The organism is Rhodococcus jostii NBRC 16295 (assembly GCF_001894825.1).
GTDB classification, from domain to species: Bacteria; Actinomycetota; Actinomycetes; order Mycobacteriales; family Mycobacteriaceae; genus Rhodococcus_F; species Rhodococcus_F jostii.
The window spans coordinates 56,825-172,167 of record NZ_BCWY01000003.1; the positions used below are offsets into that span (position 1 = coordinate 56,825).

Genomic DNA, 115,343 nt, shown 5'->3' on the forward strand with positions numbered 1-115,343 from the left:
GCGAAGGCCTGGCGAGGGCCCGCAAGATGGGACTGGAGACGTCGGCCGAGGGCGTCGACTGGTTGCTGAACCAGCCGGAGAAGCCCGACCTCGTGTTCGAGGCCACGTCCGCGTACGTGCACCGCGAGGCCGCACCGAAATACGAGGCCGCGGGCATCCGCGCCGTCGACCTGACTCCCGCCGCCGTCGGACCCGCCGTGGTCCCGCCGGCCAACCTGCGCGAACACCTCGGCGCCCCCAACGTCAACATGATCACCTGCGGCGGGCAGGCCACGATTCCGATCGTGTACGCCGTCTCCCGCGTCGTCGACGTGCCGTACGCCGAGATCGTCGCGTCGGTGGCGTCCGTCTCCGCAGGCCCCGGCACCCGCGCGAACATCGACGAGTTCACCAAGACCACCAGCCGCGGCATCGAGACCATCGGCGGGGCGCAGCGCGGCAAGGCCATCATCATCCTCAACCCGGCCGACCCGCCGATGATCATGCGCGACACCATCTTCTGCGCGATCCCAGAGGACGCCGACCGTGCCGCCATCACCGACTCCATCTACCGCGTCGTCGCGGACATCCAGCAGTACGTCCCCGGCTACCGGTTACTGAACGAACCGCAGTTCGACGACCCGAGCGTCGTGTCCGGTGGTCAGGCGACGGTCACGACGTTCGTCGAGGTCGAGGGCGCAGGAGACTTCCTGCCGCCGTACGCCGGCAACCTCGACATCATGACCGCAGCGGCAACCAAGGTGGGCGAGGAGATCGCCCAGAAGCTCCTGAGTGTGGAGGCATGAGCACTATGGTCCATTTCGACGGGGCGAGCGGAGCGACGGGAAATATGCGCAGCAGCTGGGACATTCGCGTCACCGACACCTCCCTCCGGGACGGTTCGCACCACAAGCGCCACCAGTTCACCGGTGAGGAGGTACGGGCCATCGTCGGTGCGCTCGACAACGCCGGAGTCCCCGTCATCGAGGTGACGCACGGCGACGGTCTCGGCGGGTCCTCGTTCAACTACGGCTTCTCGAAGGTACCGGAGCAGGAACTCATCTCGATCGCCGTCGACACGGCGAAGAACGCGAAGATCGCCTTCCTCATGCTGCCCGGGCTCGGCATCAAGGACGACATCATCGTCGCCCAGGACAACGGCGCCTCCATCTGCCGCATCGCCACCCACTGCACCGAGGCGGACGTCTCCATCCAGCACTTCGGCCTGGCCCGCGAGCGCGGTCTCGAGACGGTCGGCTTCCTGATGATGGCGCACTCGATCCCACCGGAAAAACTGGCTCAGCAGGCCCGGATCATGGCCGATGCCGGCTGCCAGTGCGTGTACGTGGTCGACTCGGCCGGCGCCCTCGTGCTCGAACAGGTGTCGGACCGCGTCGAGGCGCTGGTGCAGGAACTCGGCTCCGACGCCCAGGTGGGTTTCCACGGGCACGAGAACCTCGGCCTCGGTGTGGCCAACTCGATCGCCGCGGTCCGGGCCGGTGCCAAGCAGATCGACGGCAGTACACGACGATTCGGCGCCGGCGCCGGTAACGCACCGGTCGAGGCGTTCGTCGGCGTGTGCGACAAGATCGGCGTCAAGACGGGGATCGACTTCTTCGCGATCGCCGACGCCGCCGAGGACGTGGTGCGCCCGGCCATGCCCGCCGAATGCCTCCTCGACCGGCAGGCGCTGATGATGGGGTACGCCGGCGTCTACTCGAGCTTCCTCAAGCACGCCGAACGCCAGGCCGAACGGTACGGCGTCTCGTCGGCCGAACTCCTCGTCCGCGCGGGCAAACGCAAACTCGTCGGCGGCCAGGAAGATCAGCTCATCGACATTGCCCTCGAACTGCAACGCGAGCGCGATGCGGCTGCGCCGCCTGTGAGTACTTCTTAACCGCCCGCGGTTGATAAGTACTCACAGGTCAGCGGGCGGTCTCCCACAACCCGACGACGTTTCCCTCGGAGTCGGTGAAGTACGCGGCGAACCCCATGTTCCCGACGGGGGTCCTGCCGGTGACGGTCTTGCCACCGAGGGATTCGATCCTTTCGAGGGCGGATTCGATGCTCTCGACGTCGACGGTAACCACGGGAGTGGTCACCTCCCCGCGCTGCATCATGCCGCCGTTGATGTACCCCGGTTCGTCGGGCATGCCGCTCTCGCCGACCGGTCCGGTGCTGACCATGCTGTAGTCCATGTCGGGGATCTCGGCGATGGCCCACCCGAACGCGTCGCGATAGAACGTTCGTGCGCGGTCACCGTCGTCGAAGGGGATTTCGAAGTGCACGATTCGGCCTGTCATGGCACGCCTCCGGTTCGGCTGGACCGCCGAATCCGGCGGCACGTCCAGCCTAAAACACGGTCGCCCGATGTGGCATTCGTGCAGTCAGACTGCACGAATGCCACATCGGGCGACACATCCGGGCGCGACGGCGCCGACGACTATTCGACGCGATCTCGCACGTCGATGAACCCCTCCATCACCGCGTGGTTGATGCTGTCCCACAGTCGTGGACACCCTTCCCGGAGTGCGGTGGACTGCCCCTCGCCGACGGCGTCCCGGAATGTCGGGCACTTCTTCGCCGGGTCGTCCGTCCACTGGACGCTCGTGTGCTTGAGGCTGTTCTTGCGCACCAGCACACAGGTTCCACAGGTGCGGCACTCGACTTCGTTCATCCCGTCGTCGAGATAATTGGCCTTGTCGGCCACCGTCTGCGCATGAATGGCCTCGAGCCGAGCAGGCTGTCCGGCGAAGTCGGGAGCTTTGGCCCATTCGGTCGAGGCACTCATGATCAGACCTGCGCTTCCGTACTCTCGGACCGCTCCGCAGTCGTGCTCTCGGACCGCGCCGCAGTCGAACTCTCGGACCGCTCCGCGGCTTCCCGCTCGGCCTTCTGCCGGGCCAGGTTCTCCTCGACCTCATGCTGCCAGGCCTCGTTGGCCTTGGTGGTGTCGACCTCGAACTCGAAGCGCTGCGTCATCTTGTCGGTGACGTCGGCGACGTCGACGTAGAACTGGTCGTACCAGCGTCGCAGTTGGTAGACCGGACCGTCTTCGTCGCAGAGCAGGGGGTTGTCGATCTTGGTCTTGTTCTTCCAGATCTCGACGTCCTGCAGGAAGCCCTCGGCGATGCCCTCGGTGAATTTCGCGGCCAGTTTGTCTGCGGTTTCGTCGTCGATGCCGGTCGGCTTCTTGACGGTGACACCGTATTGGAGGATGAACGAATTGTTCGTCACCGGGTAGTGGCAGTTGATGAGGACGCTCTCGACCTCGTACCCGCCGTAGCTGTTCCACAGCGGATTGATCATGTAGGACGGCCCGTAGTACGCGGCCTCGGAGCGCAGCAGCGATTCCATGCCGTATTGCGTCGCCATCCCGACGTCGGGGCGGCCCTTCGTGTTGAGGTACTGCGTCGCGACGTGGCCTTCGAAGACGTTCTTGAAGTAGGTCGGGAACGCGTAGTGGATGTAGAAGAAGTGCGCCATGTCGACGACGTTGTCGATGATCTCGCGGCAGTTGGAGCCTTCGATCAGCATCGAGTTCCAGGTCCAGTCGGTCCATTCGTCGCTGTATGCGCCCTCGATGCGGGGAATGGTCACGTTCTCCGGCGGCGGATTGCCTTCCGGGTCGTTCCAGACGAACAGCTGACCGTTCTGCTCGAGGGTGGTCCAGGCGCGGGTGCGGGCGATCGGCGGCACGCGGCGTGCGTAGGGAATGCTGGTGCACTTGCCGTTGCCGCCCCAGCGCCAGTCGTGGAACGGGCAGGCCACGGAGTCGCCCTTGACCGTGCCCTGCGACAGATCCCCGCCCATGTGCCGGCAATAGGCGTCGAGAACTTTCAGTTCACCCTTGCTGTCGGAGAAGACGACGAGTTTGGTGCCGAATGCCTCGATCGAATGCGGTTTGCCGTCCTTGAACGTCTTGGTCAAACCGAGGCAGTGCCAGCCACGCGCGAAGCGGGTCTGGACCGTGCCCACATCGATCTCGCGAATCTGCGCCATTGTGCCCTCACATCCCTTCATGCTGTTAGTAGAACACGTTATAGAACTTCGTCACGATCCGCCAGATTTTCGAGGGCTTTCTTCCAGACCCGGGCCGTCAAACAGCGCCTTTGCCGGTATCTCGACATAAATGGGAACGTGTTCTAGTCTCAGAAGATAAGTGAACCATCGAACGAGACAGGAGCGTCCTGTGGGTGACCATGACAGTCACGAGGTGATGCAGCGGGTCGACGCACTACTGCCGACGCTGCGAGAGCGTGCGCAGGAGACCGAGGATCTCCGTCGTATCCCCGACGATTCCATGAAGGCGCTTCAGGAGACCGGATTCTTCCGGTTGCTCCAGCCCGAACAGTGGGGTGGCTACCAGGCGGATCCGGTGCTCTTCTACTCCGCGGTGCGGAAGATCGCGAGCGCCTGCGGGTCCACCGGATGGGTCTCGTCGATCATCGGTGTCCACAACTGGCACCTCGCCCTGTTCACGCAGCAGGCGCAGGAAGACGTGTGGGGCAACGACACCGACGTCCGCATCTCGTCCTCGTATGCGCCGATGGGTGCCGGTCAGGTCGTCGAGGGCGGATACCAGGTGAACGGTGCTTGGGCCTGGTCCTCCGGCTGCGACCATGCCAGCTGGGCGGTCCTCGGTGGTCCGGTCATCAAGGACGGGCGTCCCGTCGACTTCGTCAGCTTCCTGATCCCGCGCGAGGACTACCGGATCGACGACGTGTGGAATGTCGTGGGGCTCCGCGGAACCGGCAGCAACACGGTGGTGGTCGAGGATGTGTTCGTCCCGACGCACCGCGTCCTCAGTTTCAAGGCGATGAGCAACCTCACCGCTCCCGGGCTCGAGCGCAACACCGCGCCCGTCTACAAGATGCCGTGGGGAACAATCCATCCCACCACCATCTCCGCGCCGATCGTCGGGATGGCGTACGGCGCCTACGACGCGCACGTCGAGCATCAGGGCAAGCGGGTCCGCGCGGCCTTCGCCGGCGAGAAGGCCAAGGACGACCCGTTCGCCAAGGTCCGCATCGCCGAGGCGTCGAGCGACATCGACGCCGCCTGGCGCCAGCTGTCCGGGAACGTCGCCGACGAATACGCGCTGCTCGTCGACGGGAAGGAGGTCCCGTTCGAGCTGCGGCTGCGGGCACGCCGCGACCAGGTGCGGGCCACGGGACGGGCGATCTCGTCGATCGACAAACTGTTCGAGAGCTCAGGGGCCACCGCGTTGGCCAACGGGACTCCACTGCAACGCTTCTGGCGCGACGCTCACGCCGGACGCGTTCACGCGGCCAACGATCCCGAGCGCGCCTACGTCATGTACGGCACCGGCGAATTCGGTCTTCCCATCACCGACACGATGGTCTAGGAGAACACGTGACGACTACCGAAGAGGCCCTCACGTTCGAGTCCGCCTCGAAGTTCGCCCAGGTCCGGCCCGACCTGAAGTTGCACTACCACGAGGCCGGGGTCGGCAACGACATCACGATCGTGCTGCTGCACGGTGGCGGGCCGGGCGCGTCGTCGTGGTCGAACTTCGCCAGGAACATTCCCGTTCTCGCCGAGAAGTTCCACGTGCTCGCCGTCGACCAGCCGGGATACGGGCTGTCGGACAAGCCGACCGAGCATCCGCAGTACTTCGTGCACAGTGCGTCGGCGCTGAACGACCTGCTCGACACCCTCGGCGTCACCGGCCGCGTTCATCTCCTGGGAAATTCTCTCGGCGGCGGGGCCGCTGTGCGTTTCGCGCTCGACTACCCGGACCGTGCGGGCCGGCTGGTCCTGATGGGTCCGGGTGGGTTGAGCGTCAACCTGTTCGCGCCCGACCCCACCGAGGGCGTGAAGAACCTCGGCAAGTTCGGCTACCAGCCGACGCGCGAGAACCTCGAGGCCTTCCTGCGCATCATGGTGTTCGACCAGAAGCTGATCACCGACGAATTGATCGACGAACGCTTCGCCGCGGCAAGCACTCCCGAGTCACTGGCCGCGGCCAAGGCGATGGGCAAGTCGTTCTCCTCGGCAGATTTCGAGCTCGGCATGCTGTGGCGCGACGCGTACAAGCTGCGGCAGCGGGTGCTGCTGATCTGGGGTCGCGAAGACCGCGTCAACCCGCTCGACGGCGCGCTCGTCGCGCTCAAGCTGATCCCGCGGGCGCAGCTGCATGTCTTCGGCGGGTGCGGACACTGGGCGCAGCTGGAGAAGTTCGACGAGTTCAACCGTCTGGCAACCGATTTTCTCCTGGACGGGGGTAAGTGATGAGTATTCGTTCACTGGCATACATGCGCATCGAGGCCACCGACATGGCCGCGTGGCGCGAATACGGTCTCAAGGTGCTCGGCATGGTCGAGGGCAAGGGCACCGACCCGAACGCCCTCTATCTGAGGATGGACGACTTCCCCGCGCGGCTGGTCATCTTCCCCGGGGAGACGGACCGGTTGTCGGTGTCGGGCTGGGAGACGGCCAACGCCGCGGAGCTGCAGGAGGTTCGCGACAACCTGTCGGCGGCCGGCGTCGCGTTCAAGGAGGGCACGGCCGAGCAGTTGCAGGACCGCAGGGTCGACGAGCTGATCACGTTCGAGGACCCGTCGGGCAACACGCTCGAGGCGTTCCACGGCGCGGCTCTGGAGCACAGGCGGGTGGTCAGCCCGTACGGGCACAAGTTCGTGACGGGGGAGCAGGGGCTCGGGCACGTCGTCCTCTCGACTACGGACGACGACGCGTCGCTGCGCTTCTACCGCGACGTCCTCGGCTTCCGCCTGCGCGATTCGATGCGGTTGCCGCCGCAGATGGTCGGGCGGCCGGCGGACGGCAAGCCGGCGTGGCTGCGGTTCTTCGGCTGCAACCCGCGGCACCACAGCCTCGCGTTCCTGCCGATGCCCACGCCCAGCGGCATCGTGCACCTGATGATCGAGGTCGAGAACTCCGACGACGTCGGGTTGTGCCTCGACCGTGCGCTCCGCAAGAAGGTGAAGATGTCGGCGACGCTCGGCCGCCACGTCAACGACCTGATGCTGTCGTTCTACATGAAGACGCCCGGCGGCTTCGACATCGAATTCGGTTGTGAGGGACGCCAGGTGGAGGACGAGAGCTGGATTGCGAGGGAGAGCACGGCCGTCAGCCTGTGGGGTCACGACTTCAGCGTCGGGATGCAGCCGTGAGTGAGGTGACCGGGGACGGCGCCGTCGCGGCGGAGGCGATCGATCCGCGACGGTTCCGGACGGTGCTCGGCCAGTTCTGCACCGGTGTCACCATCATCACGACCATCGACGACGGCGAGCCGGTCGGGTTCGCGTGCCAGTCGTTCGCGGCGCTGTCACTCGAGCCGCCGCTGGTGTTGTTCTGCCCGACCAAGACGTCGCGGTCGTGGGCGGCGATCGAGCGCAGCGGCATCTTCTGCGTGAACGTCCTGTCCGAGGAGCAACAGTCCACGTGTGCCCGTTTCGGGTCCCGCGACCCGGACAAGTTCGCGGGGATCGAGTGGACGGAATCGCCGCTGGGTTCGCCGATCCTCACCGGTTCGCTCGCCCACATCGACTGTTCGCTCGAGAGCGTCCACGACGGCGGCGACCACTGGGTGGCGTTCGGCCGGGTCTCCTCCCTGAGTGAGATCAGGGAGGAGCGGCCGTTGCTGTTCTACCGCGGCCAGTACACGGGCATCGAACCGGACAAGACGGTGCCGGCGCCGTGGCGCGACGACCTCGAGGCGTTCCTCACCACGTCGTCGGAAGACACGTGGCTCTAGATTTCTAGACGGCGACGCCGATGTATTTGGTCTCGAGGAATTCGTCGATGCCGGTGGTCCCGCCTTCGCGCCCGAGCCCGGATTCCTTCACCCCGCCGAACGGCGCAGCCGGGTTCGACACCACACCCTGGTTGAGCCCGACCATGCCCGATTCCAGCGCCTCGCACACGCGGATTCCGCGCTTGAGGCTTTCGGTGTACACGTAGGCCACCAGCCCGTACGGGGTGTCGTTGGCCCGCTCGACTGCCTCGGCCTCGGTCTCGAACGTGCTGATCGCGGCCACGGGACCGAAGATCTCGTTGTGGCACATCTCGGCGTCGTCGGGAACCCCCGTCAGGACCGTCGCCGGATAGAAGTTGCCCGGGCGGTCGAGGCGATCGCCGCCGGTGAGCACGGCGGCTCCGCGTTCGACGGCGTCCGCGACGAGACTGCCCACCTTGGCGACGGCGGCCTCGTCGATCAGCGGTCCGACGACGACCCCGTCCTCGGTGCCCCGTCCGACGGGCAGGGCCTCCATCCGCTGCGTGAGCTTGCGGGTGAACTCCTCGGCCACCGAACTGTGCACGAGGATGCGGTTGGCGGCCGTGCATGCCTGACCGATGTTGCGCATCTTCGCCGCCATGGCCCCGTCGACGGCGTCGTCGAGGTTCGCGTCGTCGAAGACGAGGAACGGCGCGTTGCCGCCGAGTTCCATGGACGTGCGCATGACCGTGCGGGCGCACAGTTCGAGCAGATGCTTCCCGACCTTCGTCGAGCCGGTGAACGAGAGCTTGCGGGCCCTGCCGTCGAGGATCAGGGGAGTGATCACCTCGTCCGGGCTGGAGGTGGTGACGACGTTGACGACGCCGTCCGGCAGCCCGGCCTCGGTGAGGATGTCGGCGAGCGCCAGGATCGACAGCGGCGTCTGCGCTGCCGGTTTGATGACGGACGTGCATCCGGCGGCGATCGCGGGCCCGATTTTGCGGGTGCCCATCGCCATCGGGAAGTTCCACGGGGTGATGAGCAGGCTCGGCCCGACGGGCTGCTTGGTGACGAGGAACCGTGACCCGCCGCCCGGCGCCGTCATGTATCCGCCGTCGATGCGGACGGCCTCCTCGGCGAACCAGCGGAAGAACTCTGCGGCGTAGACGATTTCGCCGCGGGCCTCCGTGAGCGGTTTGCCCATTTCGAGCGTCATGACGAGCGCCAGCCGGTCGACGTTCTCGAGCAGCAGTCGGTGCGCGTTCATGAGGATGGTGCTGCGTTCACGGGGTGTGGTGGCCGCCCACGACGGTTGCGCCGCGACCGCCGCATCCAACGCCTCGCGGGCCTCCGCCGCGTCGGCGTCGGCGACCGTGCACAGGATCTGTCCGGTGGACGGGTCGTGTACCGGCATGGTGCGGGCGCTGTCGCGCCACTTGCCGCCGATGAAGAGGCCGGTCTGTACCGATCCGATTGCTGCTTCCTCGAGCATGGTTACTCCCGATTCTCCGTTGCCGAAGTGACGTGGCCCATGTTATACAGATTGTTGACAATCTGACAATGCACATTGCCGACATTCAGCGGCATCTACGCGTGGGAGGGTTCTCGTGACTCGGTTATCTCCACTGCTCGCACAGGCCACACCCGTGACGGTCGATCACGGTGAAGGCTGCTACCTCTACGGCACCGACGGTCGCCGCTATCTCGATTTCACCGCGGGCATCGGCGTCACCAGCACCGGGCACTGCCATCCGCACGTCGTGGAGGCCGCGCGACGGCAGGTCGGCTCCCTCATCCACGGCCAGTACACGACGGTCATGCACCGGCCGATGCTCGAACTGATCGAGCGCCTGGGTTCGGTGCTGCCCGAGGGCCTCGACTCGCTGTTCTTCGCGAACTCGGGAAGTGAGGCCGTCGAGGCGTCGCTCCGACTGTCGCGGCAGGCGACCGGCAGGCCCAACGTGATCGTGTTCCACGGCGGATTCCACGGACGCACGGTCGCGACGGCAACGATGACCACATCCGGCACCCGGTTCTCGGCCGGTTTCAGCCCGCTGATGGGCGGCGTCCACGTGGCCCCGTTCCCCAACGCCTACCGCTACGGCTGGTCGGAGGAGGAGGCGACCGCGTTCGCGCTGAAGGAACTCGACTACATCTTCGCGACGCTCACCGCGCCGAACGAGACGGCGGCGTTCGTCGTCGAACCCGTCCTCGGTGAGGGCGGCTACGTGCCCGGCAACACCGCGTTCTTCCAGGGACTCCGCGAGCGTGCCGACAAGTACGGCATCCTGCTCGTCATCGACGAGATCCAGACCGGTTTCGGTCGCACCGGCAAGTTCTTCGGGCACCAGCACTTCGACGTCCGGCCCGACATCATCACCATCGCCAAGGGTCTGGCCAGCGGCTTCCCGCTGTCGGGCATCGCGGCGTCCGAGGAGCTCATGGCCAAAGGCTGGCCGGGCTCGCAGGGCGGCACGTACGGCGGGAACGCCGTGTCCTGCGCGGCCGCGGTCGCGACGCTCGAGGTCATCGAGAAGGAAGACCTCGTGGCCAACGCCGCCGCACGCGGCGTCCAGTTGCTCGAGGGTGCGCGCACACGGGCCATCGACGGGATCGGCGACGTCCGCGGCCTCGGACTGCTCGTGGGCAGCGAGTTCACGGCCGCCGACGGCACCGCGGACCGTGCGAAAGCGGCTGCGGCGCAGCAGCTGGCCGCGAAGAAGGGGCTGCTGCTGCTGACCTGCGGCGCCCACATGAACGTGGTACGGATGATTCCACCGCTCATCGTGACGTCGGAACAGATCGAGGACGCCCTGAAGATCTGGTCCGAGGTACTCGATGAAGTGTGACAAGCACCTGTGAGTACTTATTAACCGCGGGCGGTTAATAAGTACTCACAGGCTCCGAAGGAGGAATCGTGGCTCGCTACATCACCATCACCCTGGACAAGCGCGGCGTGACCTGCCGCGCCCGGCTGCTCGACGAGGACGCGCCACTCACGTGCGACGCGGTGTGGGACGTCCTCCCGCAGAGCGGCGACGCGTACCACGCCAAGTACGCGCGCAACGAGGTATACACCCTCATTTCGCGGATCACCGCGGCACCGCGGCGGGAAAATCCCACCGTCACACCGATTCCCGGCGACGTCTGCCTGTTCGATTTCGAGCCCTGGGAGATCGGCAACTCCGCCTACGGGTACGAGCCCGGCTCCGAGGCGCATGCCGCGCAAGGCGCCACCGACCTCGCGATCTTCTACGGCCGCAACAACCTCCTGCTCAACGGTGACGTCGGCTGGGTGCCCGGCAACGTGTTCGCGGCCATCGAGGAGGGACTGCCGGAACTGGCGGGCGCCTGCAACGACCTCTGGATGCGCGGGGTCGAAGGGGAGACGATGAGCTTCGCCAGGGCCTGATTTCTCCGGAGCGGTCCAGCGCGTGCCGGATGGCCCTCGACGAGGGCCACCGGTGGCCACCATCATCGGACGGTATGAAGCTGGACATCCATCAGATCGACGCGTTCGCCGCCGGACCGTTCGAGGGCAACCCGGCGGCGGTCATGCCGTTGACCGACTGGCTCGACGATTCGGTTCTTCAGCAAGTGGCCGAAGAGAACAACCTGTCCGAGACGGCGTTCTACACGGCTCGCGTTCCCGAGGACGCGGGACCTCACGACCCGGAGCGTCCTGCCTATCACCTGCGGTGGTTCACTCCGGCGGTCGAGGTGGATCTGTGCGGCCATGCCACCCTCGCCACGGCCGCGCAGATTTTCGAGGACGTGCACCCGGACGCCGATCGCATCCAGTTCTGGACGCGCAGCGGGTGGCTGAACGTCGATCGGGGGCCGGACGCGACACTGGTGATGGATTTCCCGGCCGAACCGCCCGTCCCGACCACCGTCGATCCCCGGATCGTCGCAGCACTCCGCATTCCGGTGGGCGAGTGCCTGAAGGCCACCGACCTCGTGTTCGTTGCGGAATCCGAGCACGACATCGCGTCGATGGTCCCCGACTTCGCCGTGATCAGCCCGCTGAAGGTGCGCGGCGTCGTCGTCACCGCCGCGTCGGACATGAACGGAGTCGACTTCGTGTCGCGATGGTTCGGTGCCGCCGCCGGCGTTCGGGAAGACCCGGTGACGGGTTCCGCGCACTCGCAGATCGCGCCGTACTGGGCTCACGTCCTCGGCCGAAACAGCCTTGTCGGACGCCAATTGTCGGCGCGGGGAGGAACCGTTCACTGCGACGTGCGCGGCGACCGCGTCAGCCTCTCCGGGACGTACCGGCGTTACCTGAGGGGAACCGTCGAGTTCTAGCTGAAGACCTCCGCATACAGCGTCTCGATCTGGCCGGCGGTGGGCACGACCGGGTTGTTACCCGGCGATCCGGACGCCAGCGCCTGCTCGGCCATCAGCGGAATGAGGCCGTCCCAGGCGTCGCGGTCGATTCCGTAGGTGAGCGGCGTCGGGACCTTCAGCTCGTGACACAGCGAAGTCAGGGTTTCGACGAGGAACTGTGCGGCGACGGCGTCGTTCGCCGATTCGGGCGCGGCGCCGAACGCCCGGGCACAGTCGGCGTAGCGGCTCTCCGCTCCCTTCACCGAGAACGCGGTGATCGCGGGAAGCAGCATCGCGTTCGACAGCCCGTGCGCGACATGGAAATGCGCACCGATCGGCCGGCTCATCCCGTGGACCAGTGCCACGCTGGAGTTGGAGAACGCCATACCGGCTTGCATGGACGCGACCATCATCGCCTCTCTCGCGGTGCGGTCGTCACCGTCCTCGTAAGCCGTGACGATGTGCTTACCGATCGTGCGGATCGCGGAGAGCGCGAGTCCGTCGGTGAACGGCTGGGCCTTCTTGCTCACGTACGCCTCGATGGCGTGCGTGAGTGCGTCGATGCCGGTGTCGGCGGTGAGCCGCGGCGGCATCGACAGCGTGAGTTCGAAATCGACGATCGCGGCGATGGGCAGGAAGGACAGCCCCGGGCACAGCATCTTCTCATCGGAAGTGCTGTCGCTGATCACCGTGAACTGCGTCGCCTCGGAGCCGCTTCCGGCGGTGGTCGGTATCGCGATGATCGGCAGCGCCTTCCCGGTGTAGACGTGCGGTGCCTTGTACGACCGCATCTCGCCGCCGTTCGCGGACAGCACGGCGAGCGCCTTGGCGGTGTCCATCGGGCTTCCGCCGCCGAACCCGATCACCGAATCCGCGTTGTGGTCGGCGACGATCCTCAGCCCTTCCTCCAGGGAATCGGTGGTGGGGTCGGGCACGGTGCCGGAGAACAGGGCCGGCTCCTTGCCCGCGGACCTGAGGAGGCTCATGATCCGGTCGGCCGCGCCGGTGCCGGTCAGATAGGAGTCGGTGACGAGAACCGGCCTCTGCAGACCCAATTGGGCGACAACCGAGCCGATCTCGTCGACTGCTCCGGCCCCGATTCTGGCGAAACGGGGGAGTGAGAGGTGTGCGGTCATGGGAGAGGTTCCTTAGTTGTTCTGGGGGAATCCGAGGTTGAGGCCGCCGTGGCTGGGGTCGAGCCAGCGGGTGGTGACGACCTTGCCGCGGGTGAAGAAGTGGACGCCCTCGGTGCCGTGCGCGTGGCTGTCACCGAAGAGGGAGTTCTTCCAGCCGCCGAAGCTGTAGTACGCCATGGGGACGGGGATGGGGACGTTGATGCCGACCATGCCGACCTCGACCTCGTTCTGGAACCGGCGGGCAGCGCCGCCGTCGTTGGTGAAGATGGCGGTGCCGTTGCCGAACTGGCTGGAGTTCACCAATTCCAGGGCCTCGTCGTACGTCTCGACGCGGATCACGGACAGGACGGGTCCGAAGATTTCGTCGGTGTAGACGCTCATGTCGGTGGTGACGTGGTCGATCAGGGTCGGTCCGAGCCAGAACCCGTCCTTGCCGCCGTCGGCCTGGACGGTCCGGCCGTCGACGACGATGGTGGCCCCGTCGTTTTCGCCGGCGTCGATGTAGGAGGCGACCTTGTCGCGGTGCACCTTCGTCACCAGCGGGCCCATGTCGGAGTCCTTGGTGCCGTCGCCGATCTTCAGCGTGTCGGTGCGCTCCTTGATCTTGCCGACCAGTTCGTCGGCGATGTCGCCGACCGCGACCAGGGCGGAAATCGCCATGCAGCGTTCGCCGGCGGACCCGAAGCCGGCGTTGACCATGGCATCGGCGGCCAGGTCGAGGTCGGCGTCGGGCAGGACGATGGCGTGGTTCTTCGCCCCGCCCAATGCCTGGACGCGCTTGCCGTGGGCGGTGCCCGTGGCGTACACGTACTGCGCGATCGGGGTGGACCCGACGAAGCTGATGGCCTTGATCGCCGGGTTCGTCAACAGTTCGTCGACGGCGGTCTTGTCGCCCTGGAGGACGTTGAACACCCCGGCCGGGAGGCCGGCCTCGGCCCAGAGTTCGGCCATCCAGATCGCGGCGGTCGGGTCCTTCTCGGACGGCTTCAAGACGACGGTGTTGCCGACGGCGATGGCGATGGGGAAGAACCACATCGGGACCATGGCGGGGAAGTTGAACGGGGAGATGATGCCGACCGGGCCGACGGGCTGGCGGATGGAGGAGACGTCGACGTTGGTGGACGCGTTTTCGGTCATGCCGCCCTTGAGCAGGTGGGGCATGCCGCAGGCGAATTCGACGACTTCCTGGCCGCGGGAGACCTCACCCAATGCGTCGGAGACGACCTTGCCGTGTTCGGCGGTGATGATCTCCGCGAGTTCACCCTTGCGCTCGTTGAGCAGTTCCCGGAACTTGAACACGATGGCGGAACGCTTGGCGAGGGAGGTGTCGCGCCAGGCGGGGAACGCGGCCGCTGCGGCATCGATCACCGCGCGGGCGTCCTCGACGCTGGCGAGGGCGACCTTGCCGGTGACGGCACCGGTCGCCGGGTTCGTCACCGGAGCGGTGTCGACGCTTGTTCCGGGGTACGACTTGTTGTTGAGCCAGTGCGAGATAACGGCCATGGGAATTCACTCCTGGGAAGGTGGGGTTGACCACGAGTCTGCTGGGCAACATTGCCTGCGTCAACGAGTAAAATGGCACTTCGGACTGCACATTTGCACGGGAGGCGAGGATGTTTACCGCGGACAACATGCGATACCTCCTGGAGTTGTCGAGAACAGGCCGTCTCGCGGACGCGGCGAAGCGACTCGGTGTCGATCACACGACCGTGTCGCGGAGAATCACCCGACTCGAGAAAGACACGGGCACCAGACTTTTCGACCGTGGTGTGTCGGGGTGGCAGCTCACCGAAGCGGGGCGGAGGCTGGTGCCCCACGCGGAGGCCGTGGAATCTGCGGTGCTCGCCGCGCAGGACGAGACGTCGTCGCTGGGCGGGCTCACCGGTACCGTCCGGATCATCACGCCCGACGGTTTCGGATCGTTCGTGCTGGTGCCGGGTCTGGCAGCGGTGCGGGCGGAGCACCCCGATCTGTTCACCGAACTCGTCACGTCGACCACCCACGACCTGCTGACCGGGCGCGACTTCGACATCGCGGTCACGCTCGAGCGTCCGTCGCCGCGGTCCGTCGTGGTCCGCAAACTGGCCGACTACGACCTTCGTCTGTACGCGTCACGGCACTACCTGGACGAACACGACCCCATCGCGTCACTCGACGATCTCCGGAACCACACCCTCATCTGGTACGTGGATGCGTTCCTCGACGTCGAACCGCTGCGCATTCTGGACGCGCTGATTCCGGATTTCCAGGCGCAGATACAGACCAACAACATCGCGGGCCACTACCAGGCCGTGAAGCACGGTGTCGGGATCGCGCCGCTGCCGAGTTACATCGGGGCGTTGGACGAGGACCTCGTGCCGCTTCTGCCCGACGACTTCATCGCCCACCGCACCTACTGGCTGGTCGTACCGCGGGAACTGACGCGACTCGCGCGGGTGAAGGCGATCACCGAGGCGCTCTACTCCATCGTCGACGGCAATCCCGAACTGCGCGGCGCGGCAGGGTAACTCACTGCTCGGTCGGGGCGGGCCCGGTGCTCTCGCGGACGACGAGTTCGGTGGGGAGTGTGATTTCCCGTCCCGTTCCGCCGCCGATGATGTCGAGCAGCAGCTGTGCGGCCTCTCGTCCCTTGTCGACGAGCGGCTGCCGGACGGTGGTGAGTCCGGCGGCCCGGGCCGCCGGGATGTCGTCGAAGCCGACCACCGACAGGTCCTCCGGTACGCGGAGCCCACGTTCCTGCGCGACGTCGAGGGCCGCGAGCGCCAGCAGGTCGGATGCCGCGACGACGGCGGTCACAGGACCGGCATCGAGCAGCGTCTCGACGGCCGTGCGGGACAGCTCGTAGTCGAATCCGCCGGCCTCGACGACCACGGCGGACGACCACGGCACCGTGAATTTGCGGCAGGCGGAGGCGTATCCGGCGAGGCGCTCCTTCATCACGTGATCGCGCGCCGCCCGGGTGCGGGCGGCGTCGACGGGGCCGCCCTTGCCGTCGGGTACGAGCCGGTCGACGAGAAACCCGACACGCCGGTGGCCTAGTGCCAGAACGTGTTCCGCGATCTCCTTGGCGGCCTGCCGATCCCGGATTCCCACCCGCGGGAGCCCGCCCGGATTGGGGCCGTCGATCACGACTATCGGCAGCCGGCGGCTCATCGCCGTCTGCATTCCGGGGTGGCCGTCCGGCATCGCGTAGGCGAGGAAGCCGTCCACAGCGCCCCGCACCAGCACGCCGGACCCCTCGGCGACACGGGTCGACTCGAGGGGGCAGGGAAGCAGCGTCAGCGCGACCTCGGCGAGTTCACCGACCTCCGAGATGCCCTTCAGCAATTGCGCTGTGGCCGGATCGTCGAAGGCGTAGCGCAGCGAGTCGGTGATCATCAGCCCCAGCGCACCGACCGTCCCGGTGCGGAGGTTGCGGCCCGCGGGGTTGGGTCCGGCGTAGCCGAGTTCGGCCGCGATCTGGAAGATGTGGGCGCGTCGCGCTGCGGACAGCTTGTGGGGCTGGTTGTACGCATACGAGACCGCGGCCTGGGACACGCCGGCCGCTCGGGCGACGTCGTGCATCGTGGTCACGAATGCTGTTCCTCTCCGTCGCACGGTTACCGGGCCCAGCTTATCGGCCGGTCGGTGCCGGTCGGCCGGGTGTCAGCCGGCCCTGGCGAAGGCGGCGTCATCGTCGTCCTCACGCCGGTCCAGGCGAACTAGTGTGCCCATGACGTTGCGGGCCAGCACCTGCTGGTCGGTGATCGTCAGCTGTCCCCGCCAGGAGCCGAGGAAGGTCCACGTCCACGACATGAGCGTGGACAGCCGACTCCGGAACCCGACGACGTAGACGACGTGGACGGCCAGCCACAGGATCCAGGCCGACAGTCCCGCGAGTTCGATGCCCCCGACCTTCGCGACCGCGGTGAACCTCGAGATCGTCGCCATCGACCCCTTGTCCCGGTAGCGGAAGGGAGCGCGGTCGGGTGGTGAGCCGGGTGCGCGCGCGTCGGCCGCGATCTGCCGCGCCGCGTAGCGGCCACCCTGGATGGCGACCTGCGCCACGCCGGGGAGGCGGTCGCGCGCCATCATGTCGCCGATCACGAACACTTCCCGGTGCCCCGGTACCGTCAGGTCCTCGCGGACGGCAATCCTGCCGGCGCGGTCGAGTTCTGCCTCCGACTGCTCGGCGAGCCGCCGGGCCAGGGGACTGGCTTCCACTCCCGCCGACCACACCTTGCACGTGGAGTCGATGCGGACGGTCTCGCCTCGCTCGTCCTTGATCGTCACCCCGTCCGCGTCGACGTCGGTGACCGTCGCGCCGAGCCGCACCTCGACCCCGATCTTCTCGAGGCTCTCGGCGGCGGTGGACCCGAGCCGGTCGCCGAACGGCGGCAGCACCGCGGACGCGGCGTCGAGCAGGACGATCCGCGCGTCGCGGGTGTCGAAGTTCCGGTACGCGCCGACGAGCGTGCGGTGGGCCAGTTCGGCGATCTGACCGGCCATTTCCACCCCGGTGGGTCCGGCGCCGACCACCACGAACGTCAGGAGGCGGGCCCGCTCCTCGGCATCGGTGGACAGTTCGGCGCGTTCGAACGCGCCCAGGATCCGGCCACGAAGTTCGAGTGCGTCGTCGATGGTCTTCATACCGGGGGCGTGTTCGGCAAAGTGGTCGTTACCGAAGTACGACTGCCGGGCTCCGGCCGAGACGATCAGACTGTCGTATCCGGTGGTGGTCGTTCTGCCCTGGTGGGTCGACGTAATCCTGCGCGCCGCCAGGTCGATGTCGGTGACGTCGCCCAGCATCACCGAGGCGTTCGACTGCTTCTTCAACACCATCCGGGTCGACGGTGCGATCTCGCCCTCGGACAGGATGCCCGTCGCCACCTGGTACAGCAGCGGCTGGAACAGGTGGTGGCTGGTGCGGTCGACGATGACCACGTCGACGTCGGCCCGGCGTAACGCCTTCGCGGCGAACAGGCCGCCGAATCCGGAACCGATGATCACCACGCGATGACGCGCCTCGGGGCGGGCAGAGGTATTCATGACAAAGTCTTCCCGGTTACTGGTAGGGGTGACGCGTGCCGCCCGACACACGGGGTGTCGGGCGGCACGGTGGACACGACGCACCGGGGACTCGAATGTCGGTTCAGGACCCAGCGTGTCGCGAGATCACCTGCGGGACCGGCGACGCCGTTGTCAGCTGCCCTGGATGCGGGTGATCAGATCTGTGAGGTAGGTGTAGCTCTTCTTCGCGGCGTCGAGGCCACCGCACTCGACCGACAGGACGACGTCGTGATCGGCCTCGTGCAGGGTCTTCACGATCCGTTCCCAGTCGATGACGCCGTCGCCGCAGGCGCAGCCGAGCATGCCCCGGACCTTGCCGCGCAGCCTCTTCGCGTCCTCGACACCGATGTCCTTGGCGTGCAGGTGCGTGACCCCGCCGACGATCTGCTCGAGCCACTCGTGCGGGTCGTTCTCGCTGAGGTAGCTGTTGCCGGTGTCGAGGTTGATCGTCAGCGCCGGGCTGTCGATCAGCGTCATGATCTTCGCGAGACGCTCGGGGGTCGCGGTGTACTCGCCGTGCGTCTCGATCGCGATCTTGATGCCGCGCGGTTCGGCCACCTTCGCGGCCTCCTGCAGCGTGTACCGCATCAGCGTGTAGTTCTCCGCCTCCGTGGTCCACGTCGGCAGCGGTCCGTCGTCGACCATGATCATCGGCGAACCGACCTCGGCGGCATAGCGGATCGACTGCTTCAGGTAGTCGACGCTCACGTCCGGTTTGGCCAGCGGCGCATGGCTGGACAGCGACGAGATGGTCAGCCCCCGGGATTCGGCGGCGTCCCGCATGATCAGCGGGTCGTCGAGCATCGACCGGGTGTGGAAGTACCCGGCCGTGCTCAGCAACTCGCGGCCCCAGTAGACCATCGGCTCGACGTACTTGTAGCCGATCTCCGCTGCCTGATCCATCGCCCAGTCGAACGAGCCGTTCTCGAAGCGGGCGTATTCCAGGTTCAGACCGAGTTTGATGTCACCCATGACGGTCTCCGATCAGAATCCGCGTTGCGCGACGTAGTCGTCGCGGACCTCGCCGTGGTAGGCGGGAACGGTGATGTCCCACCATCCGGTCGGGTGCATTTCCGTCCACGGCAGTTCGTGGGCGCTCATCGCCTCGATGATCACCGGGCCCGGCGTCGCGAACGCACGCTCGATCGCGTCGGCCAGCTTCTCCGGGTCCTCGACGCGTTCGGCGCTGCAGCCGAGCGACTGAGCGAACCGGGTGATGTCGGCGAAATACGGTGTCCCGTCGAGATTCTTCCAGCCGGAGATGATTTCGCGTTCTGCACCGAACAGGCTGATCTGAAGGTCCTTGATCGCTTCCCAGCCGCCGTTGTTGAGTACGACGATCACCAGCGGCACTCCGAGCATGGCCGCGGTCGCGATCTCGGTGCCGGTCTGGAGGAAGCTGCCGTCGCCGACCATCGCCAGGACCGGGGTGTCCGGGGCACCGATCTGCGCACCGATCGCGGCCGGTACACCGAATCCGATGCCGGAGAAGCCGCCGGCCACGATGTTGGTCTTCGGGCCGTAGATCGGGAACTCGTTGAACGCCTGGTTCGCCGGGTTGCTCGAATCGGTGACCAGAATGCCCTCGCGCGGAAGGGCCTTGCGGATCTCGACCATGGCACGCGAATTGGTCATCGGCAGGTAGTCGGTGGTCCGCATCGGGCGCAGGTGCTCGTCCCACTGCGCCTTGAGGTCCTGCAGTTCGGCGAAGTAGTCGGTGCTGCGGTAGTCGAGCGCCGGCCCGAGATCGGCGAGCACGTCGCGCAGCGCGGCGAGGGACGTTTTCGCGTCGCCCACGACGCCGACCTCCACCGGGTAGTTGCGGCCGATCTCGAAACCGTCGATGTCGATCTGCACCAGCTTGGTGTTCGGGATGTCGAACGTGACCCCGGGGCGGTACGACGACGTGATGCGGTCACTGAACCGGCAGCCGACCGCGAGGATCACGTCGGCGGTGCGGGTCACGCCGTTGCCGGGGATCGACCCCATGTCGCCGCACGGCCACGCGTAGAGGTCGTGGTCGGCCGGGAACGCGCCCTTGCCCTGGAACGAGTGTGTGACCGGCGCGCCGAGGTGCTCGGCGACGGCCATCAGCTCGGCGGCAGCCTCGGCATGGATGACGCCGCCGCCGGCCACGATGACAGGACGTTTCGCACCGGCGAGCAGGCGGGCGGCCTCGGCGATCACTGCGGGATCGCCGGTTGCGCGGGTGGCGGGACGGCGGGCGCCGGTGTCGGGGGTGTAGTCGCCGTACTCGGCCTGCAGGTCCTGCGGGATGTCGACGAGCACAGGTCCCCGCCTGCCCTCGTGCATGGTGTTGAACGCCTGCGCCAGGGCGACGGGCAGCTGTTCGAGGCGGCTGGGCTGCCACCAGCGCTTGACGACGGGCTCGACCATACGGGGAAAGTTGTTGCCGTGCGGGCGGTCGATTTCCTGGAGCACCCCGCGGTTCTCCATGTAGGTGTGCACCGCGCCGGTGATCAGGAGCATCGGCATCGAGTCGGCGAAGGCCGTCGCGAGTCCGGTGAGGGTGTTGGTGGCGCCCGGTCCGATCGAGGTACAGATCGCGGCGATCTTGCCGGAGGCCCGGTAGTAGCCGTCGGCCATGTGCGCGGCGCCCTGCTCGTGCATCGCGGGCACGAGTTCGATCTCGTCGGCCCGGTCGACGAACGCGTCGAGGAGGGCGGTGTTGCCGTGTCCGGGGATCGCGAAGACCTTCTCGACTCCCTCGCGGATGAGGAAGTCGACGACCATCTGTCCGCCGGTGAGTTTCTGTGTTGTCATCGAGAGAACTTTCTGCGTGTGGTGGGGGCGACGCGTCACAGGGACGCGGACTCGGCCGGGGTGTGGTGTGTGCGTGTCGCGACACGGTCGGTAATGACCTCCGCGACGCGGAAGGCGTTGGCCGCGATGGACAGTGCGGGGTTCATCACGGGCAGGGACGGAAAGAAGGACGAGTCGACGACGTAGAGGTTGTCGACGTCGTGGGCGCGGCAGTCGGCGTCGAGCACCGAGGTGGCGGGGTCGGTGCCCGCTCGCACGGTGCCGGCCTGGTGGGAGTTGACCTCGATGCCGGTGCCCTGGCTGAAGACGAACGGATAGCCGATCTTGCGGAGGATCTTCCGCATCTCCCGCACGAGGACCTCGTGAGCGCGCGTGTTGTTGGGGGTCCACGCGATCTGGATGTTGCCGTCGTCGGTGAGGGTGACGCGGTTGTCCGGTTCCGGCAGGTCCTCGGTGAACAGCCACCAGTCGATGCTGCGTGCCGTGGCCTGGCTGAGCGCCCACTTGGGGATCAGCGGCCGTTGGCCCTTCACCATCTCGCCCTGCAACTTGCCGATGAGCTGCACGTGCCCGAGCGGGTAGGGGTGATCTGCCGTGCCGCTGGTGTAGAAGTCGTTGATGTACAACGTCTTCTGGAACTCGGACGTGTTCTTCTTCAGCGGGTTGATGCCCACCATGATGGAATTGTTGTGCACCATGTAGTTTCGTCCGACCATGCCGGACGAGTTGGCGAGACCGTCCGGGTGCTCGGCGCTCGCCGACCGGAGCAGCAGGGCCGCGGAATTGACGGCGCCGCAGGACACCACGACGGTGCGTGCGTCGACGACGAGTTCGGTACCGCGGTGCCGGAGTCGGACCCCGGTAGCGCGCTGTCCGGTCGAGTCGGTGAGTACCCGCTCGACGTAGGCGTTGGTCAGCAGTTCCACCGATCCGGACGCGATGGCCGGCCGGACGCAGCGCACATCCGCGTCCGATTTCGCCAGCAACCGGCACGGGAATCCGTCGCAGGTCTGACATCGGATGCACCCGCCGCCGTCCCGGAGGTCGATGCCCAGCGGAATGTTCGACGGGGTGTACCCGAGGCGCCGCAATGCGTCGGCGGCCTCCTGCACCGGTGGTTCGTGGCCGATCGCCGGGTAGGGGAAGGGTTCGTCGCGGGGGAGGGTGGGATCGTCGAACTGGTCGCCGTGGACCCGGTACACCTCTTCTGCCCGTGCGTAATACGGCGCGAAGTCGTCGTACGAGAACGGCCACTCGGGCGACTCGCCTGCCTCGTGTTCCGTCGACTGGAAGTCTTCGCGCCGGAACCGGACGAGCGAAGACCCGTACAGTTTCGTGTTGCCGCCGACGTAGTAGTACGTGCCTGGACTGAAGGGTTTGCCCGACGTGTCGTACCACTGCTCGGCGTTCGCGTACCGGTGTCCTTCGAAGATCTCCCGGGGATCCCAGTTCTGCTTCTCCTGGGGCAGGAAGTCGCCGCGCTCGATCAGCAGCACATCGACTCCCGAGTCCGCGAGCGCGTAGGCCAGTGTTCCACCGCCCATGCCGCTGCCGACGATGACGACGTCGTAGCTCTGTTTACTCGGTCCTGTGTGCTCCCCCACGGATGTGTCGCTCATGGGAACTGCTCCTCGGTCGTAGAGAGTGGTGTCAACGTTCTGCCGGGCAGGTCGACGCGTACCGGCAGTAGTGAAGTGGTTATACGTATAACTAAAGGTTAGCGGCAGTGTGATGGATGTCAACCCCACGCGAGCAACTCATCCCGGCGGGGATGAGCTGCTCGCGGCCGTCAGGGCACGAGCGGTCGCGTGAGGTTCTCCGGCCGCAGCACGTCGTCGAGTTGCTCGCGGCTGAGCAGACCCCGCTCGAGCACGAGCGCGGCAACGGTGCGACCGGTCGCGAGTGCGTCGGCTGCGATCGCGGTTGCCGCGGTGTAGCCGATGTGCGGGTTCAGGGCCGTGACCACACCGATGGACGCGTCCACCATGTCCTTCAGATGGTCGGTGTTCGCGCCGATGCCGACCACGCAGCGTTCCCGCAGTACGGTGCATCCCCGCGTGAGCAGTTCGATCGTCTCGAACAGGCTGTGCGCGATGATCGGCTCGAACGCATTGAGCTGAAGCTGACCGCCCTCGGCCGCCATCGTCACCGTCAGGTCGTTGCCGACCACCCGGAAGGCGATCTGGTTCACCACTTCCGGGATCACGGGGTTCACCTTGCCCGGCATGATCGACGAGCCCGCCTGCACGGGCGGCAACGTGATCTCACCGAAGCCGGCGCGCGGCCCCGACGACAGCAGCCGGAGGTCGTTGCAGATCTTGGACAGCTTTACCGCGGTGCGCTTGAGCACCCCGGACAATTGGACGAAGGCCCCGACGTCCTGGGTGGCTTCGATCAGGTCGGACGCCGTCGTCACCTCGATCCCGGTGATCGCAGCGAGATGCTCGCGCACCCGCCAGGCGTACTCGTGGTGCGCGTTGAGACCGGTCCCGATCGCGGTTCCACCCAGGTTGATCTCGGAGATGAGCGTCGCCGCCTCCCCGAGCCGCTGCGAATCCTCGTCGATCATGAGGGCGAACGTAGCGATCTCCTGGCCCAGGGTCATCGGAACCGCATCCTGCAACTGGGTGCGGCCGACCTTGAGGACGTCGGAGAACTCGGTCGACTTCACCGCGAACGCCGCCGCCAGTCCGTGCATCGCCGCCCGCAGCCTGGTCAGTGCCGTTTGCAGGCCTGCCTTGATCGCGGTGGGGTAGACGTCGTTCGTGCTCTGGCTCATGTTCACGTGCTCGAGTGGATGGAGATACTCGTAGCGGCCGCGCCGGTGGCCGAGCAATTCCAGAGCCCGGTTGGCAACCACCTCGTTCGTGTTCATGTTCGTCGACGTGCCGGCGCCGCCCTGGATGACATCCACGACGAACTGGTCGCGCAGCGCGCCGGCCCGGATCTCCTCGCAGGCCGCCACGATGGCGTCCGCTTCGCGCCGCGGCAGCAGGCCGAGGCCGGCATTGGTCTGCGCTGCCGCCTGCTTGACGGACGCCAGCGCCGACACGAGGTCGGGATGGCTGGCCAGCGGAATGCCGGTGATCGGGAAGTTCTCCGTCGCCCGCAGCGTGTGGATGCCGTAATAGGCGTCGTCGGGGACCTCACGGTCACCGAGGAGATCGTGCTCGATGCGTGTCATCGTTCCGACGTCACGCGGGTCGGGAGGTCACCCCAGGGGAGCGGGGCGTTGCCGAACTTGGCGGCCCGAAGGTCGCCGGAGCGGGCGTGCCCCTCGAACTTCTCCAGACGCGACAGTCGGCCGCAGACCTCGCCGAGCTGTGCGCTGCTCGTCAGGTCGCGCACTTCCTGGTAGGTGAGCGTCTTGAGGAACTTACCCACCCACAGGCCGCCGGTGTAGCGGGCCGCGCCGAGGGTGGGGAGGACGTGATTGGTGCCGATCAGCTTGTCGCCGTAGGGAACACACGTGCCTTCACCGAGGAACAGGGCACCGTAGTTGCGCATGGACGTCAAAGCCTGACGAGGGTCCTGGGTGAGGATCTGGACGTGTTCCGAAGCGAAGACGTCGGCCAGTCGGTACGCCTCGTCGAGGGTGTCCACCACGTGGATCTGACCGTGATCACGCCACGCGGGTCCGGCGATGGCGTTGGTCACCAGCCCGGGAAGCAGTGCGTCGATATGGTCGATCACGGCGCGTCCCACGGACTCCGAGGTGGTGATCAGCACGCACGGCGAATCGGGTCCGTGCTCGGCCTGGCTGAGCAGGTCGACGGCGATGGTGAACGGGTCGGCCAGGTCGTCCGCGACGATCAGCGTTTCGGTGGGCCCCGCGAAGAGGTCGATCCCGACCTCACCGAAGAGCTGACGCTTGGCCTCGGCCACGTAGGCGTTGCCGGGTCCGGTCAGGATGGACACCGGGTCGACGGTCTCGGTGCCCAGCGCGAGCGCCGCGACGGCCTGCACTCCGCCGAGGACGAAAATCTCGTCGGCGCCGGCGAGGTGCATCGCCGCGACACTGATCTGCGGCGGCTCGCCTGCGTTCGGCGGCGTCGTCGCGGCCACGCGTTCCACACCGGCGACCTTCGCGGTGAGCACCGTCATGTGGGCGGACGCGGTCAGTGGGTAGCGTCCGCCGGGTACGTATGCCGCTGCCGCGTCGATCGGGACGTTGCGGTGCCCGAGGAACACTCCCGGCAGGGTCTCGACCTCGAGATCCTGGATCGAGTCCCGCTGCGCCTGGGCGAAGTCGCGAATCTGACGCTGCGCGAAACGCAGGTCGTCGAGGACGGTCTCCGGAACGGACTTCACGATTGCCGCGACCTGGTCTTCGCTCAGCCGGAACGAGTCGGGGGACCAACCGTCGAACTTCGCGGAGTACTTCCGGACGGCCTCGTCGCCGTTCGCGCGGACGTCGGCGATGACGCCGGCGACGGTGTCGACCACGGCGGGGTTGCTCGCCCGCTGTGCCGGTTCACCGGCGGCGGCCTTGAGAACGAATGACATGGGTGCTTCCTTCGGATCGCGAGGGCTGGGATCTGTTGTTACTCAGCATCGCCGTGCCGCCCGCTTCTCCGACAGTTGCATTGTGGGAACTGTTTGCGTCGGTTCATGCACGTTCTGTGTACCATTGATCATGGTTTTCACCGTCGCCGATGCTCTCGAAATCGACCTTCTGAAGGACGCGGGAGCTCGTGTCCTCACCGGGTCGGGCAGCCTCGACCGTGAGGTCCGCTGGGTGCATTCGTCGGAGATCTCCGATATCGCGCGCTTCCTGCGGGGTGGAGAATTACTCCTGACCGCCGGGCTCGGAATGGGCGGCACGGGCGCACTTCAGCAGGTGTTCGTCCGCGCGGCCGCACATGCCGGGGCCGCCGCACTCGTGATCGAGGAGTCGGGACGGATGTTCGACCGGGTACCGGATGCAGTGATCGACGAGGGCAGAGCGTGCGACCTGCCGATCATCGCCCTTGCGCGGGAGGTGTCGTTCGCCGGTGTCTCTTCGCAGGTGCACGAGATCCTGACGGACCGGCGCCTGCGGGCGCTCACCTACGAACGGGAAGTCGAGTCCACGTTCTCGAACCTGCTCCTCGACGGCGCCGACTACCTGTCGATCGTGCAGACACTGGCCGAACTCACCGACGGCACGGTGGTGCTGGAGAACATCGCGCATCGCGTTATGGCGTACGTCGGCGTGTTCGACGGCGACGCCGGAATCGAGGAATGGGATCGGCACGCGCGGGGCCTCCACAGCGACGACAGCGGGTGCGTCCGTCGGCCGGTGCTGATGCGCGGTCAGCCGTGGGGGTGGATCCACGTCTTCACCGACCGTCCCGCGACCGAACGGTCCGCCGTGGTGTTCGCTGCCGAGCGGGCGGCCGCGTCCGTCGCGATCTCGTTGCTCACCGACCGGAGTCGGGAGGCGAGGGACGATCAGCGGAGCACGGCGTTGATCACGCGACTGCTGATCGGTGATCTCTCCGGAGTCGAATTCGTCGAGCAGGCAGGCAGACTCGGGTACCAGCTGGGGTCGGGGCACATCGCCGTCGTCATCGCGAACAAGGACGCCCGCGACGAGTCGTCCACGCAGCGCACCGGCCGTCAGATCGACACCGGGGTGATCAGCGCCGACATGGGCGACTACGTGGTGGCTGTGGCGGCCGAGTCCGGCCGCACCCGCGCCGAACTCGCGGGTCTGCTCGGGACCGCGGAGCACGGCGGCGGGATGAGCCGCGCGGTGCCCGCGTCGATGCTGCAGGTCGCCGTGACGCAGGCGAAGAGTGCCGCCGCGGTGTCGCGCTCCCTGCCTGCCTCACCCATGCTGCATTTCGACGACCTCGGCGTCGAACGCCTGCTCGTGACGTTGGCGCAGGGACCCGAACTCGCCAGCTTCGTCGAGGACGAGCTGGGGCCACTGCTCACGAAGGACGCGCAGTCGACGACTCCGCTGCTGCCCACGTTGCGGGCGTTCCTCGCTGTCGACGGCCGGAAGACCGAGGCCGCGGAGAAACTCTTCATCCAGCGCCGGACGCTGTACAACCGGCTCGACCGCATCGCGACGATCCTGGGCAAATCACTGGACGACGCCGCCACCCGGCAGAGCCTGCTGCTCGCGGTGAAGGGTCTGGATCTGCTCGAGGGTTCGTCGATCGTGGCTCGGCGGAGCGGGCGACCATGATTCGGGAGCGGGCGACCATGAACGCGCGGGGCAGGTGGGCGACTTCTCACTCTGTGCAGTCTGCGCGCAGGAGGTACACGGTCTGTACCTGTTGTGCGGCGCGTCACCTTCGTAGTGTTTTCTTCGAGATTCCGGCCATCCAGTCGGCGTTGATCGAAAGTTCACGCACTCGCTACTCGCTGAACGGACGCCTACCCCCGTAGGCGCCCACGGCGGTCCGAGACCTACCGCAAGGACGAAATCATGGCAACACATGGAGCAGGCACCGCTCCCGTGCTCGACCATACACGCGTGCGTAAGGCGCGAATCGCAACCTTTTTCGGCTTCTTCCAATTGGGCGCCGTGATGTTGATGTGGTCGACGAGCACCAGTTCGTTGCGTGTGCACCTCGGCTGGGAAGGCGATGGCGGCGACTCGCAGTTCGGCCTTCTCGCGCTGTCGATCGGCATCGGCGCAGCCATCGGTTGCTTCGCCATCGGCCCCTTCATCGATCGGTACGGTCCGCGGAACACGGCCATGCCCACGATGGTCGTCTACCCACTCTGTTACATCCCTCTCGCCTTCTTGGACGGACTGGTGGGAGCGATGGTGATCGGCGTGCTCATCGGGCTGCTCCGTGGCGCGTTCGACACGGCGTTCAACACCCATGGTGTGCAGGTCGAGCGGTATTACGGGCGACCCATCATGTCCGCGTTCCATGCCGCCTACCCCGCGGGCGGGTTCGTGCTCGGCCTCGTCGGCAGCGCCCTGGCTCGGCACTTCACCGACAGCCCGGCCGTCGCGTACATCGCGATCGGTGTGGTCCTGTCGATACTCGGTGTCGTCTTCGGCAAGTGGCTTCTCGCCCTCGACGAGTTGCTGCCGCCGGAACAGGACGAGATCCCGGGTGCCGCCGACCCCGCTCACCCGGGGAAGCGTTCGGCCGCCACCGCGACGCTGCTCGTGATGATCGGATTCGGTGTTCTTCTCCTCGGATCGATGTTGAGCGAAGGCGCGGTTCTGGACTGGGGCCAGGAATTCGTTCGCCGCGCGGTCGGCACGACGGCAGGGCTGGCAGCGACCGCTGTCACGCTCTACTCGGGAGCGCAGTTCGTCGGCCGATTGTTCGGTGACCGGCTCGCCGAGTTCTTCGGTGCCCGGCTCATCGTCGGCGCGAGCGGTGTCATCGGTGCCGCGGGTGCGCTTCTCGCGATGCTGGGCGGCTCGGCGCCGCTCGCCCTCACCGGTTTCGTGTTGCTGGGCCTGGGCCTGGCGTGCATGGCGCCCCTCATGCTGTCGGCGGCGGGGCGGCGCGATCCCGAGAATGCCGGACGAAACATCGGTCTGGTCAACGCCATCGGATACGTCGGCATGCTCGTCGGGCCGGCGGCGATCACCGTCGTCGTCGACAATCTCGGAATCGAATGGATGCCGCTTCTTCCTGCCATCCTTCTCGGGCTGATCGCGATCGGCGGTCCCGCGCTGATGCGTCTGGTGCCGCGCTATCACAAGCCCGCGTCGGCAACCAGCAAGCAGGAAGTGGCGACCGGGTAGGTCTTCCGACTGTTGGGTCCATGCGGTCCGGCATCCCCTCGGGGGCGCCGGACCGCATTGTCGTGTCCAGCGCTGGTGATACGATTAACCGAATTCTACGACACACACGGGAGACAGCTGTGCCTATCGAGAGCCCGCCGTTGAAACGTGGTGAGCGTGGCTGGAAAATGGCAACTTTCGTCATCTTCGTGGGAACAGGGATCACCTACGCGTCGTGGGTGACCCGCACGCCGGCCATCCGAACATCCCTCGGTGTCGGCACCGGCGACATGGGGCTGATCATCCTCGGTCTGTCGATCGGATCGATGGCGGGGTTGCTGTGCGCCGGCCCCATCGTCGCCCGGATCGGCGCCCGTCACGTCATCACCGCCGCGGCCACCGTCGCGAGCCTCGGACTGTTGACGGTGGGGATCGGATCGGGTGTGGCGATCGCGGCGCTGGTGGCACTCGGACTCGCCTTCACCGGTGCGGGGTTCGGCATGTGCGAGGTCGCGCTCAACATCGAGGGCGCGGCGATCGAGAAGCGCATGGGACGCAGCTTTCTTCCGTCACTGCACGGTGCGTTCAGCCTCGGAACGCTCGCCGGCGCGGGACTCGGGGCGATCGCCGAACTGCTCGACGTTCCCGTGCCCCTGCATCTCGGGGTGCTGGCCGCCGTCGTCCTGGTGTCGAGTGGCAGCGTCGTGGCTCTACTCCCTCCGGCTTCCGGGCGCGAGGTCACGCGCACCCGCCGCCGGGCCGGCCTGTCCGGAAGCCTGGCCATCTGGCGGGACACCCGGATCGTTCTCCTCGGTCTGATCGCGCTCGGCATGGCGTTCGCGGAAGGCAGTGCCAACGACTGGCTGCCGCTGGGGATCGTCGACGGGTATGGCGTCGACTCCGCCACCGGCGCCGCGTTCTACGTCGTATTCGTGGCCGCGATGACGGCGGGCCGCCTGCTCGGCGGCCGGGTGGTCGACAAGTACGGGCGGGCGGTGACCGTCCGCTGGTCCGCCGCGCTCGCCGTTGTCGGGATACTGACGGTCATCCTGTCCGGGCACCTGGTTCTCGCCGCGCTCGGCTGCGCGTTGTGGGGTGTCGGTGTCGCCCTGGGGTTTCCGCTCGCGATGTCCGCGGCAGCCGAATCGGGTGACGACGCCGCCCGGCGTGTCAGTACGGTGTCGACCCTCGGGTACCTGGCGTTCCTCGTCGGGCCACCGCTCCTCGGATTGCTCGGCGAGCAGTTCGGCCTTCTCCACACCTTCTACGTCGTCCTGGCCGGCGCCGTCCTCGCCGGATTGGTGGCGGGCGCGGCCGCGGAGAGCCGCGAGGCCGAGGAGTCTCCGCTCGCCGAGGAGCGGATCTGCTCGAAGTGACCACATGACGATTCGCCCGGCCTCGGGAACGAGGCCGGGCGAACCGTGGTCGGATCACATCACTGTGCGGCAGAGGCGATGTGCGGTGCGACGCGCAGCGCGTTCGCCGCGATGGTCAGCGCGGGGTTGAGCGCTGCCGACGACGGGAAGAACGATCCGTCCACCACCCACAGGTTGTCGACGTCGTGACTTCGGCAGTTCGGGTCGAGAACACTCGTCGACGGGTCGGTACCCGCGACCGCGGTTCCGCACATGTGCGAGTTCGTCGCGATCCCCATCCGCTCGGTGAGGATGATCGGATATCCCGCCCTGCGGACCGCCGCGGAGACGCGGCGAACCAGTTCACTGTGCGGCGCAGTGTTGTTGGGTGTCCAGTCGACGATGATCCTGTCGCCGTCGACCCGGACCCGATTGTTCCGGGCTGGGAGATCCTCCGTGGTGAGGTAGATGTCGAGGCTGCGATCCACCACCGCCTTCAGTGCCCACATCGGCGCCCAGGGCCGAGCCCCCTTCACATGCGCGGCCTGCAGTTTGCCGAGCATCTGCAGATTGCCGAGCGGGAACTCGTTGTTCGGGCCGGCGACGTACCAATCGTTGATGCCCAGTGTCTTCTGCCACGCGGTCGTGTTGATCCGGAACGGGTTGACACCCATGAAGAAGGTGCTGTTGTGCACCATGTAGTTCCGGCCCAGCAGCCCCGACGAGTTACCGAGGCCGTCCGGATTTCGTTCGCCGGCCGATCGGAGCAGCAGTGCCGCGGTGTTGACAGCCCCTGCCGAGACCACGAAGTGGTTGGCCGTGATCCGGATCGTGCGTCCCCGGAACTCGGCCTCCGCGGCGACGATTCGCGTGCCCTTCGCGTCGGTGAGCAACCGCGTCACCTTCGCCTCGGTGAGCAGACGCACCCGATCCGACTCGAGAGCCGGGCGCAGCGCGCGGTTCTCCGCTTCACTCTTGTGATCGGTCTGCGACGGGGTGCCGTCCGACGCCGTCGACTGGCGGCGGTGCTCCTGCGTCGTCAGGTTCATGCCGTTCGGTGTGTGGAACGGGTGCAGACCCTGGTGACGGAGGGACGAGGCGAAACGCTCGATCGCCGGCTCGTGTGGCAGCGGCGGCCGCGGGTACGGCGACGACCGGGGTGGTTCCGTCGGATCCTCGCCGTCGATGCCGTGGACCTGGTAGAGACGTTCGGCCTCGGCGTAGAACGGTTCGAGATCGGCGTAGTGGAACGGCCACTTCGGTGAGATGCCGTCGTGGTGTTGCGTCTCCTCGAAATCCGTCACACGGAAGCGGGGAAGGCTGCCGCCGTAGAATTTGGTGTTGCCTCCCACCCAGTAGTACACGCCGGGCTGGAACGGCTCGCCGTTGCTGCCGTCGAACCACGGTTCCGCGGTCTTGTACCGGCCCGCGAGGAACATTTCCGCAGCCTGCGAGTTCTCCACCTCTCGGGGGAGGAACCGTCCGCGCTCGACGACCAGGACGTCGAGGTCCCGATCCTTCAGCGCCCACGCGAGCGTCGAACCTCCCATCCCGGATCCGACGACCACGACATCGGCGGTGACCGTGTCGGTGTCGCCCACTTCGACCACCGCGCCCTCGCGCAGCGGTGAATACGCGTCGATCTGATCGTGCCCCGACGTTCTCACAGGTGCTGTTCCTTGGCTCGGGTCGCCCAGTACTCGTCCTGGCGCTCGTCCTCGATGTAGGCGGGAACGGGGAAGTCCCACCATCCGGGAACCCACGGTCCCGCGGCGTCGCGATCCGTCGGGATCTCGATCAGCGCAGGCGCTTTCGCGTCGAAGGCCTTCCGGTAGGTGCTCTCGAGATCGGCCGGGTCGTCCACCCGGAACGATTCGAGGCCGAACGACTGGCCGAGCGCCTTGAAATCGGGGCTGTACGGGGTGCCGTCGGGGCGGTTGAACTCGGTGCCGATGTGCCGGCTGGTCTGTTTGCGCTGGCCACCGCGGATGGACATGAAGCCCGCGTTGTCCTGGACCACGAAGACCACCGGAATGTCGTGCTGCACGCAGACACCGATTTCTTGCGACGTCATGAGGAAGTCGCCGTCACCGACGACACACGCGACCTGCCGGTCGGGAGCGGCGAGCTTGGCCCCGATCGCGGCGGGCACGGCCCAGCCCATGGACGAGAATCCGCCGGAGGTCAGGTGGGTGCGCGGGTGGTACACCGGGAACGTCTGCTTCACGGCGCCCTGGGTGTTGCCGGAGCCGGCGACGATGATGCCGTCCCGTTCCATCACCGACCGCAGGCCGCCGAGGGGGCGTTGCGACGTGAACGGGAACCGGTCGGAGTCGCGGCGCCCGGCGAGTTTGGCCTCCCACTCCGCCTTCAGCTGCTCGAGTTCGGCGAGGTACTCGGAGCGGTCGGCGCTGACTCGGGGGAGCGAGCTGACGATCGCGGCGACGGTCGGCTTGGCGTCGGCGACGATACCGACCTCGGCCGGGTAGTTCTTGCCGATCTCGTGCGGGTCGATGTCGATGTGAATGAGCTTGGCGGGCGGAATCGAGAACGTGACCCCCTGCGCGTAGCTCGACGACGACCAGTCGGTGAACCGGCATCCGATGGAAATCACCACGTCGGCGCGGGAGGCGACGGCATTGCCCACGATCGTTCCGGTCTGGCCGACGCTGCCGGCGAACAGTGCGTGGTCCTCGGGAAACGCGCCCTTGCCGTTCCACGTCGTGACCACCGGGATCTGCCACGCCTCGGCGAGGGCGAGGACTTCGTCGGCCGAGTCGGACGTGATGGCGCCGCCGCCGACGACGATCACCGGTCGGCGGGAGTCGCGGAGCACGTCGACGGCCTTGTCGATCGCCAGCGGGTCGGGCTGCTGGAGTCCGACCGGCAGCCGTCGTGCGAGGTCGTGCAGGGCCACGTCGGCGGCCTCGGCCTGCACGTCCATCGGCACCTCGATGTGCGCCGGGCCCGGGCGGCCGGTCAGCATGGTGCTGAACGCGCGGTGCATGATGAACGGCAGTTCCTCGACGCGGGTCGCGACCCAGCTGCGCTTCGACACCGCGTCGGTGACCTGCGGAAAGCCGTTGTCGGTGTGCCGTTCGAGTTCCTGGAGCAGGCCCCGTCCGCGCATGTGGGTGGGCGGCCCGCCGGTGATGCACAGCAGACTCGTCGAGTCGCTGTACGCGGTCGCGAGACCGAGCACGGTGTTCGCAGCCCCCGCCCCAATCGACGCCACCGCGGCCATCGGCTTACCGGACACCCGGTAGTACCCGTCCGCGAGGTGCGTGGCGCTCTGCTCGTGGTAGACCTGGATGAACGGGATCTCGGACCCCTTCTCCAGGAACGCATCGGTGAGCGACCAGATGCCGTGGCCGGGAATGCCGGTGACGTACTCGACGCCGTACTGCTTCAGGATCTGGGCGACCACCTGCCCGCCGGTCAATTTCGCCATGATCTTCTTCTCCTTGTCGTGTCAGTTCGCTACGCGGGCGGCGTAGCGCAGTCCCTGCTTTGTCAGTCGGCGTACGTTCGGCTCCGACAGGTCTGCCGGCGTGTGGCCGATCGAGTGGTAGAAGACCCGGCCGGCGCCCCACTGGCGCACCCACGCCACCGGGCTGCGCAGGCCCTCCAGCCAGGGCAGGTGCTCGCCGCTGAACTCGGTTTCCGCGAGCACGGTGTTGTTCGGATCGACGTGCATGTAGTACTGCTCGGACGCGACGGCGAAGTCCTCGACCCCCGCGGTCACCTCGTGGTCGCGGTCGGTGATGCTTACCTTGTACGGCTGCGGATATGCCTCTCCCGCAGGGTGTTCGATGAAGTCGCCGCCGAGCAGGAAGTGGTACTTGAGGCTGGCCCGGAAGGCTGCGGCCGCGCCGTGCCACGCCGCGACCCCGGTTCCGGCCGCGACGGCGTCGAGCAGGTTCTTCTCCTGCGAATCGCTCAGGTCTTCGGTGGTGAGCGCGTTGTTCCAGCCGAGCACGATCAGGTCGTACCCGGTCAGGTCGCGGTCGAGGGTGAAGATGTCCTGCGACTCCTCGACCTGGTAGTCCAGTTCGGAGAAGAGGTCGCGTGCCCAGGCGGCGATGTCGTACGGATGGTGGCCGGGCCAGCCGCCGTAGAGGTAGAGGACCTTGGTCATGAGTGCTCCCATGGATGGTGAAACCGGAATGGTGAAACGATTAACTTATGGTGGTGAATCGTATCACCGGCTGGATCGCTGTCAATGGGTGATGTCGAGGGGAATGTGGAGAGCGCCCGGGCGCGGGCTAGGATCGGTCTTCGCCAGCTGTGCGCAACGGCCGGTTGTGGCCGATGATCGCCGACGAGGGAGTGCCACTTGGTCACGATGAAAGACGTCGCCAAAGCTGCCGGAGTGTCGGTCGCCACCGTCTCCTATGCTTTCAGTAAATCGTCGAAGGTCTCTGCGACACAACGGGAACGCATCTATTCCGTCGCTGCGGACCTCGGCTACGCCGGCCCGAACATCGCCGGCAGCAGCCTGCGGTCGGGGCGGATCGGCGCTGTCGGCGTGATTGTGCCCGACTCCCCGGTGCAGGCGCTCGAAGATCCGTCCGTGACCCTGCTGATGAAGGGCATCGCCGAGATCGGGAACTCGGCCGACATCGCCCTCACCCTGTTCCCGGCCTCCCGTGGTGGCTCCCCCGATTCACCACCGAACTCGCTCGTTCTCCGTGGCCTCGTCGACGGTGTGGTCATCCACAATGTCCCGGACGGTCATCCGCTCGTCGAAGCGATCATCGCGCGCGGTATCCCGGCCGTCGTCGTCGACTCGCCGAGAAGCGCGGGACTACCGTTCGTGGCCATCGACGACCGGCACGGCGCCTACGTGCAGATGGACCACATCCTGACACTGGGCCACCGACGCATCGGGATCATCGTCGACAAGCTCGGCCAGGACACCGAGTGCCGAATGGTCACGCTGGACGACGTGGGCGCGGCGACCGAACGCAACGCGCGGGAACGGCTTGCCGGCTACTTCGACGCGGCCCGCGACCACCAACTCCCGCCGGAGGAGCTGTCCATCGTCGTCGCGGGCAACATCGATCGCGCCGCCGGCGCCGAGGCCACCCGGATCCTGCTCGGGTGCGCTCGACCCACCGCCCTCGTCGCGACCTCCGACGTGCACGCCGTGGCGGCGTGGCAGGTGCTGCGCGAGCGCGGACTCGCCGTGCCCGACGATATGTCCGTCATCGGATTCGACGATGCACCCGTCGCAGAACTTCTCGGTCTCAGCACAATTCACCAACCGATCGTCGAGAAGGGTCGCGCGGCCGCGACGATCCTGCTCGATCGGCTGGGCGGCGGCACCCGCACACGGTCGTTGATGAAGACGTCGCTGGTCGTGCGTGCCAGCACCGCGCCGCCGCGCGAATCGAGCACCGCGCCGCCGCGCGAATGATGGCGATGCGCCACGACGGCCGGGCGCCATCCCGCATGATGGATCGATGACGAGTGCGGTGCCGCGACTGGGCGTGACCTTCATACCGACGATCGAACCCGAGCAGTTGAAGGACTTCGCGCGGGTGGCCGAGGACAGTGGCCTCGACGAGATCTGGTTGTGGGAAGACTGTTTCAAGGAGAGCGGCGTGGCGTCGGCCGCCGCAGCACTCGCGTGGACGGAGCGAATCCACGTCGGTGTCGGGTTGATGCCCGTACCGTTGCGCAACGTCGCGCTCACCGCGATGGAGATCGCCACGCTCACCCGGTTGTTCCCCGGTCGAGTGATCGCGGGCGTCGGGCACGGGGTGCAGAGGTGGATGGAGCAGGTGGGCGCGCGGGCGGCGTCACCGATGACGCTCCTCGAGGAGTATGCGGTGGCGCTCCGCGCGCTGTTGGACGGTGAGTCGGTGAGCACGGACGGCCGGTTTGTCCGGCTCGACGGTGTGAAGCTCGACTGGCCTCCCACCGAACGGGTTCCGTTGATGCTCGGCGGCGAGGGCCCCAAGTCGATCCGCCTTGCGGCGCGTCTGGGTGACGGCAACCTCGTCACCTCCGCGGTCGGTGACGACGAGATCCGCAGGACCCGCGACCTGATCGTCGAGGAGATCGGCGCCGATCGGGCGTCGTCGCATCGCATGGTCGTCCCGAAGATCGCCGCCACCGGCGACGGTGCGCAGCGACGGGTGGACGAGGAAGTGGCGCGGTGGGAGAAACCGGCCGACGCGGGAATCGGCGTCGCGGGCGACGCGAGCACCATCGCCGCGGAGGTGCGGAGACTCGCCGGGCTGGGCGCGACCTCCGTGGCAATCGCGCCGACCGAGGACGAACCTGATCTGCTGGGATTCGTCGAGTTCCTCGGCCGTGACGTCAAACCCCTACTCCCCATGTGAGTGGCAAAGAGTGCCCGGGCACACATTGCCACTCACGTGGGGGTCAGGTGCTGGTCGGCCAGGTGTCGGACAGGGTGTAGCCGGTGGGGAACGGGTCGGCGGGGTCGAGGCCGACCTGGCTGAGTTCGGTGATGTACGCCTGGCCGCTCACCCGCGGGACGACGGCGTCGTACGTTCCGACCTTCGTGAGCCTGTCGATGCGACTCTCGAAGCGACTGCCGATCACCGATTCGTGGACGAACTTCTCCCCGACCTCGATGAGCCCCTTCGCCTTCAACACCGCGAGCCGGGCGGACGTCCCGGTGCCGCACGGCGACCGGTCGAGCCGGCCGGGGGAGACCACCACGGCATTCCGCGCGGTGAGGACCCCCTCGGTGCGGGACAGCGGTCCGACGAATTCGGTCTGGGTGATGCCGGCGAATTCGGGATTCGTGGGGTGGACGGCGGGGATTTGTTCGGCGGCAGCGGTCTTGAGTTTCTGCCCGAGGTCGCAGATGTCGCGTGCCTCGTCGGGCTGCAGCTTCACACCGACTTGGTCGGCGTCGGCGAGGACGTAGGCCATGCCACCCCACGCGACGTCGACGGTGAGGGTGCCGTAGCCGTCGAGTTCGAGCGGCACCCCGATCTCGTAGGCGAATGCGGGCTGATTTTCGAATTCGACGCTCGTTACCTTGCCGTTCTCGCAGGTGCAGCGAATGCGAATGAGCCCGGCGGGCGCTTCCAGCACGATGTCGGTGACCGGTTCGACCATGGGAATCATGCCGGTTTCCAGCAGTGCGGTGGCCACACACATGGTGTTGCTGCCCGACATGGCGGGGTATTCCGTGGACTCGGCGATGACGTAGCCCATCTGCGCTTCGGGGTCAGTCGCCGGGACGACGAAATTGACGCACTGGGTCACCGAGCCCCGCGGCTCGTGGAGCAGAAGCTGCCGGAGATCGTCGCGGTGCTCGCGGAAGTACTTCATCTTGTCGAAGACCGTGGCGCCGGGGACGTCGCCGATTCCGCCGGTGACGACGTTGTTGATCTCGCCACCGACATGACACTTGACTACGTTGACTACTCGACTCCAGCGCACGATCTTCCTCCGTGTGTTCGTCTGCGTTGCGGTGCCCGGGTTCCACCCTGCCAGGGCTCGACTTCTCTGCACCTGCCGGCGAGAGGCGAGGCCGGCAGCAGGGGTAGCTGCCGGCCTCTGCGCACGTGTCGGGGAAGGATCACTCCGTGATGAACGCGCGCGGTCTTCGGGGAAGGACATGTCTCCCAATCCCCATTTCGGCGCTCCTGGCGCCCAATCGCCGCCCTGCTGCGTTGTCGTCGGCGCCGATACAACAGCGGTATCGGCTTCTCCTCCGCCTTGCCGGACGACGATTGTTTCGCCAGGTGCATCCGAGAGGGATTGGGCGACAAGCCCTACTAGCGGGCGTAGGTGAGCCCGGTCTCGGCGATGAGCTTGGTGAGTTCTTCCTTCTTGTCCGCAGGCAGTTCGCCGTATGGCGCGCGGGGAACTCCGAGGTCGACGCCGACGGCCTGAGCGGCGGCCTTGGTGGCCACTGCGTAGCCTTCCTTGCCCAGGAAGTCGAGGACGTTCCACAACCGCTTGAAGATCTCGAGGGCCTCGGTGTACTTGCCGGCCTTGGCGAGTTCGTAGATCGCGACGCACTCCCTGGGGGCGAAGTTGGGTGCACCCCAGATGGAGCCGGCGGCACCGGCGGAGAACGCGGGCAGCACGATGGTGTCCCAGCCGACGAACGTGTCGATGGCGTCGCCGAGGTTGAAGATGAGGTCGAAGGCCTGCTCGATCGACCCGGACGTGTCCTTGATGTACTTGACGGCGTCGGTGCGTTCGAGCAGTTCACGGTAGAACGGGCGGTCGAGGTTCATTCCTGTGACACCCGGCAGGTTGTAGGCGATCACCGGGATGTTCGCCGCTTCGCCGACGGTGGCGAAGTACTCGATGACCTCGTGGCGCGTGGGAGCCTCGTAGAAGGGCTGCACGAGCAGGACGGCGTCGGCGCCGGCGTCGGCTGCGTGCCGGGACAGTTCGATGGCCTCCGCAGTGCGGGTGGATCCGGTCTGGGGTGCGACCGGCACGCGACCGGCGGCCTGGTCGATGACGACCGTGTTGACGCGCTTGCGTTCGTCGAGCGTGAGCGCCGCGAACTCTCCGGTGCTGCCTCCGGGGACCAGGCCGTGCAGTCCGTTGTCGATCAGGAAGTCGACGTGGTTGCGCAGCGCGCCTTCGTCGACGGATCCGTCCTGGGCGAAGGGTGTGGAGACGGCGGCGAGGATGCCACCCAGCTTCTTGGTCATGTTGTGTCCTTGTTCGGTAGTGGTGGTCGAGAGCTGTCGTGTGGGGTTGTCGACTCGGACTCCCGGGGTCTCACTCCGGTCTCCGACAATTGTTACATTGGCGATTGTCGACAAGAGAACGATATTGAATCTAAGGTCGATCCCGGGTGGTGTCAAGGGATCGGCGGTGGTTTCTCGGCCGCTATTCGCCCACGGTGAGGGGATCGCGCCGGAGGGGTTCTGCCGCGATCCTCGCGTCGACCGTGCGGCCTGCGGTTTCGTGGAGTGTCGCCGCCGCGATTATGGCCATCACGCCCGTGACGATCAGGATGACCGACGGAGACAGCGGACTGCCGGTCGTGGCGATCAGATAGGTCGCCACATAGGGGGCCGTGCCGCCGAAGATCGCGACCGAGATGTTGAATCCGATCGAGAATCCTGCGTACCGAACGCGACTCGGGAATATCTCCACCATCGCGGCGCCCGACGCCGACATGAACATGGCGAGGCAGATTCCCATCGCGGAGTGCGCAACGACGATCGCGGCAACGTTCCCCGTCGCGAACACCATGAACGCGGGATACACGATCAGCGTGCTCGAGACGGCGCCGAGGATGATCACCGGTTTACGCCCGTAGCGGTCCGAGAAGCGGGCGAACACGAAGATGGCGACCGCCGCCGAGCACAGGCAGGTGACCGTCGAGGCCGATGCCAGGCCGAACGAGAATCCCACCTCGGACTGCAGATACGTCTCCATGTAGACGAAGATGAAGTAGAACGCCGCGGCCTGGAGCGCAATACAACCGACCACCTGCAGGATCTGGCGGCGACTGGTCGACAGTGCGTCCTTGACCGGCGATTCGCTGACCTCGCCCGAGGATTGAAGCCGTTCGAATTCCGCTGTGTCGCTCAGCTTCAGGCGAATGTAGAGTCCGACCAGGCCGAGCGGTCCCGCGATGAGGAACGGGATGCGCCAACCCCATTCGAACATTGCCGTCTCGCTCAGTGCGGCGTTGAGGCCGAGGATGAGCACCGAGGCGGCCGCGTTGGCCAGATAGCTGGAGCAGTGCCAGAAGCTGACGGTGCGCGCCCGTCGACCGCGCTTCGCGGATTCGACGAGGAACGTCGCCGCACCGCCGGGTTCGCCGCCGGCAGCGAAACCCTGGATGATCCGCAGCGTCACCAGCAGGGCCGGGGCTGCGAGGCCGATGGTGGCGTATCCCGGCAGCAGGCCGACCGCGAACGTCGACAGCGACATCAGAATGATCACCGTCGCCAGGATCTTCTTGCGCCCGACCTTGTCTCCGAGCCGTCCGAAGACGAAGCCGCCGATGGGGTTCATCAGGAACGCGACCCCGAATGCGGCGAACGTCGCCAGCAGGCTCGTCGCCGGGTTCTCGGAGGGAAAGAAGATCTGGCCGAGCAGGACGGCGAGAAATCCGTATGCCGCGAAGTCGAACCAGGTGATGAAGTTTCCGATCGCGGCGGCCGTGATGGCCCGCCGCATCTCGGTGCCGTGTAGTCCGCCCTGTACTTCCGTCATGAGTCATCCGATCGGTCGAGGTCTATTGTCGACAAGGTGTGTGCGGGGTGATGCTGTGCTGCACCGAGTTTCGGTGCTCAGCTGCAGCGGGAGGGGATGAATTCCCCGACCGCATTGGGCGTGGTTCCCGCGTGAGGCGCGTTCGCCAGCCCGACGGTCACGGGCCCCGACGCCGGGTCGACGGAGTCCATGATCGACCACGGCACCCGGAAGACTCGTCCCGGCGAGGCCGCCCAGGGGAGGATTTTGGTCGCGACGACGCGACCCCGTTGTGCGACGGTCACCTTCGGGAACCGGACAAGGTGATCGGTCCACAGCAGCAGCCGCTTCCGCGGCGGGGCCGGGTCACCCGCCCGAAGGATTCCCGGTGACACCCAGCGGAACGGCGGGGCCGCGAGGATGCGCACCGTGGTCGCGTTCGGATCGATCGCCTCGCCGGCGTCGAGGAACGCGGCTACCCGGTCTGCGACGAAAGTGCCGTCGAGTGCTGCGATGTCGGCGGTGTCGACCGGGTGCAGGACGTTGCCCGCGGCGAAGACACCCGGCTGGCTGGTACGCAGGGCGGTATCGACCAGCGGACCCTTCGTACCGGGGTCGACGGTGATACCCGCAGTGCGCGCGAGTTCGTGGTCCGGGATCCAGTCGCCGGTGAAGACGACGGTGTCGCATGCGACGATCTCGCGTGCGCCGGTGTCGAGGTTCTCGATCTCGACCCCCTCCAGATTCCCGCGACCGATGATCCGGACGACGCGGGTGCGGGTCGCGATCGGGAGCCGGAACAGTGCCTTGCCGGGAATATTGAAGGCCGCGTAGGACTCCGGCGACGGGTACTGCGTCGTCATGAGCACGGTCGTGCACCCGGCATGCTTCAGCGTCATGACCGCGGACCAGCTCACCAGTTCACCCCCGACGACCACCGCGCGTTTCCCGACGCGGCCGTGGTGCAGGTGCACGATGTTCTGCAACTGTCCGGTGGTGTAGACCCCGGAGGGCCGGTCGCCGGGAATCATCCGGGCCGGACGGGCCCGCTCGCGGGCACCGGTGGCCAGGACGAGCGCCCTCGACTCGATGCGGAGGAGGCCCGCGGGTGAGGTGACATCGAGTGCGCCGTCGGGATGCACCGCCGTCACCGTCGCGTTCGGCATAATGTCGGCTCCCGCGGACTCGGCCTCCCGCACCAGGCGTTCGGCGTAGGCCGGGCCGCCGAGGAACGTGTGCATGTCGCGGATGCCGTAGCCGGGGTGATCGCAATGGCGCGGGATCCCACCCGCACGGCTTTCGCGGTCCAGGACGAGGGCCTGGCGCCCGTGCACCCTGCCGAGTTGCGTGGCCGCAGCCAACCCCGCCGGTCCTGCGCCGACGATCGCGACGTCGGCGGATATCACGGTGCGTGAGGTGTTCGGTGCACTCATCGGACGGGGTCCTTCCGGATGTCGTTCTCGTCGGGCGGGCTGGCGGGGCATCGGTGCGCCTCGACGAGCGAACCGACTTCGGCGCCGCAGAAGAATCCCTGGCATCGGCCGTTCATCGCCCTGGTGCGGCGGCGAAGCCCTTCGAGTCCGGCCGGGGGGATCGGTGACCGATAGGCGTCGCGGATCTCACCCGCGGTGACACGCTCGCAGAAGCAGACGACTCTGCCGTATTCGCTGTCACGCGCGATGAGTTCGGCGTCCTGATACGGGCGGGTGAACGCTTCGCCGATGTTCGGCATCCGGGGCGGCGACGGCAGTTCGGTCCGTGCACTCTCGAGAACGCCGGCCTTGGTCAGCAGTTCGCCGACGTACTCGGCCACCGCCATCCCGGAGGTCAGTCCGGTCGAGCGGATTCCGCCGACCAGGACGTAACGCTGATCGTGATCGACCTCGACGAGGTAGTCGCCGTGGTCGGTGGCGGCGCGGAGTCCGGCGTAGGTGGCGGTCACCTCCTCTTCGAGTAGACGCGGCATCAGCTTGCTGCCCTTGTCGAGCAGGAACTCGAAGCCGGCTTCCGACGTCGCCGTCGCGGAACGGTCGGTGAGGTCTTCCGCGGTGGGCCCGAGCATCACGTTGCCGTAGATCGTCGGGCTGACCAGAACACCCTTGCCGCGGGACGTCGGGACGGGGAGGACGATCTTGTCGATCAACGGCCGAGCCAGCTTGTCGTAGACCAGCAGTTCGCCGCGCCGCGGCGTGACGTGGAACCGGTCGTAGCCGAATTTCTTGTCGAGGTAGTCGGCCCCCAGTCCGGCGGCGTTGATCACCCACCGCGCGCTGATGTCGCCGCTCGACGTGTGGAGGATCGTCCGCTCGGACAGGGCGGTCACCGACTGGGCGCGGGTCCGCGTCCGCAGCGTCACTCCACGGGCGACGGCGTCGGTCGCCAGCGCGAGGTTGGTGGTCCAGGTGCAGATGATCGACTCGTCGGGGACGGTGAGACCGCCGAGCGCGCCGTCGCCGAGTGCGGGCACCAGCCGGTAGACCTCGTCGGCGTCGATGATGTCGCAGTGGGTGTAGCCGTTGTCGGCTGCCTTGTCGCGCAGGCTCGGCAGTGCCGCCAGTTCCTCGTCGTTCCAGGCGACGAGGATGGCACCCGACCGTTCGACGGGAATCCCCGTCTGCTGCGCGTATTCGGAGAGCAGGGTGTAGCCACGGCTCACCATGCGGGACTCGAGCGTGCCCGGCTTCGCATCGAATCCGGTGTGCAGGATCGCCGTGTTGGCCTTGCTCGTTCCGTCGCCCACATCGTCTCGCGCCTCGACGAGTGCCACGGTGTGGGGGTATCCGGCCAGCTCCCGTGCGATCGCCGAGCCGACGATGCCGGCACCGAGTACGACGAAATCGTAGTCGGGGGGCGGAGGGGTGTCAGTCATCGCTCTTCTCCTGTGGCAGCGCCGTTCGTGCGGCCGCCCGCCAGTGGTGTCGGAATTCTGCCGCGCGGTCGACCGACCATCGCGGCTCGTATGTGGTCGCCGGATCCCAGTCGGCCACCGCGTCTTCCAGGGACAGGTCGGGGTTCAGCGACAACCTGGCGCAGGCCGCCGCACCGAGAGCGGTGGCGTGGGAAGACGGATAGACGTCGATCGGAATCTGGATCAGATCGGCTGTGGCCTGCATGAGACGGCGGGAGCGAGTGAGCCCGCCGTCCACCCGCAGCCGGGTGAGGGGAGCGCCCAGGTCACCTTCGACGGCAGACACCAGTTCCGCCGTCTGCGCCGCCAGCCCCTCGAGGACGGCGGTCACCAACTGGGATCGGTCGGTGGACAACGTCATCCCGGTGAAGGACGCCGTGGCGTCCGGCCGCCACCAGGGCGCGGCGAGACCGGCCAGTGCGGGCACGAAATACGTTCCACCGGAATCATCGGCGGCCACGCCGTCGAGGTCGCGTGCCGACTCGATCAACCCGAGGTCCTGGATCCACCGGATGGCGGAGGCGGCGGTGTAGGCCTGGCCGTCGACGCAGTACGACGTTTTCCCGCGCACATTCCAGGCGACGCAGGACGCCAGGCCGGCGGAAGAGCGGACCGGGAGCGTGCCGGTATTGGCCAGCAGGAACGCGCCGGTACCGAACGTGCACTTGGCTGTGCCGGCATCGAAGCACCGTTCGGCCAGCAGAGCCGCCTGCTGATCGACGACGAGACCGCCCACGGCGGCGTCGGACCCGAAGACATCGGTGGTACCCACCACGACGTCGTTGGCGACGATGGCAGGCATCCGCTCGGCGGAGAGTTCGAACAGATCGAGAAGCTGCGGATCCCATGCGACCGTGTCGAGGTCGGTGAGCAGCGAGCGGCTGGCGGTGGACGAATCCGTGACGAACTCCCCGGTCAGGTAGTGCACGATCCAGGTATCCGTCGTGGTGACCACGCCCGCCGAAGTGGCGTTCCGCCGCAGCCACTGCATCTTCGGCGCCGAGAAGTACGGATCGAGCACGAGGCCCGTCCGGTGTTCGACCCACGACTTCGACTCGGACTTGCTCCGGCACAGCTGGTCCGACCGGCGGTCTTGCCACACCACGGCCTGGCTGAGTGGACGACCCGTGTCCGGATCCCATACCAGGACCGTCTCACCCTGATTGGCGAGCGACACGGCGGACACCGGCACACCTGCTTTCGCGACCGCGCTCCGTCCCGCTTCGAGGACCGAGCCCAGCAGTTCCATCGGGTCCTGTTCCACGCCGCCGGCGGCGAGATATGCCGGTCGAACCGGTGTTTCGGCGATGGCGAGGACGTCGCCGCCCTCGGAGACGACGACAGCCTTCGTGCCGGACGTGCCCTGGTCGATGGCAAGGACTGTCACAGTTCTTCCTCGAGATGTTCGCGACGATCGAACTCGAACTTCGCTGTCGGGTCGTCGACCCGCCACACGTCGACGTTTCCGTCCCACAGCGTCACCAGCCAGCACGTGCGCCCGCGCGACGGCACGACCATGGTGGCGTGCGCCCAGGGCGACGCCGTACCGGTGCGCAGATCGATCCGCCGGATGGCCCGTCCCACCACATCTTCCGGCTCCCACGTGCCCCACGCGGTGTCGTGCCGGCTCGGCGCCGTCACGACAGGCTCACGATGACGTGCTTGACCCGGGTGAACTCCTCGAGACCGGCTGCACCGCCCTCCTTCCCGTAGCCCGAGCCCTTGAAGCCGCCGAGCGGTCCTTCCGGTCCGACCGCCATGTGGTTGTTGACCCACACGACTCCGGACTCGATCGCGTTGACGTTCCGCAGCGCCCGGCCGATGTCGCGGGTCCAGACCGACGCGGCGAGACCCTGCTCGACCGCATTGGCCTTCTCCAGCGCGTCCGCCTCGTCCGTGAACGTCTGGACGGTGGCGACGGGACCGAAGATCTCTTCCTGAACGAGCTGGTCGTCCTGCTGCAGACCGTCGATGAGGGTGGGTTCGTAGAAGTAGCCGGGACGGTCGACGATCTTGCCGCCGGTCACGACCCTTGCGTGTTCGGGCCGGCTGTCGACGAGTTCCGCGACGCGGGCCCGCTGCCCCTCCGAGATGAGGGGGCCGAGCACCGTCGACGTATCGGCGGCGTCACCGATCCGGGCCGCTTTCAGGCTGTCGGCCAGCGCCTGCACGAAGGTGTCGTGGATGTTCTCGCTCACCAGCAGCCGGGTTGCCGACATGCACTCCTGGCCGGCGTTGAACAGGATTCCGTTGGTGAGGATCGGGAGTGCGGCGTCGAGGTCGATGTCGTCGTAGACGACGACGGGAGCGTTGCCGCCCAGCTCGAGTACCAGTCGCTTGGGTGTGGCGCCCGCCGCTTCCGCGATCCGCTGTCCGGCGGACGTCGAGCCGGTGAACGACACGAGGTTGACGTCGGGATGACGAACCAGAGCGTCCCCGACCACGCTGCCCTTGCCGTGCACGACATTGAGAACGCCCGCGGGCAGCAGCTGCTGGGCCAGCTCCGCGAACCGGGTGGTGGCCAGCGGGGTCAGCTCGGCCGGCTTGATGACCACGGTGTTGCCTGCGACCAGTGCCGGTGCGAGCTTCCACACAGCCTGCCAGAGAGGGAAGTTCCAGGGGGTGATGCCGAGTACGACTCCGAGGGGTTCGCGCCGGACGAAGCTGGTGTTGCCGGCAGTGAATTCTCCGGCGGCCTGCGCGGACAACGCCCGGCCCGCGCCGGCGAAGTGCCGGAACGCCGCGACGATGCCGGGAAGCTCGTCGCCCTTCGCCGCCGTCGTCGGCTTGCCGGCATCGATGGTCTCGAGGTCGGCGAGTTCGTCCAGGTTCGCCTCGAGGAGGGTGGCGAGGTCGTGCAGAATCTGCGAGCGCTCGCCCGGCGTCTTCGCCGCCCAGGCCGGGAATGCCGCGCGAGCGGCGTCGACGGCGCGGTATCCGTCCTCGACGGTCGATTCCTGGAGTTCGGCGATGACCTCACCGGTGGACGGGTTGACGACCCGTCGAACCTGTTCGGAGGATCCTGCCACGGCTTTGCCGTCGATGATGTTGGTGACGGAACGAAGCGTGGATGACATGAAGTTCCTTTCGAATGTATTTCGGCGCAGGGTGAGTGGGTCAGGGGAGCGGGATGTCAGAGGTGTCCGGCCTGGGTGTCGATGGACTTACCGCGCCGGCTCTTGGGGATCATCATGTAGATGACGGCACCGGACGCGATGACCAGCAGCATGCCGAGGCCGACATGGGTGGGGTCGGAGTAGATCAGGAGTGCGCAGAGCACGACGGACCACAGGATCGCCAGGACGAAGATGACCGGGCTGACGATGCCGTAGTGCCACGGGTGGGCAGGTAGCTTGCGCTTGATCAGTCCGTAGAAGCCGACGACGACCACGACACCGTAGGCCATTCCCCAGGCGAGTGCCGTCATCGCGGCGAGCACGGACAGCAGCGAGGACCACAGTGCGAACACCACGGAGATCGCGAAGATCGTGAGTGTCGCGTTGATCGGGATCCGCTGGGCACTGACCTTGCGCAGCCAGGAGGCCGCCGGGATCTGACCGTCACGTGCCTGTGACCACAGGACGCGAATGCCGGTGAGCTGCAGCATGACCAGGGCGGCGAACAGGGCGACGATCGCGACGGCTTCGAAGATGTTCGCGAACGCCGTGCCGACCGCGGTGTCGAGGATCAGCTTGACCGGGGTGGTGCTCTCCATGACGGCCGGGAGGTCCTGGATGGCGAGCATGATCAACGCGACCATGAAGATGCCGACGACGTAGGAGGAGACGTTCGCCATCACCGATGCCATCGGCGCCTTGCGGGCGGCGTCCTTGGTCTCCTCGGAGGCGTTTCCGGTGGCGTCGAACGACGAGATCGCATATGCGGGAAGAATCATCGCGAGGAGGAAGGGGACGAACCAGTTGCCGCCGGTGGTCGTTCCCCCGGACTCGTTCAGGAACGACAGCGGCTGGGTCGGATGCTTCACGACCAGCAGCACCGCTACCAGCGCGACGACGCAGACAACCTCCGCCACCACACCGATGTTGTTGAGCACCGCGGCGACCTTGACCCCGGCGATGTTGATGACGGTGCCGAGCACGATCAGGCCCAGCGCCCAGGGCAGGGCGTCGGTGTTGTCCTCGAACGTGACGCCGAACCAGCCGGCGACGAAGGGGGCGATGCTCACCGCAACCGTGGTGACCGCGACGGTGTGGGCGATCAGCAGCCACCACCCGGTTTGCCAGGCCAGCCACGGCTTCCCGGTGATCCGCCCGGTGATCTGATACACCCCGCCTGCCAGCGGATAGGCGGAGACCAGCTGCGCGACCGCAAGTCCGACCGTGAACACTTGAAGGCCGCCGCCGACAAGGAACGACCAGAACGATGCCGGTCCGAAGAATCCGAATCCGACGATCAGCGTCGTGAAGATTCCGGAGGCGATGGCGATCGAGGTGAACTGGACGCCGAAGGCGGAGAACAGGCCCAGCGTTCGGTTGAGTTCCTGCTTGTAGCCGAGCTTCTCCAGATAGGCGGAATCCGTATCCGCTCCGGAATCGAGCCGCGCGGGTTCGGGTTCGGTGGGCGGTTGAGTGGACACCGGGGGCTTCTCCGGGGTTATGGCCATCGTGACCTCGCTGGTCTCTGTCGCGGGCATCTCGGCGGGGGATGTGCCGAGACGAGGTTCGGTTGTCGTGGAAGAAGGCGACGGGGATGCATCGCGCTTGTTCTACTGTCGACAATCTACCACAAATCGGTGTGACCTCAATCACCAGTTGTTTCCGCTGGATTACCTGTGCGTCAATTGCGCCCGAGGCGCCTGTCGCCGGCACTCAGATCGACGAGGGAGCGTGTGGTGTCGTAACCGAGCCGCTCGAGTCGCGACGCCAGCGCCAGGAACACCTGCGCCGTGGTCACGGCATCGCCCAGCGCGTGGTGCGGATCGACGACCGGAAGGCCGAGCGTGTCGGCCAGCCATTCCAGGTTCGGCTCACGCCGGCGCTGTCGGGGCGCCACACCGACCGCACGGGCGAGGGCAGCGGTGTCGACGACCGCAGGCCGGAACTTCAGCCCGTTGTCCCGGAAGGCGCGGGAGAGGAAGGCCGTGTCGACCCAGGCCGCGTGGGCCACGAGGACGCGGTCGGTGAGGAGATGTCGCAGGACGCCGACGGCCTCGCTCAGCGGTGGGGCATCCGCGACATCCGCCTCCCTGAGCGTGTGGACGGCAACGGCCTCCGGTCGGATGTCGCACTCCGGGTGGACCAGTCCGTACACGCTCTCCGACGTGACGATGCGGCCGTGCCGGACGACGACCGCCCCGTACGACACGATGGTGTCCCGCACGAGATCCAGCCCGGTCGTCTCCAGATCGACGACCGCGAACTCGGTGTCCCGCCACGGACACTTCAGAGTGTCGGTGCGTCGGAACAACCGGTGTCCCCTCATGGAAGGCGTGCCACCCATTCGCTTTCCAACCGGTTCTGGACCTCGGCGACCGCACGGAACGACTCACGCAGATATCGGCGGGTCAGGGTGTCCAGTTGGTTGGGCGCGACCCACGTCGTCGCGGCGGTGCTGCCCTTGATGGCCTCGATCTCGCGGCCGAGGATCAATCCGTAGATGTATTCGAACGCCCGGACGAGTGTTTCCGTCTCGTCGGAGGTGAGGACATCGGCCTCCCGCCCGCGACGCAGTCGGGTGATGGTGGAGCCTCGATCGTCTCCGGTGACCACCGCGATCCACCGGCCCAGGGATGCGATCGGCACGAGTCCGCCCGCCTTGAGGTCGAGGTGGCCGCGGTTGGTGCCGGAATGCTCGACCACGAAGTTGCGTACGAACCCGACCGGGGGTCGTCGCGAGGTCGTGAAGCGCAGCAGGGCCGACAGATACTCGCGACTGCGAGTGGTGGCGAGCATGGCGTCGGACACCGACCGTCCGAGCGACACCCCGCTGACGGGTCTGCTGTCCGCGATCATCGACGACAGCAGCAGGGCGTTCTTCTGGGTGGGGTTCGTGATCCACGACGTCGCGGCGGCGACCGCGTCGGTCCGCGATCGCGCGAACAGCGGGTTGGTGGCGTTGGCGCCGTCGGCGCAGCGGGGCAGGCCGCAGCGTTCCATATTGTCCAGAACGCGCCCGGCCCAGTTCTGCAGTTTCCGCGCGGGCGAGTCCGCGCCGGGCAGGTCTTCCCAGACCAGCCCGGTATCGACGTCCGACTTCGGGAGGGGTTCGCGCCGGGCAACCGACCCGAGCAACAGCCACGACGTCCGGTGGGGGACGTGGTCGGCGCCGGTCTCGGTCAGTTCGACGAGTCGTTGGATGACCGAGTCGATCACGGCGGACATCAGACCGGCAACGTGCATGACGGACGCTCCGGTGTCGTACAACTCGATCCAGGTTCCGGGGAGCAGGTCGGCCGCCGACGCCAGTTCCTCCACCGTGCTCGCGTCGTCGATCGCCCGGCGGACGACCAGGGGATTGCGCACTTCGGCCGACGCGAGATCGACGACGCGGAGAATCCCGACCGGTCTCTCACTCGGACCCGTCACCACCAGATGGTGCACACCCGACTCGACCATCGTCAGGAAGGCATCGCCCACCAGTGTCTCCGCGGGGACGGACCGGGCGGGGAACGAGGCAATCGACGATGCCGGGGTGTGCGCGTCGACGTGTCCGTCGGCGAACGCGCGCCGGAAGTCGTTGTCGGTGACGATGCCGATCTCGCCGCGCCGGTCCATCAACGCGTAGGACTGGCCGGCCTCGGTGATCACGGACGCGGCCTCACCGACTGTCGCGTCGGCGGGACACCAGACCACCGGGCGCATCTGATGACGGGCCGCCCGCAACGATTGATCGACCAGTCCGGAACGGGCCAGTCGCTCCCGCGTGACGAGAGTGCCGTAGTGCCCGAACCGGAGCCGTTCCGGGTGGCGCAGCACGGGCCGCGGGTCCGGGAAGCGGTAACAGAGGGTGTCCTCCGAGGCGCGGATCGCGAGAGGCGGAGGCAGTCCGGACAGCACCGAGATCTGCCCGAAGGTTTCGCCGCGGCCGAGAAGATCGACGACCCGGCCGCGGTCGATCACCTCGACCTCCCCGGTGCGGACTACGTAGAAATGATCGAGTGGGGCCTCACCGGCCTCGACGATCCGAGCGCCGGTGACGAAGTACTCGACCTCCACCGTCCGCGCCAGGGCGTCGAGATCGGCCGACTCCAGCGCGTCGTACGGCGGCTGACCGCCGAGGAAATCGACGTACTCACGCATTCGACGGTTGAGTACCGTCGAATGCAGCGGTTGCAGCCGGGGCCGCGTCGGTCGAGCCGTGGACGTGCCGGTCGATCTCGCGGGTGATCGCCTCGAGGTCGCCGGAATCGATGATGGTGAGCAGGCGCTCGTGTTCTGCGACGACGTCGTGCAGGTCGGGGAAAGACTGATGATCTGCCGAGAGGAACAACTGGAGCTGGGATTCCCAGCTGCGCCACAGGTCCAGCAGGAGCGTGTGCTCGGACAGCTCGTAGATCACCCGATGGAAGCTCATGTGCGCGTCGACGGTCCGGGCCATGTCGCCGTCGTCGGCGCTGCGGGCCATGTCCTGGAGGGTCCGCACGATCCTGGTCCGGCCGGCCCCCGACAGTCGCGGCATCGCCAACTCGATCGCGTACGGTTCGAGCCGTTTGCGCAGGCTGGCGATCTCGGCCATGCCTTTTGCGCTGACCTCGGCGACGAACGCACCCTTGTAGGCGATCTTCACGACGAGGCCCTCGTCGGCGAGGATGCTCAACGCCTCGCGCAGCGGAGCCCGGCTCACACCCAGGTCGGCGGCGATGTGTGCTTCGCGGAGCTGACTGCCGGGTGCCAGGGTGCCGTCGAGGATCGCCGTGCGCAGGACGTTCGCCACGGTGCCCGGCGTGGTGCGCTGGTGGATTCGTCCGAGGGAGATGTCGCCGTCCTCGCGTCGACCCACATTCGATCCCGGGGGACGATTCGGTGACAGAGTCATCGGGTTGTCCTTTCTGATGACGGTTGATTCGACGTTGACCACGCCGGGAGCCTTTTGTCGACAGTAGATCAATACTGCTGAACTGTGGAGCGTCCGCGCTGCCTACTCGCCGTTCGCGGACACGTAGAAGTGGCCGCGTTCGAGTACCGGATCGAGTATTCCGGTGTCGAGTTCATTGGCCGCGTCCTCGAATCCGGCGGCGTCCCGGCGCTGTCCGGGATACCCGATCAGGGCTTTGACCTGGGGTGTCATGAAGTAGGCGCCGGCGAGGATCGAGGACAGCGGATCGAACGTGAACTTGTCCTCGGCCCACATTTTCTTGAGCTGTGCGCGCAGGTCGTCACCGTGGAGATCGGTTGCCTCGTCGATCGCCGAGAGGACCGCGTCGAAGACGTCGGCTCGGGCGGCGAGCGCCAGATTCAGGTACCGGAGGTAGTCGTCGGCCTCGCTGGCTGCGGGATTCTCGCCGGATGCGGGGATCAGGCAGTCCGCGATCCGGAGGAGCGTCACCAGTTCAGAGTCCGTGAGCGAGCGCGGCGGGGCCGTGTGCCTGCCCGGTACGGACAGTCGTCGCTTCGGTGTCGATTGCAGGTCGAGTGATGCGGTGCTCATGCCGTTGCCTTCCGTGCGTTGACGTCCTCGACGACCTTCTTGCCGACCCGCAGGGCGAGGGCGCTGATCGTGGAGGTCGGGTTTGCGGCTCCGGAGGTGACGAAGATGCTGCCGTCGGCGATGTAGAGGTTGTCGGCATCGTGGGCCCGGCCGTGCGAATCGACCACGGACGTCTTCGGGTCGTCGCCCATCCGGGCCGTCCCGAGAAGATGTCCCGGCTGGTCGACCCACAGTTCCTGGGTGAAGATCTGCTTCGCGCCTGCCGCCTCGTGGAGTTCGACCATGCGGTCGACGGTGTACTTCAGGATCTTCCGTGTGTTCTCGCTGACGCGGTACTCGACTTTCGGCGCCGGCAGACCGTCGGCATCGAACTCTTCGGTGGACAGGGTGACCCGGTTGTGTTCTTCGGGTAGATCCTCCACGTTGGCCGCCCAGAGGATTCCGTTGGACGACGCCCGCGCGACGTCGTGGATGGCCGGTCCCCACAGGTCGTCGAAATCGAGTTGCCGGTGGGTCTCGATCGTGTTCAACGGTCCAGGAGTCGGGAGGGCGTGGAGTTTGGCCCCGCGGACGAATCCGCGGGAGGTGTCCGTGTCGTAGAACTGCATCGAGTGGATGAGCTGTCCGGCCGGCCCGCGCCAGCTCTCCAGGTTGTCCTCGTAGTACCCGGTCGCGGTGCAGTTGGGGTGCAGCATCAGGTTCCGGCCGACCTGACCCGAGGAATTCGCGAGGCCGTGGGGATGCTTCTCGTCGGCCGAGAGCAGGAGGAGCCGCGGTGTGCCGATGCCGTTCGCGCAGATGACGACTGCATGCGCGGGCTGGAAATGGACGCCGCCGGTGCGGTCCACCCATTCGGCGCCCGTGGCGCGGCCGTCGGCGTCGGTGACGATCTTGCGGACGCGCGCACCGGTTTCCACTCGAGCGCCTGCCTGTTGCGCCTGCGGCATGTAGATCAGGTCGAAGGAGGCCTTCGCGCCCTGCGGACAGCCCCATTCGCAGACACCCCAGCGACCGCACTGCTCGAGCGTCTTGTTCTTCTGGCTGGGAATCGCGTTGGTGCCCGGCCACCAGTGCCAGCCGAGCTTGTTCGCCGCTTCGGCTGCTTTCATGCCGGGTTTGCCCAACGGGTGTGGCGGCAAGGGATATTCGAGACCCTCGGGGTAGGCGGTGTCGCCGTCCAGTCCGGAGACGCCGATGAATGCGTCGACCTCGTCGTGGTACGGCTCGAGGTCGTCGTAGCTGATGGGCCAGTCGTCCGCGACACCGTCGAGGGTCTTGACCCGGAAGTCCGAGGGCAGCAGGCGTGGCCATTCCGCGCCGTAGAAGATGGAACTTCCGCCGACGGCGTTGAACATCACGGGCCACATGTCGGACTCGGTCACGTCGACCGGGTAGTCGGAGGGCAGGGCGCGGACATTCGGATCGTGCGCCCAATCGTGCTGGATGAGCAGTTCCCACTCGGGATGGTTGGCGGGGAAGTCGCTGGGGTTGACCCAGTCACCCTGCTCGAGGCAGAGAGTGTTCAGTCCCGCCGTGGCGGCGGTGTGCGTGACCACCGCGCCGGACGGTCCCGCGCCGATCACCAACACGTCGACAACGTCGTGCTGGGTGACATCGGAGTCAGTGGAAGTCATCGTGGTCGACCTCATTTCGTCTAATTGTCGACATTACATCAATGGTGATGCGAGTCACGTCGGGTGTCAAATGGCAGTGCGGTGGGAGCCCGAGGCGGCAGGGCCCCCACCGCAGCACTGGGGGATCAGGCTCCGGCGAGGACGCCACCGTCGACGACGAATGCCGTCCCGGTGATGGCGGTGGAGTGATCCGACAGCAGGAAGGCGACGGAGTGTGCGATCTCGAGGGGAAGGATTGCGCGTCCGATCGGCTGGAAGTCGGGGAGTCCGGCCTCGAGTTCCTCGCGTCCGCCGAGCGCCGTGTAGTGCGGCACGTTCAGCGGGGTGTCGACGAAGCCGGGGCACAGGGTGTTGGCGCGGATGCCCTGGGCGCCGAAGTCCAGGGCGATGGCCTTGGTCAACGTGAGTACGGCACCCTTGCTCGCCGTGTAGGTGGTCAGCAGCTTCTCAGCGCCGATGGAGTTGATGGACCCGAAGTTGACGATCGACCCGCCGCCCACCTTCAGCATCTCGGGAATGGCGAACTTCGAACCCAGGAACACGCCCTTCACGTTGACGTCGAACGTCTTCTGGTAGTCCTCGACCGACGCGTCCAGAATGGTGCCGGGCTTGAGGATGCCGGCGTTGTTGACGATGCCGTCCAGCTTGCCGAACGTGGTCACCGTGAAGTCGACGAGGTCCTTGACCTGCTCTTCTTCGGTGACATCGACGACGCGGCCGATCAACCGATCGTCGTCGACCTTCAGCTGGGGCAGGCTGGACTCGGAGTGCACGGTGGCAACGACCTGTGCCCCCTCGTCGTGGAGGTGCAACGCCGTGGCGAGGCCGATGCCTCCACCTGCTCCCGTAACGATGACTGTCTTGCCCTGCAGCAGCTGGCCCATGGTGTTCTCCCTCGGGGGTCGTGGTGATGTGGAAGCGCGTAGACGCGGAAGCGATTGACTGGTTGTCGACAATCGACCAGATGAGTGTGCGCCCTTCCGGGGCGGTCGGTCAAGAGTCGAGCGGGATTCGTCGAGCGCTTGACTGCGGGGCGGAGGCGTCCTAGATTTCTAGTCGATTGTCGACTAGAGCACATTCTGTGCCTGACTGTTGCGTCCCACACCCCCACGCCATCGATCGAAGGACGAGTCTCATGACCCCGAAAGTCCGATTGCTGCACGAACGCCTGGCCGCCGTCGTGAGCCAGCTCCGGCACGGAGAGATGATCTACCTCGCGGACGCGGGTAGCGGCACCTCGTCGGCGAGCCTCGTGCCGCTGTCACCGGACGTCGAGACCATCGACCTCGGCATCGCGCCGGGATTACCGTCGGTCGGCGACCTGCTGTCGGTGCTGTGTGAGGTGGGTGATTTCGAAGCGGCAATCGTCACCGAGGACATGGTGACCGCCAACCCCGAAGCCCGGAAGTTCGTCTCCGAACTGGTCGGGGAGGAGAACGTTCACGAGATGCGGTACCTCCCCGAGTTCTACAATCTTCGCGACCGCGTGAAGGTCTTCGTCCAGACCGGCGACTACTCGGTGCACGGCAACGTCGTTCTCGTCGCCGGCTACCCGAGCCCGCCGATTCCGTTGAACTGGCTCACGTCGCCGACCTGGTTCGAGGACTTGCCGCCCGCACCGCCGTCGACCGGCCCGGGAAGTCCGGAGGCCTGACATGCCCTTCTTCGACGGCGTACGGAACAAGGTCTACTACCGGCGGTGGGAAGCGGCGCGGCCCTGGGCCCGAATCCTGCTCCTGCACGGATTCGGTGAGCACTCCGGTCATTATCACCGGCTCGCGGGGCAGCTGAACTCGGCCGGTCTGGACGTGTGGGCACCCGATCACCTCGGCCACGGTCACACCGGCGGACCGGGAGGATTCTTCCCGTCGGTGGACGAACTCGCTTCCAACGCAGGAGTTCTCGTCGAGATCATGAACGACGAAGAATCCGATCTTCCGGTGGTCGTCCTCGGTCACTCGCTCGGTGCGCTCACCGGTGCTCTCCTCTCGATCCGGACACCGTGGCTGCGGACAGGGTTGATCATGACGGGAGCACCCCTCTGGGGTCTGCCGCGTGAGGCGGAGGGCCGGACGGACCTCGTCATGGCGAAGGACCGGTCGTACCTCGACGCACTCGAGAACGATCCGCTCGGCTTCGACACCGCTCCCGCCGAACCGAACCTTTGGCAGGCGCTCACCGTGGCCGGAGGAAAGGTGCGGGCGTGTCTGCCGGCGCTGACGATGCCGATCCTGTTGGTCAACGGCGAATTCGACGTCTTCGCGACGCCCGACCGGGCCGCCGGATTCGCGCGCGAACTGCAGCACGGGCAGAGCCGTGTGGTCCCGGGCGGCTACCACGACATCCCGAACGACGTGGCGCACCGAGAGGTCGGTTCGCTGATGATCGAGGCGATCTCGGATTGGTGCCGCACCGTCCATCCGCTGCCGGCGGGAACGTCATGACCGGGCGGCTCCGTCTGTCGCAGTGCTTGTTCCGAAGTCCACGCCCCGAGCCGGTGACCGTCGACCTGTTGCCACCGAGCTCCGGCGAGGAACGGCGGCCGTTCCGCACGAGCGAGGGCAGACTGGTCCTGGAGTTCGGACTCAGCGCGCTTGTGGACCTCTAGATCTCGACTACCCATGCCATCGCGGGGTTTCGGCCCGCACCCAACGGAGGATTCGATGAGGAAGATCTTTCTGGCCTGCCCGTACAGCCACGCCGATCCGGCGGTGACACACGAACGCTTTCTCGCGGCCAACGAAGTGGCGGGACACATCGTCGAATCGGGCCACGCGGTGTTCAGTCAGGTGTCGATGTCCCACCCCGTCAATCTGACGTTCGCCGGGAAGGACAATGCGAAGATCGGCGCGCTGTGGGGACCCGTGGACGCGGTGTTCATGGACGCGATGGAGGAGCTGATCATCCTCGACCTCCCCGGATGGGATCGGAGTTCGGGGATCAGACGCGAGATCGAGTTCTTCGAGAGCCGGGGCCGCCGTGTGAGCGTGTGGTCCGAGGCGTCCACCGACTTCGTCGAGCGCGAAGGGTGCGGTTCGGGGTGTTCACCTATGGTGAGAAATGATGCGGGCCTTGGTAGGTCGACGAACTGACGGTTCGGTTGCCGAACTTGACCGGCGCGGATGAGGCTGCGCTGGCGGGGGAGTGGACTGCCTCACCGTCAGTGTCCGCACCGGAGGATCTGCACACCTGCGGCTGACGAGGAGCTTCTAGCCCGCTGTCGGAATTCGTCGACGCCAGTATTTTCCGTGCCCGTTCCGCGACGGGGAGGTCGACGAATTCACCTCCGGGCAGTCGGACTGCGGCTCCTCCGGCGTTCTCGAATGCCTCGACGACCTTTCGGGCCCAGTCGATGTCGTTCTGTCGCGGACTGAAGGTGGTGTGAATGGCCGGAAGCTGAGCGGGGTGGACGGCGGACTTGCCGAACAGGCCGAGGCCACGGCTGTGGGTGGCCTGGCGGACGAGTCCGTCGCTGTCGTGGATGTGCGGGTAGACGCTGTCGATCGGTGGTGCGATGCCGGCCGCGCGGGCGGCGACGACGAGGTGGGAGCGCACGTACTGCATGGGTGCGTCCCCTTCCCCGGTGCCGAGGTCTTTCTGCAGGTCGATACCGCCGAGGGCGATGTGCGTGACTGCGGGGTGCTCGGCGATCGCGAAGGCGTTGGCGACGCCTTTCGCGGTTTCGATAGCGCAGATCAAGGGCTTTCCGGGTGCCCGGTCCGCGACCCAGCGGATGTCGTCGAGTGTTTCGACCTTGGGGATGCGGATGCCGTGCGCGGACGTGGCGACGGCCCCTAGATCAGCGTCCGCCAATTCGGTCCCCGGCGCGTTGATCCGCACCCATGCGGTTCGGGTGGTGATGACGGATGCGACGTTCGCTCTCGCGGTCTCCTTCTCGGTAGGCGGTACCGCGTCTTCGAGGTCGAGGATGACGGCGTCCGCGCCGGCGTCGAATACCTTGCCGAGCAATTTTCGGTTGTGGCCGGGCGCGAACAAGTAGCTGCGGTCCATCACAGGACGCCCTTCTCGGTGAGTGCGGTCAGTCGGTCCGGTTCGATGCCGAGAGTGTCCTGGTAGAACTGCTCGTTGTCCTGGCCGAGTCGGCGGCCGGCGAAGTTGATCGCACCGGGTGTTCCGAGCATGCGGAGCATGAGGTTTTGCATCTTGATCGGGCCGAGGTCTTCGTCGTCGACGGTGGTGATGCAGTGGCGGTCGAGGACGTGCGGATCGTTCATCAGTTGCGCGACGTCGTAGATCGGTGCCAGTGCGGCGCCGACGCGTTCGAATTCGGCCGTGACTTCGTGCAGCGGTCTGTCGGCGATCCATTTCGCGACCGCTTCGTCGAGCAGGTCACCGTTGCGACTGCGTTCGCCGGCGGAGTCGAACCAGGGTTGTTCGACGATGTCGGGTCGGCCGACCAGGCGCATGACTCTTTCGGCGACGGAGGTGGCGCTCGCGGAGATGGCGACCCACTGCCCGTCCTTGGTGAGGTAGGTGTTGCGTGGGGCGTTGTTGGGGGAGCGGTTGCCGTTGCGGCCGGCGATGGTGCCGAGTTGGTCGTACGCGGTGGGTCCGGGACCGAGGATCCCCAGCAGTGGTTCGAGCAGTGACAGGTCGATGACTTGCCCCTTGCCGTCGCCGTCCGGGCCGTTGCGGTGCAGTAGCGCGGTCACCACGCCGAAGGCGCCGGCGAGTCCGGCGACACCGTCGGCGAGGCCGAAGGGTGGCAGCGTCGGCGGGCCGTCCTCGCTCCCGGTCTGGTGCGCGAATCCGCTCATCGCCTCGGCGAGGGTCCCGAACGCGCGGCGCTCGGCGTAGGGGCCGGATTGGCCGAAGCCGGTGACCCTCAACATCACTAGTCTCGGGTTGAGGTCGTGGAGGTGGTCCGGGCCGAGCCCCCACTTCTCGAGTACGCCGGGGCGGAAGTTCTCCACCAGCACGTCGGCATCGGCCACGAGTTCGCGGAGCATCTGCTGCCCCTCGGCGGTGCTGAGATTGAGGGTGATGCATGTCTTGTTCCGTGAGATGACCTTCCACCACAAACCGTGCCCGTCCTTCTGGGCTCCGTGTGTGCGGGCGGGATCGCCTGTGGGGTGCTCGATCTTGATCACGTCCGCCCCGTAGTCACCGAGCAGCATGGCGGTGATCGGTGCGGCGTAGACGGTACTGATGTCGAGGACTCGGATGCCGTGCAGCGGACCGCGCGCCGGAGTAGAGGTGCCGCCTGTGCTCTCGTCGGCCTGGTCGTCAGGCGGGCGGATGTCACTCGGGTGTGCAGTCATAGGCTGTCCTCGCGTGTTGGGGGGAAGCTATATGGGGTGCGGCGCGTCGCCGCGGACGAGTGCCGCCCGATAGGCGGGTGCCAGGTGTCCCGGCGCGGCCGAAAAATTGTCAGGGCGCCGCTGCCGCCACTTCAGACTGGCACCCACGCGGTTCAACTACAATCACGGGTATGTCGACAGGCATTAACTTCTTCTAAAGTTAGGAGGTGGGTCGGGTGCTGGACACGACCAGGATGTTCACGCTGCGCGAGGTCGCCGAGCACGGCTCGATCACCGCGGCAGCGGCGGCGCTCGGGTACACCACTTCGGCTGTCTCCCAACAAATCGCCAAGCTGGAGAAGGAGGCCGGGCAACCACTCCTCGAGCGGCACGCGCGAGGTATCGTGCTGACCGAGGCCGGGCGGTCGGTGGTCCGGCACACCGAACGCATCCTGATCGAACTCGAGGCCGCCAATGCCGAACTCGCGGAGATCAAGGGACTGCGGGCGGGTGTGCTGGCGCTCGGCACCTTCCCCACGGCCGGGTCGTCTCTGCTGCCACTCGTGGTCAAGGAGTTCAAGACTCGGCACCCGGGAGTCGAGTTGAAGGTGCTCAGTGGCCGGTTTGCATATTTGGTCGATGCGCTTCGCCGCCGGGAGACCGAACTGTCGCTGCTGTGGGACTACGAGTGGAACCGAGTGGATGACCCCACGTTGACGTACCACCACGTGATGAACGATCCGACCGTGCTGCTGGTGTCGGAACGGCACCGACTGGCCGACCGCGACTCGATCCGGATCGCCGAATTGCGCGACGAGTCGTGGGTGGTTCGCGCCGACGATCATCCGGTCGCACAAACCCTCGAAAAACTTTGTCAGCAAGGTGGTTTCACGCCACGCACGAGTGTCTTCGCGCACGACTACGGTGAGGTGCAGGCGATGGTCGCCGTCGAGCTCGGCGTGGCTATTGCTCCGCGACTGGCCGTGCTCAACCTTCGGCCCGACGTCCGGTCGATTCCCCTCGCTACCCGTCCGCCGCAACGGCGGATCCTGGTCGCGCATCTGACCGAGCGGCGGCTGAGCCCGGCCGCGCAGGAAGGAATCGCGGTGTGCGCTGCCGCCGCCCACCAGCTGCAGGAGGGCTTCGAAACCGGATAGGGGCGGTCAGCTTCGGCCGATTCCGAACGCGTCGGCAAGGTGGGTGATCTTCTCGGCCCGACCGAGCCGGGGCGGGTCGCTGCCGTCGCGGACAATCCGGCCGCGGGCTTCGAAATCGGCGAGAAACTCCCGCGCCCAGGTCACGTCCGAGGGCGTGGGGCTGACGGTCTCGTTGATTGCCGGTAGTTGTTCGGTGTCCAGACACAGCTTCCCGGTCAAACCGAGGGACACGGACACGGCGGACTGCTCACGCAGCACGGTGTGACTGTTGCTGACGGTGGGGCCGTCGATCGGTCCGGGCAGGTTGCCGATTCGGCTGGCGACCACCAGCCGGGAGCGGGGGTAGGCCATGGCGAGTTCGTCGGCACTGGTGCCGGTGTCGCGTCGGTAGTCGCCGCTGCCGAAGGCGAGCCGGAACACGCCGCGGGCGCGGGCGATATCACCGGCCTGGTCGATTCCGAGGGCGGATTCGACCAACGCGAGTACCGGGGTGGATCTGCCGAGTCGGTCGAAGGTTTCGGTGACATGTTCGGCGGCTTCGGCTTTCGCGAGCATCACGCCCGCCAGTCCGGGAAGCCCGGCGAGGCGATCGACGTCATCGCTCCAGTATGCCGAGGAGCGGTCGTTGATCCGCACCCAGGCCGAGGCGGTCTCCAGCCAGGCGGCGACATCTTCCCGTGCGCCGGACTTGAGTTGAGGATCGACGGCGTCCTCGATGTCGAGGACGATTTGGTCCGCGCAGGAGCGGTCGGCCGGATCGAACAGGTCGGACCGGGTGCCGTTGACCAGTAGCCAGGAGCGGGCGATCCGAGCATCGATTTCCCGACGTGCGATCGCCACGTTCTCCGGTGTTCGGATCCTCATCGCGCGGAGCCGACCAGTGCCGGAGCCGGCGCCGGGGCGGTGACGAACAGTTCCGCCGATGCGATGCGGCGGGCCGCCCGGTGCAGGGTGACCGATTCGAGGACCCCGTCGGCTGAGGTGGCGAGGTCGACGTCGAGTACCCCGGCGGGTGTTCCCACCCGCAGCGAACCGGGCCACCGTACCTGCGTGTTGTCGGTGACGACACCTCCGGTCACGGTGGACGCCGCGGCGACCGCGACCGCAGATGTGAGCCCGATTGCCGGGTGCGGGGCGAGCATGGACAGCATCCGGACCGAGACGTCGTAATCCTCGGCGCCGATGTCGACGCCGGCGCTGGTGCGGTAGTTTCTCGGCGGACCCACGACACCGACTTTCGGAATCGCGTGGGAGATGGGATCTCCCGGCATGCTCAGTCCCATCCGCAACGATGATTCCTGTCGCAGCCGGAGCAGCAACGGCAGGTGTTCGGCGATCGTCTGGTTGTCCTCCGCGCCGGTCAGGCCGAGGTCGGCGGCGTCGAACAGCGCCGCCGGGGCGCCGGCGACGACCATCGTGGCGTGATAGCTGCGGCCCGCGATCGTGACACGATCGATGGATGCGCCGGTGGGCAGCAGTGTGGCCGCGCCGCCGGCGAGACCGGTGAAGGTGAGCCCCACCGGGACACCCAACGCGCTGGTACCGGGCACGGCAGCGTCGCCTTCTGTGGGGATCATCCCGCCCGGGGTGGCGATCTCGGCGTTCAGGATCGCGCCGGTGTTCTGGTTCCGCATCCGCACGGTCGTCGTCGCGGAGTCGACCGGAACGAACCCGGACTGCAACGCGTACAACCCGATCGCGGTGGCGCAGTTGCCGCAGTTGCTGCCCCATTCGACCTTGCGGTCACCGATCGCGACCTGCGCGAACAAGTAGTCGACGTCGATGCCGGGCTCGCTGGAGCGCCGCACGATCGCCGCCTTCGACGTGGTCGAGCTGCCGCCGCCGACACCGTCGAGCTGACGCGGATCACCAGAGCCGAATGCCGACGTCAAGATGGCGTCCAGGCCGCCGGCCTGGGCAATGAGCGGATCGACGTCGAATGCGTTGAACAGCCAGCACTTGCTGGTGCCTCCCCGCATCCAGGTTCCATGAAGTGTGAACACGGTCCGGCCCACCTTTCGGGTTTGAAGAGTCTGTGAGGCACCGCTGGAGGCTCTGATCGGATGGGGAGCGTGCTTCCCAGCGGTGTCCCACTACCCACCCTGACCTACATCAGAGTGGAGAACAATGGCGAGTAAGTCGATGAGGGTTAACTTCCGTTAAACCCTCGCGGGTGCTGTTCGTGCGCTAGACCAGCGTCGGGACGACCACCAGCAGCAGCCAGCACAGCGCCGGCGCGATCGCGACCACGATGCCCGCGTTGAGCAGCAGCTGCTTGTAGAACCGGGGCCGCTCGATGTTCTGGGCGTTGGCGAGGACGAGCGCCCCGTTGGTCGAGAACGGGGAGACGTCGACCACGGTGGCGGAGATGGCGAGGGCGGCCACGACTCCGACGACCGGCAGCGCCCCGGTTTGCAGCAAAGGAAGCGCGAGCGGGATGACGGCGGTGAGCAGCGCGGTCGATGATGCGAACGCCGAGGTGACGCCGATGACGTAGCACAGGACGACGGCGACCAGCAGCGGTGCGCCGATGGTGATCGCCATCTCGGCGAGGTGGTCGATCGTGCCGATCTCTTCCATGAGCGAGATGTAGGTGACCATGCCGGCGACGAGCAGCACGGTGGACCAGCTGATACCGGCGATGGCCTCACTCTGTTTGGACAGGTCGGTGAAGGCGAGGATCGCACCGGCCGCGATGGCAACGAAGCTGATCGGCATATGCAGCACCAGGACCAGCACCAACACCGCGGCAATCAGGACCAGGGTGAGCTTCTGGACGCCGGTGACCGGCTGCACGTCGTGGTCGGTGACGACCTCGGTGCGCGGCGTCCGGATGAGGACCTGAGTACCGCCCCCACCGGACGATCCGCCGGCCGACGTTCCCCCGGGTCCCGCGGTGGGGGTGCTCAGCGCGCTCCCACCACCGTCGGAGTCGATGCCGGCGCTCGAGCCGGTGGCGGAGAACTCGAGGTTCCGTACCCGGGCAAGGACGGCGTAGCCGACCACTGTGAGGACCGAGAGCAGCAAATTGATGCCGTAGCTGGCGAAGAACAGGGTCCAGGGGGCGATCGTCAGGCCGCTCGACTCGACGATGTCGCGGACGAGGACACCGGAGACCGAGATTGGGGAGAACGCTCCGGCGTGCGCGCCGTTGATGGTCATGATGCCCATTACCAGCGGACTCATCCGGGCCCGGGCGGCGAACGACATCGCCGCCGGGGAGATCAATGCGACGGCCGCCGGGCTGAACGTGCCCAGGGCCGTGAGCACGGAGGCACAGAAGAAGAACACCCACGGGACGATCGTCACTCGTCCGCGAACGCCGCGTATGCAGGCGTTGACCAGGAGGTCGATGGTCCCGTTCTTCTTCGCCATACCGAAGAAGTAGGTGACGCCGATGATCGTCAGCACGATCGAACTGGGGAACTCGGCGAGGATTTCCTTGTCGTCGTAGCCGAGGAGGAACGCCCCCACGACGAAAGCGCCGATGAACCCCAATATGCCGATGTTGATGGGGAAGAAGGTGGCTATCACGAACATTGCCACCAACGCGATCAGTGGCAGTATCTCGATGGAAGTCATGGGCGTTCTTTCGGTTCGCTGCGGGGCGGGTCGAACGGCGCCTGGTCGGCGGCCGGTCGCGACGGACAGACGTGAATATGGGGCGGAATCACGCGACGTAGATCGGGAGCTGTCACTCCCGCAGGCGCTGTGCGCGGTGCACTCCGCCGCCCGAGGTGACTGTCGACGGCGTCGGCCGCCCACCCCGCACCGGGTTGCAGTACCTCATCGATGCCGGCCGACGGGAGCCGCAGTGAGCGCACTGGGCGACCGACAGGATCGACAGGGCGATTCGGTGCTGTGGTCCCGGGTGGTGAGGGAGCTGCGATCGTCTGCATGTCACATCCTTCGCTTGATCATTACCCAGATCACACTATGAGCGGGTTATGTTTATGACAATGTCGTATTTCTACGGCGGGGTTTAGCAAGATTAAAGGCTTGTGAGAGGTATCGATGCGCAACTCGTTCGATGTAGTGACACTGTTCCTGCTCCTCGACATCGCCGAGGCCGGATCCCTCACCGGCGGCGCCGAACGTGCCAACGTCACGCCATCCGCCGCGTCGCAACGCATCGCCAAGTTGGAACAGGAGATCCGGCAGCCGGTACTGACCCGCCTGCCTCGCGGCGTCCGGTTGACGGAGGCCGGTGAAATTCTCGTCACGCGTGCGCGGCTGTTCCGCCAGGAAATGCGCGCTGCCCGTGGTGACTTGGAAGCTCTGCTGGGGCTCGAGCGCGGCACCGTCCGACTCGGCTCCTTCCCGACCGTCAGCGCCTCACTGCTCTCGGACGCGCTGAAGGACTATCACGCCCGCTGGCCCGGCATCGACGTGCGCGTCCAATCCGCGGTCCGCCCGCGACTGTTGGAAATGCTCCATTCGAGCGAGGTCGAAATGGCGTTGCTCTGGAGTTACGACTGGACCGAGGAGACTGAGAAATCCCTGGCCCTCATACCGCTGATGGAGGACGAAACGGTCCTGCTCGTCCCGCTTGACGGGCCATACATCGACAATGTCGCGGTGGCATCGCTGCGATCGGCGAAGTGGATCATCCGCAACGCAGACCACCCGGCCGCCGAAGTGCTTTACCGTAGCTGCGAGACGGCAGGGTTCACCCCGAACGTCGTCTACGAGGCCCATGACTACCAAGAGATCGAAGCGATGGTCGCCGCGGGGGTGGGCATCGCCATGGTTCCGCGTCTGGCCGTCGCACACCATCGCCCGGACGTCCACGCTGTGCGATTTCTTCCCACCGACCGTGTTCCGACACGATCGATTTACATCGCTTCGCTCGCGCGTCGGCAGTACACCCCGAGCATGCACGCCGTCTCCCGGGCACTGCACGACGCCGCCGACACCATCACCGCGCGACGCTGACTTTCGTCTCCGCCCTGGCGTGAGGACAGCTATAGATGGCATCCGGCTGCGATCGTCCCCCACAGTGAGGGTGGTCAGCTCAATGGGGAAGACGCCGACGGGCGTGCGCCTCACCGTCCGCCGAGGTGCCTCCGACCGCCACGCCCACAATTTCCGCCATGGGTCGGAAGCATCGAGGCAGTTAGCCGGCCGGGTCAGGCCGTCGTGGGAATGGTGATTTCCGCTCTGCCGTCGAGGGCAGAGAGTAGATGGTGGTTGCGGGTCATGGCCACCGGATCGGTGGCCGCCACCGCGGTGGAGTCGCCGGAGTCTGGCATGAATGCCGCCACGTCATCATGGGGCCCGGAAGAAAACTCCAAGGTGTCAAGGTGGCACTTTCTTCGAACTATTTTGTGACGAAGGTGGTTGTCGTACCGAACATTTAGTGAAGTCAGCCTCGGATGTCGAAAATGTCGGGCTACACCGGTTTGCCAGTGGCGCTGCGCAGCAGCGACGTCTGTCCGGCAAGGGATCCGCATCCGGCCTCGGCGACGGCGAGGCGCACGCACGGGTGCCACTCACGGAGCCGATGCAGGAGACGGCTGTTCCGGTTTGTCCTCGAGGGGAATTCAGCCTTCCCCGCCCCGGATGCGGGCGAGGGGACATGTCATCTGCCCAGGTCGTGCCCTGTCTGGTGCCGGCCGGCGCGCTTGGGCCCGGGGATCGGGCGCGCACCTGGACCGACACCCCCGGGGCATGAACGACCACCGGGGGCCCTGCGTCCTTCCTTGGCAAGACCCGGTGCGTGTGAGAACGCTACGGGCCTCGGCGTGACGGTAACCAGAGTGTTGTTACGAACCTCAGGCGGTGGGAGTGGTGGGGAGCCAGTTGTAGTTCTGCTCGTTCCAGAATCCACATCGATGGTCGGCCAGGTACTGCTCCGTGCTGACGGTGCGTGTGTTGGTGCCTGAATCCAGAACCATGATTTTGCCGTCACCGATCGCCGGCCACTCGGGCTGAGTGGAAGCAGTGGGACTGCCGTGCGCGGCGAATCCTGCCCAATAGGCCATCATCGTTTGCGACAATTGCTGCTGTTCTGGAGTGAACCGCGTCGCCAATTCCCCGCCCCACAGGTACGGCAGCTGGGTGGAATGCGCTGCTCCGACGTTGAAATCGGGGAGTGTGGTTTCGCGTGTGGGTGCGTGCTCGTCGTCGAACCTGTAGAAGAAGACTCGTGGCTGGTGGACAGCAATTTCGTTCGCCAGCGTCAGGTATCGGCATCCTCCGAGCCCGTAGAACACACTGCTGTCATTCCATATCGTACTGAGTGCGTAGGCCGCACCGTAGGGACTCGGGAATGACGAGTATGGGTACTGGTCGGCGACAGCTTGTGCAAGTGGTCCGAATTCTTCTTGCAGTTCCTGCTTGTATCGGTCCTCAGTCATATTTGCGAAAGGGATTGCCCAGCCGCGAGTTTCATCGCGTGTCTCCCCGATCATGATGGGGACGTCGTTGAACGAACCCGACTCGATCGCCGCGTCCGGTGCTATCGGAAGTTCGGGACCCCCGACGATGGGCAGAGGGCCTGTGAGGATTCCCCCGAAATTCGCGCTCGCTGCGAGAAGTTCTTCGCCTGATCTGGATCGTAGGCAATGGGCAATGTCGCCGGGTTCGGAGCAGCCTGTCGATACTGCGAACGAAACGGTGTCAGCCTGAGCTTCTTCAGTTGAGTGGCTTGGGCATCCGCCGCTTTGGATGATCGCGCCCTGAAACAGACCCGTCGCTGTCGGCGAAGCGAGTTGGGCGCACACCGAGTGTCCTCCGGCAGATTGGCCCACAATTGTGACTTGACTGGGGTCGCCGCCAAAGCTCGCGATGTTCTCTTGAACCCAGCGCAGGGCTGCTTGCTGATCCAGGAGTCCAAAGTTGCCTGCGGTGCCGTCATCGACTCCAGGTAGCTGGAGGAAACCGAAGGCGCCGAGTCGGTAGTTGATGGTGACGACGACTGTGTTGAACTTTTCCGCGATTTGTGACCCATCTGATTGGCTTCCCGAACCACTCATGAAGCCACCTCCGTGAATCCAGAACAGGACCGGGAGGGGCCCTCGGGATCGTTCGGCGGGTGTATAGACGTTCAGATACAGACAATCTTCGCCATAGGACACATCGTCGCTGCCACCGCTCACCGGTTGATAGCACCTCGGGCCGAATTCCGCTGCTGAACGGATGCCGTCCCACGTCGGCGTCGGTGCGGGAGGCTCCCACCGCAGAGCGCCGACAGGTGGGGCCGCATACGGCATGCCGAGGAACTGGTCCACCTGTCCAGTCGATATCCCCTCCACGTCACCAGTTTTCGTTGGGACAACCAACGAATGACTGTCCGATTCTGCCTGTGAACGTGAAGCTGCATGCTCGGGCCCCGCATCTGTGCCGCAACCTGCCAGAGCCGCCGTCAATGCCAGCACGATAGTTGTTTTCGCGAACAGTCGCGTTCTAACGCCCACCCAAATCTCCTTGGATTGTCAGATGATTCCCTGGTCGAACGAAATGAAGGCGCCGATGTCGCCACCGGCGAGTAGGGCGGGTTGCTCGGGAGGGCTGGTGCCGATCATTTTCACGGCGGCAGGCTCGCCCCGAGACTTCGCAGGTACAGGAAGGCTTGGAGCCCTCGCCGATGGCAGCCAAGTATCTGCAGGTGAGGCATACGGCGCATCAAGGCCGTCCCGGTAGACGGACCCGAAAGGCTGACCTGCATGAATGTGGGAGATCTGTGAAAGGCGTAGTCGGCGTTGACTACCGCACGCCAGCGTCCTGGCGAGACATCCCCAATTCTCGGCCGTCGAGCCGGAGAGTCATGCGAAGCGGTGGAATACTTCGCGTGCGTGCAATCCCGTTTCGTCTCGCGGGTTCGCCTACCGGACCGCTGGGGGTGTGCCGGGGCGCGCGCAAACTGATACTCGAATTCTCAGTTCCAGTCGACCGACCCCATGGAGTACAGATGACGCCTTCCTTCCCTCCGCTCGCCGCGTCGGTGCATGCCGCTGTGGCCGACGCCGTGGCGGTCGTGCGTATCGAGCGACCGCCGGCCAACGCTTTCGATCCTGCGCTGATCGCGGAATTGCTCGACACCCTGAAGCCGCTGGCGGCGAACACCGACGTGCGGTGCATCGTGCTGCGCGGAACGGGACGCTTCTTCGTGGCCGGCGCCGACATCCGAGTGATGCGTGAACTGTCGGAGGAGACGCAGCACGCGATGCGGCCCTGGATCGAGGTGCAGCAGGTCCTCGAGACCACTCCGAAACCCGTGCTGGCAGCCCTCAACGGACACGCACTCGGCGGCGGAGCGGAGTTGTCACTGGCCTGTGACGTGCGGGTGATGGCGGCGTCGGCGTCGATCGGGTTCCCGGAAATCGGTCTCGGACTGTTTCCCGGGGCCGGCGGCAGTCAGCGCTTGCCCCGCTTGCTCGGCGCGCATCGCGCGAAGCTCCTCATGATGGAGGGTCGGCGCCTGTCCGCCGACGAGGCCCTGCAGATCGGCTTGGTGGACGAGGTGGTACCCGACGACGAATTCGACGCGCGGATCGACCGTATCGCCGCCGAATGGGCGGCGAGACCGACTGCCGCAATCGGCCTCCTCAAGCGGGTGGTCGAAGCGGGGCGGACACTCCCACTCGATCAGGCACTGGACGCGGAGTTTGCAGGTGTCCTCGACCTCATTCGCACGGCCGACGCCGCCGAGGGTCTCCAGGCCTTCCTCGACAAGCGACCGCCGCGTTTCACTGGTCGCTGACCCTGCTCGCCACCTCACCCGAAGGATGCTCATGACACACTCGATCGGACGGCGAGCGTTTCTCGCCGTCGCGGCACTGGCGGCCCTCACCGTCGCCTCGACGTCCTGTACCCGGCCCGCGACCGAAGCAGCGCAGGGGAGCGGGCTGATCCGCATCTCCGTGGGCGTCGACCCGTCGTACGCGCCGATTTTCCTCGCCGATGCCGAGGGCATGTTCGACGACGCCGGACTGGACGTTCAGGTGATGCAGACCGAAGGCGGAGCGGCCGGCGCGCAGAACGTCGTGGCAGGGACATCGGAATTGTCCGGCAATGCCGACTCCACGGCGCTCACTGTCATGGCCGCGAATCCGTCGCTGCGCGCGCTCGGTGTGTTCGAGGATTCGGACCGCTATTTCCAGGTGGTCCTCCGCGAGGGTGTAGAGCCCAAGGACATCGAGACGATGGGTGTGTTCCCCGGTATCGGGCTCTACTTCACCGACTTGTATCTGCGGAGCCTCGGTCGAGATCCGGCGTCGGTCAAGCTCGTGAACACCAGTCCACCCGAGCAACCGGCGCTGCTCGCCCGCGGTGACATCGACGGATTCCTGTCGTTCGATCCGTGGGTGGAGCAGGCCGTGGCGACAGGTGGTCGTGTCGTCGCGACGACCGGTGACTTCGGAGCCAAGTATTCACAGTGGATCCTGGCGTCCAATTCCTGGTTGTCGGCGAACGAGGACGTCGCGGCCCGGGTGTTCGACGTGATCGCCGAGGCCGCTGCAATCGCCGATGCCGACCCGGACCGGGCCGCCAAGGCGATCTCCGACTCGATCCAGATGGATCCGGCCGAGGCCCGTCGGACCGTCTCCCAGATCGACTTCGGGGTGCGCGACTTCACGGACGACGACGTGGCACGCGCGAATCAACTGGTCACCTTCTTCCGAGGCCAGGGCAAGATCACAGGGGAAGTCGATACCTCGAGCGTTCTGCTTCGTGGGTGGGTCACAGACCACCTGAACCAACCCCCGGCCTGACGCTCGGCGACGACGCGTCCGTCCGGTTCGGTCAGCGGAACAGATCGATTCACTGGTACGGGACCGCGACGTAGGTTCGGTTCCAGTGAACGGGCGGACGCCCGCTGGGAACAATGAAACGGAGTCCTTCTGGTGGAAAGCGCAATTCGCGTGGTGGAGTTGTCCAGCCCGCTGAGTCGATTCGCCGGCCGCATCCTGGTCGGACTGGGATACGAGGTCGTTCTGGTCGAACCGCCGGAGGGTGATCCGACGCGCTGGGAACTGGACGGCCACGCATTTACGCACTGGCACGCCGGGAAGAAATCCGTCGCCATCGACGTCGAGACCACCGTGGGCCGTGCGGAATTGGCGCGTCTGGTGGCCGGGGCGGACGTGTATCTCGATGGCAGCGCCGTCGGCGACGAGCCGATCGCGCGGGCACCGGGACCGGTCGTTCACGTACGAGTCACACCCTTCGGCGTCGACGGTCCGCGACGCCAGTGGTGCGCCACCGATCTGACGCTCGCGGCCCTCGGCGGAATGCTCGCCCAGGTAGGTGAATCCGACGGGCCCCCGCTGGCTCTACCTCAGGGCCAATCCGAACAGCTGGCAGGGGTGAACGCCGCGATCGCGGTGTTACTCGGTCTCCGGGCGCGGCGTCGCGGCCCGGTCCCGCTGATCGACGTCTCCGCGCAGGAATGCGTGGCGGCAGGCCTCGAGGCCGGCGCCCTGGCCTATCTCCACGAGGATCGCGTCCCGCACCGACCCGGCCGGGTGCACCCGTTGGTACCGCACGGCCTGTTCCGGGCCGCCGACGGCTATGTCGGTGGCGGGCTCGGCGGAAGTCCCCGGATGTGGGACGCTCTGGTCTCCTGGCTGGTCGAGGAGGGCGCGCAGGAGGATCTGGACGACCCGAGATGGGCTGACCCCGTCGAGCGGAAGGCGCACCAGGACCACATCTTCACCGTGCTGCAGCGTTTCCTCGACAAGTGGCCGAAGGAGGATTTCGCGCGGGCGGCGCAGCAACGCAAGCTGCCGTGGTCCGCGGTCATCCGACCGGACGAACTTCTGTCCAACCCCCAACTTCTGGACCGCGACTTCTTCGTCGACGTCGACGAGGTCGGGACCACCGTACGAGATCTGGGCTTCTCCTTCCCTTTCCCGGAAGGAGGAAGGACCCGGGCCCTGCCGGTTCCGCCGATCGGTGCGCACCAGTTCCTCCTCGACGAGGTGCAATCCGAAGACCTCGAATCGAATCTGACCTCATCCGGACAGGACATGCTGCCCCTGTCGGGCGTCCGGGTCCTGGACCTCACCTGGGTTCTCGCCGGTCCCTACTGCACTCAGATCTTGGCGGACCACGGCGCCGACGTCATCAAGGTCGAGTCGTCGGGCCGACCCGACCCCACACGGTTCGCGCCGTTCATGCACTTGTCCCGCGGACCACACGACGACCCGAACACCAGCGGGTACTTCAACGACGTCAACAGGAACAAGCGCAGCATCACTGTGGACACCCGTTCCGAGGCAGGACTGGCCGTGCTCGCCGACCTCGTGGCGCAGTCCGACGTGGTGGTCGAGAACTTCAGTTCCTCGGTGATGGAGAAGATGGGCTTCGGGTACGAACGGCTTCGCGCCCTATGTCCGGACATCGTGTACGTCTCGATGTCGGGGACCGGTCACACCGGACCGCGACGCGACTGGGTCACCTATGCGGACATCGTCTCCGCCGCTACCGGACTGACCGCTCTCACCGGGTGGACCGCCGACGATGTCGTCGGGGTGATCTACGGTCATGGTGACATCGTCGCAGGATTACATGGCGCCGCAGCGGTTCTCGCCGCCCTCGAGCACAGAGACCGCACCGGCCGTGGTCAGCACATCGATCTCTCCCAGCTGGAGGCGATGGCGTCACACATGGGCACCAGTGTGGTGCAGGTGACGGGTGCCGGACAGCTTCCTGTTCCGCTCGGCAATGCCCATCCCGATATGTCACCGCACGGCGTCTTCCGCTGCCTCGGACCCGACCGCTGGTGCGCGGTCACCGTTCGTGACGACGCGGACTGGACCCGATTGTGCACGGTGATCGGCCGCCCGGAATGGGCGGCGGACGAGCGTTTCCGCACGCCCGATTCGCGACGGGCACACGAGGCCGACATCGCGGCGGCGATCACGGCCTGGACGTCGCCGCGGCCGGCGGATCTCGTCACCGAGCAACTCCAGCAGGCGGGCGTCCCCGCCGGGACCGTACAGAACGGGCGGGACCTCGTCGAAGCCGATCCTCACCTGCGTGCCCGCGGGTACTACGTGCCCGCCGTCCATCCCCGTGCGGGAACCGTTCTCCACCAGGGCGCCCCGATCCGGGTCGGGAAAGCCGTCACGATCCGGCAACCGGCGCCGGTACTGGGCGCGGACACCGATGTCGTACTCCGCGAGGTCACCGGTTACTCCGCGGAGACCGTTGCGCGGTTGCGATCCCACTCGGTCCTCTCCTGAGCCGGTCACTTCGATCAGGCTTTCCACCCGACAGCACACCCGAAGGACAGAACATGCGCGCAGCCCGCTTTCACACATTCGGACACGACCCGATCATCGACGATGTCGAGGTGCCGAGCCGGAAATCCGGACAGACCCTCGTCCGGATCGATGCGGCGGCGCTGGGGCACCTCGACCTCACCGTCGGCAGCGGGAACTTCGACATCAAGCCGGCCCTGCCGCACGTCGGAGGAACCGACGGGGCCGGCACCGTGATCGAATCCGATACCTTCGATGCCGGTACCCGGGTGCTGGTCCGGGGTGGCGGAGTCGGCCTCTTCAAGCCCGGCTGCTGGGCCGAGTACCTCGTGGCCGCCGACAAGGTCTTCACTCCGTTCGATTCCGCCCTCGAACCGGCCATCGCGGCCACCTTCTTCCTCCCGAGCACAACCGGTTTCGTCGCGGTCCACGACATCGCCCGCATCGCCGCCGGTGAGCGGGTGGTCGTGTCCGGAGCAGCCGGCGCGGTCGGATCCATGGCTGCACAGTTCGCGCTCCTCGCCGGGGCCGACGTGATCGGTGTGGTGCCGCGAGCCGACCAGGTACCGCTGGTACCCAACGGAGTCCGAACCGTCGTCGGCCGTGGACGTGAACTGGCCGACACGCTGGGGCCCGATCCAGTGGCGGACGTGCTCGTCGACACCCTCGGCGGCGACTCGCTGCCGTACCTTCTCGAACGCGTCGTACCCGGCGGGCGGGCCGCACTGGTCGGCTACACGCTGGGGACCGAACTCACGATCGATTTGCCGAACTGGTTGCTCGAGGATGTACAGATGTTGCCGGTCAACATGATTCGCAAGGGTAAACGACAGGCGGAACTCGCACCCGACCTCATCCGACGCCTCGTCGAGGGCGAGATCGGCATGGCGGTTCAGGAGTTTCCGCTCGACGACATCGCGTTTGCACTGCAGATGATGCGTGAAGGGAAGGTCGCCGGCCGCGCGGTCGTCGTACCGTGACCGGCCGCCATCGCATGTTCGCCGAAGAAAGGTGACACCCGTGAAGCCCGAATCCGATTCTCTGCCACTGCCGGCGGCGATGACGATTCCGTCCCTCCTCGTCCAGCGTGCCACCGAGCGGGGCGATCATCCCGCCGTCCGGGCCGGAGACGTGGAGGTGTCCTATCGCGAACTCGCGCAGCGTGCCGCAACGACGGCCGAGGCGCTGTCCCGGCGTGGGATCGGCAGGGGTGACGCGGTGGCCGCGATGTGTGCCAACCGCATCGAGATGATCGAACTGCTGCTCGGCTGTAGTTGGCTCGGAGCGGTCACGGTGCCGCTGAACACAGCGTTGCGCGGCGCCGCCCTCGACAGCGTGCTCGAGCAGTCCGGGGCGCGCCACCTGTTGATCGACCCGGCCTTTCTGCCCCGGCTCTGGCAGACCCGGTTCACCGGTGAATCCTGGATACTCGGCACGTCGTCCGGTCCCTGGGCGGATGACAGCCGAATTCCCGGACGAGCGGCCGACCCCGCAGTGAGCGCGCTCGACACGGCGGCGGTGTTGTTCACGTCGGGAACGACGGGACACCCGAAAGGGGTCCGTTGCCCTCATGCTCAATCACTGTGGTGGGGCGCAGGAGTGGGAGCGTCCTTGGGGCTGGGACCCGACGACATTCTGTACAACGGCCTTCCCCTGTTCCACACGAACGCGCTCAACACACTGTTCCAGGCATTGGTTGCGGGAGGAACATTCGTGCTCGGTGACCATTTCTCGGTTCGGCGGTACTGGGAACAGGTGGCCGACAGTGACGCCACGGTGATCTATCTGCTCGGTGCGATGGTCGCGATGCTCACCGGCCGGGAACCCGGTACGGAAGACAAGAAGCACCGCGCCACCCGTGCCCTGGCACCGGCGACACCGGCCCGCCTGTGGGCTCCCTTCCGTGAGCGTTTCGGCGTCGAACTCGTCGACGGCTACGGCACCACCGAGACGAATCTCGTCGTCGGAACACTGCCCGGCGATCGACGTCCCGGCTATCTCGGAACGGTGCGCGACGGCTACGACGCGAAGGTCGTCGACGACGCCGGAGCCGCAGTGGCGGACGGCGTCCCCGGCGAACTCGTCGTCCGCACGGGCCTTCCCGGAGGATTTGCCACGGGATACCTGTCCGAGCTTCCCCGCACGGCGGGGGACTGGTTTTACACCGGTGACCGAGTAGTCCGGGAACCCGACGGGTGGTATCGGTTCGTCGATCGCGTCCGCGACGTGATCCGCCGGCGCGGCGAGAACATCTCCTCCGCCGAGGTCGAGGAGGTCCTGTCCCGGCATCCGGCGGTCGCGCAGGTCGCGGTCTTCCCCGTGCCGTCGGAACTCGCCGAGGACGAGGTGATGGCTGCCGTAGTCCTCCGGGAAGGAATGCAGGTGAGTCCCGGCGTCTTACGTCACCATGCGGCACCCCAGCTGGCGTACTTTGCTCTACCGCGGTTCATCGATTTCGTCGGTGAGCTGCCGTTGACCGAGACCGGCAAGGTCCGCAAGGAAGTACTCCGGGCGCGTGGGGTCGGCGACGGCACCTGGGATGCCGATGCCGTCCCGTCCCGGTGACCCGGCAGCCGACTCGAACTTCCGGTTACCGGCCGCAACCGTTGAAGGAGCACATCGCGGGCGTGCATGCCTCGGCGCCGACGATGTCGGTCGCCGAGTATGCGCAGCGCATCGCGTGAAGTGCTCGGGAGATCCCGATGCCCGCGGTTCGCAGGGCACCGGTGACCCGGGCGACGTTGAGCCGCGCCGTCGGACCTGTTACCGAGAGGGCACCGGCGAGGGTTCGGGGTCCGCTGAACACCGGCACCGCAACACTCATGTAGCCGATGCGGGTCTCTTCGACTTCGACTGCGAGTTGCTCGTTGCGCATGCGGTCGAGTTGCTGGCGCAGGACGGCGACCGACATCGTGGTGCGGGCGGTGAGGGCGGTGAATCCCTGCTCGATGACTTCGTCGAACACCGACTGCGGCGAGAACGCCAGGATCATCTTCCCGGTCGCGGTGCAGTACAGCGGCAACCGGCCCGCCACCCGCGACTGCTGTTGCAATCCGCGGTGACCGACGATCTTCTCGATGTAGAGCACGTCGATGCCGTCCCGAACCGCGAAGTGCACCGTCTCCTGCGTTGCAAGCAGCAGGTCCTCCATGTACGGCAGGGCGGCGTCACGCAGGATGCGCTGCCGGGGGACGAGCTGTCCGAGCTCGAACAGCCGCAGGCCCAAGCGGTACTTCGTGCCCGCCCGCTCGAGGAGTCCCCATTCGACGAGTTCGCCGGCCAGCCGGTGCACGGACGCCTTCGCGACACCACTTCGACGTGCTAGTTCGGTGAGCGAGAGGTCGCTGTGCTCACTCCCGAACGCGTCGAGAATGAGCCGCGCCTTGCCGAGAACGGACGACATGTCCTGTGCCGCAACGCGGTGTGCCGACGGAATCGGTACGACCGGGCCGAGGCCGACCGAATGCTGCGCCTCTGTAGTCACTGCTGCCTCCTGGCGATTGGCGGGGCATTCGTCCCGATCACAGCCACGCTAGGGCTGGACAGTGGCGAGACGCACGCCACAGGGTCCGGTCACCGGACCCGTCTCGAGTTTTCGGGCACGGCCCGCACGTCCGGTGAGTTCAGAAAGGAACGGACCGCCGCGGCTATCCGCGGGGCCTCACGCTCGATCAACGCAACGGTCCCGTCCTCGATGAACTCCTCGAGCACGATCCGCGCCCCGGTGAGCTGGTTTCTCAACGTCGGTAGGTGGCGCATCGAGAACGGGTCTGCGCCGGCGGCCAGCAGGAGCACCGGCGCCGTCACCGCTTCGATGCGGTCCGCCATGCGGTAGCGAGCGCAGGCGCGGTGCCCCTCGGCGGGATCGACACCGTGCGCGAGGGCGTCGCGCAGGAAGCGGTCGAGCAAATCCGTCGCCGGGGCCGGGTAATACGGTCGTCTCAGGTTCCACAGGGTCTGCAGATGGCTGCCGTCGGGTTCGCGGACGGCGCGGTCCACGCCTCCCGAACCCGATTCGTCGTTGCGGTCGCTTCCCCCCGTCCACGGACAGGAGGACAACACCACAGCATCGACTTCCCCGGGGCGGCCGGCAGCCATCTCCATCGCGACCGCGGCGCCGGTGTGATGCCCGAGGACCGCCACCCGTCCGGCGTTCACGGCGTCGAGGAATTCCCATGCGGCGTCGGCGAACGACTCGATCGTCTGCGGCGGAGCGAGTGACGCACTCGCTCCGAACCCCACCATGTCGAGGGCGAGAACGCGAAACTCGTCGGCCAGGATCGGAATCAACTCGCGGAACTCGTCCCAGGACCGTGGGGTCTGATGCAGCAGGAGGAGCGGCCGGCCACTGCCCGATTCCGCATAGTGCAACTGTCCGAACGTCGTGTCGGCGTAGCCGAACCGTATCGCCATCAGTAGGCCGTGACCATGGGGGTGTCCACGCCGATGGCGTCGATCTTCGCGGCACCGCCCGGATTGCCGACCGGCTCCGCCCGGGTCGGTAGGACCTCGAGGAAGAAACGCTTCGCGTCCTCCTTGAAGTCGGGGTCTGCCTTCCGATCCACCGTGATCGCCTCGACTGGGCAGGCGATTTCGCAGGCGCCGCAGTCGATGCACTCGTGCGGATTGATGTAGAGCTTGCGCTCACCCTCGTAGATGCAGTCGACCGGGCACTCCTCCATGCAGGAGCGGTCCATGTAGTCGATGCACGCTTCGCCTATGACGAATGCCATTGTCAGCTCTCCTTTTCGGTGGAATGACCCGGGAAGATGTCTGCATCCGGATCGAGGACGGCCGCGGCGTTGTTGACCGCGGTCGCGGCCTCACCGAATCCGACGGCAATGAGCCGGACCTTCCCGGGATAATCGGTGATGTCGCCGGCCGCGTACACGCGCGGCACGGTGGTCTCCATTCGGGTATTGACGACGATGTGGCGCGAATCGATCTCGAGTCCCCACTCGGTCATCGGCCCGAGGTCGGCGGTGAACCCGAGAGCGGCGATGACGGATTGCGCCGGCAACGTCGTAGTGGTCTCGTCGAGTTTGTGCGCGACGTCCACCTCCGCGATCCAGCCGTTGCCACGAACTGCTGCAATGTCCGCATTGACCAGCATGCGCACAGTGCTCTCGCGCACCTTCGTCACCGTCGCCGCGTGTGCACGGAACTTGTCGCGACGATGCACCAGGGTCACCGACGATGCGATCGGCTCGAGATGGACCGCCCAGTCGAAGGCGCTGTCGCCGCCGCCCACGATTACCACGTCCTTGCCGGTGTGCGCGGACAGGTCGGGTACGAAGTAGCTGAGACCGCGGTCGACGAAATCGAGCCCCTTCACCAGAGGGCGTGGCGTGAATGTCCCGATCCCACCGGTGATCACGACCGCACCGGCGGTGACGGTGCGTCCTTTGCTCGTCCCGATCACGACACGTCCGTCCCGGGCATGATCCAGTGACCGGGCCTGCTCGCCGAGCAGATACGCCGGATCGAACGGCGCGGCCTGCGCGAGCAATCCATTCACGAGATCTCGCCCTTTGACGGACGGGAAGCCCGCGATGTCGAGGATCGCCTTCTCCGGGTACATCGCGCTCACCTGGCCCCCGGGCTCGGACAGAGCGTCGAGAACGGCGACCCGGAGTCCGCGGAAGCCGGCGTAGTACGCAGCGTAGAGACCGGCCGGGCCGGCACCGATAATGAGAATGTCGACGTCGAGGTCCGTGCCGGTCGACGCGTTGAGCGAAGCGTTCATGCCGGCAACGCTAATCATGGTGCCGCGCCGGATAAATGAAGCCGGTCCGGTCAGCAGACTGTGTTCATTCCTGCCGCTGACACGAACGGACGCGAACACGGAAAAGCGGGTCCACCGGCGAAGAAGAAATGCCGGTGGACCCGCCTGCAGCTCTGTTCTGTCGGCGCCGGAGTCGTCCGACGACTCGTTACCCGGCGTTCATGTGCACCCGGGCACCGGCGAGAACGACTACTTGACGCCGTACCGGGTCAGGTACCGGCCCGACAACACCCTCAGGACACGGTCGAACAGAAAGCCCATGATCCCGAGCACGATGATGCCCACGAACGTCCAGTCGATGCGCCCGTAGTTCCGGGCCTGCCAGATCATCGAACCGATGCCGTGGTCGGCCGCCACGATCTCGGCGGAGACGATGGTGAGGAAGCTGTTGCCCATCGCGAGACGGGCGCCGGTGACGATGCCCGGCACCGACGACGGCAGCACCACGGTTTTCATGATCTGCAGTTTGCCTGCCCCCAGGTTGGCGGCGGCCTGCAGCTTGTTCTCACTGATCGCGACGGTCGCGGCGATCGTGCTCACGGTGACTATGAACACCGAGGTGTAGAAGATCAGTACGATCTTGGACGTCTCACCGATGCCGAACCACACCACCGCCAACGTCACGAACGCGATCGGGGGGATGAAACGGAAGAATTCGATGTACGGGTCGAGCAGTTGGCGCACGAGGTTGACGCGGCCCATGAGAATGCCGACGGGTGCGCCGATCACGACGCCGAGACTCCAGCCGACCAGAATGCGCTGGGCCGACGCCCAGATCGACGTCCAGAGGACACCGCTTTCCGCCAGTTCCCTTGCTGCTGTGACGACTTGAGCGGGAGACGCGATGGTCGTCGGTCCGTACCACCAGGCGAGGAACGACCACACTCCCAGACCGATGGCAACGGAAGCGACCCACAGCGCCGCCGTGCGCAGGGCGGCCCCACCTGCGCTCGCGCGTCTCTTTCGGGCCGGTTGCGCGCGTTCGCCGCGGGTGGGGGCGGTGTTCTGTACCACTGCGGTCATAGCTGGTCCTCCTCGATGCCCTGGTTGCGGAGCGACGCCACGACCTCGGCGCGGATGTCGTCACGTAACTTCTCGTACATGTCGATCACGTCGGGGTGCGCCCTGTCCCGGGGGCGCTGTGCGTGCACCTCGTAGATGCTCTTGATTCGCGCCTTGGGTCCGGCCGACATCACCACGACACGGTCGGCGAGCGTCAGGGCCTCGTCGATGTCGTGTGTCACGAATACGACGGTGCACCCGGTGTGCCGCCAGATTCTGTCGAGCTCGACCTGCAGGACCTGCCGGGTCTGGGCGTCGAGTGCGCCGAAGGGTTCGTCCATCAACACCAGCGACGGTTGGTTGGCCAGGACTCGCGCGATCTGAACCCGTTGCCGCATACCGCCCGACAGCTGTGCCGGAAACTTCTTGCCGGCGTGTGGGAGACCGACCATCGCGAGGTACTCGGCGGCGATGCGCGCCTGGTCGGCCTTGCCGGCCCCGTGCATCCGGGGCCCGTAGGCGACGTTCTGGGTCACGGTCATCCACTCGAACAGGGCCTCGGAACTCTGGAAGACCATGCCGGCGTGCGGGTTGCTGCCGTTCACCTCGTCGCCGTCGCAGGTGATCTCGCCGGCGCGGGGCTCGATGAATCCTGCCATCGCGGACAACAGTGTCGACTTGCCGCACCCCGACGGGCCGAGCAGGCACACGAACTCGCCCGGCCGCACCTCGAGGTCGATTCCCGACACGATCTCGGCGGCTCCGAAACTGATGCCCAGATCGCGGACCTCGACGGGCACACCCGTAACTGTCCTGTCTGTGGTTGCGGTCATTTCTTTTCCTCCTGGTACCAATCGAGCAGCATGGCCGAGGCCAGATCCGGCTGCTCGGAGAGAACGCCGATCTTCTTGTAGAAGTCGACGATCGACTGTGCGGACTCCATACTCTTGTCGGTCAGGTTCTCGACGCCGAAGTCGATCTCGTCGACCGCTGTGACGGTCTGGTCGTCGGCTACATTGACGGCTGTCCTGGTCGCGGCGGCGGCGGTTCGAGGGTCGGACTCCACCCGCGCGGTGGCGTCGACAAGGACCTGGGCAACCGCACGAGCGGTGCCCTCGTTCTCGTCGAGCCAGGGCTCAGTCGTGATCGCCCAGTGGTGGTAGAACCAGTCGAAGTCACCGGTGACGGCTGCCACGTGCCCGCTGCCCTGCGCGAGCGCGGTGGCCGGCCACGGTTCCCACAGGACGTATCCGTCGATGTCGCCCCGATCCAGGAGCGCCGGCATGTCTGTGGGGGTGGCGGAGACCATCTCGACCGAGCCTGCGGGAACTCCATTGGCGTCGAGGTACCTGTCGGTCGAGATCTGGCTCAGCCCCGGGACGATGCCCATCTTGCGGATGTCGGCGGCCGAGTCGACCCCGTTGCGCAGTATCACCTTGATGTAGTCGCCCGACACTTCGTACGAGTACATCGCCCGCAGGGACGGATTCTGACGTAGCTGCGCGATCGTTGTGGTGTCCGAACTGCCGGCCAGCTGGACCTGGCCGGTTGCGAGCGCGTCGACGGCTTCGCCACCCCGGCCGAACTGGACCAGCTCGATGTCGAGGCCGGCATCGGCGAACATGCCCTCCTGGTCGGCGACGAAGAAGGGTGCGAACGACGCGTCGATGCCCACGGCGATCCGGAGCGGGGCGCCGGCGGAATCGGCGGCGGTCTGCGTGGCGGGGCGGCTGCACGCCCCGGTCGTGACCGTGAGAACCACCGCCGCCGAGGCAAGTGTCACCTTGCCGAGAATCGATCGCCAGGCCATGTTTGTACACCTCCTATTGTGATCTGGACCTCATTGGCGGGCTGTGGTGAAAATCTAATGGCACCTCGGTGGGGCGTGAATCAACCGGGTCCACCGTGCGGACCGGGCCGCAGAACTTACCCGCGCGGAACATCGTGGCCGGTAGGTGCAGCTTGTTCGAAACGCAAAGGAAACAAATCGGCGTTCCGGTTCGTGCGGTCGCCCGCCGTGGCGAATTTTGCGATCCGTTGGAACGCTGACGACGCGATGCATTGACGGAAATACGGTCGATCGGCAGCGCATGCAACCCAGCAGCCCGCCCTCGTGCGAGCGAAGAAAAGCCGCGGGACCTGTAGTCCGCTCTGCGGACCACGAAGGTTCGCATTCGCGCGTCCCCAGTGCTAACTTTCGTCGCCCCGGGTGATCCACACCACAGAGAGGCGACGGCCATGTATGGAGTTCTGAACGTGCCTACGCACAGGGCTCGCGTCCGCATCTGAACCGATGTACTAGTTGTGTCCAGTCCCGGAGTCCGCAGTCGCCATACGGGATGCAGCGACGTCGTGACCCGAGGACAAGCGGTCGCGGAACCTGGCCGCCTCTCGCCCTCCACCCAGCATCGAGCTTTTCCCGCCCGCCCAGCGAAACTCACGCCACGTTCCAAATATTTCCTTGTGTGGAAACACGCGGGTTCAGCCGAACACAGACATGAAAGTCTTGCATATGACGAGCGTCATCAGGCAGTACACGAAGAAGTTGCCCGGGAACGTACTGAACCGAGTGGAGAAGGTGGGGAACCGACTCCCGCACCCCTTCATACTCTTCCTGTACATCGCGGTTGCGATAGCCTTGTTCTCGTTGATTGCGTCCCTCGCCGGCGCAACGGTCATCGATCCCAAATCACAGGAACAGGTTGATATCCAGAACCTGCTATCCGCGGATGGACTCGAGTTCGCGCTGACAACCATGCTGGACAATTTCTTGTCCTTCCCGCCCCTCGGCCTGGTCATCGTCATGCTCCTCGGAGTTGGACTGGCCAATCAAGTCGGCCTCCTGGAGATCGCCTTCAAAGCCATTGTCGTGCGGGCGTCTCCCAGGATGCTGACGTTCGTGGTGATCTTCGTGGGCATCATGAGCAATATCGCTTCTGAATCGGCAGCCATCGTCATTCCCCCGCTGGCAGCGATGTTGTTCCTGGCGGTGGGGAGGCATCCGATCGCGGGCTTGGCAGCGGGCTTCGGCTCGGTAGGTGCAGGATTTTCCGCCAACTTCATTATCGCCGGAACCGACGTACTACTGTCTGGAATCACCACGTCCGCTGCGGGAATCGTCGACAACTCCGTGGTCGTCACTCCGGTGTCGAACTGGTACTTCATGTCCGCATCGACACTCATCCTGACCATCGTTGGTGTCCTCATCACCGAGAAGGTGGTCGAGCCTCGACTCGGTCCGTACACAGGCACTGGATCCGACCGCGACAATTCCGAATTCTTGATCACCGCCGAACAGCGTCGCGGGTTGCGTAACGCGGGAATCGTCGCCCTTCTGTATGCCGCAAGTGTCACAGCACTCGTGGCACCACCCAACGCGGCCCTCCGCGGCGAAGGCGGTTCCATCATCACTTCGCCATTCATGGACTCCCTCGTTCCGATCATCTTTCTGTTCTTCGTGTCCGTTGGCATCACCTATGGAATCGCAGTGGGAACGATCACGAGCAGTAGTGACGTTCCGAAGCTGATGACCGAATCGGCGAAAGACCTAGCTGGAATTCTGGTTCTGGTCTTCGCGGTCGCGCAGGCAATCGCCTATTTCCAGTGGACCAACCTCGGCCTGTGGGTGGCCGTGCAGGGTTCCGAAGTTCTCAAGGCCCTCGACGTCGACGGCGTCGTGGCTCTCATCATGCTGAGCCTTGTGACGATCGTGCTCAGTCTCGTCATCTCGAGTGGTTCAGCACTGTGGGCAGTCATGGCTCCCGTATTCGTGCCCATGATGATGCTGCACGACGTCAATCCTGCATACGCCCAGCTGGCATATCGCATCGCAGATTCGTCGACCAACATGCTGGTGCCCCTCAGCCCGATATTGGCGGTAGCGCTCGGATACATCCAGAAGTACGACAAGAAGGCCGGCGTCGGTACGGTCTTCGCTCTGATGATTCCCTACGCTGCAGCGTTCTACGTGATCTGGATGCTCCAGTTCGTCGTCTGGACAGCTCTCGGACTACCCATCGGACCGGGGGAACATCTCAATTGACGCACACTTCGAACACCCGAAAGGAAATCTGTGAGCACCTTCGACAACAGTGAAATCGACGAAGCAGTCGACACCGAAGACGAGGCCGTCCATCGCAAGTTTCTCGATGAGATCGCCGATGACCTACTCGACATCAGCCACGAGATTCATGCCAATCCAGAAATCCGGTTTCAGGAGACCGCCGCAAGTGCCCTCCTCGCCTCGAAACTCAGGGAAGCGGGCTTCGCAACACAACTCGGTGTCGGTGGCCTTCCGACCGCCTTTCTCGCCCAGTACGGTTCGGCCTCAGACGGTCCCACGATCGCGTTCTTCCTCGAGTACGACGCATTGGAGGAGATCGGTCACGCGTGCGGGCACAACGTGATTGCGACGATCGGGCTGGGCGCGGCCTTGACGGTGCAGGCATGGATGCGAAATCACGGGCGTGCAGTCGGCAGACTGGTAGTCGTCGGCAGTCCCGGAGAAGAAGGCGGCGGGGGTAAGCAGTACCTCATCAAAGCAGGGTGCCTGGACGGAATCGATGTGGCACTCATGATGCATCCGTCAGGAGAGAACCTTTCCTGTATGACCACGCTGGGCCGCGTAGCGCTCGATTTCGAGTTCACCGGGAAGGCGGCACACGCTGCAGTCACGCCGCATCACGGAGTCAATGCGCTCGATGCCGCCGTTCTCACCTTGAACGCGATTGCCCTTCTGCGCCAGCAACTCCCAAGCGACGTGCGAGTTCACGCAATCATGCTCGAAGGTGGGGAAGCGCCGAACGTAATCCCGGAAAGGGCCTTGCTCCGGGCGTACATTCGTGCAGCCGATACCCGAGCCTTGGTTGATGATTTCCAGCCGAGGGTCGAGAACTGCGCCCGCGGTGCAGCCATCGCTACGGGCGCGCAGGTCTCCATTACCCAGCAATCGCCGACGTATGCAGCGCTACAGCCGAATGCGGTACTCGGCGATCTTGTCGAACGGAACTTCGCGCGCGTCGGTAGGCGAACGGAACCCCCACGTACCGACGTCTTTCCGGGTTCGACGGACATGGGTAATGTCAGTCAGATCATCCCGTCGATTCATCCCAACATCGAGTTCGTGCCGGGGCTGGGGATGCACACCCGTGAAGCCGCGGAGTATGCGGGAGCGCCGGAAGGCGACAAAGCCGTGCTGGACGGTTCACTCATCCTTGCGATGACCGCGAGTCAGCTGTTCTCGAACCACGGACTCGTGGGCCAGGTGAAGGCGGCCTTCAGCGAAGGGGTACGCGTCGACTGACCCGGAGACGAAAGACCGACCCGAAGAGCCGAGCCGGCCAGCTCGGCTCTTCGGCCGTATCAGGATGCTGGTGCAGCGATCTCAGACCCGGCCACTACTATCGCGATGCCGGATGCGTTCCGAAGGGCAACGATCCAGCGCTGACCGACCTTTCGATGCACGAAGCCGGCCGCGTTCGAGGACGCGGCCGGCTTCACGGTTGTGCTGTCGGCTCCGGTCAGACGGCGCTCTTCACGCGCTCCGACGCTTTCGCCAGGAACTCCAGGCTCAGCGGGTTGTACAGTGCCGCCTGCTCGTGCTGGGGCCAGTGGCCGCATTCCGGATACAGCTGCAGCTGAGCACCGGCGATGTCCGCGGCCATCTTCTCGGCCTCCGGCACATCCCCGAAGGGGTTCTCGTGGCCCCACACGACCAGTGTCGGGGCCTGGATGCGTGCGAGCCGATCGGGCCGGAGCAGATTTCGCTGACGCGTGTCCATGTCCTGCAGCGACAGCAGGTTGTGAATGTTCGCGACGAAATCGGGCTGATGGTAGATCCGGTGCCGGGCCGCCACCAGTTCCTCGGTGGCGTTGACCGGATCGTGCATCAGCAGGTGCAGCCGAGCCCGGGTCAGTTCGATGTCGTTACTCTGGACGGCCTTGGTGGTCGAGGTGCGAATGCGCTGCATCACTTCGGGGTTTGCGACGGTGCCTCCGGCGGCGAGCAGTTGCAGCGACAGCACTCGTTCGGGCTGCTCACTTGCGAGGTACGCGGCAACCCAGCCGCCCAGCGATTCCCCTACGAGGTGCACCTTGTCCAGCCCGACCGCGTCGAGGTAGTTTACGAGATGGTCTACATAGCGCGGAATTTCGTACGGGTAGTCCGGTTTGCCCGTGTAGCCGTGGCCCAGCATGTCGAGCGCGTGGCACTCGTAGTACGGAGCATGTGCGGCGATGTTACGCGCGAAGGCTTCCAGGTGGCCGCTGGTGCCGTGGAGGAAGATCACCGCCTCCTCGCCCGTGCCGGCCTGTAGCGACCGGGTGGGAACTCCGGCTGCGTCCACCGTCTTCACTGCGAAGTCGAGTCCGGCGAGTTCGTTCCAGATTGTCATGTGTGTGTCCTTTGTCGGGAGTGGAGGGTTGACGAATTCACGGCGCGAGCGGCCGTGTGGTCGGATCGAGGACGACGACGCCCATCCCCGTGAGCCATTCCGGCATCGGCTCGTAGGCGAGACGTTCCGCGGGAACGTAGTTCACCATTGCGGCCATCATGAGCCAGGTGCGGAGTTCCTGCGCACCGTTACCTGCCTCGGTGTCGACCTCGTCGGTGGAGAACTCCGCGAGTTCGGCCGCCTTGCCGGTCTCGAAGAGATCGAGGATCCGGTCGTCGAACTCCGGTGAGATGGCCGCCTCGGCCGCGCGGATGATCTCACGTCGGCGCACGTCGTAGTCCGACCAGTTCTCGCGACCGTCGAGCCAGGCCTGCACCATGAAGTCGTCGTCCTCACCGTGCGGATCACGCCAGTCCGGCCACGGCAGCCGGTGCGACAGACCACCGGAGGCGATGACGACCACTCGCTTGTCCTCCGGATACGAGTCGAGCGCCTCGCGGAGGGCGTGTGCGAGCGCCTCACAGCGCCTGAAAGTCGGCAGCGGTGGTGCGAAGACGTTGACGACCAGAGGCACGATGGGCACGTCGAGGTCCGCCAGCAGGTACTGGATGGCATGCGACTGTCCGTGGTCGATCTGCAGACGGGCGGAGAACGCGAGATCGAACCGTCCGCTCTCCACCACCTGGGAGGCGAGGTGCCCGGCCAGGTCCACGTCGACACGCTGCGGGCCCTTCGGGGTGCCCGACTCGCCGCTCGCGATGCACTCGCCCACGCCGAGCGTGAAGGGCGGGAGTAGGTCGAGCCAGAATCCTCTGAAGTGATTCGACCCCAACAGGATCACCACGTCGGGCCGCGCCGCGGCGATACGCTCGCGCACCGAGAACAACGCCTCCCGGAAGCGTTCCGCCTCGGCTTTGTGTGTCGTTTCCTCCCAATGGGTGTTCATGAGGGTGCTGTGCGAAGCGCCCACCCCCAAGACGATCTCGGCCATCAGCCGGCTCCTACTTCCTCGAGTGTGCGGGTCACCGTGTCGATGGCGACACGGATCAGGTACCGGGTCAGCCTCTGGGCCTCGGCCAGGTCGACGGTGTTCATGCCCATGGCGAAGTCCACCTCGAACGGTGCGTCCACGACTTTGGGCATGCCGACCCGGACAGTCGGGATTCCCCGGCTGCGCAGGATGTTCGCGTCCGTGGCGCCACTGGCGTCGCGGACCGCGCGGTGCGGTTGACCCTCGATCGCCTCCCAGGCCGCTACGGCACTGCGGCAGAGCCACATCCGCTCGTCGGACGTCTCGCCCGGGATCGACAAGATCTGCTCGACGTCGATGCGGGCGTCCAGTTCGGTGGCGATCCGCCGCACGGCGTCGACCAGCTCGCGTTTGGCGGCGGTCGGTGTGGTCCGTGGGCTGAGGCGCAGATCCACCATCATCCGGACCTGAGCCGGGGTGAACGAGGCGGTCCGGTCCCACCCGCCCCGGATGTTCGCGACCATGCCCTGGGGCAGGACCAGGCCGTCCCGGTGCGCATGCGAGTACTGCGGGAACCATTGCTCCAGGCGTACTGCCACCTCGCCCGCCAGCGCGACGGGGTTGCGGTACGGCAACCGGTGCCGGGATCCGACGTAGGTGTGGGTGCCGTGCACGGTGATCTCGAACCAGGCCAGGCCCACTTCCTCCCAGGACACCGTCCACCCGGGCTTGGCGATGAGCGCGAAATCTGTCCAGACCCCCTGTTCGAGCAGGAACGAACAGCCCACGCCCTGGCCGGTGTTGCGGCGCGGGTTTCCCACGCCCGGACGAGGATTCGTCGGCATTCCGCCGGCTCCGAAACCCGCGATCAGGTCGCCGGTGAGTGGTATGCCCGCAGTGTTCACTGCTTCGATCGCTGCCATGACGCAGGCGGCATGCCCCTTGGGATTCGAAGCGCCGAGGCCGATGATGTAGTCGCCCTTGCTGTCGGCTCGCGCCGTCATGTCGGGACGGAGCGTATCCGCAGCCCAGGGCACGTCTTCCTCGCTGTTGCCACTGGTGACGGTGTCGATCGGGGCGTACAGCATGAGGTCCGGGCCCGACCCGTCACCGCGCAACCGTGCCCACGAGTTGGCCTGCCGGTCGTCGAGATCCATCGAGTGCGCTTCGATGCCCCCGGCGGCGAACGTCTCTGTGATGTGCCGTGCGAGTGGCGCTTCGTCGCCGGTCGGACTGGCGATGTCCACCAGACCGATGATCAACTCCCGCAATCGCTCACGATCGACCGTCGCCCACGCCTGTTCGGTCCAGGCGCGGCGCCGCTCGTCGAGGCCCGCGAGCGGGGTGGCGGTTGCGGCCGTCACGAGTTGATCCGGTGTACCTGGGTGTTGCTGCGTGCGGCGACGAAACGCCATGCCCTCGGCACGCCGGTGGCGAGCAGGAGGCCGAATGTGACGCCTGTCAGAGTCTTGAACATCGAATCCTCCTCTAGTCGGCGTCGGTCGCGGCGGGTGCGCTCGCCCCGTTGGCCGACTCGGTGGGTGTAGCCGGCCGTGCAGTCTTCCGTGCCACGGAGACACGGCGCTCACGAGCCGGTCGATCGGGTGTTGCCGGCGCGAAAGAGACTGCAGCCGCGATCTTCTCTCCATACTCTTCTTCGGCGAGATTGCGCCAGGTAGTGAGCGAGACGTCGGGTCGGTACAGCTTCTCCGGCGGAGCGTCGGTGACACGGACCATCCACTCGTCCTGGCCCGAGAACTGGCCGTGGAACAGCCACCGCACGGCACCGAGGTATTTGGCGTAGAAGCCGAGCCTCTTCACACCGGTCTCGAAGTTGGCCATGAGTCCCACGTACTGGTGGTGATCCTCGTCGACCGGAACATAGAACTCGTAGTGAATGAAGTTGGGGTAGGCGATCCGCAGCACACCGGGCATCGACAACGATGCGAAGCCCGGGAAGTTCTGGGCCGCGATCACCGGATTCACCTTCAGGCCGGCGCCGACGTTGCCGATCTGCGAGATCTGGTTCTCGTCGGGCTTCTTCTTCCACCATCGCTTGTTCGTCCACTTCCCGACGCCGGGAAAGTCGGCCTCCCAGTAGACTTCCTCTTGGACCCGGTAGATCCACCGGCCCTCCGGGACGATGCTGGTGATGTTCCACGTCGGCATCGGCTTGAACAACCGCCACAACGCGGTGCGGTGCAGGTACTTCGCATGCCCCTCGTCGAATCCGTTCTCGCACGCGAATCGCCAATTGCCGCCTCGGGGTTGGATCCGGCCCCCGACGACGCCTTCGTTCTCGACGAGCTCACGGGGCAACTGCTCGTCGATCGACGGCACGGGCTCGTTGGCGATCGGGATGTACACCCAGACCAGGCCCAGGCGTTCTTCGGCCGAGTAGGTCTGCACGGACAGTTTGCCGCAGATCTTCGAGTCCGGCCCGTCGGTGATGACGGCGGCCAGTTTGCCGTCGGTGAGTCGGAACGTCCAGCCGTGGTAGGGGCAGCTGACCGTTCCCGGGAACTGTTGATCACCCTCCGACAGCGGCACGCCACGATGGGGGCAGCGGTCGTGCAGTGCGTAGACCTTGCCCGCGTCGCGAATGAGCGCGAGCTTCTCGCCGCAGATGGTGTGGCTCGTCGGCTTACCTGTTACATGGTTCGCCCACGTCACCGGATACCAGTATCCGCGGTAACCACTGCCTGCCTCGTTGTATCGAGGCCAGGCGGTCCAGTCCTGCCGACCGGCCGCGCGCGGCCTCTCCGGGAGAACCTGCGTGTTCTCCGGCGCCTCGACACCAGTCATGTGAAGTCCTCTCGAGATGAGATCAAGTGATGCAGGAGATCTTCCGATCGACTGCCCTGCACCTCAACAATTCCGGTTCGCTCAGCAGACCGGGTTCATCCTCGCGATGTCGTGGTGATCACCGCGCTGCCCTCCGCGCACAATGCCCCGTCGTCGGCGTGTTCGACGAGGGCGACCTCGATCCGGTCACCCTCGATACGAGTGACGGTTCCGCTGACCGTGAGGACACACCCCACGGGTGCGGGCGCTCGGTTGCGCCACGTCACGGACGTCACCGCACCGGCCTCCCCGGCCAGGCGGGCGGCGGCCCGGAAGAACAGCGTCCCCTGCAGCTGAGCCATCACCACCCGGTCATCGAGGCCCTCTGCACGTGCATGGTCGGTATCGTAGTGAATGCGGTGGGCGTTGTGCGTGGTAGCGCCGAAACGGAGCACACGGACCGGATCGCACTGCAGTGCAACATGTTCGATTGTGTCTCCGACCTTCCATAGGCTGGGGAGCGTCACCGGACGATGAACCGTTCCGTGACAACTGCCAGCGTGAGCGATCCCATGACGCGATAGGTCTTGGACACGGTGATCACAAGGAACTCATGGCCGTCACGGCCCTTCCGGTCGACACCGCACACGGTGCGTGTGACCTCGATGTGCTCGCCGAGCGGAGGTGTCGAACAGAACTCGATGGTCTGTCCTCCCGCCAGCAGGCGCACGTCCAGCCCCGCCGTGCCGGGCACCTCATCGACGAACATGCCGTCGGGGCGATACTCGTCGCTGTCGGCGCCGTCCGGTCCTCGCAGCATGCTGGGCAAGTACATCGGGTGGACCCGGAAGTCGTCTCGTCCGGAGTCGAGAAATCGAGGATCGCGCTCCGCCGACGCCCTCGCGAATGCCACGGACTCCGCTGCTCTCACCGCCCCGAGGCGGCGGTGCGTGGTGGTACCGATCATCCGGCGCGCGCGTTCGAAGGCTGAATCCAGGCCAATGTGCATGGGCGAACGCTAGATCCGGTATGGCGGCGTCACTACGGTCCCGGACCGTCCAGCGGACCGCGATGCTTCCGTCACCGCCGCCGATCGGGTCAGGTGTGGTCATGGTACATCCACCGAACAGTCTGTACGCCACCGCCGCAGGTGTGAAATTCCACTACCACGACATGGGCGAGGGGTCTCCAACGATCTTCCTGCACGGCGGCGGCCCCGGCTGCACGGCGTGGTCCGATTTCGGACCCGTCGCACCACTCTTCGCCGACGATCGTCGAGCCGTGCTCGTCGACATCCTCCAGTACGGCAAGTCCGACAAGTGCACCATCAGCGGACCGATGTGGGACTTCCACGCAGCCAAGATGGTCGCCCTCCTCGACGAACTCGGCATCGCCCGAGCTGATTTCGTCTGCAATTCCTGGGGCGGGACGATCGCACTGAATCTCGCGGCAAAATACCCGGACCGGGTGCGTGCACTGGTGATCACCGGAAGCATGCCGGTCTTCTACGGACCACTTGCCCCGTTGCCGGAGGACGGCCGGCGCGGCCGCAACGCCCGCGACGTGTACTACGGCGGCGACGGTCCCACCCGGGAGAAGATGCGGCAACTGATCACTCGCCTCGAATGGTTCGACGGAGACCAGCTGCCCGACGCGACGCTCGAGATGCGGTACCGCCAAAGTCTCGATCCCGACGAGATGGCGCTGGCCGCGGCGTCGGACAATCCGCGTGGGGACTGGCAGGATCTGACGACTGAACTCGGGACGATCGAGGCGCCGGTTCTGTTCGCGTGGGGGATGCACGACGCCTTCCTGACGCCGGACTATCCGCTGATGCTGGCCCGAATGATCAAGCACGGCCACCTCTACGTGATGGACCGCGCGTCCCACCACCTGCAGGAGGAACGCCCGCACGACTACTACTCGCTCGTGACGGGGTTCCTCGAACAGCGACACCCGTGACCACGAGCAGCACCTGCTCCGAACTACACCCCGCACCACCTGCCGGAATCAACCGCATCAAACTCGTCGTCGTCCTCGGTGTGCTCACCGCACTGGGCCCGTTCACCGTGGACATGTACCTACCGGCACTACCGGCGATCGCCGTCGACTTCGAGACCTCGGAGTCGACGGTGCAACTGACACTGACCGGAACGCTGATCGGTCTCGCTCTCGGACAGCTGGTGATCGGCCCGGTCTCCGACCGCTACGGTCGGCGTCGCCCACTCCTGCTGGGCACGGCAGTCCATGTCGTCGCGTCCGTGGCGTGCTATTTCGCGTCGACCATGACGGTGCTGGGTGCGTTCCGGACAGTCCAGGGGGTGGGCGCCGCGGCGACTGCGGTCATTGCGACCGCCATCGTCCGGGACCTCTTCTCGGGCCGCGCCGCTGCAGTCATGTTCTCCCATCTGATGCTGGTCATGGGCGTGGCCCCGATCCTGGCGCCGAGCATCGGCGGAATCCTCATGACCACCATGTCGTGGCACGGTGTGTTCCTCGTGCTGGCCGTGCTCGCGGCTCTGCTGATGCTGCTCGGTGCCGTCGCGCTGCCCGAAACGCTTCCGCCCTCGCACCGGAGCCGACGCGGACTTGCCCCTGCACTCCGGACCTACACCCGGCTCGTCCGCGACGGCCGCTTCATGACCCTCGTCCTCGTGTGTGGACTGGGCCGAGCGGTCCTGTGGGCGTACATCGCCGGATCCTCGTTCGTCATGCAGAGGGAGTTCGAACTGGATCCGACCGTGTATGGAGTGGCGTTCGCGGCCGGCGGCGTGGTCCTGATCGGGGCGGCCCAGGTCAACGTGCGGCTGCTGGACCGCTGGTCTCCCGCCCGGATCTGTATCGTCGCGCTCGCCGTCAGCGTCGCCGTCGGAGTTGCGTTCGTCGCGGTGGCTCTCCACGGCACGACCGGGTTCGCGGGATTCGCGGTGCCGGTGCTGGCCTTGCTGTGTGCGACCGGATTCGTCATGCCGAACGCGCCGGCTCTCGCGCTGACCCGGCACGGCGACGCGGCCGGCACGGCGGCGGCGATCGTCGGGTTCGCCCAGTTCGGTACGGCCGCCGTGGTGGCGCCGGTCGTCGGAGTCCTGGGTAACACCGCGCTCGCCGTGGCCGTCACGATGACCAGCTGTGCGGTCCTGGCCGTTCTCGCGCTCGGGTACGGTGTCAGGCCGATCGCGCGACGCCACGGAGTGCGCGACTGATGTTCGATCCCGCGGCGGTCAACGGCTTCGCCGTCCGTGCGACGTTCATCCGCGACGTCGTGGTGGTCACGCTTACCGCACCGACCACCATCGAGCCGGCGAAGACGGGTACCGCGATACTGGTCATACCGAGTCCGACCTCCTCGACCTCCAACGCGAAGCCCTCTGTACGGACCCGATCGAGTTGCCGGCGAAGGCGAAGAGCCGAGGCAACGGTCCGAGTCGTCAGGGGGGCGAACCCACGAGCGACCACCTCGTCGAACACCCTCGATGGCGAGTACGCGAGGATTGCTTTACCGGTCGCCGTGGCCTCGATCGGTAGTCGGCCGGCGATCCGAGATGGGAGCCGGGCGCTGCGGTGACCGGAGATCTTTTCCACGAACATGACGTCGAGACCGTCCCGAATCGCCAGGTGCACCGTCTCGAGGGTGAGAGTGTGCAGGTCCTGCATGAACGGAACCGCGGCATCCCGGATGATGCGTTGCGTCGGAACCAGCTGGCCGAGTTCGAAGAGGCGCAGTCCCAGCCGGTAGTCGGTTCCGACCCGCTCCAGGAGCCCGATCTGGACCATCTCCCCGGCGAGTCGGTACACGGTCGCCTTCGCAACCCCGCTCCGACGTGAGAGCTCGGTCAACGACAGCGCTCCGGACTCTGCATCGAAGCTGTCGAGTAGCAGTCGCACTTTTCCCAGCAACGACGCGTTCATGTACATCCTCCGACAGGCGGGTCCACTCAGCGGACCAGCCAGTCGAGCATACCCCGGCCCTCATTTCCGGAGCAGACTTGATCGCCGCGCCAATGTGGCCCCGATTTCTTCGGCGGCGGCGCGGACCGAGCTGGTGTGGTTGTCGGGGCGGAAGCGGTGGGACGGGCCGGTCACGCTGATCGCGGCGACGACGTCCTCGCCGTCGCGGACGGGGGCGGCCACGCACACGATTCCGGTTGCGGATTCCTCGTATTCGTAGGCCACACCTTCGGCGGCGATGCGGTCGAGCTGAACGTCCAACGGGCCGGGCAGGACGATGGTGCGCGGGGTGTACCGGGCCAGCGGAGCGGAGAGCACCTGCTCCCGCAGCGTTTTGTCGGCGTGGGCGAGCAGCACCTTGCCGATTGCGGTGCAGTGCACCGGCATCCGGCCCCCGATCCTCGACGGTGCGCTGGCCTGTCGATGCCCGCCGATCTTGGACAGGTACACGACCTCCGTCCCGTCGAGGACGCCCAGGTGCACCGTTTCGTGGGTGCGCACGTACAGATCCTCCATGAACGGGATCGCCACCTCGAGCAGGCTGCGCTCGACCGACGCCCGCATGCCCAGCTCGAACAGCGATCCGCCGAGCCGGTAGCCGGGATCGGTGCGGTCCAGCATCCGCACCGTCACCATGTCGGTGAGGATCCGGTGCAACGTGCCTTTCGGGATGGATGTCCGCCGGGCCAGTTCGGCCAGCGACAGGGTCGAGTCGTCGATGGTGAACGCGTGCAGCACCATCATGACCTTGCCCAGCACCGTCGTGCGGTCGAACTCCTGATCGGACACTGCCGATTCCTCCTTCCGCTGCTACCGGCGACATCGCCCACGATACGGCGCGTGTTCGGCTCAGTGGAACGCAATGCTTGGCCGACGATCGCCCGGCGGCGACAGTGGAACCACAGTCCATTCCCCACGATCACATCGGGAAGTCAGATGAGCACACCTCGGGGCACCAGCCTGCCCTCCACTACCGACGCGGTCGCCGCGGCCGCCGAGCGGTTGAGCACCGCCGCCGCAACTTCCACGCCGTGCACCCCGGTCCGCGACCTGATCGGTGCCGACGACGTCGCGGCGGCGTACGCCGTCCAGGAGCGGATCGTCGCCGGCCGGATCGCCGCCAGCGCGAGTGTGGTGGGCCGCAAGATCGGCCTGACCTCCCCGGCGGTCCAGCAGCAGCTCGGCGTCGACCAACCGGACTTCGGGGTGCTGTTCGACGACATGTACTGCCAGGAGGGCATCCCCATCCCGTTGTCTCGTCTGCTGCAGCCGAAGGTCGAGGCGGAGATCGCGTTCGTCCTCGGCCGCGATCTGGTGGACGGGCCGCTCGACGACGCGCAGGTCCGCGCCGCCGTCGACTACGCGGTGGCCGCCCTCGAGATCGTCGACAGCCGAATCGCCGGGTGGGACATCACCTTCGGCGATACGGTCGCCGACAACGGGTCGAGCGGACTGTTCGTCCTCGGCGAGAACCGCCGCACCCTCGACTCCTTCGACCCGGTCGCCGCGCAGATGCAGATGTCCATCGACGACACCGAGGTGTCGACCGGCACCGGTGCCGCCTGCCTCGGTGACCCGCTGCGGGCGCTGGCCTGGCTCGCACGCACGGCACGCGAGTTCGGCCAACCACTACTGGCCGGCCAGGTGATCTTGTCCGGGGCCCTCGGCCCGATGGCCGCCATCGACACCGCCGGCACCGTCCGCGCCGACATCACCGGTCTCGGATCGGTCACCGCAACCTTCACCCAGGAGTGAGCACCATGAGCGAGAACACCCGTAAGGTCACCGTCGCGGTGATCGGATCCGGCAACATCGGCACCGACCTGATGATCAAGGTGATCCGCCACTCCGACGTCCTGCAGATGGGCGCGATGGTCGGCATCGACCCCGACTCCGACGGCCTCGCCCGCGCCCGCCGCCTCGGCGTCCCCACCACCACCGCCGTCGGCGTCCAGGGCCTCCTTCAGTTGCCGAACTTCGACGAGATCGACGTGATCTTCGACGCCACCTCCGCCAAGGCACACGCCGCCAACGCCGCCCTGCTCGAACCGCTCGGCAAACGGCTGATCGACCTCACCCCGGCCGCCCTCGGCCCCTTCGTGGTGCCGGCGGTCAACCTCGACGAACACCGGGACGCCACCAACGTCAACATGGTCACCTGCGGCGGTCAGGCCACCATCCCGATCGTCGCCGCCGTCTCCCGCGTGACACCGGTCGCCTACGCCGAAATCGTCGCCTCCATCGCCTCGAAGTCCGCCGGACCGGGCACCCGCGCGAACATCGACGAGTTCACCGAAACCACCTCCCACGCCATCGAAACCGTCGGCGGCGCCCGCCGCGGCAAGGCCATCATCGTCCTCAACCCGGCCGACCCGCCGCTGATCATGCGCGATACCGTCCTGTGCCTGATCTCCGCCCCCGACCCGGCCACCCACGACGCCATCCGGAACTCGATCCGGACGATGGTCGAGCACGTCGCGACCTACGTGCCCGGCTACCGGCTCAAGCAGCAGGTCCAGATCACCCCCGTCCCGGACGGCCAACCCGTGCACACCCTGCTCGCGTCCGGGGACACGGCGGCACCCACCCACCAGGTGACGGTGTTCCTCGAAGTCGAAGGCGCCGCCCACTACCTGCCGGCCTACGCCGGAAACCTCGACATCATGACCTCCGCCGCGGTCCGCTACGCCGAGTCCGTCGCCGACACGATCGCCGCCCCGACGGCAACCCAGGGAGCCACCCGATGACCACCAGGCTGTTCATCCAAGACGTCACCCTCCGCGACGGCATGCACGCCGTCCGCCACCGCATCACCCCCGACGACGTCGGCAAGATCGTGGCCGCGCTCGACGCCGCCGGTGTCGACGGCATCGAGGTCGCCCACGGCGACGGCCTCGCCGGCGGATCGCTGAACTACGGTCCCGGCAGCAACACCGACTGGGAATGGATCGAAGCCGCCGCCGCCAACCTCACCCACGCCCGGCTGACCACCCTGCTGCTGCCCGGCATCGGAACCATCGCCGAACTCGAACACGCCTACCAACTGGGCGTGCGGTCCGTCCGGGTCGCGACCCATTGCACCGAGGCCGACGTCGCCGCACAGCACATCGGCAAGGCCCGGGAACTCGGCATGGATGTGTCCGGCTTCCTGATGATGAGCCACATGACCACCGCACCCGAACTCGCCGCCCAGGCCAAGCTCATGGAGTCCTACGGCGCGCACTGTGTGTACGTCACCGACTCCGGTGGCCGGTTGACCATGGACGGCGTCCGCGACCGGGTCCGCGCCTACCGGGACGTGCTCGACGAGACCACCGAGATCGGGATCCACGCCCACGAGAACCTGTCGCTGTCGGTCGCCAATTCTGTCGTCGCGGTCGAGGAGGGTGTCACCCGGGTCGACGCCTCGCTGGCCGGGCACGGCGCCGGCGCCGGTAACTGCCCGATCGAACCGTTCATCGCGGTTGCGGACCTGCAGGGCTGGAAGCACAACAGTGACCTGTTCGCCCTCCAGGACGCCGCCGACGACCTCGTCCGGCCGCTGCAGGACCGGCCCGTGCGCGTCGACCGCGAAACCCTCACCCTCGGCTACGCCGGCGTCTACTCGTCCTTCCTCCGGCACGCCGAAGCCGCATCCCAGCGGTACGGCATCGACGTGCGCACCATCCTCCTCGAGGTCGGCCGCCGCGGCCTCGTCGGCGGACAGGAAGACCTCATCGTCGACATCGCCCTCGACCTGCTCGCCGCGAACCCTGAGCCCGCAGTGAGCTGAGTTCGGCTGCGGCGGAAGGGAATTCGGACCGACTCCGCCCAGTGAGCCGCCCGTGTGCACGAGCATGCAACGGCGACGCCAGGGAGCGTGTCATGTCGTCAGAACGGTACGCGGGCATCGCGCTCTGATCGGTGACCCACTGTGTTTCGGTGAAAGCGTCGAGATTGGCTCCGATTCGATGGTACGCAACGCGTTTTGGCCGTCGGTAACGTTTGGATTTCGAACCGGGCCACCACAGTGCGGTCGTCGAGCCAGGACTGCCACAACCGTTCTGGAGACGCGGTTCGGTTGCGGCGCAATGATGAGGGCGAGCTGCTCGATCGACCGAGTGGGGTGGGGGAGAGCAATGTCAGACTCTCGCGAGCGCCCGCCAGGTCGAGATCGCCGCCCCGGCGAGGAGCCCGCCGGTCAGCACGAAGACGGCGTCGGCGCCGGCAGAGCCGGCGATTGCTCCTGCGGTGAGTGGGATGAAGACTTGCCCGAGCCGGTTGCCGGTCAGCCGGAGGGAGAGCGCGGAGGCGCGGTTCGGGGGCGGGACCAGTCCGGCGACCCAGGTCATGGTGAGGGGCTGGGCCCCAGAAGGACCCGGCATCGCTGCGACGAGTGGTACGAGCGAATACAAGGCGGTCAGGATCCCGACGGTCGCGCCGTCACCGCCGAGTTCGAGGGCGGTACGAGATCATCACTCGGACAGCCGCATAGACCGCCTGCAGGAGGGCGGTGACGAGGCAGAGGGAGACGAACCAGGACTTCACGAGTGAGTGGAAGGAATTCGGCGCCTCACGAACTCAGACATTCCCGAAGTCTTCGCGCTCGTCCGATCCGGCCGCGCGTAGTTCGGGTTGGCTTTCCCGAATCTTGTAGGCGCGCTGGATGTGCGGTGCCATGAAGTTGCCGGCGGCCTGGGCGTCTTTCCGAAGGAGGGCCTCGAGGATCTGGTCGTGGTCCTTTTCCAGTTCGTGGGCGTCAGGCAGGTGCCGCCACACGGTGGTGCTGGGTGTCAGTCTCGACCACAGCAGCTCGATGTGTTGTACGACGAGCGGAGACGTCTGACTGTAGATGGCGAAGTGGAACGCCCGGTTCATCAGGGACAGCTCGGCCGCGCTCGCGGTGCCGTCGCGTTGTGCCCGGTCGAGGGCCGCGTGCTTTGCCTTGATCGCTTCCAGCCCTGCCGGCGTCATTCGCTCGACCGCCATCACGGTGGCTTCGCGTTCGGCGGCGGCCCGCAGACGGTACAGATCGCGGGCGGTCTCGGGCGTCATCTCCCGCACGGCGGCCTGTTGCTGGGCCGATGGCCGCATCGACGCAGCCGGAATTGACGCAGAGCTCCTTTTTTTGAAGGTCGCGCCCCCGGACCCGACGGCACACACGCGATATGGATCGACGGCACCTTGTACGGCGAGCCTGCCGGAGGGGCTCGAGGCGATCGACCCGATCGACGCCGACCTGAAGGACGAGGTGCGTGCCCGACCGTCGTTTTCGTGGGACGGTGGACGGGTAGCCGACCGGTGCGGCGAGGAGACGAGATGACGACGGAGGACCATGAACCCCGAGATCCATCACGAACCCAGCGAGATCAGCTACGACGAGCAGTTCTACCCGGCCCGCCCTCGGCCGTTGAAACCGTCGGTCCGTCGTGCCACCCGAGTGGATGCGCAGCGTGGTGAGCCGGTGCCGGACAATCCGGACTATGTGGAGTGGCTGATCAATCAGTCGATCCTGCACGATGCGAAGTTGATCGCGGAGCAGTTGTCCGGCAAGGGCAGCATGTGGCAGAACCCGTATGCCGACCCGAATCCGCGCGCAGCGGTGGAGCGGGGTTCGGTGTGGTTCACGGCGTACCCGATTTCGATCATCACGGCGCCGGGCGCGAGTTTTCTGAGTTCGCTCGGCGACGAGTCGTTGTGGCAGGCATTCTCCGAGATCGGGGTGACGGCGGTGCACACGGGGCCGGTGAAGCAGGCCGGCGGGATCAAGGGGTGGCGGGCCACGCCGTCGGTGGACGGCCATTTCGACCGCATCAGCATGCAGATCGACTCGGCGTTCGGGACGGAGGAGGAGTTCCGTCGCCTGTGCGTCGTCGCCGCGGCGTACGACGGCATCGTCATCGACGACATCGTTCCCGGTCACACGGGCAAGGGTGCCGACTTCCGGCTCGCCGAGATGGCGTACGCCGACTATCCCGGCATCTATCACATGGTGGAGATCGAACCGCAGGACTGGCATCTGCTTCCTCGTGTGCCGGATGGCCGGGACTCGGTGAACATCGACGCCGACACCGAGGCGCAACTTGCGCGGGCCGGGTACATCATCGGTCAACTCCAACGCGTCATCTTCTACGAACTCGGGGTGAAGGAAACCAACTGGAGCGTCACCCCCGCGGTGAAGGGGGTGGACGGCGTCGAGCGCAGATGGGTGTACCTGCACTATTTCAAGGCCGGTCAGCCGTCCATCAACTGGCTGGATCCGTCGTTCGCGGGTATGCGCCTCGTCATCGGGGACGCCTGCCACTCCATCGCGGATCTCGGTGCCGGCGCGCTTCGCCTGGACGCCAACGGATTCCTCGGGGTGGAACGCCGGACCGAGGGTCTTCCCGGCTGGTCGGAGGGGCACCCGCTGTCGGAGGCGGCGAATCACCTCATCGCCAGCATCGTGCGGAAGATGGGTGGATTCACGTTCCAGGAGCTGAACCTCACCATCGACGACATCAAGGCGATGGGCACGACCGGGGCCGACCTGTCCTACGACTTCATCAATCGTCCCGCCTACCATCACGCGCTGGTCATGGGGAACACCGAATTCCTTCGGCTGACCATGAACCTCGCCCGCGATCACGGTGTGGACGCCGCCTCGCTCGTCCATGCCCTGCAGAACCATGACGAGCTGACGTTCGAGCTGGTCCATTTCGCGACGCTGCACAAGGACGACGAATTCGACTACGGCGGCGAGTCGGTCACCGGGTCCGACCTCGGTGATCGCATCCGCAAAGACCTGTGCGAGCGGCTCACCGGGCGGTGGGCGCCGTACAACCGCACGTTCACCACGAACGGGATCGCCTGCACGACGGCCAGCGTCATCACCGCCGCACTGGGCATTCGCGACCTCGACCGGATGGACGCCGCCGACATCGACACCGTCAAGCAGGCCCACCTGCTGCTGGCGATGTTCAATGCGCTCCAGCCGGGCGTCTTCGCCCTGTCGGGCTGGGATCTGTGCGGACTGCTTACCGTGCCGTCCGAGGACGTCGCCGATCTTCTCACCGAAGGGGATACCCGCTGGATCAATCGGGGTGCGCACGATCTGATGGGGGTCAACCCCGATGCCGCTCGGTCGGAGTCGGGAATCCCCCGCGGACACAGTCTGTACGGGAGTCTTCCTGTGCAACTGCAGGATCCGACGTCCTTCGCCCGCCGGCTCGCTCGCATCATCGACGTCCGGAACCGATTCGGCATCGCCACCGCGGTCCAACTCGACGTGCCCACCGTGTCGCACAAGGGGCTGCTCGTCATGGTTCACGAACTGGCGGATTCGAGTCTCGAGGTCACGGTTCTCAACTTCACGTCCGAGGAGATTGCCGCGACCGTCCAGTCGCAGTTCCTGCCCGCCGGATCACCTGCGGTCAACCTGTTCACCGACGAACAGATCGGCACCGTGGACGAACTCCACAGTTTCCCGGTCACCCTCGCGCCCTACGAGGGCGTCCCCGTCGTGGTGAGGCCCGAATCTGCCTGACACCGACCCTTGACTCGGATAACAGCTGTCGGAGTAAACTCAGACACGACTTATCCGAGTAAAGGAGAGAGACGTGAAGATCGTCATTTTCGGAAAAGGGCTCATCGGAAGCCAGGTCGCTGCCACGCTCGGCGAATCGGGCCACGACGTGGTGGCCCTCGGCCGTGAGGCCGGTATCGACACCACCACCGGCAAGGGCGTAGCGGAGGCCGTCGAGGGCGCCGACGTGGTCGTGGACCTGACCAATTCGCCGTCGTGGGAGGACGACGACGTCCTGGCGTTCTTCCGTGAGTCGACGAAACACCTGCTCGCCGCCGAGGAGGCCGCGGGCGTCGGGCACCACGTGATCCTGTCCATCGTGGGCGCCGACCGACTCCCCGACTCGGGATACTTGCGAGCAAAGGTCGCCCAGGAAGAGGTGGTCAAGTCCGGCCCGGTGCCCTACTCGATCGTCCGATCGACCCAGTTCTTCGAGTTCATCGCCGGTATCGCCGACGCCGGAACCGTCGGCGACACGGTGCACGCCACTCCGGCGCACCTTCAACCCATCGCCTCGCGTGACGTCGTGTCCCGGGTGGCGGAGGTCGTCACCGGTTCCCCACTGAACGGCACTGTCGAGATCGCCGGACCCGAACCGCTGGGCATCGACGAACTGGTGCGCCGGCTGTTCGCGTCGACCGGCGACACGCGGTCCGTGACGTCCGATCCCGACGCCGGCTACTTCGGTGCGAAGCTCGACGACGCGGCGATCACCCCGACACCCGGCGCGAACGCGTGGATCGCGCCGACCACACTGGACGAATGGCTTCGCGAACGCGTCTGAGGGCTGCGGTACCCGCGGCATCGGCGCAGCGGGCGTGGATAGGGTCGTGCATATGAAGCTTTCCGGTGGTGTGGAGTGGTCGCTCCACTGCTGCGTCGTACTCAGCCAGGCCGAGGTCCCGGTGCCGACCGCCCGGCTGGCGGACCTGCACGGGGTGTCGAAGTCATACCTCGCGAAGCACTTGCAATCACTGGCACGTGCCGGCCTCGTCCGTCCGACCGAGGGGCGCGACGGCGGGTACGTCCTGACCCGCGCGTCCGCGGACATCACGGTGCTCGACGTCGTGCAGGCTGTCGACGGCACGGCGCCGGCATTTCGGTGCACCGAGATCCGCCGGCAAGGGTTGCTCGCCGCGCCACCGGAACAGTGCACCGCCCCCTGCGGCATCGCGAAAGTCATGGCCGACGCCGAGCGGGCCTGGCGAGACACGTTGTCGGGTGTGACGATCGCGGATCTGGCGGCGACATTGGACCTCGCCGTGCTCAAACAGACACTGGAGACGTCCTACTAGCGGTGCGCCGCAACGACAGCACACGCGCCATGAACCTCACACGCCACTTCACTCGCACGAGACACGTGCTTGGTTGGTGCTCCTGCCGTCCAGGTCCATTCTGAGAAGGGTGAGTACCGACAAGACAAGGGAGAGCGGCGATGATGACAATCGTCACCAGGTTCATGCTTCGCGAGGAGGGCGTCGAGCAATGGGATCGCGCGATGCATGCGCGGGTCGAAGCGGCGCGTGAGAAGTCTGGTTGGATATCCGCGCAACTTCTCAAGGGGGTCGATGAGCCACTGGAGCGCGCGATCGTCGGCGTCTGGGAGACGAGGGAAGACTGGTCGGCCTGGCATCACGACGAAGCGTTCCGCTCGACTCGCGAACAGCTCGCAGGACTCGAGGCGGGACCGATGGATTCCACGTGGTTCGAGGTGGTTCAGAATACTGCGACCGAAGGCGACTGAGTGATCCGGACGCGCTGATCGAGCGGCGCCCGGACCACCAGGGATCCGGTTGTGCCGGAGTTTATTCGGCGGTGCGGACCGTCTAATCCGGCCTTCTCGAATCATGCGCCTGTGAATGATCAAGGAAGTGACGGATTTCCGTTCCAAGCCCTTTGGTTGGCGACACCGGATGAGATTCCGGACATGAGAGACCTGGGTATGTGGCTGGATGTCAACGGCATTCGTCGTCAGGGTGGATCCACGTCGAAAATGGTCTTCGACCCGTACAGCATCGTTCACCATCTGAGTCAGTTCATGGTCCTCGAGCCCGGCGATCTGATAAATACAGGTACGCCCTCCGGCGTCGGTATGGGATTCGATCCGCAGATCTGGTTGCAGCCGGGCGACGTGATGGAGTTGGGTATCACGCACCTCGGTGAACAGCGTCAAACCGTGCTGTCGCCGCGCTGACCCGGTGAGTCCGCCTGTCATCTGACAACACGCTGTTGCCCTGGGGCCCGACCTGGGCGAAGACTGAGTTCATGGCCGAGATGCAGGGCGAGGCGGAGTTCCATCGACTGCGGACTCCGCGGGCCGCGGCCGTCGCCGGTGTCGTCTTCGGTATTCTGTTCGCCTCCAGCATCGTCCTGCTGCGCAGCGCCTTGCCGGGCGCGGCGGGCACCCCGTGGGTGAGCCACCAGACGCAGATCACGACGGCCTTGATACTTGCGCCCTTCGCGGGCATCGCGTTCCTGTGGTTCATCGGTGTCATCCGCGACCGGCTCGGGGAACTCGAAGACCGATTCTTCTCCACCGTCTTCCTGGGCAGTGGGCTGTTGTTCCTCGCGATGACGTTCGTGTCAATGGCACTCGCCGGCGGGATGCTCGCCATCTCCCGGCTCTCCACCGTTCCGCAGAACGACCTCGTCTACTTCGGGCGCGAGGTGATGTTGCACGTGAACAACGTCTACGGCGTCCGCATGGCCGGGGTGTTCATGATCTCGCTGGGAACCATCTGGCTGCGCACCGGACTGATGCCGCGATGGCTCGCGATCGCCACCTACCTGCTGTCACTCGCCCTGCTGGTGGTCGTCAGTTTCAGTCTCTGGGTGACGCTGGTCTTCCCCGCCTGGGTGATGGTCATCAGCGTGTATATCCTCACCGTCGACCGGACGCCGTCCACCCCGCCGGACTGACGGCCGGCTCTCACAGACAACCCTGCAAGCAGGGACGTTGTCATCCTCGCGAACGCGGTAATCGGCTGATCCGGCTGCGCCGACCGAGTACCGTCCACACGAGGCCCCCCGAGCCGACGTGGGCTGACCCGAACCGCTGCGGGGTGACGCATGAGCGAAAATCAGCCGAACATCGTGTACTTCTTCTGGGACAACTTCGGGTGGGGCGAGCTCGGGTGCTACGGCGGCGGGGTGCTGCGCGGTGCCCCGACACCGCGGATCGACGCCCTGGCCGGGGAGGGCCTGAAGCTGCTGAACTTCAACGTCGAGGCGCAGTGCACGCCGAGCCGTTCGGCTCTGCTGACCGGGCGGCACGCGATCCGCTCCGGCACCCAGACGGTTCCCCTCGCCGGCGGCCCGGACGGGATGACCCGCTGGGAGGTCACGATCGCCCAGGCGCTCTCGGAGGCCGGGTACGCCACCGGGATGTGGGGCAAGTGGCATCTGGGCAGTGACCCCGAGCAGCGCAGCCCGGTCGACTTCGGGTTCGACGAGGCGGTGTGGTGCCCGCGCACGGCCGACGAGGTGCTGTGGACCATGCAGTCGTACTTCCCCGACGGCTCGGTGACCGCCGCCCCATACGCGGGGTCGACACAGATCCCGCTGGAACCGGAGCCGATCTACTCCCGGCGCAAGGGCGAGAAATCCGAGAGGATCTCGACCTACGACGCCGAGTTCCGGGCCGGATTCGATCGGAAGATCACCGACTGGGCCTGTGATTTCATCACCCGGTCGACGAGGACGGGCACACCGTTTTATGCCTACCTGCCCTACACACAGGTCCACAGCCCGACGATCCCGGACCCCGAGTACGCGGGCACCACCCAGCGAGGGAACTGGGCCGACCTTCTCACCCAGATCGATGCCTTCACCGGCACGATCCTCGACAAGCTCGACGAGCTGGGCATCGCCGAGAACACGATCGTGGTCTGGGCCTCCGACAACGGCGCCGACACCACGAACCATTTCCCGGCGATCGACCCGGATCCGGTCGGCGGTCAGTGGCACGGATTCTCCGGACCCTGGAGGGGTGGGTTGTTCACCTCGCTCGAGGGTTCCAATCGGACACCGTGCCTGGTGCGCTGGCCTGGGAAGGTGCCCGCCGGGCGGGTCAGCAACGAACTGGTGCACGAGGTCGATTTCTTCACCACCCTGGTGACGGCCGCCGGTGGCACGGTTCCGACGGACCGGCAGATCGACGGGATGAACATGTCGGGGTTCCTGCTCGGTGGGGACGAGGATTCGGGCCGAGACATGGTGCTGTGTTTGCAGGGCAACCGGCTGCAGGCAGCGAAGTGGCATCAGTGGAAGGTGCACCTGTTTCAGCAGGACGATTTCTACTCCACCTGGGCGCCGATCAACATGCCGATTCTCTACAACCTGGAATGGGATCCGCGCGAGGAGCATCAGGTCGACTTCCCTCATGGCTGGGTCCTGCATCCCATCGCTGCCGGAGCCGGCGCCTTCCTCAAGTCGCTCGTCGTCGAGCCGCCCATCAAGCCGGGCACACCCGACCCGTACGTGCCGCCCGAACCGGGTGAGCTGCAACCGCAGACGCACCTGCAGATCGGGCCCATCGTGCAGTACATCACCACCCTGGTCAGGTCTCACGACGAGCTTCCCGACCCAGGGCATGGGATCGAGCACCAATCGGGGTGAGCGACTGAACTTCCGTGCGGTCACCACCGGGCGAACGCGTCCCAGCCGCGTTCTCACCCCGTACGGGTGATGTGGGGCGGAGGTACCGCGAGCATCGTCAGGACTGCGATTCTCGGTTGTCGCCCGGGAAGCGCATCCGCCGCCCGACGATGCGAGGAGAGACAGATGACGGACGCGAAACCGAACATCCTGGTCATTTGGGGCGACGACATCGGAATCACCAATCTCAGTTGCTACAGCGACGGGCTGATGGGGTACCGGACTCCGAACATCGACCGTCTCGCCGACGAGGGTATGAGGTTCACCGACTCCTACGGCGAGCAGAGTTGCACGGCGGGTCGCGCGTCGTTCATCACCGGACAGAGTGTGTACCGCACCGGTATGAGCAAGGTCGGTATCCCGGGAGTCGACGTCGGACTGTCGCCCGAGGATCCCACCATCGCGGAACTGCTCAAGCCACTCGGATACGCCACCGGACAGTTCGGGAAGAACCATCTCGGCGATCTGAACAAGTATCTGCCGACCGTGCACGGGTTCGACGAGTTCTTCGGCAACCTCTATCACCTGAACGCCGAGGAAGAACCCGAACTCCCCGATTTTCCCAGCGCACTGGACTACCCCAAACTGCATGAGGTCGTCATGCCGCGCGGTGTCCTCCATACCTGGGCCACGGAGGAGGACGCCGGCGAGGTCGATCAGCGCTACGGGCCGCTCGGGAAGCAACGCATCGAGGACACCGGTCCGCTGAACAAGAAGCGGATGGAGACGATCGACGACGAGACGGTCTCCGCGGCAATCGACTTCATCACGCGCCAGAAGGAAGCGGACACCCCGTTCTTCGTGTGGATGAACACCACGCACATGCACCTGCGCACCCATACGAAACCGGAGAGCATCGGCCAGGCCGGGCACTGGCAGTCGCCGTACCACGACACCATGATCGATCACGACAAGCACGTCGGTCTGTTGCTCGACGCGGTCGACGAACTGGGCCTCGCCGAGAACACCATCGTCATCTACAGCACCGACAACGGTCCCCACGCGAACACGTGGCCGGATGGCGCGACCACCCCGTTCCGCAGTGAGAAGGACACCAACTGGGAGGGTGCGTTCCGTGTCCCCGAGGTGATCCGCTGGCCGGGCAAGATCCCCGCCGGCGTGGTGTCCAACGAGATCGTCCAGCACCACGACTGGCTTCCCACCTTCCTCGCCGCCGCGGGGGCACCCGAGGTCGTGGAGCAACTGAAGACCGGCTACGACGTCGGGGAGAAAACGTTCAAGGTGCACATCGACGGCTACAACTTGCTCCCGTACCTCACCGGGGAGGTCGAGACGTCCCCGCGCCGGGGAATGATCTACTTCTCCGACGACTGTGACGTGCTGGGCATCCGGTTCGACAACTGGAAGATCGTGTTCATGGAGCAGCGGGCGAAGGGCACCCTCGCGCTGTGGGCGGAGCCGTTCACCGCGCTGCGGGTGCCCAAGCTGTTCAACCTGCGGACCGACCCCTTCGAGCGGGCCGACGGCACGTCGAACACCTACTGGGACTGGTTCCTCGACCACGACTACATCGCCATCTACGGAACATTCATCACGTCGCAATTCCTCGAAACCTTCAAGGAATTTCCTCCGCGGCAGGAGCCGGCGAGCTTCACCATCGACCACGCCGTGGCGAAGCTGCACGCCTTCCTGGCGAAGGACTGATCGACGTGGGGGCCGAGCTGGGTGTTTCCTGGGCGGACGGGTCGACGCGGTCCGCGATCGAGGACTTCGTCGGGCGGGTGACGGAGCCGGGTGGGGCGGACTTCGTCGAGGCCGCGGACCGGGTGGCCGTGTTCGACAACGACGGCACACTCTGGTGTGAGAAGCCGATGCCCATCCAGCTCGACTTCACCATCAGGCGTTTCGCCGAGATGGCCGAGGGTGATCCCGAATTGCAGCAGAAGCAACCGTGGAAGGCGGCCTTCGAGCACGACCTCCAGTGGCTCGGGGCGGCGATGGTCAAGCACTATCACGGCGACGACAGCGACCTGAAACTGTTGATGGGCGCGGTCACGCAGGCGTTCGATTCGGTCACCGTCGAGAACTACGACGCCCGGGTCCGGGCCTTCTTCGACGGCGCGAACCACCCGACGCTCGGCCGCCCGTACTACGGCTGCGGATACGTGCCGATGGTCGAATTGCTCCGCTATCTCGAGGCGAACGGGTTCACGGTCTACATCGCGTCCGGTGGTGACCGGGACTTCATGCGCCCGGTCGCCGGGCGGCTCTACGGGATTCCGCCGGAACGCATCATCGGCAGCGCCCTCGGCCTCTCGTACCGTGAGGGGGCGGATGCGACCGAACTGCTCTACAAGGCCGCGATGGATTTCTTCGACGACGGACCGGAGAAACCGGTACGGATCTGGAGCAGGATCGGGCGGCGGCCGATCCTGTCGGTCGGCAATTCCAACGGCGACCTGCCGATGCTGGCGTTCTCCGGACAACCCGACCGGCCGTCGCTGCGGGCGCTGATCCTGCACGACGACGCCGACCGCGAATTCGACTATGTGGCGGGCGCCGAGCAGGCTCTCGATCAGGCACGAGAAAAGAACTGGACCGTGGTAAGCATGAAGAACGATTGGACGAGTGTCTTCTCGCCGGCCGACACCTGATCAGGCAGAAGGGAAGGCTTCGTTGGAAACTCAGACCGTCTCCGAAGTCCGTCGCATCCCCGCCCAGACCTTCACCATGGGCTCCGATCGGCACTATCCGGAGGAAGGTCCCGCGCATCGCGTCGCGGTCGATGCCTTCGCCATCGAGACCCGCCAGGTCACCAACGAACAGTTCGCCCGGTTCGCCCGCGACACCGGGTACGTCACGGTCGCCGAGCGTCCGCTCGACCCCGCCGATTTCCCGGGGGCTCCCGCGGAGAATCTGCAACCCGGATCGATGGTCTTCACTCCCACTCGGGGCCCGGTCGATCTTCGTCACCTCAGCCAGTGGTGGACCTGGACCGTCGGCGCGTCCTGGCAACGCCCCACCGGGCCGGCGTCGACGATCACCGGCCGCGAACAGCATCCCGTCGTCCACGTCGCCCACGAGGACGCGGCGGCATACGCACAGTGGGCCGGACGGTCCCTCCCCACCGAGGCGCAATGGGAGGCCGCGGCGCGCGGCGGGCTCGACCAGGCCGAATTCACCTGGGGTGACACCCCCGAAATCGAAGCGCCGTTGGCGAACTACTGGCACGGGGAGTTCCCGTGGCGTGCGGACCCCGGGTACGGCACGACGACCGCCGTCGGCAGCTATCCGCCCAACGGATACGGGCTCTTCGACATGGCGGGAAACGTGTGGGAATGGACCGCCGACTGGTACTCGGAGCGTCACAGCGACACGGGGGAGTCGTGCTGCGCGCCACGCAATCCGCGCGGGCCCGGCATGTCGGAGAGCTTCGACCCACGCCAACCCCAGTTCCGGGTTCCGCGGCGGGTGATCAAGGGCGGATCGTTCCTGTGCGCCGACAGCTACTGCCGGCGGTACCGGCCCGCGGCGCGGCGGCCGCAGATGGTCGACACCGGGATGAGCCACATCGGATTCCGCTGTGTCACGGCCCTGCCCGGGTCAGAGTAGGACCACCACGGCGAGAAGCGCGAGAATGGTGACGACGCTGGAGGTGACGACAGCGGCGAACGTGGCCGGCGCGAATTCCCCGGACTCGATCTGCTTGCTGATGACCCGATAGCGGACGGTGCCGTAGGCGGAGACCAGCAGGCCCGCGGCGATCAGGATGAAACCGGCGGCCACGGCATGATCTCCACGGTTCGGGGCGAACTTCGCCACCGCCACACCGAGTGCGGCGACGCTGATGCCGGTGCGATGCCAGGCGAGGTAGGTGCGCTCGTTCGCGAGGTGGTCGCGTGCGGTGCTTCCGGTGTTCGGCTGGGTGGGGCCGAAGATGTTGCGGCTCATGGCGTACCACCGAAGAACCCGATCTCGGACAGGCGCGACTGGAATCCCGAATCGCCGGCCGACAGCCCCGAGATCCAGACGAGGACCCGGTCGGTGGGTGCGGGCGGCCGGGCCACGATCTGGGTGACCCCGTCGCCGAGCGTGGCTGAGCCGATCACCTGGGTGTGATCGATGTTCGCCCACGCGACGGGCGCGGTCCGGATCTCGACAGTGGTGCCCGGTGTCGGAGAGTCGATCCAGACGGTCCGCAAGTCGACGGGCCCGGGGAAGGAGACGATCAGGCCCACGCCGGTCTTCGCCGACGACAGTTGCTGCGGGTAGCGGTCGGTCGCCCAGGACGTCGTGGGGTTGGAATCGACGGCAAGGAAAGCAGTGGTGCCGTTGTCGGGGAAACGCAGAGGCGAGTAGGCGGCCGCCGACGACGGGGTGAGCGGTACCTGGAGGGGGTCCTGTACCGGCGCGAACTGGCTGAGGGTGCTGTCGGCGACGGCGGCCGGGGGAGCGTCCGACGCGGTGAACGAGGTGCCGATCGCCCAGCCGCCGGCGCCGAGGGCCACGATCAGGGCGAGTGCGCCGCTCACCGCGGGGAGCGGCGCCTTCGGTCGCGCGGCCGGGTCGTCGGGCTCGTCGTGCGCTCGCGCGGCGGCCGCCGCGAATGCGGACGACGAACGCGCCCGCGCATCCGACAAGATCCGGTCGAGGGAGTCGACCACCGCCTGCGCGGTGTCTGCGCCGGGGCTCCGGGCGAGCGCGTTCATGGCCACCTCGGACAGCGCACGCGGAATGGCCGGTCGTACCCGATGCGGTGCGACAACGGAACCGTCGCCCCGCCGGGCGGCCGCGGGCAGTCCGGCCACCGGGGTCGTGCCGGGGGAGGACAGCGGCCACGTCCCGAGCAGCAATGCGTACAGCAGTGCACCGAGGCCGGCGACGTCGTCTTCCCTGATTCCGTCGGCCAGGGTGGCGGGGAAGGCGAGGACCGCGATTCCCTCCCAGGAAATCCGCACGCGGTTGGGATGGTCCAGCGCGATACGGGCGCCGTGATGGTGTGCGTCGGCGATCGCGGCGGCGAGGTACCGCACGGTGCGCGCCGCATCCAGTGGGCGCGGGACCGTGCGCGCGAGATCCGCGACCCGCCACCCCGGTGTCCACTCGGAGACCACCGCGATCCGGTCGCCGACCGACCCGATGTCGTAGACCTGGGCGATCCGCCCCTCGTGACTGAAGCTGGTTCCGGTGGTGTTCCGGAAGAACCGCGACAGCGGATCCGCGCCGGTGTCGGTGGCGCGAATGTGCGCCGAGTCGACGAGGCTGAGCGAGACGTCCCGGCACAAGTCGACGTCGTGGGCGTGCCACCACTGCACCCAGTCGGGGCCGGCGAAACGTCCGAGGAGCCGGTAGCGCTTTGCGACGACCATGCCCGGGGCCAGCTGATCCAGGCCCGGCCGCGATTGCGGCGGGACCCCGGACACCGGTGTCGCTGTCATGTGCGCTCCCCGGGCTCTCCCCGACCCCGAAAATCTTTGTCAGGCAACAGTTCGCCCGGACAGCACATCACACAATTCGCACGGCACCGGGCCTTGCCTTCATGATCCTCGGATGTGTCGCGAACCGTGTGCTTTTCGGCCGACCTAACCCAGGACGTGTTCGGCGTATCTCGCCACCGCGAGCACCAGGTCGTCGGAGTGACGGGGACCGATGATCTGCAGGCCGACCGGCAGACCCGCCGCGGTCCGGCCGACCGGGATGCTGATCGCCGGCTGCTGCGTGAGGTTGAACGGGTAGGTGAACGGGGTCCACTGCGGCCAGCTGGTGAAATCGCTGCCCGGCGGAACGTCGTAGCCGGCCTCGAAGGGCGGAATCGGGACGGTGGGAGTGAGCAGCACGTTGTGCGTCAGGTGGAATTTGCCCATCGTGATGCCGACATCTGCCGCGACCGCGCGAGCGTCGAGATACTCGACCGCGCTGAACTTCTCGCCGCGTTCCCACGCCTTGCCGAGGCCCGGGTCGACCTTGTCGCGCGCACCCTCCGGGAAGTTCTTCAGCATTGCCGCGGCCCCGGACGCCCAGAGCAGTTCGAAAGCCTCGATCGGATCGCTGAAGCCGGGGTCGGCAGCGGTGACCGGCAGACCCGCCGCGTCGAGCGCCTGCACGGCCCGGTCGACGATCGCCCGGACCTCCGGGTCGACCGTCACGTAGCCGAGCGTCGGGGAGTACGCGACTCCGAGTCCGACGACTTCGCGGCCGATCTCGCCCCGGAAGGTGGTCGGGAACGGTGCGAGGGACGTCGGGTCGCGCGGGTCGGGCAGCGACATGATGTCCATCAGCAGTGCCGCGTCCTCGACGGTCCGGGTGAGGGGACCGGCGTGGGCCAGCGGCCCGAACGGGCTCGCCGGGAACAGGGGGATCCGGCCGTGGGTGGGTTTGAACCCGACGACGCCGCAGAACGAGGCGGGGATGCGCACGCTGCCGCCGCCGTCGGTGCCGACGGAGCACGGGCCGAGGCCCGCCGCGACCGCCGCGGCGCTGCCGCCCGACGAACCGCCCGCCGTCTTCGTCGGGTCGGCCGGGTTGCGGGTGATCCCGCACAGGGCGCTGTCGGTGACGGCCTTCCACGCGATCTCGGGGGTCGTGGTCTTGCCGAGGAACACCATTCCGTCCTCGCGGAGGCGGGCGGCCACGGGACTGTCGACGTCCCACGGCTGGTCCTCGTCGACGGCCTGCGACCCCCGCAGCGTCGGCCAGCCGTCGGTGAGGAAGATGTCCTTGATCGAGATGGGGACGCCGTCGAGCAGTCCCTTGGAGTAACCGGTGTTCCAGCGCTCCTCGGACCTCCGGGCCTGCGCGAGCGCCCGCTCCTCGTCGACGAGGCAGTAGGAATTGATGGTGCGATCCCGTTCGCTGATGGCGTCGAGCATCGCCTGCGTCGCTTCCACCGGCGAAAGCTCTCCGGACGAGTAGGCCGTGACCAGTTCGACGGCGGTCATGTCGGTGGGATTCATGAGAACTCCTTCAGCCTGGACGTTCGGGCCCTGTCGTCAACGGCTCGGTACGTACCCGAGGTGCTTGTCTACTACGTTCTCCAACGGGTACCCCGCTACCCAGCGTTCGAAATTGTCGGTGAACACGGTAACGAGGGCGTCTCGCCAGCCGGCGAAATCACCCGAATTGTGTGGCGTGATCGAGACATTCGGCATGTCCCAGAGTGGATGGTCGGCGGCGAGCGGTTCCGTGTCGAACACGTCGAGCGCGGCGCCGGCGATCGTCCCCGCCCGGAGCGCGGTGACGAGGTCGTCGGTGCGGACGAGTTCACCGCGTCCCACGTTGACGAACCGGGCGCCCGGCTTCATCGCGGCGAACGTCGAGTCGTGGAACATGTGCCGGGTCTGGTCGGTGAGCGGTGCCACCGCGATCACGTAGTCGGCGACGGCGAGTTGCGAGGGCAGGTCTTCCGCCGCCGTGACGGTGCCGAAGTCGGGATCGGCGTTGCGTGCGCTGCGACCCGAACCGCTGACCTTCATTCCCGCGGCCCGCAGAAGGCGGGCGACGGCGCGACCGATGGGGCCGGTCCCGACGATCAGGGCGGTGCGGCCCGCGATCCGCTCGGACTCCCGGTGCTGCCACGTGTGCGACTGCTGCAGGCGGAGCGAACCCGGCAGATCCTTCGCGAAGGAGAGGATCTGCGCGAGGACGTACTCGGCGATCGCCCCGTCGAACACGCCCCGCGAGTTGGTGATCGTGACGTCGCTGTCGCGGGCCTCGGGGAACATCACGGGATCGACCCCGGCCGCGGCGATGTGCAGCCATTGCAGGGAGTCGGCGGCGTGCCACGCTCCCGGCACCGCGTCGGTGAGGAAGTCGTAGAGGAAGAGGACGTCCGCACCGTCGAGGGCAGTGCTCAGCCCCGCCTTGTCGGTGTAGCGAACTTCGGCACGGGATGCGACCGGTGCCATGAGTTCGTCGCTCGGCAGGACGTGGGCATGTAGCACCGCGACGATCGGGTTCCGACTCACGTTGACACCGTATGAGTAACTCGTATGATTGTCAACAATCTGATAATCCTCGGGCGTGGCCGGAACGAAGGTGAGGCCTGGTGTTGGAACTGAACATTCCCGAATTCGAGGGCCCAATCGCGCAACGGGGGATCGGCATCATCGCCCCGTTCGACCTGGCGCTCGAACGAGAGTTGTGGCGTTGGGCTCCCCTCGAGGTGAGCCTGCATCTGGCGCGCACGCCGTACGAACCCGTGCCCGTCAGTCTGGAGATGGCCGAGCTCGTATCCGAGCGAAGACACCTCATGGCCGCGACGCGCGACGTTCTGCACGTGGAGCCCGAGGTCGTGGCCTATCTGTGCACGTCCGGGAGTTTCATCAAGGGTCTCGAGTACGAGCGAACGCTGTGCGACGCGATCTGCGAGGCCGGCGCCCAGCACGCGATCACCACGTCCGGCGCTCTGGTCGAGGCGATCGAACATCTCGAGCTGAGCAGGCTGTCGGTGATCACGCCCTACGACGCCCCGCTGACCGAACGGTTGCACGCGTTCCTGAACGAGGCGGGCACCGAGGTGGTGCGCTCCGACCACCTCGGCCTCGGCGGCGGCATCTGGAAGGTCAACTACCGCACGATCGCCGAGCGGATCATCGCGGCCGACGACCCCAAGTCGGAGGCGATCTTCGTCAGCTGTACCAACCTGCCGACCTACGACGTCATCGCCCCACTCGAACGCGAGCTCGGCAAACCGGTCCTCACCGCCAACCAGCTCACCATCTGGGCCTGTCTCGGCCGGATGAAGCTCCCCATGACGGGCCCGGGCAAATGGCTCCGCAACGTTTTCTGACATCAGTCCCCACGACACGCACAGAGGAGAAAGCATGACGAGCACGCCGACCCCCACCGTGGGATTCATCTACCCCGATCACGCCGCCGAAGACGACTACCCCTTCGCCGCGGAGATGCTCGGGGTGGACTTGCCGGTCGTGCACATCTACGGCACCGACCTGCACGCCGTGCCCGAACTGCTGGACCTCGGAAGCCCCGAGAAACTGGCCGGCGGGGCCGCACTCCTCGCGGACGAGAAGCCGGACGCCGTCGTGTGGGCGTGCACCTCGGGCAGCTTCGTCTACGGACCCGACGGCGCGAAGCGGCAGGCCGAGACCCTCGCCGCGGCCACCGGTGTGCCCACGTCCAGCACCAGCATTGCGTTCGTCAACGCCCTCCACGCCCTGGGAATCACCCGCGTGGCCGTGGCCGCGAGCTACCCGGAGGACGTTGCGAAGCTGTTCGTCGAATTCCTCGCCGCCGCCGGCATCGAGGTGCTGTCGATGTCGAGCGCGGGTATCGACACCGCCGCCGAGGTCGGTCTGCTCAGCCCGGAACGGGTCGTGGAACTCGCGGTGGAGAACGACCACCCGGACGCCGAAGCCCTCCTCATCCCCGACACTGCGATGAGGACGCTGGGTGCGCTGAGTACTCTCGAGCAGCGCCTCGGCAAGCCGGTACTCACGGCAAACCAGGTCACCATCTGGGAAGGCCTGCGTCTTGCGGGCCACACGGCGGTGCAGCCGTCGTTGGGAACATTGTTCGAGAAAGGCCACAGTCATGGCTCTGACTGACCTGGAACCCGTCAGTCGTCAATCGACTGCCGAATTCATCGCGGACCGCCTGCGGGTCGCCATCATGAAGGGTGCGCTCGAGCCGGGTGCACAGCTGGGCGAGGCGGAACTGGCCGCGCACTTCCAGGTCTCGCGCGGGCCGCTGCGCGAAGCCATGCAGAGGCTCGTCTCCGAGGGCATACTTCACAGCATCCGTCACCGCGGGATCTTCGTGACGGAGCTGACCCTCGACGACGTCGTCGACGTGTACCGCAGCCGATCGGTCATCGAGCGCGGGGCCCTCGAGATGATCCTCGACGACGGACGTCGGGAAGCCACCTACATCGCGCTCGAGCCCACCGTGCTCGTCATGCAGGCCGCGGCCGAGCGCGGCGACGCCGCCGCCGTCTCGGACGCCGACCAGCAGTTCCACCAGATCCTGGTGGAGAGCGCGGAGAGCCCTCGGCTCATCCGCGCAGCGCGGACGCTCCTGATCGAGACCCGGATGTGCCTGGGTGCGTTGCAGACCACCTACGACGACATCCGCGAGCAGGCGCAGGAACACAAAACGCTGCGTGAGGCGATCCGCACGGGTACTGCTGGAGAGGTGCAGAAATTGCTCGCCGAGCATCTGGACGACGCCGTCCAGCGGCTGCGCGCCGATCAGAAGACTCTGTCGTCGTAGCGACAGTGAAGTAGAGGTAAGTGCCGAGGAGGGACAATGACTCAGGTAGCTGAGGTTCAGGGACACACCAACCGCCACGATCGCTACCCGACTCGGATCGACGCCGAGCCG

General features: G+C 66.4%; 102 protein-coding genes and 3 pseudogenes (2 of these 105 running past the window's edge). 46 read left to right on the plus strand and 59 right to left on the minus strand.

What is annotated here, in order from left to right:
* Both RJ1_RS03015 and dmpG (RJ1_RS03020) read left to right on the plus strand, forming a co-directional pair.
* Window positions 1-785, plus strand: the 3' portion of a protein-coding gene (locus RJ1_RS03015; protein WP_073358418.1) for an acetaldehyde dehydrogenase (acetylating). It extends 118 nt beyond the left edge of the window; only the last 785 of its 903 coding nucleotides appear in the window; the start codon falls outside the window, past its left edge; the stop codon is at window positions 783-785.
* Window positions 786-829: 44 nt separating this feature from the next.
* Window positions 830-1,876 (plus strand): 4-hydroxy-2-oxovalerate aldolase, encoded by a 1,047-nt coding sequence (gene dmpG, locus RJ1_RS03020; RefSeq protein ID WP_143048980.1) that lies wholly within the window; start codon window positions 830-832, stop codon window positions 1,874-1,876.
* Window positions 1,877-1,904: 28 nt separating this feature from the next.
* On the opposite strand, the gene RJ1_RS03025 is transcribed toward dmpG (RJ1_RS03020), so the two are convergent.
* The 3 genes from RJ1_RS03025 to RJ1_RS03035 all read right to left on the minus strand — a co-directional run bounded on the left by RJ1_RS03025 (window position 1,905) and on the right by RJ1_RS03035 (window position 3,981).
* The gene (locus RJ1_RS03025; RefSeq protein WP_073358420.1) at window positions 1,905-2,282 is read right to left on the minus strand and encodes a VOC family protein; all 378 of its coding nucleotides are present in this window, start codon (window positions 2,280-2,282) and stop codon (window positions 1,905-1,907) included.
* A 140-nt stretch (window positions 2,283-2,422) separates the two neighbouring features.
* The gene (locus RJ1_RS03030) at window positions 2,423-2,770 is read right to left on the minus strand and encodes a hypothetical protein (RefSeq protein ID WP_073358421.1); all 348 of its coding nucleotides are present in this window, start codon (window positions 2,768-2,770) and stop codon (window positions 2,423-2,425) included.
* A gap of 2 nt (window positions 2,771-2,772) precedes the next feature.
* The gene (locus tag RJ1_RS03035) at window positions 2,773-3,981 is read right to left on the minus strand and encodes a 3-ketosteroid-9-alpha-monooxygenase, oxygenase component (RefSeq protein WP_073358422.1); all 1,209 of its coding nucleotides are present in this window, start codon (window positions 3,979-3,981) and stop codon (window positions 2,773-2,775) included.
* 190 nt (window positions 3,982-4,171) lie between these two features.
* On the opposite strand from RJ1_RS03035, the gene hsaA reads away from it, so the two are divergent.
* From hsaA to hsaB, 4 genes are read left to right on the plus strand one after another with little or no spacing between them, the layout of a single operon-like run.
* The gene (hsaA, locus tag RJ1_RS03040) at window positions 4,172-5,347 is read left to right on the plus strand and encodes a 3-hydroxy-9,10-secoandrosta-1,3,5(10)-triene-9,17-dione monooxygenase oxygenase subunit (protein WP_073358423.1); all 1,176 of its coding nucleotides are present in this window, start codon (window positions 4,172-4,174) and stop codon (window positions 5,345-5,347) included.
* A gap of 8 nt (window positions 5,348-5,355) precedes the next feature.
* Window positions 5,356-6,234 carry a 4,5:9,10-diseco-3-hydroxy-5,9,17-trioxoandrosta-1(10),2-diene-4-oate hydrolase gene (gene hsaD / locus RJ1_RS03045; protein WP_073358424.1) on the plus strand — a complete coding sequence of 293 codons (879 nt, stop codon included), beginning with the start codon at window positions 5,356-5,358 and terminating at the stop codon, window positions 6,232-6,234.
* Window positions 6,234-7,136 carry an iron-dependent extradiol dioxygenase HsaC gene (hsaC, locus tag RJ1_RS03050; RefSeq protein WP_073358425.1) on the plus strand — a complete coding sequence of 301 codons (903 nt, stop codon included), beginning with the start codon at window positions 6,234-6,236 and terminating at the stop codon, window positions 7,134-7,136. Before hsaD ends, hsaC begins: the two co-directional genes overlap by 1 nt.
* Window positions 7,133-7,720 carry a 3-hydroxy-9,10-secoandrosta-1,3,5(10)-triene-9,17-dione monooxygenase reductase subunit gene (hsaB, locus tag RJ1_RS03055; RefSeq protein WP_073358426.1) on the plus strand — a complete coding sequence of 196 codons (588 nt, stop codon included), beginning with the start codon at window positions 7,133-7,135 and terminating at the stop codon, window positions 7,718-7,720. Before hsaC ends, hsaB begins: the two co-directional genes overlap by 4 nt.
* A 4-nt stretch (window positions 7,721-7,724) precedes the next feature.
* On the opposite strand, the gene RJ1_RS03060 is transcribed toward hsaB, so the two are convergent.
* The gene (locus tag RJ1_RS03060; protein ID WP_073358427.1) at window positions 7,725-9,173 is read right to left on the minus strand and encodes an NAD-dependent succinate-semialdehyde dehydrogenase; all 1,449 of its coding nucleotides are present in this window, start codon (window positions 9,171-9,173) and stop codon (window positions 7,725-7,727) included.
* 115 nt (window positions 9,174-9,288) lie between these two features.
* Here RJ1_RS03060 and RJ1_RS03065 point away from each other — a divergent pair, with 115 nt between their 5' ends.
* The 3 genes from RJ1_RS03065 to RJ1_RS03075 all read left to right on the plus strand — a co-directional run bounded on the left by RJ1_RS03065 (window position 9,289) and on the right by RJ1_RS03075 (window position 11,989).
* Entirely contained in the window at window positions 9,289-10,530 is a 1,242-nt protein-coding gene (locus tag RJ1_RS03065) for an aspartate aminotransferase family protein (RefSeq protein ID WP_073358428.1), read from the plus strand.
* Window positions 10,531-10,598: 68 nt separating this feature from the next.
* Window positions 10,599-11,093, plus strand: coding sequence for a DUF3830 family protein (locus RJ1_RS03070; protein WP_073358429.1), 495 nt, complete (start codon window positions 10,599-10,601; stop codon window positions 11,091-11,093).
* 74 nt (window positions 11,094-11,167) lie between these two features.
* Window positions 11,168-11,989 (plus strand): PhzF family phenazine biosynthesis protein, encoded by an 822-nt coding sequence (locus RJ1_RS03075; RefSeq protein ID WP_073358430.1) that lies wholly within the window; start codon window positions 11,168-11,170, stop codon window positions 11,987-11,989.
* Here RJ1_RS03075 and RJ1_RS03080 read toward each other — a convergent pair.
* Together RJ1_RS03080 and RJ1_RS03085 are read right to left on the minus strand one after the other, a co-directional pair.
* Entirely contained in the window at window positions 11,986-13,146 is a 1,161-nt protein-coding gene (locus RJ1_RS03080; RefSeq protein ID WP_073358431.1) for an iron-containing alcohol dehydrogenase, read from the minus strand. The two genes, RJ1_RS03075 and RJ1_RS03080, sit on opposite strands and share 4 nt — an antisense overlap.
* A 12-nt stretch (window positions 13,147-13,158) precedes the next feature.
* Entirely contained in the window at window positions 13,159-14,649 is a 1,491-nt protein-coding gene (locus RJ1_RS03085; protein ID WP_073358432.1) for a CoA-acylating methylmalonate-semialdehyde dehydrogenase, read from the minus strand.
* Window positions 14,650-14,759: 110 nt separating this feature from the next.
* Here RJ1_RS03085 and RJ1_RS03090 point away from each other — a divergent pair, with 110 nt between their 5' ends.
* On the plus strand, window positions 14,760-15,653 hold the full coding sequence (locus RJ1_RS03090; RefSeq protein ID WP_073358433.1) for a LysR family transcriptional regulator: 894 nt from the start codon (window positions 14,760-14,762) through the stop codon (window positions 15,651-15,653).
* Between the two features lies 1 nt (window position 15,654).
* Here RJ1_RS03090 and RJ1_RS03095 read toward each other — a convergent pair whose 3' ends face one another.
* The 7 genes from RJ1_RS03095 to hisD form a co-directional block, all read right to left on the minus strand.
* Window positions 15,655-16,719 carry a LacI family DNA-binding transcriptional regulator gene (locus RJ1_RS03095; RefSeq protein WP_073358434.1) on the minus strand — a complete coding sequence of 355 codons (1,065 nt, stop codon included), beginning with the start codon at window positions 16,717-16,719 and terminating at the stop codon, window positions 15,655-15,657.
* Window positions 16,720-16,791: 72 nt separating this feature from the next.
* Entirely contained in the window at window positions 16,792-18,174 is a 1,383-nt protein-coding gene (locus tag RJ1_RS03100; RefSeq protein ID WP_073358435.1) for an NAD(P)/FAD-dependent oxidoreductase, read from the minus strand.
* A gap of 153 nt (window positions 18,175-18,327) precedes the next feature.
* Window positions 18,328-19,167, minus strand: a complete 840-nt coding sequence (locus RJ1_RS03105; RefSeq protein ID WP_073358436.1) for a sugar phosphate isomerase/epimerase family protein — start codon at window positions 19,165-19,167, stop codon at window positions 18,328-18,330.
* Window positions 19,168-19,179: 12 nt separating this feature from the next.
* Window positions 19,180-20,979, minus strand: a complete 1,800-nt coding sequence (locus RJ1_RS03110) for a thiamine pyrophosphate-binding protein (protein WP_073358668.1) — start codon at window positions 20,977-20,979, stop codon at window positions 19,180-19,182.
* A gap of 35 nt (window positions 20,980-21,014) precedes the next feature.
* Window positions 21,015-22,598, minus strand: coding sequence for a GMC family oxidoreductase (locus RJ1_RS03115; protein WP_073358437.1), 1,584 nt, complete (start codon window positions 22,596-22,598; stop codon window positions 21,015-21,017).
* Between the two features lie 170 nt (window positions 22,599-22,768).
* Window positions 22,769-24,163, minus strand: a complete 1,395-nt coding sequence (locus RJ1_RS03120; protein WP_073358438.1) for an aspartate ammonia-lyase — start codon at window positions 24,161-24,163, stop codon at window positions 22,769-22,771.
* The gene (gene hisD, locus RJ1_RS03125; protein WP_073358439.1) at window positions 24,160-25,485 is read right to left on the minus strand and encodes a histidinol dehydrogenase; all 1,326 of its coding nucleotides are present in this window, start codon (window positions 25,483-25,485) and stop codon (window positions 24,160-24,162) included. The genes RJ1_RS03120 and hisD overlap by 4 nt, the downstream gene beginning before the upstream one ends.
* A 130-nt stretch (window positions 25,486-25,615) precedes the next feature.
* Between hisD and RJ1_RS03130 the strand changes: the two genes are divergently transcribed.
* From RJ1_RS03130 to RJ1_RS03140, 3 genes and pseudogenes are all read left to right on the plus strand, one after another.
* On the plus strand, window positions 25,616-27,157 hold the full coding sequence (locus tag RJ1_RS03130) for a PucR family transcriptional regulator (RefSeq protein ID WP_073358440.1): 1,542 nt from the start codon (window positions 25,616-25,618) through the stop codon (window positions 27,155-27,157).
* Window positions 27,158-27,373: 216 nt separating this feature from the next.
* Window positions 27,374-28,690, plus strand: a pseudogene (locus RJ1_RS03135) (MFS transporter); the annotation flags it as partial.
* Between the two features lie 167 nt (window positions 28,691-28,857).
* A complete protein-coding gene (locus RJ1_RS03140) occupies window positions 28,858-30,045 on the plus strand; it encodes an MFS transporter (RefSeq protein WP_073358441.1) in 1,188 nt (395 codons plus the stop codon).
* 59 nt (window positions 30,046-30,104) lie between these two features.
* Here the strand turns inward: RJ1_RS03140 and RJ1_RS03145 are convergent, their stop codons facing one another.
* Genes RJ1_RS03145 through RJ1_RS03155 form a run of 3 tightly spaced genes read right to left on the minus strand, consistent with a single transcriptional unit; the run spans window position 30,105 to window position 34,162 of the window.
* On the minus strand, window positions 30,105-31,691 hold the full coding sequence (locus RJ1_RS03145; RefSeq protein WP_073358442.1) for a GMC oxidoreductase: 1,587 nt from the start codon (window positions 31,689-31,691) through the stop codon (window positions 30,105-30,107).
* Window positions 31,688-33,475 (minus strand): thiamine pyrophosphate-binding protein, encoded by a 1,788-nt coding sequence (locus RJ1_RS03150; RefSeq protein WP_073358443.1) that lies wholly within the window; start codon window positions 33,473-33,475, stop codon window positions 31,688-31,690. Before RJ1_RS03150 ends, RJ1_RS03145 begins: the two co-directional genes overlap by 4 nt.
* 21 nt (window positions 33,476-33,496) lie before the next feature.
* Window positions 33,497-34,162, minus strand: a complete 666-nt coding sequence (locus tag RJ1_RS03155) for a ThuA domain-containing protein (protein ID WP_073358670.1) — start codon at window positions 34,160-34,162, stop codon at window positions 33,497-33,499.
* Window positions 34,163-34,360: 198 nt separating this feature from the next.
* On the opposite strand from RJ1_RS03155, the gene RJ1_RS03160 reads away from it, so the two are divergent.
* Window positions 34,361-35,443, plus strand: coding sequence for a substrate-binding domain-containing protein (locus RJ1_RS03160; RefSeq protein WP_073358444.1), 1,083 nt, complete (start codon window positions 34,361-34,363; stop codon window positions 35,441-35,443).
* A 46-nt stretch (window positions 35,444-35,489) separates the two neighbouring features.
* The gene (locus tag RJ1_RS03165) at window positions 35,490-36,374 is read left to right on the plus strand and encodes an LLM class flavin-dependent oxidoreductase (RefSeq protein ID WP_073358445.1); all 885 of its coding nucleotides are present in this window, start codon (window positions 35,490-35,492) and stop codon (window positions 36,372-36,374) included.
* Between the two features lie 43 nt (window positions 36,375-36,417).
* On the opposite strand, the gene RJ1_RS03170 is transcribed toward RJ1_RS03165, so the two are convergent.
* From RJ1_RS03170 to RJ1_RS03240, 15 genes are all read right to left on the minus strand, one after another.
* Window positions 36,418-37,452, minus strand: a complete 1,035-nt coding sequence (locus RJ1_RS03170) for a proline racemase family protein (RefSeq protein ID WP_073358446.1) — start codon at window positions 37,450-37,452, stop codon at window positions 36,418-36,420.
* Between the two features lie 338 nt (window positions 37,453-37,790).
* Window positions 37,791-38,687 (minus strand): dihydrodipicolinate synthase family protein, encoded by an 897-nt coding sequence (locus RJ1_RS03175; protein WP_073358447.1) that lies wholly within the window; start codon window positions 38,685-38,687, stop codon window positions 37,791-37,793.
* Window positions 38,688-38,868: 181 nt separating this feature from the next.
* Window positions 38,869-40,209 (minus strand): MFS transporter, encoded by a 1,341-nt coding sequence (locus tag RJ1_RS03180; RefSeq protein WP_073358448.1) that lies wholly within the window; start codon window positions 40,207-40,209, stop codon window positions 38,869-38,871.
* A 77-nt stretch (window positions 40,210-40,286) separates the two neighbouring features.
* A complete protein-coding gene (locus RJ1_RS03185; RefSeq protein WP_073358449.1) occupies window positions 40,287-41,621 on the minus strand; it encodes an NAD(P)/FAD-dependent oxidoreductase in 1,335 nt (444 codons plus the stop codon).
* Window positions 41,618-43,057, minus strand: a complete 1,440-nt coding sequence (locus RJ1_RS03190; RefSeq protein WP_073358450.1) for an NAD(P)/FAD-dependent oxidoreductase — start codon at window positions 43,055-43,057, stop codon at window positions 41,618-41,620. Before RJ1_RS03190 ends, RJ1_RS03185 begins: the two co-directional genes overlap by 4 nt.
* Window positions 43,050-44,483, minus strand: a complete 1,434-nt coding sequence (locus RJ1_RS03195) for an FGGY family carbohydrate kinase (protein ID WP_073358451.1) — start codon at window positions 44,481-44,483, stop codon at window positions 43,050-43,052. Before RJ1_RS03195 ends, RJ1_RS03190 begins: the two co-directional genes overlap by 8 nt.
* On the minus strand, window positions 44,480-44,737 hold the full coding sequence (locus tag RJ1_RS03200; protein ID WP_073358452.1) for a hypothetical protein: 258 nt from the start codon (window positions 44,735-44,737) through the stop codon (window positions 44,480-44,482). The genes RJ1_RS03195 and RJ1_RS03200 overlap by 4 nt, the downstream gene beginning before the upstream one ends.
* Window positions 44,734-46,173, minus strand: coding sequence for an aldehyde dehydrogenase family protein (locus tag RJ1_RS03205; protein WP_073358453.1), 1,440 nt, complete (start codon window positions 46,171-46,173; stop codon window positions 44,734-44,736). Before RJ1_RS03205 ends, RJ1_RS03200 begins: the two co-directional genes overlap by 4 nt.
* 56 nt (window positions 46,174-46,229) lie before the next feature.
* A complete protein-coding gene (locus RJ1_RS03210) occupies window positions 46,230-47,693 on the minus strand; it encodes an APC family permease (RefSeq protein WP_073358673.1) in 1,464 nt (487 codons plus the stop codon).
* 200 nt (window positions 47,694-47,893) lie between these two features.
* Window positions 47,894-48,556, minus strand: a complete 663-nt coding sequence (locus RJ1_RS03215) for an exonuclease domain-containing protein (protein ID WP_073358454.1) — start codon at window positions 48,554-48,556, stop codon at window positions 47,894-47,896.
* The gene (locus RJ1_RS03220; protein WP_073358455.1) at window positions 48,535-50,355 is read right to left on the minus strand and encodes a putative nucleotidyltransferase substrate binding domain-containing protein; all 1,821 of its coding nucleotides are present in this window, start codon (window positions 50,353-50,355) and stop codon (window positions 48,535-48,537) included. Before RJ1_RS03220 ends, RJ1_RS03215 begins: the two co-directional genes overlap by 22 nt.
* Complete coding sequence (locus RJ1_RS03225; RefSeq protein WP_073358456.1) at window positions 50,348-51,133, minus strand: GntR family transcriptional regulator; 786 nt, start codon at window positions 51,131-51,133, stop codon at window positions 50,348-50,350. The genes RJ1_RS03220 and RJ1_RS03225 overlap by 8 nt, the downstream gene beginning before the upstream one ends.
* Before the next feature lie 60 nt (window positions 51,134-51,193).
* Window positions 51,194-51,703: a hypothetical protein gene (locus RJ1_RS03230; RefSeq protein ID WP_073358457.1), complete on the minus strand. Its 510-nt coding sequence runs from the start codon at window positions 51,701-51,703 to the stop codon at window positions 51,194-51,196.
* Window positions 51,700-53,337, minus strand: a complete 1,638-nt coding sequence (locus RJ1_RS03235) for a GMC family oxidoreductase (RefSeq protein WP_073358458.1) — start codon at window positions 53,335-53,337, stop codon at window positions 51,700-51,702. The genes RJ1_RS03230 and RJ1_RS03235 overlap by 4 nt, the downstream gene beginning before the upstream one ends.
* A gap of 125 nt (window positions 53,338-53,462) precedes the next feature.
* Window positions 53,463-54,221 carry an SDR family NAD(P)-dependent oxidoreductase gene (locus RJ1_RS03240; RefSeq protein ID WP_073358459.1) on the minus strand — a complete coding sequence of 253 codons (759 nt, stop codon included), beginning with the start codon at window positions 54,219-54,221 and terminating at the stop codon, window positions 53,463-53,465.
* Window positions 54,222-54,472: 251 nt separating this feature from the next.
* Between RJ1_RS03240 and RJ1_RS03245 the strand changes: the two genes are divergently transcribed.
* The 3 genes from RJ1_RS03245 to RJ1_RS03255 all read left to right on the plus strand — a co-directional run bounded on the left by RJ1_RS03245 (window position 54,473) and on the right by RJ1_RS03255 (window position 56,429).
* The gene (locus RJ1_RS03245) at window positions 54,473-54,991 is read left to right on the plus strand and encodes an RbsD/FucU domain-containing protein (protein WP_073358460.1); all 519 of its coding nucleotides are present in this window, start codon (window positions 54,473-54,475) and stop codon (window positions 54,989-54,991) included.
* Between the two features lies 1 nt (window position 54,992).
* Window positions 54,993-55,781, plus strand: coding sequence for an alpha/beta hydrolase (locus RJ1_RS03250; RefSeq protein ID WP_073358461.1), 789 nt, complete (start codon window positions 54,993-54,995; stop codon window positions 55,779-55,781).
* A 219-nt stretch (window positions 55,782-56,000) separates the two neighbouring features.
* The gene (locus RJ1_RS03255) at window positions 56,001-56,429 is read left to right on the plus strand and encodes a DUF1937 family protein (RefSeq protein WP_083400535.1); all 429 of its coding nucleotides are present in this window, start codon (window positions 56,001-56,003) and stop codon (window positions 56,427-56,429) included.
* 145 nt (window positions 56,430-56,574) lie between these two features.
* Here RJ1_RS03255 and RJ1_RS03260 read toward each other — a convergent pair.
* Window positions 56,575-57,348: pseudogene (locus RJ1_RS03260) on the minus strand (HpcH/HpaI aldolase/citrate lyase family protein); the annotation flags it as partial.
* The gene (locus RJ1_RS03265) at window positions 57,348-58,619 is read right to left on the minus strand and encodes a CaiB/BaiF CoA transferase family protein (RefSeq protein WP_073358462.1); all 1,272 of its coding nucleotides are present in this window, start codon (window positions 58,617-58,619) and stop codon (window positions 57,348-57,350) included. The pseudogene RJ1_RS03260 and the gene RJ1_RS03265, both read right to left, overlap by 1 nt.
* A gap of 215 nt (window positions 58,620-58,834) precedes the next feature.
* Here RJ1_RS03265 and RJ1_RS03270 point away from each other — a divergent pair, with 215 nt between their 5' ends.
* Window positions 58,835-59,755, plus strand: coding sequence for a LysR family transcriptional regulator (locus RJ1_RS03270; protein WP_073358676.1), 921 nt, complete (start codon window positions 58,835-58,837; stop codon window positions 59,753-59,755).
* 6 nt (window positions 59,756-59,761) lie between these two features.
* Here the strand turns inward: RJ1_RS03270 and RJ1_RS03275 are convergent, their stop codons facing one another.
* From RJ1_RS03275 to RJ1_RS03285, 3 genes are all read right to left on the minus strand, one after another.
* Window positions 59,762-60,619: an HpcH/HpaI aldolase/citrate lyase family protein gene (locus tag RJ1_RS03275; protein WP_073358463.1), complete on the minus strand. Its 858-nt coding sequence runs from the start codon at window positions 60,617-60,619 to the stop codon at window positions 59,762-59,764.
* Window positions 60,616-61,734 carry a PrpF domain-containing protein gene (locus RJ1_RS03280; RefSeq protein ID WP_083400534.1) on the minus strand — a complete coding sequence of 373 codons (1,119 nt, stop codon included), beginning with the start codon at window positions 61,732-61,734 and terminating at the stop codon, window positions 60,616-60,618. The genes RJ1_RS03275 and RJ1_RS03280 overlap by 4 nt, the downstream gene beginning before the upstream one ends.
* 208 nt (window positions 61,735-61,942) lie before the next feature.
* Window positions 61,943-63,337, minus strand: a complete 1,395-nt coding sequence (locus tag RJ1_RS03285) for an SLC13 family permease (protein WP_073358464.1) — start codon at window positions 63,335-63,337, stop codon at window positions 61,943-61,945.
* Window positions 63,338-63,769: 432 nt separating this feature from the next.
* Here RJ1_RS03285 and RJ1_RS03295 point away from each other — a divergent pair, with 432 nt between their 5' ends.
* Window positions 63,770-64,690, plus strand: coding sequence for a LysR family transcriptional regulator (locus tag RJ1_RS03295; protein WP_073358466.1), 921 nt, complete (start codon window positions 63,770-63,772; stop codon window positions 64,688-64,690).
* 194 nt (window positions 64,691-64,884) lie between these two features.
* On the opposite strand, the gene RJ1_RS47495 is transcribed toward RJ1_RS03295, so the two are convergent.
* Both RJ1_RS47495 and RJ1_RS03300 read right to left on the minus strand, forming a co-directional pair.
* A complete protein-coding gene (locus RJ1_RS47495) occupies window positions 64,885-65,007 on the minus strand; it encodes a hypothetical protein (protein WP_255284865.1) in 123 nt (40 codons plus the stop codon).
* Window positions 65,008-65,529: 522 nt separating this feature from the next.
* Complete coding sequence (locus RJ1_RS03300; RefSeq protein WP_162850342.1) at window positions 65,530-67,173, minus strand: carboxylesterase/lipase family protein; 1,644 nt, start codon at window positions 67,171-67,173, stop codon at window positions 65,530-65,532.
* A gap of 494 nt (window positions 67,174-67,667) precedes the next feature.
* On the opposite strand from RJ1_RS03300, the gene RJ1_RS03305 reads away from it, so the two are divergent.
* From RJ1_RS03305 to RJ1_RS03325, 5 genes are all read left to right on the plus strand, one after another.
* Complete coding sequence (locus RJ1_RS03305; protein WP_073358468.1) at window positions 67,668-68,459, plus strand: enoyl-CoA hydratase/isomerase family protein; 792 nt, start codon at window positions 67,668-67,670, stop codon at window positions 68,457-68,459.
* A gap of 31 nt (window positions 68,460-68,490) precedes the next feature.
* Window positions 68,491-69,471 (plus strand): ABC transporter substrate-binding protein, encoded by a 981-nt coding sequence (locus RJ1_RS03310; protein ID WP_073358469.1) that lies wholly within the window; start codon window positions 68,491-68,493, stop codon window positions 69,469-69,471.
* A 132-nt stretch (window positions 69,472-69,603) separates the two neighbouring features.
* Window positions 69,604-71,946, plus strand: coding sequence for a CaiB/BaiF CoA-transferase family protein (locus tag RJ1_RS03315; RefSeq protein ID WP_240319799.1), 2,343 nt, complete (start codon window positions 69,604-69,606; stop codon window positions 71,944-71,946).
* Window positions 71,947-71,999: 53 nt separating this feature from the next.
* Window positions 72,000-72,944: a quinone oxidoreductase family protein gene (locus RJ1_RS03320; protein ID WP_073358471.1), complete on the plus strand. Its 945-nt coding sequence runs from the start codon at window positions 72,000-72,002 to the stop codon at window positions 72,942-72,944.
* A 40-nt stretch (window positions 72,945-72,984) separates the two neighbouring features.
* Window positions 72,985-74,529: an AMP-binding protein gene (locus RJ1_RS03325; RefSeq protein WP_073358472.1), complete on the plus strand. Its 1,545-nt coding sequence runs from the start codon at window positions 72,985-72,987 to the stop codon at window positions 74,527-74,529.
* Between the two features lie 25 nt (window positions 74,530-74,554).
* On the opposite strand, the gene RJ1_RS03330 is transcribed toward RJ1_RS03325, so the two are convergent.
* The 7 genes from RJ1_RS03330 to RJ1_RS03360 form a co-directional block, all read right to left on the minus strand.
* The gene (locus RJ1_RS03330) at window positions 74,555-75,448 is read right to left on the minus strand and encodes an IclR family transcriptional regulator (RefSeq protein WP_073358473.1); all 894 of its coding nucleotides are present in this window, start codon (window positions 75,446-75,448) and stop codon (window positions 74,555-74,557) included.
* Window positions 75,449-75,537: 89 nt separating this feature from the next.
* On the minus strand, window positions 75,538-76,377 hold the full coding sequence (locus tag RJ1_RS03335; RefSeq protein ID WP_073358474.1) for an alpha/beta fold hydrolase: 840 nt from the start codon (window positions 76,375-76,377) through the stop codon (window positions 75,538-75,540).
* Window positions 76,377-76,697 (minus strand): DUF362 domain-containing protein, encoded by a 321-nt coding sequence (locus RJ1_RS03340; protein WP_073358475.1) that lies wholly within the window; start codon window positions 76,695-76,697, stop codon window positions 76,377-76,379. Before RJ1_RS03340 ends, RJ1_RS03335 begins: the two co-directional genes overlap by 1 nt.
* A gap of 2 nt (window positions 76,698-76,699) precedes the next feature.
* Window positions 76,700-77,710, minus strand: coding sequence for an NAD(P)/FAD-dependent oxidoreductase (locus RJ1_RS03345; protein ID WP_073358476.1), 1,011 nt, complete (start codon window positions 77,708-77,710; stop codon window positions 76,700-76,702).
* A 228-nt stretch (window positions 77,711-77,938) separates the two neighbouring features.
* Window positions 77,939-78,772 carry an ABC transporter permease gene (locus RJ1_RS03350; protein ID WP_073358477.1) on the minus strand — a complete coding sequence of 278 codons (834 nt, stop codon included), beginning with the start codon at window positions 78,770-78,772 and terminating at the stop codon, window positions 77,939-77,941.
* Window positions 78,769-79,584 carry an ABC transporter ATP-binding protein gene (locus RJ1_RS03355; protein ID WP_073358478.1) on the minus strand — a complete coding sequence of 272 codons (816 nt, stop codon included), beginning with the start codon at window positions 79,582-79,584 and terminating at the stop codon, window positions 78,769-78,771. Before RJ1_RS03355 ends, RJ1_RS03350 begins: the two co-directional genes overlap by 4 nt.
* Entirely contained in the window at window positions 79,581-80,561 is a 981-nt protein-coding gene (locus RJ1_RS03360; protein WP_073358479.1) for an ABC transporter substrate-binding protein, read from the minus strand. The genes RJ1_RS03355 and RJ1_RS03360 overlap by 4 nt, the downstream gene beginning before the upstream one ends.
* A 702-nt stretch (window positions 80,562-81,263) precedes the next feature.
* Here RJ1_RS03360 and RJ1_RS03365 point away from each other — a divergent pair.
* Together RJ1_RS03365 and RJ1_RS03370 are read left to right on the plus strand one after the other, a co-directional pair.
* A complete protein-coding gene (locus RJ1_RS03365; RefSeq protein WP_073358480.1) occupies window positions 81,264-82,793 on the plus strand; it encodes an AbgT family transporter in 1,530 nt (509 codons plus the stop codon).
* 30 nt (window positions 82,794-82,823) lie between these two features.
* Window positions 82,824-84,053 carry a M20 family metallopeptidase gene (locus RJ1_RS03370; protein ID WP_083400533.1) on the plus strand — a complete coding sequence of 410 codons (1,230 nt, stop codon included), beginning with the start codon at window positions 82,824-82,826 and terminating at the stop codon, window positions 84,051-84,053.
* 217 nt (window positions 84,054-84,270) lie between these two features.
* Here the strand turns inward: RJ1_RS03370 and RJ1_RS03375 are convergent, their stop codons facing one another.
* The 6 genes from RJ1_RS03375 to RJ1_RS03400 form a co-directional block, all read right to left on the minus strand.
* Window positions 84,271-85,143, minus strand: coding sequence for an alpha/beta fold hydrolase (locus RJ1_RS03375; protein ID WP_073358481.1), 873 nt, complete (start codon window positions 85,141-85,143; stop codon window positions 84,271-84,273).
* A 37-nt stretch (window positions 85,144-85,180) separates the two neighbouring features.
* Complete coding sequence (locus tag RJ1_RS03380) at window positions 85,181-86,134, minus strand: DODA-type extradiol aromatic ring-opening family dioxygenase (protein ID WP_073358482.1); 954 nt, start codon at window positions 86,132-86,134, stop codon at window positions 85,181-85,183.
* On the minus strand, window positions 86,134-87,477 hold the full coding sequence (locus RJ1_RS03385; protein ID WP_073358483.1) for a M20 family metallopeptidase: 1,344 nt from the start codon (window positions 87,475-87,477) through the stop codon (window positions 86,134-86,136). Before RJ1_RS03385 ends, RJ1_RS03380 begins: the two co-directional genes overlap by 1 nt.
* A 124-nt stretch (window positions 87,478-87,601) precedes the next feature.
* On the minus strand, window positions 87,602-88,918 hold the full coding sequence (locus RJ1_RS03390; protein WP_073358484.1) for an aromatic ring-hydroxylating oxygenase subunit alpha: 1,317 nt from the start codon (window positions 88,916-88,918) through the stop codon (window positions 87,602-87,604).
* 95 nt (window positions 88,919-89,013) lie between these two features.
* Entirely contained in the window at window positions 89,014-89,424 is a 411-nt protein-coding gene (locus RJ1_RS49480) for a hotdog family protein (RefSeq protein WP_073358485.1), read from the minus strand.
* Complete coding sequence (locus RJ1_RS03400; protein ID WP_073358486.1) at window positions 89,421-89,906, minus strand: hypothetical protein; 486 nt, start codon at window positions 89,904-89,906, stop codon at window positions 89,421-89,423. The genes RJ1_RS49480 and RJ1_RS03400 overlap by 4 nt, the downstream gene beginning before the upstream one ends.
* A 101-nt stretch (window positions 89,907-90,007) precedes the next feature.
* Between RJ1_RS03400 and RJ1_RS03405 the strand changes: the two genes are divergently transcribed.
* Together RJ1_RS03405 and RJ1_RS03410 are read left to right on the plus strand one after the other, a co-directional pair.
* Window positions 90,008-90,859, plus strand: a complete 852-nt coding sequence (locus tag RJ1_RS03405) for an alpha/beta fold hydrolase (protein ID WP_174694936.1) — start codon at window positions 90,008-90,010, stop codon at window positions 90,857-90,859.
* Window positions 90,856-92,100: a multidrug effflux MFS transporter gene (locus RJ1_RS03410; RefSeq protein WP_073358487.1), complete on the plus strand. Its 1,245-nt coding sequence runs from the start codon at window positions 90,856-90,858 to the stop codon at window positions 92,098-92,100. The genes RJ1_RS03405 and RJ1_RS03410 overlap by 4 nt, the downstream gene beginning before the upstream one ends.
* Here RJ1_RS03410 and RJ1_RS03415 read toward each other — a convergent pair.
* Window positions 92,063-92,806 (minus strand): IclR family transcriptional regulator, encoded by a 744-nt coding sequence (locus RJ1_RS03415; protein ID WP_073358680.1) that lies wholly within the window; start codon window positions 92,804-92,806, stop codon window positions 92,063-92,065. The genes RJ1_RS03410 and RJ1_RS03415 overlap by 38 nt on opposite strands.
* Before the next feature lie 60 nt (window positions 92,807-92,866).
* The gene (locus RJ1_RS03420) at window positions 92,867-93,634 is read right to left on the minus strand and encodes an IclR family transcriptional regulator (RefSeq protein WP_073358488.1); all 768 of its coding nucleotides are present in this window, start codon (window positions 93,632-93,634) and stop codon (window positions 92,867-92,869) included.
* Window positions 93,635-93,781: 147 nt separating this feature from the next.
* On the opposite strand from RJ1_RS03420, the gene RJ1_RS03425 reads away from it, so the two are divergent.
* From RJ1_RS03425 to dmpG (RJ1_RS03435), 3 genes are read left to right on the plus strand one after another with little or no spacing between them, the layout of a single operon-like run.
* Window positions 93,782-94,600, plus strand: a complete 819-nt coding sequence (locus RJ1_RS03425) for a 2-keto-4-pentenoate hydratase (protein WP_073358489.1) — start codon at window positions 93,782-93,784, stop codon at window positions 94,598-94,600.
* 5 nt (window positions 94,601-94,605) lie between these two features.
* The gene (locus RJ1_RS03430) at window positions 94,606-95,592 is read left to right on the plus strand and encodes an acetaldehyde dehydrogenase (acetylating) (RefSeq protein WP_073358490.1); all 987 of its coding nucleotides are present in this window, start codon (window positions 94,606-94,608) and stop codon (window positions 95,590-95,592) included.
* Window positions 95,589-96,617, plus strand: coding sequence for a 4-hydroxy-2-oxovalerate aldolase (gene dmpG / locus RJ1_RS03435; RefSeq protein WP_073358491.1), 1,029 nt, complete (start codon window positions 95,589-95,591; stop codon window positions 96,615-96,617). Before RJ1_RS03430 ends, dmpG (RJ1_RS03435) begins: the two co-directional genes overlap by 4 nt.
* Before the next feature lie 349 nt (window positions 96,618-96,966).
* Here the strand turns inward: dmpG (RJ1_RS03435) and RJ1_RS47505 are convergent.
* Both RJ1_RS47505 and RJ1_RS03445 read right to left on the minus strand, forming a co-directional pair.
* Window positions 96,967-97,191, minus strand: a pseudogene (locus RJ1_RS47505) (MFS transporter); the annotation flags it as partial.
* A gap of 214 nt (window positions 97,192-97,405) precedes the next feature.
* Window positions 97,406-97,918 carry a GntR family transcriptional regulator gene (locus tag RJ1_RS03445; protein ID WP_240319797.1) on the minus strand — a complete coding sequence of 171 codons (513 nt, stop codon included), beginning with the start codon at window positions 97,916-97,918 and terminating at the stop codon, window positions 97,406-97,408.
* Window positions 97,919-98,159: 241 nt separating this feature from the next.
* Here RJ1_RS03445 and treS point away from each other — a divergent pair, with 241 nt between their 5' ends.
* From treS to RJ1_RS03495, 10 genes are all read left to right on the plus strand, one after another.
* Window positions 98,160-100,349 (plus strand): maltose alpha-D-glucosyltransferase, encoded by a 2,190-nt coding sequence (gene treS / locus RJ1_RS03450; RefSeq protein WP_073358493.1) that lies wholly within the window; start codon window positions 98,160-98,162, stop codon window positions 100,347-100,349.
* A 73-nt stretch (window positions 100,350-100,422) separates the two neighbouring features.
* Window positions 100,423-101,172 (plus strand): SDR family oxidoreductase, encoded by a 750-nt coding sequence (locus RJ1_RS03455; protein WP_073358494.1) that lies wholly within the window; start codon window positions 100,423-100,425, stop codon window positions 101,170-101,172.
* A gap of 52 nt (window positions 101,173-101,224) precedes the next feature.
* Window positions 101,225-101,683, plus strand: coding sequence for an RrF2 family transcriptional regulator (locus RJ1_RS03460; RefSeq protein ID WP_073358495.1), 459 nt, complete (start codon window positions 101,225-101,227; stop codon window positions 101,681-101,683).
* 140 nt (window positions 101,684-101,823) lie between these two features.
* On the plus strand, window positions 101,824-102,132 hold the full coding sequence (locus RJ1_RS03465) for an antibiotic biosynthesis monooxygenase family protein (RefSeq protein WP_073358496.1): 309 nt from the start codon (window positions 101,824-101,826) through the stop codon (window positions 102,130-102,132).
* A 111-nt stretch (window positions 102,133-102,243) separates the two neighbouring features.
* Window positions 102,244-102,582, plus strand: a complete 339-nt coding sequence (locus tag RJ1_RS03470; RefSeq protein ID WP_240319796.1) for a fumarylacetoacetate hydrolase family protein — start codon at window positions 102,244-102,246, stop codon at window positions 102,580-102,582.
* A 71-nt stretch (window positions 102,583-102,653) separates the two neighbouring features.
* Window positions 102,654-103,307: a hypothetical protein gene (locus RJ1_RS03475; protein WP_073358497.1), complete on the plus strand. Its 654-nt coding sequence runs from the start codon at window positions 102,654-102,656 to the stop codon at window positions 103,305-103,307.
* Window positions 103,308-103,457: 150 nt separating this feature from the next.
* Window positions 103,458-105,005 (plus strand): sulfatase-like hydrolase/transferase, encoded by a 1,548-nt coding sequence (locus RJ1_RS03480; RefSeq protein ID WP_073358498.1) that lies wholly within the window; start codon window positions 103,458-103,460, stop codon window positions 105,003-105,005.
* A gap of 165 nt (window positions 105,006-105,170) precedes the next feature.
* Complete coding sequence (locus RJ1_RS03485) at window positions 105,171-106,709, plus strand: arylsulfatase (protein ID WP_073358499.1); 1,539 nt, start codon at window positions 105,171-105,173, stop codon at window positions 106,707-106,709.
* A gap of 5 nt (window positions 106,710-106,714) precedes the next feature.
* Window positions 106,715-107,659: an HAD family hydrolase gene (locus RJ1_RS03490; protein ID WP_073358500.1), complete on the plus strand. Its 945-nt coding sequence runs from the start codon at window positions 106,715-106,717 to the stop codon at window positions 107,657-107,659.
* Window positions 107,660-107,681: 22 nt separating this feature from the next.
* Complete coding sequence (locus RJ1_RS03495; RefSeq protein WP_073358501.1) at window positions 107,682-108,617, plus strand: formylglycine-generating enzyme family protein; 936 nt, start codon at window positions 107,682-107,684, stop codon at window positions 108,615-108,617.
* Here RJ1_RS03495 and RJ1_RS03500 read toward each other — a convergent pair.
* The 4 genes from RJ1_RS03500 to RJ1_RS03515 all read right to left on the minus strand — a co-directional run bounded on the left by RJ1_RS03500 (window position 108,609) and on the right by RJ1_RS03515 (window position 112,969).
* Complete coding sequence (locus tag RJ1_RS03500; RefSeq protein ID WP_073358502.1) at window positions 108,609-108,956, minus strand: YidH family protein; 348 nt, start codon at window positions 108,954-108,956, stop codon at window positions 108,609-108,611. The genes RJ1_RS03495 and RJ1_RS03500 overlap by 9 nt on opposite strands.
* Window positions 108,953-110,443 (minus strand): protein kinase family protein, encoded by a 1,491-nt coding sequence (locus RJ1_RS03505; RefSeq protein ID WP_073358503.1) that lies wholly within the window; start codon window positions 110,441-110,443, stop codon window positions 108,953-108,955. The genes RJ1_RS03500 and RJ1_RS03505 overlap by 4 nt, the downstream gene beginning before the upstream one ends.
* Window positions 110,444-110,587: 144 nt before the next feature.
* Window positions 110,588-111,958 (minus strand): amidase, encoded by a 1,371-nt coding sequence (locus RJ1_RS03510; protein ID WP_073358504.1) that lies wholly within the window; start codon window positions 111,956-111,958, stop codon window positions 110,588-110,590.
* Between the two features lie 36 nt (window positions 111,959-111,994).
* The gene (locus tag RJ1_RS03515; RefSeq protein WP_073358505.1) at window positions 111,995-112,969 is read right to left on the minus strand and encodes a D-2-hydroxyacid dehydrogenase; all 975 of its coding nucleotides are present in this window, start codon (window positions 112,967-112,969) and stop codon (window positions 111,995-111,997) included.
* A gap of 83 nt (window positions 112,970-113,052) precedes the next feature.
* Here RJ1_RS03515 and RJ1_RS03520 point away from each other — a divergent pair, with 83 nt between their 5' ends.
* The 4 genes in view from RJ1_RS03520 to thpD are tightly spaced (at most 36 nt apart) and all read left to right on the plus strand, a layout consistent with a single transcriptional unit that may run on beyond the window.
* The gene (locus tag RJ1_RS03520) at window positions 113,053-113,793 is read left to right on the plus strand and encodes a maleate cis-trans isomerase family protein (protein WP_073358681.1); all 741 of its coding nucleotides are present in this window, start codon (window positions 113,053-113,055) and stop codon (window positions 113,791-113,793) included.
* A 34-nt stretch (window positions 113,794-113,827) separates the two neighbouring features.
* Window positions 113,828-114,568, plus strand: a complete 741-nt coding sequence (locus tag RJ1_RS03525) for a maleate cis-trans isomerase family protein (protein WP_073358506.1) — start codon at window positions 113,828-113,830, stop codon at window positions 114,566-114,568.
* A complete protein-coding gene (locus tag RJ1_RS03530; RefSeq protein WP_073358682.1) occupies window positions 114,555-115,232 on the plus strand; it encodes a GntR family transcriptional regulator in 678 nt (225 codons plus the stop codon). The genes RJ1_RS03525 and RJ1_RS03530 overlap by 14 nt, the downstream gene beginning before the upstream one ends.
* A gap of 36 nt (window positions 115,233-115,268) precedes the next feature.
* Window positions 115,269-115,343: the start of an ectoine hydroxylase gene (thpD, locus tag RJ1_RS03535; protein ID WP_073358507.1), read on the plus strand. 840 nt of this gene lie beyond the right edge of the window; the window shows 75 of its 915 coding nt (coding positions 1-75); the start codon lies at window positions 115,269-115,271; its stop codon lies beyond the right edge, outside the window.

Coding starts and splice junctions, on each gene's coding strand:
- treS (WP_073358493.1), top strand. CDS start 98,160: ATGAACCCCGAGATCCATCACGAACCCAGCGAGATCAGCTACGACGAG.
- RJ1_RS03480 (WP_073358498.1), top strand. CDS start 103,458: ATGAGCGAAAATCAGCCGAACATCGTGTACTTCTTCTGGGACAACTTC.
- RJ1_RS03530 (WP_073358682.1), top strand. CDS start 114,555: ATGGCTCTGACTGACCTGGAACCCGTCAGTCGTCAATCGACTGCCGAA.
- RJ1_RS03220 (WP_073358455.1), bottom strand. CDS start 50,355: ATGCGTGAGTACGTCGATTTCCTCGGCGGTCAGCCGCCGTACGACGCG.
- RJ1_RS03305 (WP_073358468.1), top strand. CDS start 67,668: ATGACGCCTTCCTTCCCTCCGCTCGCCGCGTCGGTGCATGCCGCTGTG.
- RJ1_RS03030 (WP_073358421.1), bottom strand. CDS start 2,770: ATGAGTGCCTCGACCGAATGGGCCAAAGCTCCCGACTTCGCCGGACAG.
- RJ1_RS03365 (WP_073358480.1), top strand. CDS start 81,264: ATGACGAGCGTCATCAGGCAGTACACGAAGAAGTTGCCCGGGAACGTA.
- RJ1_RS03390 (WP_073358484.1), bottom strand. CDS start 88,918: ATGACTGGTGTCGAGGCGCCGGAGAACACGCAGGTTCTCCCGGAGAGG.
- RJ1_RS03475 (WP_073358497.1), top strand. CDS start 102,654: ATGGCCGAGATGCAGGGCGAGGCGGAGTTCCATCGACTGCGGACTCCG.
- RJ1_RS03155 (WP_073358670.1), bottom strand. CDS start 34,162: ATGACCAAGGTCCTCTACCTCTACGGCGGCTGGCCCGGCCACCATCCG.
- RJ1_RS03175 (WP_073358447.1), bottom strand. CDS start 38,687: ATGACCAAGAAGCTGGGTGGCATCCTCGCCGCCGTCTCCACACCCTTC.
- RJ1_RS03500 (WP_073358502.1), bottom strand. CDS start 108,956: ATGAGCCGCAACATCTTCGGCCCCACCCAGCCGAACACCGGAAGCACC.
- RJ1_RS03505 (WP_073358503.1), bottom strand. CDS start 110,443: ATGACAGCGACACCGGTGTCCGGGGTCCCGCCGCAATCGCGGCCGGGC.
- RJ1_RS03185 (WP_073358449.1), bottom strand. CDS start 41,621: ATGAGTGCACCGAACACCTCACGCACCGTGATATCCGCCGACGTCGCG.
- RJ1_RS03235 (WP_073358458.1), bottom strand. CDS start 53,337: ATGACTTCCACTGACTCCGATGTCACCCAGCACGACGTTGTCGACGTG.
- RJ1_RS03150 (WP_073358443.1), bottom strand. CDS start 33,475: ATGGCGAAATTGACCGGCGGGCAGGTGGTCGCCCAGATCCTGAAGCAG.
- RJ1_RS03405 (WP_174694936.1), top strand. CDS start 90,008: ATGGTACATCCACCGAACAGTCTGTACGCCACCGCCGCAGGTGTGAAA.
- RJ1_RS03465 (WP_073358496.1), top strand. CDS start 101,824: ATGATGACAATCGTCACCAGGTTCATGCTTCGCGAGGAGGGCGTCGAG.
- RJ1_RS03230 (WP_073358457.1), bottom strand. CDS start 51,703: ATGAGCACCGCATCACTCGACCTGCAATCGACACCGAAGCGACGACTG.
- RJ1_RS03180 (WP_073358448.1), bottom strand. CDS start 40,209: ATGACGGAAGTACAGGGCGGACTACACGGCACCGAGATGCGGCGGGCC.
- RJ1_RS47495 (WP_255284865.1), bottom strand. CDS start 65,007: ATGCCAGACTCCGGCGACTCCACCGCGGTGGCGGCCACCGATCCGGTG.
- dmpG (WP_073358491.1), top strand. CDS start 95,589: ATGACCACCAGGCTGTTCATCCAAGACGTCACCCTCCGCGACGGCATG.
- RJ1_RS03485 (WP_073358499.1), top strand. CDS start 105,171: ATGACGGACGCGAAACCGAACATCCTGGTCATTTGGGGCGACGACATC.
- RJ1_RS03255 (WP_083400535.1), top strand. CDS start 56,001: ATGAGGAAGATCTTTCTGGCCTGCCCGTACAGCCACGCCGATCCGGCG.
- RJ1_RS03090 (WP_073358433.1), top strand. CDS start 14,760: ATGTTTACCGCGGACAACATGCGATACCTCCTGGAGTTGTCGAGAACA.
- RJ1_RS03360 (WP_073358479.1), bottom strand. CDS start 80,561: ATGGCCTGGCGATCGATTCTCGGCAAGGTGACACTTGCCTCGGCGGCG.
- RJ1_RS03430 (WP_073358490.1), top strand. CDS start 94,606: ATGAGCGAGAACACCCGTAAGGTCACCGTCGCGGTGATCGGATCCGGC.
- RJ1_RS03335 (WP_073358474.1), bottom strand. CDS start 76,377: ATGGCGATACGGTTCGGCTACGCCGACACGACGTTCGGACAGTTGCAC.
- RJ1_RS03320 (WP_073358471.1), top strand. CDS start 72,000: ATGCGCGCAGCCCGCTTTCACACATTCGGACACGACCCGATCATCGAC.
- hisD (WP_073358439.1), bottom strand. CDS start 25,485: ATGTCATTCGTTCTCAAGGCCGCCGCCGGTGAACCGGCACAGCGGGCG.
- RJ1_RS03400 (WP_073358486.1), bottom strand. CDS start 89,906: ATGCACATTGGCCTGGATTCAGCCTTCGAACGCGCGCGCCGGATGATC.
- RJ1_RS03355 (WP_073358478.1), bottom strand. CDS start 79,584: ATGACCGCAACCACAGACAGGACAGTTACGGGTGTGCCCGTCGAGGTC.
- RJ1_RS03215 (WP_073358454.1), bottom strand. CDS start 48,556: ATGGGTGGCACGCCTTCCATGAGGGGACACCGGTTGTTCCGACGCACC.
- RJ1_RS03275 (WP_073358463.1), bottom strand. CDS start 60,619: ATGAGGATCCGAACACCGGAGAACGTGGCGATCGCACGTCGGGAAATC.
- RJ1_RS03340 (WP_073358475.1), bottom strand. CDS start 76,697: ATGGCATTCGTCATAGGCGAAGCGTGCATCGACTACATGGACCGCTCC.
- hsaC (WP_073358425.1), top strand. CDS start 6,234: ATGAGTATTCGTTCACTGGCATACATGCGCATCGAGGCCACCGACATG.
- RJ1_RS03075 (WP_073358430.1), top strand. CDS start 11,168: ATGAAGCTGGACATCCATCAGATCGACGCGTTCGCCGCCGGACCGTTC.
- RJ1_RS03380 (WP_073358482.1), bottom strand. CDS start 86,134: ATGGCCGAGATCGTCTTGGGGGTGGGCGCTTCGCACAGCACCCTCATG.
- RJ1_RS03115 (WP_073358437.1), bottom strand. CDS start 22,598: ATGAGCGACACATCCGTGGGGGAGCACACAGGACCGAGTAAACAGAGC.
- RJ1_RS03285 (WP_073358464.1), bottom strand. CDS start 63,337: ATGACTTCCATCGAGATACTGCCACTGATCGCGTTGGTGGCAATGTTC.
- RJ1_RS03060 (WP_073358427.1), bottom strand. CDS start 9,173: ATGCTCGAGGAAGCAGCAATCGGATCGGTACAGACCGGCCTCTTCATC.
- RJ1_RS03525 (WP_073358506.1), top strand. CDS start 113,828: ATGACGAGCACGCCGACCCCCACCGTGGGATTCATCTACCCCGATCAC.
- RJ1_RS03415 (WP_073358680.1), bottom strand. CDS start 92,806: ATGAACGCGTCGTTGCTGGGAAAAGTGCGACTGCTACTCGACAGCTTC.
- RJ1_RS03085 (WP_073358432.1), bottom strand. CDS start 14,649: ATGGCCGTTATCTCGCACTGGCTCAACAACAAGTCGTACCCCGGAACA.
- RJ1_RS03035 (WP_073358422.1), bottom strand. CDS start 3,981: ATGGCGCAGATTCGCGAGATCGATGTGGGCACGGTCCAGACCCGCTTC.
- RJ1_RS03445 (WP_240319797.1), bottom strand. CDS start 97,918: ATGCGGCCATCGGCCCAGCAACAGGCCGCCGTGCGGGAGATGACGCCC.
- RJ1_RS03100 (WP_073358435.1), bottom strand. CDS start 18,174: ATGAATACCTCTGCCCGCCCCGAGGCGCGTCATCGCGTGGTGATCATC.
- RJ1_RS03375 (WP_073358481.1), bottom strand. CDS start 85,143: ATGACAATCTGGAACGAACTCGCCGGACTCGACTTCGCAGTGAAGACG.
- RJ1_RS03240 (WP_073358459.1), bottom strand. CDS start 54,221: ATGGGCCAGCTGCTGCAGGGCAAGACAGTCATCGTTACGGGAGCAGGT.
- RJ1_RS03310 (WP_073358469.1), top strand. CDS start 68,491: ATGACACACTCGATCGGACGGCGAGCGTTTCTCGCCGTCGCGGCACTG.
- RJ1_RS03165 (WP_073358445.1), top strand. CDS start 35,490: ATGACGAGTGCGGTGCCGCGACTGGGCGTGACCTTCATACCGACGATC.
- RJ1_RS03080 (WP_073358431.1), bottom strand. CDS start 13,146: ATGACCGCACACCTCTCACTCCCCCGTTTCGCCAGAATCGGGGCCGGA.
- RJ1_RS03280 (WP_083400534.1), bottom strand. CDS start 61,734: ATGCGGGGAGGCACCAGCAAGTGCTGGCTGTTCAACGCATTCGACGTC.
- RJ1_RS03345 (WP_073358476.1), bottom strand. CDS start 77,710: ATGAACGCTTCGCTCAACGCGTCGACCGGCACGGACCTCGACGTCGAC.
- RJ1_RS03105 (WP_073358436.1), bottom strand. CDS start 19,167: ATGGGTGACATCAAACTCGGTCTGAACCTGGAATACGCCCGCTTCGAG.
- RJ1_RS03120 (WP_073358438.1), bottom strand. CDS start 24,163: ATGACACGCATCGAGCACGATCTCCTCGGTGACCGTGAGGTCCCCGAC.
- RJ1_RS03265 (WP_073358462.1), bottom strand. CDS start 58,619: ATGACTGCACACCCGAGTGACATCCGCCCGCCTGACGACCAGGCCGAC.
- RJ1_RS03110 (WP_073358668.1), bottom strand. CDS start 20,979: ATGACAACACAGAAACTCACCGGCGGACAGATGGTCGTCGACTTCCTC.
- RJ1_RS03510 (WP_073358504.1), bottom strand. CDS start 111,958: ATGAATCCCACCGACATGACCGCCGTCGAACTGGTCACGGCCTACTCG.
- RJ1_RS03250 (WP_073358461.1), top strand. CDS start 54,993: ATGCCCTTCTTCGACGGCGTACGGAACAAGGTCTACTACCGGCGGTGG.
- RJ1_RS03460 (WP_073358495.1), top strand. CDS start 101,225: ATGAAGCTTTCCGGTGGTGTGGAGTGGTCGCTCCACTGCTGCGTCGTA.
- RJ1_RS03190 (WP_073358450.1), bottom strand. CDS start 43,057: ATGACTGACACCCCTCCGCCCCCCGACTACGATTTCGTCGTACTCGGT.
- RJ1_RS03205 (WP_073358453.1), bottom strand. CDS start 46,173: ATGTCATCCACGCTTCGTTCCGTCACCAACATCATCGACGGCAAAGCC.
- RJ1_RS03130 (WP_073358440.1), top strand. CDS start 25,616: ATGGTTTTCACCGTCGCCGATGCTCTCGAAATCGACCTTCTGAAGGAC.
- RJ1_RS03350 (WP_073358477.1), bottom strand. CDS start 78,772: ATGACCGCAGTGGTACAGAACACCGCCCCCACCCGCGGCGAACGCGCG.
- RJ1_RS03295 (WP_073358466.1), top strand. CDS start 63,770: ATGCGCAACTCGTTCGATGTAGTGACACTGTTCCTGCTCCTCGACATC.
- RJ1_RS03025 (WP_073358420.1), bottom strand. CDS start 2,282: ATGACAGGCCGAATCGTGCACTTCGAAATCCCCTTCGACGACGGTGAC.
- dmpG (WP_143048980.1), top strand. CDS start 830: ATGCGCAGCAGCTGGGACATTCGCGTCACCGACACCTCCCTCCGGGAC.
- RJ1_RS03245 (WP_073358460.1), top strand. CDS start 54,473: ATGACCCCGAAAGTCCGATTGCTGCACGAACGCCTGGCCGCCGTCGTG.
- RJ1_RS03425 (WP_073358489.1), top strand. CDS start 93,782: ATGAGCACACCTCGGGGCACCAGCCTGCCCTCCACTACCGACGCGGTC.
- RJ1_RS03140 (WP_073358441.1), top strand. CDS start 28,858: ATGGCAACTTTCGTCATCTTCGTGGGAACAGGGATCACCTACGCGTCG.